At 57.5% G+C, this 104,726-nt stretch carries 104 protein-coding genes and 1 riboswitch; of the genes, 55 read left to right on the forward strand and 49 right to left on the reverse strand.

Annotated elements, in window-relative coordinates; all coding sequences use genetic code 11:
* On the forward strand, positions 1-845 hold an 845-nt coding region (locus tag Q0753_RS12605), incomplete at its 5' end, for a pentapeptide repeat-containing protein (RefSeq protein WP_298721498.1).
* Positions 846-975: 130 nt separating this feature from the next.
* Here Q0753_RS12605 and gorA read toward each other — a convergent pair.
* Positions 976-2,328 (reverse strand): glutathione-disulfide reductase, encoded by a 1,353-nt coding sequence (gorA, locus tag Q0753_RS12610; protein ID WP_298721500.1) that lies wholly within the window; start codon positions 2,326-2,328, stop codon positions 976-978.
* A 220-nt stretch (positions 2,329-2,548) separates the two neighbouring features.
* On the opposite strand from gorA, the gene prlC reads away from it, so the two are divergent.
* The 4 genes from prlC (at position 2,549) to Q0753_RS12630 (ending at position 8,384) form a co-directional block, all read left to right on the forward strand.
* Entirely contained in the window at positions 2,549-4,591 is a 2,043-nt protein-coding gene (gene prlC, locus Q0753_RS12615) for an oligopeptidase A (protein ID WP_298721503.1), read from the forward strand.
* A gap of 135 nt (positions 4,592-4,726) precedes the next feature.
* Positions 4,727-5,485 carry a class I SAM-dependent methyltransferase gene (locus Q0753_RS12620; protein WP_298721505.1) on the forward strand — a complete coding sequence of 253 codons (759 nt, stop codon included), beginning with the start codon at positions 4,727-4,729 and terminating at the stop codon, positions 5,483-5,485.
* Between the two features lie 181 nt (positions 5,486-5,666).
* Positions 5,667-6,542 carry an MBL fold metallo-hydrolase gene (locus Q0753_RS12625; RefSeq protein WP_298721508.1) on the forward strand — a complete coding sequence of 292 codons (876 nt, stop codon included), beginning with the start codon at positions 5,667-5,669 and terminating at the stop codon, positions 6,540-6,542.
* A gap of 288 nt (positions 6,543-6,830) precedes the next feature.
* Positions 6,831-8,384 (forward strand): PAS domain-containing methyl-accepting chemotaxis protein, encoded by a 1,554-nt coding sequence (locus Q0753_RS12630; protein WP_298721511.1) that lies wholly within the window; start codon positions 6,831-6,833, stop codon positions 8,382-8,384.
* Positions 8,385-8,386: 2 nt separating this feature from the next.
* Here Q0753_RS12630 and Q0753_RS12635 read toward each other — a convergent pair whose 3' ends face one another.
* The 4 genes from Q0753_RS12635 to Q0753_RS12650 all read right to left on the reverse strand — a co-directional run bounded on the left by Q0753_RS12635 (position 8,387) and on the right by Q0753_RS12650 (position 13,619).
* Positions 8,387-10,294, reverse strand: coding sequence for a methyl-accepting chemotaxis protein (locus Q0753_RS12635; RefSeq protein WP_298721514.1), 1,908 nt, complete (start codon positions 10,292-10,294; stop codon positions 8,387-8,389).
* Positions 10,295-10,351: 57 nt separating this feature from the next.
* Positions 10,352-11,350: a GTP-binding protein gene (locus tag Q0753_RS12640; RefSeq protein ID WP_298721517.1), complete on the reverse strand. Its 999-nt coding sequence runs from the start codon at positions 11,348-11,350 to the stop codon at positions 10,352-10,354.
* A gap of 328 nt (positions 11,351-11,678) precedes the next feature.
* Positions 11,679-12,653, reverse strand: a complete 975-nt coding sequence (locus Q0753_RS12645; protein WP_298721520.1) for an MDR family oxidoreductase — start codon at positions 12,651-12,653, stop codon at positions 11,679-11,681.
* Between the two features lie 99 nt (positions 12,654-12,752).
* Positions 12,753-13,619 (reverse strand): carboxylate/amino acid/amine transporter, encoded by an 867-nt coding sequence (locus tag Q0753_RS12650; RefSeq protein WP_298721523.1) that lies wholly within the window; start codon positions 13,617-13,619, stop codon positions 12,753-12,755.
* 464 nt (positions 13,620-14,083) lie between these two features.
* Here Q0753_RS12650 and Q0753_RS12655 point away from each other — a divergent pair, with 464 nt between their 5' ends.
* Positions 14,084-15,007, forward strand: coding sequence for a LysR family transcriptional regulator (locus Q0753_RS12655; RefSeq protein WP_298721526.1), 924 nt, complete (start codon positions 14,084-14,086; stop codon positions 15,005-15,007).
* A gap of 3 nt (positions 15,008-15,010) precedes the next feature.
* Here the strand turns inward: Q0753_RS12655 and Q0753_RS12660 are convergent, their stop codons facing one another.
* The 3 genes from Q0753_RS12660 to Q0753_RS12670 form a co-directional block, all read right to left on the reverse strand.
* Entirely contained in the window at positions 15,011-15,451 is a 441-nt protein-coding gene (locus Q0753_RS12660) for a universal stress protein (RefSeq protein WP_298721529.1), read from the reverse strand.
* Positions 15,452-15,608: 157 nt separating this feature from the next.
* A complete protein-coding gene (locus Q0753_RS12665) occupies positions 15,609-16,409 on the reverse strand; it encodes an ion transporter (RefSeq protein ID WP_298721531.1) in 801 nt (266 codons plus the stop codon).
* Positions 16,410-16,463: 54 nt separating this feature from the next.
* Complete coding sequence (locus Q0753_RS12670; protein ID WP_298721533.1) at positions 16,464-17,636, reverse strand: methyltransferase; 1,173 nt, start codon at positions 17,634-17,636, stop codon at positions 16,464-16,466.
* 96 nt (positions 17,637-17,732) lie between these two features.
* On the opposite strand from Q0753_RS12670, the gene Q0753_RS12675 reads away from it, so the two are divergent.
* Complete coding sequence (locus tag Q0753_RS12675) at positions 17,733-18,905, forward strand: NAD(P)/FAD-dependent oxidoreductase (protein ID WP_298721536.1); 1,173 nt, start codon at positions 17,733-17,735, stop codon at positions 18,903-18,905.
* Here the strand turns inward: Q0753_RS12675 and Q0753_RS12680 are convergent.
* The gene (locus Q0753_RS12680; protein WP_298721539.1) at positions 18,902-19,777 is read right to left on the reverse strand and encodes an aldo/keto reductase; all 876 of its coding nucleotides are present in this window, start codon (positions 19,775-19,777) and stop codon (positions 18,902-18,904) included. The two genes, Q0753_RS12675 and Q0753_RS12680, sit on opposite strands and share 4 nt — an antisense overlap.
* A 236-nt stretch (positions 19,778-20,013) precedes the next feature.
* Here Q0753_RS12680 and Q0753_RS12685 point away from each other — a divergent pair, with 236 nt between their 5' ends.
* The 3 genes from Q0753_RS12685 (at position 20,014) to Q0753_RS12695 (ending at position 24,231) form a co-directional block, all read left to right on the forward strand.
* On the forward strand, positions 20,014-20,346 hold the full coding sequence (locus tag Q0753_RS12685; RefSeq protein WP_298721541.1) for a hypothetical protein: 333 nt from the start codon (positions 20,014-20,016) through the stop codon (positions 20,344-20,346).
* Positions 20,347-20,581: 235 nt separating this feature from the next.
* Positions 20,582-21,622, forward strand: coding sequence for a TRAP transporter substrate-binding protein DctP (gene dctP, locus Q0753_RS12690; protein WP_298721545.1), 1,041 nt, complete (start codon positions 20,582-20,584; stop codon positions 21,620-21,622).
* Complete coding sequence (locus tag Q0753_RS12695) at positions 21,619-24,231, forward strand: GGDEF domain-containing protein (protein WP_298721547.1); 2,613 nt, start codon at positions 21,619-21,621, stop codon at positions 24,229-24,231. Before dctP ends, Q0753_RS12695 begins: the two co-directional genes overlap by 4 nt.
* 18 nt (positions 24,232-24,249) lie before the next feature.
* On the opposite strand, the gene murQ is transcribed toward Q0753_RS12695, so the two are convergent.
* The 3 genes from murQ to Q0753_RS12710 form a co-directional block, all read right to left on the reverse strand.
* The gene (murQ, locus tag Q0753_RS12700) at positions 24,250-25,161 is read right to left on the reverse strand and encodes an N-acetylmuramic acid 6-phosphate etherase (RefSeq protein WP_298721550.1); all 912 of its coding nucleotides are present in this window, start codon (positions 25,159-25,161) and stop codon (positions 24,250-24,252) included.
* Between the two features lie 164 nt (positions 25,162-25,325).
* Positions 25,326-26,417, reverse strand: coding sequence for an anhydro-N-acetylmuramic acid kinase (locus Q0753_RS12705; protein WP_298721553.1), 1,092 nt, complete (start codon positions 26,415-26,417; stop codon positions 25,326-25,328).
* 2 nt (positions 26,418-26,419) lie between these two features.
* Positions 26,420-26,605: a hypothetical protein gene (locus tag Q0753_RS12710; RefSeq protein WP_298721556.1), complete on the reverse strand. Its 186-nt coding sequence runs from the start codon at positions 26,603-26,605 to the stop codon at positions 26,420-26,422.
* Positions 26,606-26,733: 128 nt separating this feature from the next.
* Between Q0753_RS12710 and Q0753_RS12715 the strand changes: the two genes are divergently transcribed.
* A complete protein-coding gene (locus Q0753_RS12715; protein WP_298721559.1) occupies positions 26,734-27,180 on the forward strand; it encodes an EVE domain-containing protein in 447 nt (148 codons plus the stop codon).
* Between the two features lie 407 nt (positions 27,181-27,587).
* Here Q0753_RS12715 and Q0753_RS12720 read toward each other — a convergent pair whose 3' ends face one another.
* The 4 genes from Q0753_RS12720 to gmk all read right to left on the reverse strand — a co-directional run bounded on the left by Q0753_RS12720 (position 27,588) and on the right by gmk (position 31,962).
* The gene (locus Q0753_RS12720; protein ID WP_298721562.1) at positions 27,588-28,595 is read right to left on the reverse strand and encodes an alpha/beta fold hydrolase; all 1,008 of its coding nucleotides are present in this window, start codon (positions 28,593-28,595) and stop codon (positions 27,588-27,590) included.
* Positions 28,596-28,789: 194 nt separating this feature from the next.
* Entirely contained in the window at positions 28,790-30,907 is a 2,118-nt protein-coding gene (spoT, locus tag Q0753_RS12725) for a bifunctional GTP diphosphokinase/guanosine-3',5'-bis pyrophosphate 3'-pyrophosphohydrolase (protein WP_298721565.1), read from the reverse strand.
* A gap of 100 nt (positions 30,908-31,007) precedes the next feature.
* Entirely contained in the window at positions 31,008-31,283 is a 276-nt protein-coding gene (gene rpoZ, locus Q0753_RS12730; RefSeq protein ID WP_298721568.1) for a DNA-directed RNA polymerase subunit omega, read from the reverse strand.
* A 49-nt stretch (positions 31,284-31,332) separates the two neighbouring features.
* Positions 31,333-31,962 carry a guanylate kinase gene (gene gmk / locus Q0753_RS12735; protein WP_298721571.1) on the reverse strand — a complete coding sequence of 210 codons (630 nt, stop codon included), beginning with the start codon at positions 31,960-31,962 and terminating at the stop codon, positions 31,333-31,335.
* 335 nt (positions 31,963-32,297) lie between these two features.
* On the opposite strand from gmk, the gene Q0753_RS12740 reads away from it, so the two are divergent.
* Complete coding sequence (locus Q0753_RS12740; protein WP_298721574.1) at positions 32,298-32,594, forward strand: DUF6482 family protein; 297 nt, start codon at positions 32,298-32,300, stop codon at positions 32,592-32,594.
* 55 nt (positions 32,595-32,649) lie between these two features.
* Here the strand turns inward: Q0753_RS12740 and Q0753_RS12745 are convergent, their stop codons facing one another.
* From Q0753_RS12745 to Q0753_RS12755, 3 genes are all read right to left on the reverse strand, one after another.
* Positions 32,650-33,438 (reverse strand): glycosyltransferase family 32 protein, encoded by a 789-nt coding sequence (locus tag Q0753_RS12745; protein ID WP_298721577.1) that lies wholly within the window; start codon positions 33,436-33,438, stop codon positions 32,650-32,652.
* 115 nt (positions 33,439-33,553) lie between these two features.
* Complete coding sequence (locus tag Q0753_RS12750) at positions 33,554-34,084, reverse strand: DUF3750 domain-containing protein (protein ID WP_298721579.1); 531 nt, start codon at positions 34,082-34,084, stop codon at positions 33,554-33,556.
* A gap of 207 nt (positions 34,085-34,291) precedes the next feature.
* The gene (locus tag Q0753_RS12755) at positions 34,292-35,155 is read right to left on the reverse strand and encodes a YicC/YloC family endoribonuclease (RefSeq protein WP_298721582.1); all 864 of its coding nucleotides are present in this window, start codon (positions 35,153-35,155) and stop codon (positions 34,292-34,294) included.
* Between the two features lie 156 nt (positions 35,156-35,311).
* Here Q0753_RS12755 and rph point away from each other — a divergent pair, with 156 nt between their 5' ends.
* A complete protein-coding gene (gene rph, locus Q0753_RS12760; protein WP_298721585.1) occupies positions 35,312-36,028 on the forward strand; it encodes a ribonuclease PH in 717 nt (238 codons plus the stop codon).
* Between the two features lie 187 nt (positions 36,029-36,215).
* Positions 36,216-36,857: an orotate phosphoribosyltransferase gene (gene pyrE, locus Q0753_RS12765; protein WP_298721588.1), complete on the forward strand. Its 642-nt coding sequence runs from the start codon at positions 36,216-36,218 to the stop codon at positions 36,855-36,857.
* 265 nt (positions 36,858-37,122) lie between these two features.
* On the opposite strand, the gene mscS is transcribed toward pyrE, so the two are convergent.
* Genes mscS through coaBC form a run of 4 tightly spaced genes read right to left on the reverse strand, consistent with a single transcriptional unit; the run spans position 37,123 to position 40,316 of the window.
* A complete protein-coding gene (gene mscS / locus Q0753_RS12770) occupies positions 37,123-37,977 on the reverse strand; it encodes a small-conductance mechanosensitive channel MscS (RefSeq protein ID WP_298721591.1) in 855 nt (284 codons plus the stop codon).
* 56 nt (positions 37,978-38,033) lie between these two features.
* A complete protein-coding gene (slmA, locus tag Q0753_RS12775) occupies positions 38,034-38,636 on the reverse strand; it encodes a nucleoid occlusion factor SlmA (RefSeq protein WP_298721594.1) in 603 nt (200 codons plus the stop codon).
* 17 nt (positions 38,637-38,653) lie between these two features.
* Complete coding sequence (gene dut, locus Q0753_RS12780; protein ID WP_298721838.1) at positions 38,654-39,112, reverse strand: dUTP diphosphatase; 459 nt, start codon at positions 39,110-39,112, stop codon at positions 38,654-38,656.
* The gene (gene coaBC / locus Q0753_RS12785) at positions 39,096-40,316 is read right to left on the reverse strand and encodes a bifunctional phosphopantothenoylcysteine decarboxylase/phosphopantothenate--cysteine ligase CoaBC (protein WP_298721598.1); all 1,221 of its coding nucleotides are present in this window, start codon (positions 40,314-40,316) and stop codon (positions 39,096-39,098) included. The genes dut and coaBC overlap by 17 nt, the downstream gene beginning before the upstream one ends.
* A gap of 122 nt (positions 40,317-40,438) precedes the next feature.
* On the opposite strand from coaBC, the gene radC reads away from it, so the two are divergent.
* The 4 genes from radC to mutM all read left to right on the forward strand — a co-directional run bounded on the left by radC (position 40,439) and on the right by mutM (position 42,576).
* The gene (radC, locus tag Q0753_RS12790; RefSeq protein WP_298721601.1) at positions 40,439-41,113 is read left to right on the forward strand and encodes a DNA repair protein RadC; all 675 of its coding nucleotides are present in this window, start codon (positions 40,439-40,441) and stop codon (positions 41,111-41,113) included.
* A gap of 131 nt (positions 41,114-41,244) precedes the next feature.
* Positions 41,245-41,481 carry a 50S ribosomal protein L28 gene (gene rpmB / locus Q0753_RS12795; protein ID WP_014291125.1) on the forward strand — a complete coding sequence of 79 codons (237 nt, stop codon included), beginning with the start codon at positions 41,245-41,247 and terminating at the stop codon, positions 41,479-41,481.
* Positions 41,482-41,492: 11 nt separating this feature from the next.
* A complete protein-coding gene (gene rpmG / locus Q0753_RS12800; RefSeq protein WP_071472289.1) occupies positions 41,493-41,660 on the forward strand; it encodes a 50S ribosomal protein L33 in 168 nt (55 codons plus the stop codon).
* Between the two features lie 94 nt (positions 41,661-41,754).
* Positions 41,755-42,576, forward strand: a complete 822-nt coding sequence (gene mutM, locus Q0753_RS12805) for a bifunctional DNA-formamidopyrimidine glycosylase/DNA-(apurinic or apyrimidinic site) lyase (RefSeq protein WP_298721638.1) — start codon at positions 41,755-41,757, stop codon at positions 42,574-42,576.
* A gap of 100 nt (positions 42,577-42,676) precedes the next feature.
* On the opposite strand, the gene coaD is transcribed toward mutM, so the two are convergent.
* Positions 42,677-43,156: a pantetheine-phosphate adenylyltransferase gene (gene coaD, locus Q0753_RS12810; protein WP_298721641.1), complete on the reverse strand. Its 480-nt coding sequence runs from the start codon at positions 43,154-43,156 to the stop codon at positions 42,677-42,679.
* A 79-nt stretch (positions 43,157-43,235) separates the two neighbouring features.
* Between coaD and Q0753_RS12815 the strand changes: the two genes are divergently transcribed.
* Positions 43,236-44,255, forward strand: a complete 1,020-nt coding sequence (locus Q0753_RS12815; protein WP_298721644.1) for a glycosyltransferase family 9 protein — start codon at positions 43,236-43,238, stop codon at positions 44,253-44,255.
* On the opposite strand, the gene Q0753_RS12820 is transcribed toward Q0753_RS12815, so the two are convergent.
* A complete protein-coding gene (locus Q0753_RS12820) occupies positions 44,224-45,003 on the reverse strand; it encodes a glycosyltransferase family 2 protein (RefSeq protein WP_298721647.1) in 780 nt (259 codons plus the stop codon). The genes Q0753_RS12815 and Q0753_RS12820 overlap by 32 nt on opposite strands.
* The gene (locus Q0753_RS12825) at positions 45,000-46,061 is read right to left on the reverse strand and encodes a glycosyltransferase family 9 protein (protein ID WP_298721650.1); all 1,062 of its coding nucleotides are present in this window, start codon (positions 46,059-46,061) and stop codon (positions 45,000-45,002) included. Before Q0753_RS12825 ends, Q0753_RS12820 begins: the two co-directional genes overlap by 4 nt.
* 85 nt (positions 46,062-46,146) lie before the next feature.
* On the opposite strand from Q0753_RS12825, the gene Q0753_RS12830 reads away from it, so the two are divergent.
* Together Q0753_RS12830 and Q0753_RS12835 are read left to right on the forward strand one after the other, a co-directional pair.
* A complete protein-coding gene (locus Q0753_RS12830) occupies positions 46,147-46,854 on the forward strand; it encodes a 3-deoxy-D-manno-octulosonic acid kinase (RefSeq protein WP_298721653.1) in 708 nt (235 codons plus the stop codon).
* 79 nt (positions 46,855-46,933) lie between these two features.
* Entirely contained in the window at positions 46,934-48,964 is a 2,031-nt protein-coding gene (locus Q0753_RS12835) for an acyltransferase family protein (protein ID WP_298721655.1), read from the forward strand.
* Between the two features lie 31 nt (positions 48,965-48,995).
* Here Q0753_RS12835 and waaA read toward each other — a convergent pair whose 3' ends face one another.
* The 10 genes from waaA to rfaD all read right to left on the reverse strand — a co-directional run bounded on the left by waaA (position 48,996) and on the right by rfaD (position 59,321).
* On the reverse strand, positions 48,996-50,255 hold the full coding sequence (gene waaA, locus Q0753_RS12840) for a lipid IV(A) 3-deoxy-D-manno-octulosonic acid transferase (RefSeq protein WP_298721658.1): 1,260 nt from the start codon (positions 50,253-50,255) through the stop codon (positions 48,996-48,998).
* Positions 50,256-50,259: 4 nt separating this feature from the next.
* On the reverse strand, positions 50,260-51,315 hold the full coding sequence (gene waaF / locus Q0753_RS12845; protein ID WP_298721841.1) for a lipopolysaccharide heptosyltransferase II: 1,056 nt from the start codon (positions 51,313-51,315) through the stop codon (positions 50,260-50,262).
* 78 nt (positions 51,316-51,393) lie between these two features.
* Complete coding sequence (locus Q0753_RS12850) at positions 51,394-52,317, reverse strand: WavE lipopolysaccharide synthesis family protein (RefSeq protein WP_298721661.1); 924 nt, start codon at positions 52,315-52,317, stop codon at positions 51,394-51,396.
* Positions 52,307-53,059, reverse strand: coding sequence for a glycosyltransferase family 2 protein (locus Q0753_RS12855; RefSeq protein WP_298721664.1), 753 nt, complete (start codon positions 53,057-53,059; stop codon positions 52,307-52,309). The genes Q0753_RS12850 and Q0753_RS12855 overlap by 11 nt, the downstream gene beginning before the upstream one ends.
* Complete coding sequence (locus Q0753_RS12860) at positions 53,056-54,645, reverse strand: hypothetical protein (protein WP_298721667.1); 1,590 nt, start codon at positions 54,643-54,645, stop codon at positions 53,056-53,058. The genes Q0753_RS12855 and Q0753_RS12860 overlap by 4 nt, the downstream gene beginning before the upstream one ends.
* Entirely contained in the window at positions 54,636-55,016 is a 381-nt protein-coding gene (locus Q0753_RS12865) for an HAD-IIIC family phosphatase (protein ID WP_298721670.1), read from the reverse strand. Before Q0753_RS12865 ends, Q0753_RS12860 begins: the two co-directional genes overlap by 10 nt.
* A 35-nt stretch (positions 55,017-55,051) precedes the next feature.
* Complete coding sequence (locus Q0753_RS12870; protein WP_298721673.1) at positions 55,052-55,846, reverse strand: glycosyltransferase family 32 protein; 795 nt, start codon at positions 55,844-55,846, stop codon at positions 55,052-55,054.
* Between the two features lie 89 nt (positions 55,847-55,935).
* Positions 55,936-56,547, reverse strand: coding sequence for an acyltransferase (locus Q0753_RS12875; protein WP_298721678.1), 612 nt, complete (start codon positions 56,545-56,547; stop codon positions 55,936-55,938).
* Positions 56,548-56,575: 28 nt separating this feature from the next.
* Positions 56,576-58,342, reverse strand: coding sequence for a polysaccharide deacetylase family protein (locus tag Q0753_RS12880; protein WP_298721682.1), 1,767 nt, complete (start codon positions 58,340-58,342; stop codon positions 56,576-56,578).
* A gap of 25 nt (positions 58,343-58,367) precedes the next feature.
* Positions 58,368-59,321 (reverse strand): ADP-glyceromanno-heptose 6-epimerase, encoded by a 954-nt coding sequence (gene rfaD / locus Q0753_RS12885; protein WP_298721688.1) that lies wholly within the window; start codon positions 59,319-59,321, stop codon positions 58,368-58,370.
* Positions 59,322-59,464: 143 nt separating this feature from the next.
* Between rfaD and Q0753_RS12890 the strand changes: the two genes are divergently transcribed.
* The 10 genes from Q0753_RS12890 to glpG all read left to right on the forward strand — a co-directional run bounded on the left by Q0753_RS12890 (position 59,465) and on the right by glpG (position 69,323).
* Positions 59,465-60,127 (forward strand): TetR/AcrR family transcriptional regulator, encoded by a 663-nt coding sequence (locus Q0753_RS12890; RefSeq protein ID WP_298721691.1) that lies wholly within the window; start codon positions 59,465-59,467, stop codon positions 60,125-60,127.
* A gap of 95 nt (positions 60,128-60,222) precedes the next feature.
* The gene (locus Q0753_RS12895; RefSeq protein WP_298721694.1) at positions 60,223-61,413 is read left to right on the forward strand and encodes a glycine C-acetyltransferase; all 1,191 of its coding nucleotides are present in this window, start codon (positions 60,223-60,225) and stop codon (positions 61,411-61,413) included.
* A gap of 13 nt (positions 61,414-61,426) precedes the next feature.
* The gene (gene tdh, locus Q0753_RS12900) at positions 61,427-62,452 is read left to right on the forward strand and encodes an L-threonine 3-dehydrogenase (protein ID WP_298721699.1); all 1,026 of its coding nucleotides are present in this window, start codon (positions 61,427-61,429) and stop codon (positions 62,450-62,452) included.
* A gap of 657 nt (positions 62,453-63,109) precedes the next feature.
* Positions 63,110-64,225 carry a branched-chain amino acid ABC transporter substrate-binding protein gene (locus tag Q0753_RS12905; protein ID WP_298721706.1) on the forward strand — a complete coding sequence of 372 codons (1,116 nt, stop codon included), beginning with the start codon at positions 63,110-63,112 and terminating at the stop codon, positions 64,223-64,225.
* Between the two features lie 249 nt (positions 64,226-64,474).
* Positions 64,475-65,398 (forward strand): high-affinity branched-chain amino acid ABC transporter permease LivH, encoded by a 924-nt coding sequence (gene livH / locus Q0753_RS12910; RefSeq protein WP_298721709.1) that lies wholly within the window; start codon positions 64,475-64,477, stop codon positions 65,396-65,398.
* Positions 65,395-66,636, forward strand: coding sequence for a high-affinity branched-chain amino acid ABC transporter permease LivM (locus Q0753_RS12915; protein ID WP_298721712.1), 1,242 nt, complete (start codon positions 65,395-65,397; stop codon positions 66,634-66,636). Before livH ends, Q0753_RS12915 begins: the two co-directional genes overlap by 4 nt.
* A complete protein-coding gene (gene livG, locus Q0753_RS12920) occupies positions 66,633-67,397 on the forward strand; it encodes a high-affinity branched-chain amino acid ABC transporter ATP-binding protein LivG (protein ID WP_298721715.1) in 765 nt (254 codons plus the stop codon). The genes Q0753_RS12915 and livG overlap by 4 nt, the downstream gene beginning before the upstream one ends.
* A 2-nt stretch (positions 67,398-67,399) precedes the next feature.
* A complete protein-coding gene (locus tag Q0753_RS12925; protein WP_298721719.1) occupies positions 67,400-68,104 on the forward strand; it encodes an ABC transporter ATP-binding protein in 705 nt (234 codons plus the stop codon).
* A gap of 68 nt (positions 68,105-68,172) precedes the next feature.
* Positions 68,173-68,490 (forward strand): thiosulfate sulfurtransferase GlpE, encoded by a 318-nt coding sequence (gene glpE / locus Q0753_RS12930; RefSeq protein WP_298721722.1) that lies wholly within the window; start codon positions 68,173-68,175, stop codon positions 68,488-68,490.
* Positions 68,490-69,323 carry a rhomboid family intramembrane serine protease GlpG gene (gene glpG, locus Q0753_RS12935; protein ID WP_298721725.1) on the forward strand — a complete coding sequence of 278 codons (834 nt, stop codon included), beginning with the start codon at positions 68,490-68,492 and terminating at the stop codon, positions 69,321-69,323. The genes glpE and glpG overlap by 1 nt, the downstream gene beginning before the upstream one ends.
* Here the strand turns inward: glpG and Q0753_RS12940 are convergent.
* Positions 69,317-69,709 (reverse strand): flagellar basal body-associated FliL family protein, encoded by a 393-nt coding sequence (locus tag Q0753_RS12940; RefSeq protein WP_298721728.1) that lies wholly within the window; start codon positions 69,707-69,709, stop codon positions 69,317-69,319. The genes glpG and Q0753_RS12940 overlap by 7 nt on opposite strands.
* 126 nt (positions 69,710-69,835) lie before the next feature.
* Here Q0753_RS12940 and Q0753_RS12945 point away from each other — a divergent pair, with 126 nt between their 5' ends.
* From Q0753_RS12945 to Q0753_RS12975, 7 genes are all read left to right on the forward strand, one after another.
* The gene (locus tag Q0753_RS12945) at positions 69,836-70,390 is read left to right on the forward strand and encodes a chorismate lyase (protein WP_298721731.1); all 555 of its coding nucleotides are present in this window, start codon (positions 69,836-69,838) and stop codon (positions 70,388-70,390) included.
* Between the two features lie 5 nt (positions 70,391-70,395).
* Positions 70,396-71,259, forward strand: a complete 864-nt coding sequence (gene ubiA / locus Q0753_RS12950; RefSeq protein WP_298721734.1) for a 4-hydroxybenzoate octaprenyltransferase — start codon at positions 70,396-70,398, stop codon at positions 71,257-71,259.
* A gap of 120 nt (positions 71,260-71,379) precedes the next feature.
* The gene (lexA, locus tag Q0753_RS12955; protein WP_298721737.1) at positions 71,380-71,988 is read left to right on the forward strand and encodes a transcriptional repressor LexA; all 609 of its coding nucleotides are present in this window, start codon (positions 71,380-71,382) and stop codon (positions 71,986-71,988) included.
* Positions 71,989-72,688: 700 nt separating this feature from the next.
* Positions 72,689-73,810: a cytochrome c oxidase subunit II gene (gene coxB, locus Q0753_RS12960; protein ID WP_367179508.1), complete on the forward strand. Its 1,122-nt coding sequence runs from the start codon at positions 72,689-72,691 to the stop codon at positions 73,808-73,810.
* Positions 73,811-73,819: 9 nt separating this feature from the next.
* Entirely contained in the window at positions 73,820-75,439 is a 1,620-nt protein-coding gene (ctaD, locus tag Q0753_RS12965) for a cytochrome c oxidase subunit I (RefSeq protein ID WP_298721742.1), read from the forward strand.
* A complete protein-coding gene (locus Q0753_RS12970) occupies positions 75,426-75,962 on the forward strand; it encodes a cytochrome c oxidase assembly protein (RefSeq protein WP_298721745.1) in 537 nt (178 codons plus the stop codon). The genes ctaD and Q0753_RS12970 overlap by 14 nt, the downstream gene beginning before the upstream one ends.
* Before the next feature lie 10 nt (positions 75,963-75,972).
* The gene (locus Q0753_RS12975; protein ID WP_344964214.1) at positions 75,973-76,842 is read left to right on the forward strand and encodes a cytochrome c oxidase subunit 3; all 870 of its coding nucleotides are present in this window, start codon (positions 75,973-75,975) and stop codon (positions 76,840-76,842) included.
* 17 nt (positions 76,843-76,859) lie between these two features.
* Here Q0753_RS12975 and Q0753_RS12980 read toward each other — a convergent pair whose 3' ends face one another.
* On the reverse strand, positions 76,860-77,066 hold the full coding sequence (locus Q0753_RS12980; RefSeq protein ID WP_298721747.1) for a DUF2909 family protein: 207 nt from the start codon (positions 77,064-77,066) through the stop codon (positions 76,860-76,862).
* A 23-nt stretch (positions 77,067-77,089) separates the two neighbouring features.
* Here Q0753_RS12980 and Q0753_RS12985 point away from each other — a divergent pair, with 23 nt between their 5' ends.
* The 10 genes from Q0753_RS12985 (at position 77,090) to Q0753_RS13030 (ending at position 84,942) form a co-directional block, all read left to right on the forward strand.
* Positions 77,090-77,770 (forward strand): SURF1 family protein, encoded by a 681-nt coding sequence (locus Q0753_RS12985; RefSeq protein WP_298721750.1) that lies wholly within the window; start codon positions 77,090-77,092, stop codon positions 77,768-77,770.
* The gene (locus Q0753_RS12990) at positions 77,760-78,209 is read left to right on the forward strand and encodes a hypothetical protein (RefSeq protein WP_298721753.1); all 450 of its coding nucleotides are present in this window, start codon (positions 77,760-77,762) and stop codon (positions 78,207-78,209) included. The genes Q0753_RS12985 and Q0753_RS12990 overlap by 11 nt, the downstream gene beginning before the upstream one ends.
* Positions 78,210-78,218: 9 nt before the next feature.
* Positions 78,219-79,226: a heme A synthase gene (locus Q0753_RS12995; protein ID WP_298721756.1), complete on the forward strand. Its 1,008-nt coding sequence runs from the start codon at positions 78,219-78,221 to the stop codon at positions 79,224-79,226.
* Between the two features lie 24 nt (positions 79,227-79,250).
* Positions 79,251-80,147, forward strand: coding sequence for a heme o synthase (cyoE, locus tag Q0753_RS13000; RefSeq protein ID WP_298721759.1), 897 nt, complete (start codon positions 79,251-79,253; stop codon positions 80,145-80,147).
* Positions 80,140-80,787 (forward strand): SCO family protein, encoded by a 648-nt coding sequence (locus Q0753_RS13005; protein WP_298721762.1) that lies wholly within the window; start codon positions 80,140-80,142, stop codon positions 80,785-80,787. Before cyoE ends, Q0753_RS13005 begins: the two co-directional genes overlap by 8 nt.
* Positions 80,788-80,950: 163 nt before the next feature.
* On the forward strand, positions 80,951-82,324 hold the full coding sequence (dinF, locus tag Q0753_RS13010) for an MATE family efflux transporter DinF (protein ID WP_298721764.1): 1,374 nt from the start codon (positions 80,951-80,953) through the stop codon (positions 82,322-82,324).
* Positions 82,317-82,781, forward strand: a complete 465-nt coding sequence (locus tag Q0753_RS13015; RefSeq protein ID WP_298721767.1) for a tRNA (cytidine(34)-2'-O)-methyltransferase — start codon at positions 82,317-82,319, stop codon at positions 82,779-82,781. The genes dinF and Q0753_RS13015 overlap by 8 nt, the downstream gene beginning before the upstream one ends.
* 88 nt (positions 82,782-82,869) lie before the next feature.
* Positions 82,870-83,805, forward strand: a complete 936-nt coding sequence (locus Q0753_RS13020; protein WP_298721770.1) for a cation diffusion facilitator family transporter — start codon at positions 82,870-82,872, stop codon at positions 83,803-83,805.
* Between the two features lie 3 nt (positions 83,806-83,808).
* Positions 83,809-84,591 (forward strand): serine O-acetyltransferase, encoded by a 783-nt coding sequence (gene cysE, locus Q0753_RS13025; protein ID WP_298721773.1) that lies wholly within the window; start codon positions 83,809-83,811, stop codon positions 84,589-84,591.
* 141 nt (positions 84,592-84,732) lie between these two features.
* Entirely contained in the window at positions 84,733-84,942 is a 210-nt protein-coding gene (locus tag Q0753_RS13030; RefSeq protein WP_298721776.1) for a cell division protein ZapB, read from the forward strand.
* 108 nt (positions 84,943-85,050) lie between these two features.
* On the opposite strand, the gene rraA is transcribed toward Q0753_RS13030, so the two are convergent.
* The 5 genes from rraA to argS all read right to left on the reverse strand — a co-directional run bounded on the left by rraA (position 85,051) and on the right by argS (position 89,966).
* Positions 85,051-85,536: a ribonuclease E activity regulator RraA gene (gene rraA, locus Q0753_RS13035; RefSeq protein ID WP_298721779.1), complete on the reverse strand. Its 486-nt coding sequence runs from the start codon at positions 85,534-85,536 to the stop codon at positions 85,051-85,053.
* A 98-nt stretch (positions 85,537-85,634) separates the two neighbouring features.
* Positions 85,635-86,963 carry an HslU--HslV peptidase ATPase subunit gene (gene hslU / locus Q0753_RS13040; protein WP_298721782.1) on the reverse strand — a complete coding sequence of 443 codons (1,329 nt, stop codon included), beginning with the start codon at positions 86,961-86,963 and terminating at the stop codon, positions 85,635-85,637.
* A gap of 48 nt (positions 86,964-87,011) precedes the next feature.
* Complete coding sequence (gene hslV, locus Q0753_RS13045; protein ID WP_298721785.1) at positions 87,012-87,542, reverse strand: ATP-dependent protease subunit HslV; 531 nt, start codon at positions 87,540-87,542, stop codon at positions 87,012-87,014.
* An 81-nt stretch (positions 87,543-87,623) separates the two neighbouring features.
* Entirely contained in the window at positions 87,624-88,208 is a 585-nt protein-coding gene (locus Q0753_RS13050; RefSeq protein WP_298721789.1) for an SPOR domain-containing protein, read from the reverse strand.
* Positions 88,209-88,211: 3 nt separating this feature from the next.
* The gene (argS, locus tag Q0753_RS13055; protein WP_298721792.1) at positions 88,212-89,966 is read right to left on the reverse strand and encodes an arginine--tRNA ligase; all 1,755 of its coding nucleotides are present in this window, start codon (positions 89,964-89,966) and stop codon (positions 88,212-88,214) included.
* Between the two features lie 165 nt (positions 89,967-90,131).
* Between argS and Q0753_RS13060 the strand changes: the two genes are divergently transcribed.
* Positions 90,132-90,722, forward strand: a complete 591-nt coding sequence (locus Q0753_RS13060; RefSeq protein WP_298721795.1) for an LON peptidase substrate-binding domain-containing protein — start codon at positions 90,132-90,134, stop codon at positions 90,720-90,722.
* A 2-nt stretch (positions 90,723-90,724) separates the two neighbouring features.
* Here the strand turns inward: Q0753_RS13060 and priA are convergent, their stop codons facing one another.
* Positions 90,725-92,923 (reverse strand): primosomal protein N', encoded by a 2,199-nt coding sequence (priA, locus tag Q0753_RS13065; protein ID WP_298721798.1) that lies wholly within the window; start codon positions 92,921-92,923, stop codon positions 90,725-90,727.
* 142 nt (positions 92,924-93,065) lie between these two features.
* Between priA and rpmE the strand changes: the two genes are divergently transcribed.
* From rpmE to Q0753_RS13080, 3 genes are all read left to right on the forward strand, one after another.
* Positions 93,066-93,281, forward strand: a complete 216-nt coding sequence (rpmE, locus tag Q0753_RS13070; protein ID WP_298721801.1) for a 50S ribosomal protein L31 — start codon at positions 93,066-93,068, stop codon at positions 93,279-93,281.
* A 113-nt stretch (positions 93,282-93,394) separates the two neighbouring features.
* A complete protein-coding gene (locus Q0753_RS13075; RefSeq protein WP_298721804.1) occupies positions 93,395-94,147 on the forward strand; it encodes a thermonuclease family protein in 753 nt (250 codons plus the stop codon).
* 117 nt (positions 94,148-94,264) lie between these two features.
* Entirely contained in the window at positions 94,265-95,509 is a 1,245-nt protein-coding gene (locus tag Q0753_RS13080; RefSeq protein WP_298721807.1) for a malic enzyme-like NAD(P)-binding protein, read from the forward strand.
* Between the two features lie 218 nt (positions 95,510-95,727).
* On the opposite strand, the gene trmA is transcribed toward Q0753_RS13080, so the two are convergent.
* Positions 95,728-96,825 (reverse strand): tRNA (uridine(54)-C5)-methyltransferase TrmA, encoded by a 1,098-nt coding sequence (trmA, locus tag Q0753_RS13085; RefSeq protein WP_298721810.1) that lies wholly within the window; start codon positions 96,823-96,825, stop codon positions 95,728-95,730.
* Positions 96,826-96,967: 142 nt separating this feature from the next.
* On the opposite strand from trmA, the gene Q0753_RS13090 reads away from it, so the two are divergent.
* On the forward strand, positions 96,968-97,495 hold the full coding sequence (locus Q0753_RS13090; RefSeq protein ID WP_298721813.1) for an ATP--cob(I)alamin adenosyltransferase: 528 nt from the start codon (positions 96,968-96,970) through the stop codon (positions 97,493-97,495).
* A 51-nt stretch (positions 97,496-97,546) separates the two neighbouring features.
* Here Q0753_RS13090 and Q0753_RS13095 read toward each other — a convergent pair whose 3' ends face one another.
* The 3 genes from Q0753_RS13095 to Q0753_RS13105 all read right to left on the reverse strand — a co-directional run bounded on the left by Q0753_RS13095 (position 97,547) and on the right by Q0753_RS13105 (position 100,533).
* Positions 97,547-98,479, reverse strand: coding sequence for a hypothetical protein (locus tag Q0753_RS13095; protein WP_298721816.1), 933 nt, complete (start codon positions 98,477-98,479; stop codon positions 97,547-97,549).
* A gap of 335 nt (positions 98,480-98,814) precedes the next feature.
* Positions 98,815-99,183: a hypothetical protein gene (locus Q0753_RS13100; RefSeq protein ID WP_298721819.1), complete on the reverse strand. Its 369-nt coding sequence runs from the start codon at positions 99,181-99,183 to the stop codon at positions 98,815-98,817.
* A gap of 9 nt (positions 99,184-99,192) precedes the next feature.
* On the reverse strand, positions 99,193-100,533 hold the full coding sequence (locus tag Q0753_RS13105; protein WP_298721824.1) for a sulfite oxidase: 1,341 nt from the start codon (positions 100,531-100,533) through the stop codon (positions 99,193-99,195).
* Positions 100,534-100,715: 182 nt separating this feature from the next.
* Positions 100,716-100,920: riboswitch (cobalamin riboswitch) on the forward strand.
* 36 nt (positions 100,921-100,956) lie between these two features.
* On the opposite strand from Q0753_RS13105, the gene Q0753_RS13110 reads away from it, so the two are divergent.
* Together Q0753_RS13110 and murI are read left to right on the forward strand one after the other, a co-directional pair.
* Positions 100,957-102,765 carry a TonB-dependent receptor gene (locus Q0753_RS13110; RefSeq protein WP_298721826.1) on the forward strand — a complete coding sequence of 603 codons (1,809 nt, stop codon included), beginning with the start codon at positions 100,957-100,959 and terminating at the stop codon, positions 102,763-102,765.
* Positions 102,766-103,018: 253 nt separating this feature from the next.
* Positions 103,019-103,849, forward strand: a complete 831-nt coding sequence (gene murI, locus Q0753_RS13115) for a glutamate racemase (protein ID WP_298721829.1) — start codon at positions 103,019-103,021, stop codon at positions 103,847-103,849.
* A 24-nt stretch (positions 103,850-103,873) separates the two neighbouring features.
* On the opposite strand, the gene Q0753_RS13120 is transcribed toward murI, so the two are convergent.
* On the reverse strand, positions 103,874-104,344 hold the full coding sequence (locus Q0753_RS13120) for an RNA-binding protein (protein WP_298721832.1): 471 nt from the start codon (positions 104,342-104,344) through the stop codon (positions 103,874-103,876).
* Between the last annotated feature and the right edge of the window lie 382 nt (positions 104,345-104,726).

The raw sequence follows: 104,726 nt of genomic DNA on the forward strand, positions 1-104,726 counted from the left end.
CATCGAGTTTGGTTCAAAGGCGGGTAGTCTACCCGCCAGGCCGCGCCAGCTCTAGTTCATATGAGGGGATGGCTAAGGACTGGAATAGTAAAAATTTAAGTGGTTCTAACTTCTCATCTGGGGTGTGGCTTCCTAATTCTACCACATTTCATAATGTTAGATTCACTGGTTCCAATTTGACAAAGTTGTTTGTTAACAGCGGGATATTAAAGTTTGAAGCATCTGATTTTAAAAGTACTGATTTCTCAGGAGCCGATATTACATCCGTTTTTTTCTATTGCTCTGATTTGAGAGGAGCTAATTTCACTGGTGCTATTATGTTTGCCACTCACTTTGATCATAAGAGTGATGGAGTATGTAGCTCTATTCCTCCAACGGATCTTACTGGAGCAATATTTGTCGGTTCGGAATTTAAAAATACCAGGTTTAATGGTTCGGCCAGAGCTGCTGACTTTAGTTACTCAACTCATATACAAACAGGTGGATCAGGCATAGTAAGTCAAGCTGATCTTTCATTCAGTAAGTTCATAGGTGCGGATTATAGCAACGAAGGACGAGGTTTTCGCTGGCAGTTTGTGAGTTTGGACTTTGCTGATATGCGGAGTGCTAACTTTGCAAATAATGACTTTGCTGCGACGAATGGAACCGTCACTATGGTTGGCGCTGACTTGCGTGAAACCAATTTAACCAACACCATCTGGACAGGTGTCAATCTTCGCAATGCCAATTTGCTCGGATCCAATTTAACTGGAGCAGATCTTTTACAGGTGATTTGGGATAATACTACTTGCCCAGATGGAACAAATAGCAATGATAATAGTAATACCTGTGAATTTAATCTTTAAATAAATTAGGGAGCGATCTCAAATCCGAGGAAGTCATCAATGGATGTGAGTGCCGAAAGCGGACACCGGTTTAATGGTTTGAACCAAACAAAAAAGCCGAGCAATCGCTCGGCTTTTAATTAACAAATACTTACCGCATGGTAACGAATTCTTCAGCCCCGGTGGGATGTATCGCCACGCAGGAATCGAAGTCGGCCTTGGTGGCGCCCATTTTCACCGCCACGGCGAAGCCTTGCAGGATCTCGTCCATGCCGAAGCCGATGCCGTGAATGCCCACCACTTTCTCGTTGTCACCTACACACACCAGCTTCATCTTGCAGGGCTGGCGGTGGCTGGTTACGGCGGTGTACATGGCGGTAAAGGACGAGGTGTATACCTTCACCTGGTCGTCGCCGTGCAGTTCCCGGGCCTGAGGCTCGGTCATGCCCAGAGTGCCGATGGGCGGATGGCTGAACACCACGGTGGGGATCAGGTCATAGTCCATTTTGGCGTCGGGCTTGTTGTTGAACAACCGTTCCGACAGCTGGCGACCGGCCTTTACCGCCACCGGGGTCAGCTCTACATAGCCGATGTTGTCACCCACCGCATACACGCCGTTGGCGGTGGTGTTCTGATATTCGTCTACCTTGATGTAGCCATGCTGATCAACCGAGATACCGGCGGCTTCCAGATTCAGGCTCTGGGTCAGCGGGCGACGGCCGATGGCCCAGATCAGGCAATCCACGTTGAGCTGCTCGCCGTTGTCCAGATGCAGGGTCAGGCTGCCGTCACTCTGTTTTTCCACGCTCTTGGGCACGGAATGAGTGTGCAGGTGCGGGCCTTCGGTGGCCATTACTTCCATCAGGGTGTCGGTGAGCAGCGGGTCGAAGTTGCGCAGCGGGGCGTGTTTGCGCACCAGCAGGTGGGTTTCGGAACCCAGGGCGTTCATTACTCCGGCCAGCTCTACCGCTATGTAGCCGGCTCCGACTACCGCTACCCGCTTGGGCTGTTCGTTCAGCTCGAAGAAACCGTTGGAGTCGATACCGTATTCGGCACCGGGAATGTGCGGAATGATGGGCTCGCCACCGGTAGCGATAAGAATGTGATCGGCGGTGACTTCTTCGCCGTTCACCTCAAGGGTGTGGGCATCCTTGAAGCGGCCGAAGCCCTTGATGACGGTGATGTTGTTGTTGCCCAGCACTCGGTCGTAAGACTGGTGAATACGGCCAATATAGGCCTGGCGGCTTTCAACCAGCTTGGACCAGTCGTGGCCCTTCAGTTCGACATCAAAGCCGTAATCGGCGGCATAAAGCTTGACCGCATCGGCAATCTGGGCGCCGTGCCACATGACTTTTTTGGGTACGCAGCCGACGTTGACGCAGGTGCCGCCCAGGTCTTTGGCTTCAATCAAGGCTACTTTTTTGCCGTGCATGGCGGCGCGGTTGGCGGAGGCGATACCACCGCTGCCGCCACCGATGGCGATATAGTCGAAATGCTGTGCCATATGTCTGCTCCCTGTAATAAGTGGGGGTCAATTAATGCTGTCGGGCGATTGTACACCAAGTTTTAGTGAATAAGGCGGTCAGTAAATAGCCACTCCGATGCTCTACAGGGCGCTTGGCGCATGAAAAGCTTGAACATTGTCGCCATTATCACCATGTTAGGGGTATTCACACACTTGCCTGCGGGCAAGGCGGTGGCCAAAACAATAAGAGGTACAGCACATGACCAACCCGCTACTGACCATGGACGGCCTGCCGCCGTTCAGCCAGATCAAACCGGAACAGGTAAAGCCGGCATTAGAGCACGCCATTGCGGACTGCAAGAAGCGGGTCGAAACCGTGCTGGCCTGCGATGAGGCCTTCACCTGGGACAACCTGGTTGCGCCGCTGGAAGAGGTGAACGATCGCCTCGGCCGCATCTGGTCACCGGTCAGCCACCTCAACAGCGTGCTGAACAGCGATGAGCTGCGTCAGGCCTATGAGTCCTGCTTGCCGCTGTTGTCTGAATACCACACCTGGATGGGCCAGCACGAGGGGCTGTTTGAGGCGTATCAAAGCCTGGCAGAGCGCGACAGTTTCAAGAAACTGAGCCTGGCCCAGCAGAAGGAAGTCGATAACACCCTGCGTGACTTCCGTCTGTCCGGTATTGCGCTGGAAGCGTCGCAAAAGCAACGCTTTGGCGCCATCCAAACCCGGCTGTCGGATCTGGCGTCCGGTTTCTCCAATCAGGTGCTGGACGCTACCCAGGCCTGGATCAAACAGATTACCGACAAAAACCAACTGGCCGGCCTGCCCGAATCGGCACTGGCTGCCGCCAAGGCCCAGGCCGAGGCCCGCGAGCTGGACGGCTGGGTCTTTACCCTGGACATTCCGTCTTATCTGCCGGTGATGATGTACGCCGACGATGCCGCCCTGCGCGAAGAGCTGTACCGCGCCTACTGCACTCGGGCCTCGGATCAGGGCCCCAATGCCGGCGAGTTCGACAACACCGCCACCATTGAAGAAATTCTGGCGCTTAAGCAGGAGCTGGCCGAGCTGCTGGGTTATGAAAACTACGCCCAGCTGTCGCTGACCACCAAGATGGCCGAGAACGAACAGCAGGTGCTGGACTTCCTCAACCAGCTGGCCGAGCGCAGCTACCCCCAGGGGCAGGCCGATCTGGCCGAGCTGACCGAGTTTGCCCGCGAGCACCATGGCATAGAGCAGCTTAACGCCTGGGATGTCACCTATTACGGTGAAAAGCTCAAGCAGCACAAATACACCATTTCCGATGAAGAACTGCGCCCCTACTTTCCCGAACACAAGGTGGTTCACGGTCTGTTCGAGACCGTTAAGCGCCTGTTCGGGGTCAAGGTGGTCGAGCGCTTCGGGGTGGAAGTGTGGCACCCGGATGTACGCTTCTTCGACATCTATGATGAAGAAGGCGAGCTGCGCGGCAGCTTCTATCTGGACCTGTACGCCCGTGCCAACAAGCGCGGCGGTGCCTGGATGGACGACTGCATCGGTCGCCGCTACCGGGAAGACGGCAGCCTGCAACGGCCGGTGGCCTATCTCACCTGCAACTTTAACGGCCCGGTGGGCGATACTCCCGCACTCTTTACCCACAACGAAGTCGAGACTCTGTTCCACGAATTTGGTCACGGCATTCATCACATGCTGACCAAGGTGGACGTGGCCGGCGTGGCGGGCATCAACGGCGTGGCCTGGGATGCAGTCGAGCTGCCCAGCCAGTTCCTGGAAAACTGGTGCTGGCAGCCCGAGGCGCTGGCGTTTATTTCCGGCCATCATGAAACCGGCGAACCGCTGCCGGCCGATTTGCTGGAGCGCATGCTGGCGGGTCGCAACTTCCATTCGGCGCTGATGATGCTGCGCCAGCTGGAATTCGCCCTGTTCGACTTCCGCCTGCACATGGCCACCGACGGCAGCCAGCCGGACCGAGTACAGCAGATTCTGAACGAGGTGCGCAAAACCGTATCGGTACTGCCGCCGCCGGCGTTCAACCGCTTTCAGCACAGCTTCGCCCATATATTTGCCGGCGGCTACGCGGCGGGTTATTACAGCTACAAGTGGGCCGAAGTGCTGTCGAGCGATGCCTTCTCCCGCTTTGAGGAAGAAGGGGTATTTTCGGCCAAGACCGGGCGCGACTTCCTGCATGCCGTTCTGGAGCAGGGCGGTTCCAAGGAGCCGATGGAGCTGTTCAAGCAGTTCCGTGGCCGGGAGCCGAAAATCGATGCCCTGTTGCGGCACTCGGGCATTACCGCCTGAGGCACGGCGTCATTTGTTCAATGCGGTCAGCCCGGTCATAATGGCCGGGCCTGAGAGGCGCCGAACATGCCTTTACCCGGTTTGATGAGACTCGACGGCTGGCCCTGTGCCAGCCGTTTTTAATGGTAATTATCGATGAGTGATGATCTGATCCCCCTGCGTGTCGAGCTGGAAGACCCGGCCCTGCAGCATGAAGCCGAGCGGCTGACGCTGGCCATGCAGGGCGTGGCTGCCGCCGCACCCTTTGCCCTGGTGCTGACCGAGGGGCGGCTGGAGCTGCGCAAGCTGGACGAGCCCAAGCTGGGCGGTGTGTATGTGGATCTGGCCGAAGGGGCCTCGGCGCACCGGCGCAAGTTTGGCGGCGGCCGGGGCCAGAGCATCGCCAAGGCCGTGGGTCTTAAGCACGGGCACATGCCCACCGTGGTAGACGGCACCGCCGGTCTGGGGCGAGATGCCTTTGTACTGGCGTCACTGGGCTGCAGGGTCACCCTGTGCGAGCGTCATCCGGTGGTGCATGCGCTGCTGGCCGACGGCCTGCGCCGGGCGGCGCAGGATTCGGAAATCGGGGACTGGATTGGTGAGCGGCTGACACTGCTGCCCTTTGGCCAGACCCTGGCCGACATCAGGCAGCAGCCGGATGTGGTGTATCTGGACCCGATGTTTCCGCACAAGAAAAAAGCGGCACTGGTCAAGAAAGAGATGCGGGTGTTTCACTCTCTGGTTGGCCCGGACGAAGACGCCGATGCGCTGTTGCCACTGGCGCTGCAACTGGCCCGGGCGCGGGTGGTGGTAAAGCGGCCCGGCTACGCGGGCTTTCTCAACGAGGTGAAACCCTCGGCCCAGATCGAAACCAAGAACAACCGCTTCGACCTTTATATCAAGCAGGCGCTGTAACCCCCGCCGGGGCGGCGTACACCGCCCCGCGTTTTCTTCGCTCCATTCAAATTGCCCTCTTTTTACCGACAAGTCGCCAACACCCTGCGGACCTGTGCCAGAGTTTGTTCAGAATTAATGCGACAACCTTTAATTTAGATTACTCTAATTTAAAAGGGATCACTTTCTGGAGAGCAGGGTTATGACGCAACATCAGGCGCCACAGGTTAAGGCATTTCTCGACCACGACAGCGACACCTTCAGTTACGTGGTGTATGACCACTCGGGCGGGCAGGCGGTGATTATCGACCCGGTGCTGGACTTCGACTATGCCTCCGGCTGTACCCGTACCACCTCGGCCCGGCAACTGGTGGACTTTGTGCGTGAACAGCAGCTGACCGTGCCCTGGATTCTGGAAACCCACGCCCATGCGGATCATCTGTCGGCGGCGCCCTTTTTGCGCCAGCAGCTGGGCGCCAAGGTGGCCATCGGCGAGCACATAACCGCGGTGCAAGCGGTGTTTCGCCAGCGGTTTGCGCTTGAGCCGACGTTTGTAGCCGATGGCAGCCAGTTCGACCACCTGTTTGCCGACGGTGACCGTTTCGAGGTTGGCGAGCTGCAGATTCGGGTGATGCATACCCCCGGCCATACCCCGGCGGATCTCAGCTATGTGGTTAACGAGCAGGCGGTGTTTGTGGGCGACACCCTGTTCATGCCCGACCTCGGCACGGCCCGTTGCGACTTTCCCGGTGGCAGTGCCAGCCAGTTGTATGGCTCTGTTCGGCAGTTACTGGCGCTGCCGGACGACACCGCCATCTATATTTGCCACGACTACCCCAAGGAAGGCCGTGAGCACCGTTATCACACCAGGGTGGCCGAGCAGCGCCAGCATAACATTCACGTGCGTGACGGCATCGACGAAGCCGCTTTTGTGCAAATGCGAAAAGAGCGGGATGCCACCCTGGGCATGCCCCGGCTGATTCTGCCGGCCATTCAAGTCAACATTCGTGCCGGACAAATGCCGCCGGCAGACGAACAGGGCCGAGTGTTTCTCAAGATCCCCGTCAATCAGGGGTAGCGATCCTTGCGTCGTGGCGGTGGCCCGGCACCCAGAACCAGGCCGTTTCGGCCGAATATATAAATGGCTGATTCAACACAATAAATAATTTTTAATATTGATAAATGGTTGTTTTGAAGTTGGATTTGGCTGTTTTTAGATGGGCGTCGAGACCTATGTTTCAGCGGCCATATTATTAACCGTCGTTATGCGTCTGCCTGTCACAATTATTTAAGACTCGTTTACTTGCCGAACAGGGCTGTCGCGCTAAAGCTGAAGGGGGATAATGATCGCAAGGATGCAATAATAATGAGAAAAAATGTTCCTGTTACCCAGACCGAAAGAACATTTCCGAGCACGGAAAAACTGATTTCCTCTACCAATACCCAGGGCAATATACTGCACTGCAATGATGCCTTCGTGGAGGTGAGTGGCTACAGCCGGGAAGAACTGATCGGACAACCGCACAATCTCGTGCGTCATCCTGATATGCCGCCGCTGGCATTCAGAATCATGTGGGAGCACCTCAAGGCCGGCAAGCCCTGGATGGGCATGGTCAAGAACCGTTGTAAAAATGGCGATTACTACTGGGTTGATGCCTACGTGACGGCCATTACCGAAAACGGCAATGTCATTGGTTTTGAATCGGTACGCTCCTGCCCCAAGCGGGAAGATATTGCCCGGGCCGAGCAGTGTTATGCGCAGGGGGGGCAGCAGGGGGCCATGAGCAAAGCAGGAACCATGGCCCTGCGCAGCCTGCCATGGCTGGCGGGAGTGGGTGGTGCCGGGGTGCTGCTTGGCCTGGGCCATACCACGGGGGCATTGGGCTGGTTGTCGCTGTCGGCGGTGGCTTATGCATTGGGCTGCAACCTCAAGCACCGGCGCACCATGCAACAGATTGATGCCCTGCTCAATGATGCCTTTCGCCATGAACTGGCGGTGAGCACCTACACCAAAGACAGTGGGCTGCTGGGTCGCATCAAGGTGGGCATTCGCAGTGAAAAGGCCAGACTCGACGCGATTGTGACTCGAGTTGAGGATGCGGCCCGCCAGGTGACGCGTCAGTCCGAAGCCGGCTTGGGTCTGTCCCGCCAGGCGACGTCGGGCATTCAGCGTCAACAGCAGGAAACCGAGCTGGTGGCCACCGCCATGCACCAGATGACCACCACCATTCATGATGTTTCCGGGCATGTGCAGGAAACGGCCCGTCAGGCCGAAACCTCCAACGAGCTGGCGATGCAGGGGCGTGACGTGGCGATGACCACCCGCAAATCCATCGAGCAACTCAGTCAGACGGTAGACAACATCAGGGATTCGGTACTTCAGCTTTCCGAGCAGACCGGCCGTATCGCCCAGGTGGCGATCATGATCGAACAGATTGCCGGGCAGACCAATCTGCTGGCGCTGAATGCGGCGATTGAAGCGGCCCGGGCCGGTGAGCACGGCCGTGGCTTTGCGGTGGTCGCCGACGAGGTGCGGCAGCTGGCCCAGCGCACTCAGCATTCAACCAGCGAAATACATCAGATCCTCGATACCTTCAAGCAACAGGCGGCCAGTTCGGTGCAGGTGGCCGAGCATGGTAAAGCCGGGGCGGAAGCGGGGCTGGCGCGGGTAATGGAAACCGAAACCATGCTGTCGGGCATTTCTTCCTCCGTCGGCACCATTGCCGATATGTCCCATCAAATGGCCTCGGCGGTTGGCGAGCAGGCTCAGGTGGCCGGCGGAATCAACGAGCAGCTGACCAACATTTCGGTGTTGTCCCGCTCCAGTCTGGCACAGGCAGATGAAGCCTCTTCCAGCATGGAAGGGCTACAGTCGGTTTCGGATGGTCTCTACGATTTGCTGATACGCCTGCGTCGTTAAGCCTATTGCAGCATCTCGGTAATGGTGCCGGCCTGGCCCCTAATACGTTGTACTACCTGGCCGGCCCGTTCCGATACTTGGGTTGATTGCAGTTTGAGCTCATCCATCAAGGCCATGAAGCGGCTTAGCTCGGCAGCCTGACTGTCGGCATGGCCGGCGCCCTGTTCGGCCATCGAGGTGGTGGCCTGCGAGGTGGCCCTGACCTGCTCGGTCACTTCCATCAGGGTTTGTGCCTGACCGTGCTGGGCTTCGGCGGCCCCCATCATCTTGCTGATGGTCTGGTTGAGCTCGTTGCTGGCCAGCCGCAGCCGATCCATGATGTTGCCGATTTCGGTCAGCGAACCCTGGGTATTGCCGGACAGCTTGCGTACCTCATCGGCCACCACCGCAAAGCCGCGGCCATGCTCTCCTGCCCGCGCCGCCTCGATGGCCGCATTCAGTGCCAGCAGATTGGTCTGCTCGGCTATCTGTTGAATGACCCCGATAATGGCGGAGGCATCGTTGACCGAGTCGTTCAGGCTGCTCAGTGCCTGCTGACCGGTCAGGGCCGCTTGCTGGCTTTGTTCGGCGGTGTGTACCAGTTGCTCCACTTTTTCCCGGCTGACGCCCATGGCCTGCAGGTTGTCGCGGGCGGTGAGGGCGATGTCGTCGGTGGCCTGGCGCATCTGCTGGGCCAGGTGGTTGAGCTCGTTGACCATGTTGACGCTGCCATTCATGGTGTTGTCGGTGGTCTGGGTATGCTGCTGAATATCCAGCACTTCTTCCACCATCTGCTCCAGCGCCGCCGATACATGGCCCAGCTGTTCGGCCCGGCTCTGTTGCTGGCGTTGCAGCTGGTCGATCAGGCCATTGAAGCTGGTGGCGATCTGGCCCAGCTCGCTGTTGGGGTGGGTGACGGCCAGGGTGGCGAGCTGGCCGTTCTGCAGCAGCTGACCAAAGGCATTGCGTAACTGGTGCAGCCGTTTAACCACCAATTGGCGTTGAAACAGATAGCTGAGCAGGGCAAACAACAGCAGGGCGGCACACAAACCGATCAGCAGCAGCACCAGCTGCTTGTAGTCGGCCTGTCGTGCGCTTTCCTGTTGCTCCACCAGTTGGTCCAGCTGCTGTTCTATGGTGCTCAGCCCGGCGGTGAGGGCGGCCGAAGCCTGGCTGCGCAGCGCCAGGTTGCCGCCGGTATTGGCAAGCTCCTTGGGGTAGCGACGCAGCAGGCTCAATACTTCTCGTTTGGGGGCTTCACCCACTTCTACCGGTTTGGGTTGGCGCAGGGCGAATTCGTCGACTTCCTGTTGCTGATAGATGCCCAGCAGCGGCAGGGCCTGCAGTTCGGCGGCCAGTTTGTTCAGCTCGGCGAGCTGAAAATCCAGTGAAGCCTTGATACTGGATCCCTTGCCGGCGATATAACCCTGACGCAGGTGAATAAGCCGGGGCAGAGCGGCCAGCATCTCGGCGACAAGGGTACGATAACGGTCTGCGAGAGGCCGGTCTATATCGGCGTAGCGGGCCAGCGCCCTGAGCTGGTCGGCCAGTTCCTGCTCTGCATGCTGCAGCAACTGCTGGCTGTTACCGGACAGCTTGCCTGCCGCACGAAAATCGTGGCTCAACTGTCGCTGCAGGTCTTGCACTGTCTGTTTGGCCGACTCGGCCTCGGGGTAGGAGGTTAGGGCCTCGGCCATGCTTTGCAGTTGCTGCTCGGCGGTGGTCATCAGGCTGGTGTCGCCTTGCTCAAGGTAGGCGGAAATGGTGCGATACAGGTCGATGTTGGCATCCCGGCGCAGCTGCTCCAGCCCGGCCCGGCTCTGCTCGCCCTGCTGCAATCGCTGGTCTCCCAGATAAAAGGCGCCGGCCAGTACCAGCGCCAGCATGATCAGCAGTAACGAAGACAATAACGAAAACAGCGACACCTTCATCGGTCAGACCCCAATGTATCCTTGTGGTCCGCAGATTAAGACAAAATCATGACAGTTTTATGATGAGGGCAGTGACAGTACCGTTTGCATCAGTTGTTTATGCAGCGGGTGCGCCATCAGCGGGTCGGGATCGATCAGCTCCAGACGGCCTTCTTTCTGGGGGGCGAGGCGATAGACGCTGAGCTGATCATCCACCTTGTTAAAGGCGCGCCAGCCATCTTCCACCCGCAACACCGCCTTCAGCCGGGCCACCTTCAGCTCGCGACAGAAGCTTTCCACTGCCTGCAAGTCGAAACAGACCTCGTCGAGAAAACGCCAGCCAATCGAATAATGCTCCTGCCCGTGGTTGCTGTAACGGCGCCAGGGTTGGCTGCGGCTGAGCCGGGGGCCCGAGTCGGCAATCAGCGGACGAGCGACATTGCCGGCGTGAGCCTGGGGGCTGGCGGCCTTGCGCTCGGCGTGATGCGTCTGCTGCAGCCAATGCTGATCCAGCCGGCCCTGAGTCACCGCCACCAGCTGCTGGGGTGGCTGCTGTTGTGCTATGTCTTGGCGCAGGGCGTCAAGCTGTGCCGGCTCGCACAGTTCGGTCTTGTTGGCCACTATGATGTCGGCCAGCGCCAGCTGATCCCGGTAGGTGTCGTGCTCCTGATAGCGTGCATCGGTCCACTGGCGCGGGTCGACCACACAGAAGGTGGCGCCCAGTTGCAGCACATCCTGATAATGCTCGGCGGTCAGGGTGTCCAGAATACGGCTGGGATGGCCCAGGCCGCTGGGCTCGATGAACAGCCGATCCGGTTTGGCTTTGTGCAGCAGGGCGTTGAGTCCTATCTGAAAGGGCAGGCCGGACACGCAGCACAGGCAGCCGCCGGGCACCTCCTTGATCATGGCGCCCTGATCGGTGAGCAGGGCACCGTCGATGCCGACCTCCCCGAATTCGTTGACCAGAATGGCCCAGCGTTCCTGCTCCGGTTTGTTGGCCAGCAGGTGGCGCAGCAGGGTGGTTTTGCCGGTGCCGAGAAACCCCATGATGAGATGGGTAGTAACGGGAGTGGTCATGGTTGCATCCACAGAGAATAGTTTTGTTATCTTATAACATGTTTAGGGCGGGTAAATCACGTGCTCCCAAGGGGATGTATTGGTGCAGAAGGGATCAGCAAACGGCGCCGATGCGTCAAGGAGGACAAAGGGATCTGCTCAGCTGACCTTCTGTTTCAGGGATGAAACAGAGAGCGTACACGGATTGTATTCATAGCGAGTCGGCGGAGCGGGCCCTTTGTCCGGGGTTGATATGTTGGTCAAAACGATCGAATTGTTTAATGCGGCGGGTAAAAGATGAAGGGAAGCCCGCCGACAGTAACAGAGTGCCGGCGGGTGAGTCGGAGGATTAAGGCTGGATTACCACCCGGCCCTTGAGTTTGCCGGCCAGCAGATCCCGGGCGGCCTCGGCGGTGTGCTCCAGCGGATAAACCTCGGCCTGTTCTTCAAAGTCCAGCGGCAGGCTGTCTTGCAGTCGTTGCCAGGCTTCGATGCGTTTTTCTTTGGAGACATAAACCGAATCGATACCCTGCAACTGCACCCCGCGCAGAATAAAGGGCATGACGGTGGTGTTGAGTGCCACGCCGCCGGCCAGGCCACAGGACACCACCACGCCGTTCATTTTGGTCTGGCTGAGAATACGGGCCAGGGTGCGGCCACCGACGGCATCGATGGCGCCGGCCCACTGCTGGGATTCAAGCGCCGCCGGCTCCTTGTCGAGCTCGGTGCGATCGATAACCTGGCTGGCGCCCAGAGACAGCAGCCACTCTTTATGCTGCAGTCGGCTGGTTTCGGCATGCACCTCAAAACCGGCCTTGGCCAGCAGCCGCACCGCCACCGAGCCCAGGCCACCGCTGGCGCCGGTAACCAGTACCGGGCCCTGCTCCGGGGTTATGCCGGCCCGCTCCAGTGCCATCAGACCGAGCATGGCGGTAAAGCCGGCGGTGCCGATGGCCATGGCGCGCTTGGCGGTCATGCCGGCGGGCATGGGCACCAGCCAGTCGCCCTTGGCACAGGCTTTTTCCGCCAGGCCGCCCCAATGCTTTTCGCCTACGCCCCAGCCGGTGAGAATGACTTCATCACCGATGCGGTGATCCGGGTGGTCCGAGGCCAGCACGGTTCCGGCGTAGTCGATGCCCGGCACCATGGGCCACTGGCGGACTATTTTGCCCTTGCCGGTAATGGCCATGGCATCTTTGTAGTTGAGGGTGGAATAATCGACCTTGACCAGCACGTCACCGGCGGTGAGTTGACTTTCGTTGAGCCGCTGCAGGCTGGCGAGGGTGTCTTTACCTGATTCTTCTAGTAGCAGAGCTTTGAACATCTCTTTTCTCCTGGCACGGTTTCCTGGAACCCAGTGTAAGGAGACTGGGGCGGAAAGCCATGCCGAAAAGCAGCAAATATCGATTTTGTGAGCCCGGCGTCATCCGGCCCGGGCGGCAGTGGCCGGTTTGATCCAGGCCTCGTTAAGCCAGAGCGATGCGACAAGTATGAGTCCGCCCAGGCCGAGGCGCAGCAGGTCGGCATCCCGGTTCCAGATCAACAGGTTGACCAGCAGACCGGCGGGTACCAGGGCGTTGTTCATGATGGCCAGGGCGCCGGCATTGACCAGGGTGGCGCCCTTGTTCCACAGAAAATAGCCCAGACCGGAGGCACCGAAGCCCAGCCACAGCAGTATGCCCCATTGCAGATGGGTGGCGGGATACCTGTCTCCGCCCAACAGCAACCAGGCGGGCACCACCACCGCCAGCGCGCCCAGATAGAAATAGCCGAACAGCTTGTGCTGGGGCGGGTGGGCGGGATAGCGCTCCATCAGTACCTTGTAGCCTACCTGCCCCAGGGCAAAACAGAGGTTGGCACCCTGTACCACCGCAAAGCCGAGCAGATAGCGGTCGGTGAGGCCGTCGAAGCGAATGACCAGGGCGCCGATGACCGCCAGCGCGGCGGTCAGCAGGTAACCGGGGTTGAAGCGCCGATGCAGCAGATCGTAGATAAGGGTGACGTAAATCGGGGTGAGTACGGTAAAGATCAGCACTTCCGGCACCGTCAGCAGCAGAAACGACTGGTAGTAAAACAGATACATGAGCCCCAGTTGCAGGGCGCCGCAGGCCATCAGTCCCAGGGCCAGGCGCGGTGGCTGGCGCCAGGACATCAGCGGCATAAACAGCAGGGTCGCCATGCCAATGCGGCTGAGTACGGAAAAATAGCTATCGACACTAGCGGCCAGATAAACACCGATCAGGCTGAAAGAGAAGGCCCACAACAGGGTTACGGACATCAGATAAGGCATGATGAAAACTTCGATATTGGTCAGAACGGGGCGCCATAATGGCGTAAAGTGCAGGGATAATCCAGAATGCGGCCCATAAAAAAAGCCGGCGCAATGCACCGGCCCGGGACCAACATCAGGTTTGTCATAAAGGAGAGAATGACGTCCCTAAACAAGGTGGTTTAACACCACACGCAGAACTGTCGGGCGCTTGCCCACAATAGGTTGTCAGCGTGGTTACCCACGCCGCCCGGTCTTGAACATTCCGTTTGTACCGCCACTGTCGGATTACCTCGAATAATCCGTCAACGACGATAGACAGGCAGTACCCCCCATGATGCCACCATGCCCGGAACCTTGTTCGACCCGGCTGTCGGATGAATTGCTTCACCACGCCGACGATAAACTTGTTTGAGGGCGCTATTCTATGGTCTGATCACTTATGTCAAAAATGAATTATCATCATAAAGCCATGGTGAATATCGATGGATAATCTGTACCAACGGCTGGATCTGAACCTGTTGCGGGTGTTCGACGTGCTGATGCAAAGCCGCAACGTTACCCGGGCCGCCGAGCAGCTGAACCTGTCCCAGTCGACGGTCAGCCATGCCCTGGCCCGGTTGCGGCAGACGCTGGACGATCCGCTGTTCGTGATGACCCGCAAGGAAATGCGGCCGACGCAAAGGGCCCAGGCGCTGGCGGCGCCGGTGCGCCAGGCCCTGCTGCTGCTGGAGCAGGGGGTACGGCAGTCGGCGGGGTTTGATCCGGCTTTGTCCCGGCGTACCTTTCGGCTTGCGGTGCCGTCGTCCATCGAGCACGGCGCCGTGCCGCTGCTGGTGGAGTTGCTGCATCAACGGGCGCCGGCTTGCCGCCTGGCGGTAACCGAACTGGTACATTCCGATTATGAAGACAGCCTGTCTCGCGGCGGCCTGGATCTGGTGGTGGCCTTCGCCGATGGCGATCACCTGTCACCCCGGCTGCTGGTCGAGCCCTGGTTCGACAACCCCATGATGTGCCTGTCGGCCCTGACCAGCGAGCTGCCCGAGCGGCTTTCTGCCGAGTTGCTGGTGGGCTGGAGTCATGTGTCCACCTCGACCTGGGGGCACAATCAGACCCTGATTGAAAGCTGGCTCAAGAAAAAGGGACTGGAGCGGCATATTGCCGTGTGGGTGCCGAGCTTCGAGGCCCTGCCCAAGTTGCTGGCGACCGGCCGATATCTGGCCATGGTGCCGGAGCTGATAGCGCGGGATTTTTGTCACTATTACCCGTTGCAGCAACATCGGCTGAGCGAGTCTTTACGCAGTACCTATGTATTGGCGCAGCATCCGCTGACCGAGTTTGACCCGGCGCTGATCTGGTTGAGGCAATTACTGGAGGAAGTGGGCGACCGGCTGTGCCAGTCGCCCTGAACATCAGTTTTTGGGCAGGGGAACCACCAGCAGATCACAGGGGACCGTATTCATCAGCTGACGCGCCGAGGAAGTGAGCAGGCTCCAGAAGCTTTGCTCGTGGCCGCAAATCAGCAAATCAACCTGATGCTGATCGACCGCTTCGTTCACTTTCAGCGCCAGATCGCCGCAGATGACCAGCTTTTTCTCGATGGGGTAGTCGATGCCGGCCAGGTAATCTTCCAGGCGCTGCTTGGCGTCGGCGACCACCTGATCCTGAATGTTGTCGATATCGATGTCGATCATCTCGGTATAGAGATCCTTGAGATCCACATCCACATGAATGACTGACAATTTGGCGTTGTTGGCCCGAGCTCTGTCTACTGCCTTGGCGATGACCTTGCGATTGCTTTCGCTCATGTCAACGGCAGCCAGTATGTGTTTATACTGATAGGGTTCTGTCATTGCACCTCTCCTTTTTTATAAGTCTATCAATCCATTAGCCGATAAACCGTGAGCTGTATGGAACTTCTGCAAGCCCCCAGCTGTTCAGCAGCATAGGCCAGATATTGGTCAGGATACAAGCAGAACCCGCTCGGGATTGACGGATATTGTGTGGCCGTCAGGGTTCTTTGCCCTGCAGCAATGATTTGAGCGCACCGATTTCCGCTCTGAGCGAGGCCACCTCGCCCTGCAACGCGTTCAGGCGCTGTGTCAGCTCTTCCTGGTTATGTGCTTCACCGGCCTGGATATGCCGCTCCGAGGTTTCCAGCTGCTGTCCTGTTTTGGGATTCAACAGGGTGGAGGCAACCAGGCCCGAGATACCGGCGAACAGCGACACCCCGGTAAAAATGACGATAGCGGAGATCACTCTCCCGGCGGTGGTGACCGGATAGTGGTCGCCGTAGCCGACGGTGGAAATGGTGACCAGGGCCCACCAGATGGCGTCTTCGGCGGTGTCGATATTGGAGCCGGGCGCGCCGGCTTCGGCCATAAGAATGGCGATGGCGCTGCCCCCCAGTACCACCACCAGGATCAGCAGCATGGAGGCCAGTACCGTGCTTTCGCTGTTTCTCCACAGATGGCGAATCACCTGATTGGCCACCCGAAGCATGCGCAACACCCGCAGTACCTGAAAAATCCGCCCATAGCGCAACACGTCAATCGCCGGAATCGAGGCGATAAAGTCGATCCAGTGCGTGCTTAAAAAGCGCCGCTTGTTGGGTGCGACCAGCAAGCCATAGAAAAAATGACTGAGTAAAATCATGCAGATGGACGTATCTACATAGAGCAGCAGCTCTTTTTCTGCCTCATCGAAAGGGCCAAACTGGTACAGCACTATGGCCACCACCGAGATGATGGATAACACCATCATCACCAGGTCGAAGGCGCTGGGGGGAATGATGCGCAATGATGTTTTCACGGGCTCTCCTGTCCGTTTCACGACTTCGCCCTGCGGGCGGGGTGAAAGGTCCTGTTATGTTTTATTGGCTTGCAGCAGATAGCGGCGCGGGGTATTGAGCCGGTCGGTAAAGGTGCCGAGGCTCACGCGATAGCCCTGCTCTTCGAGGTACAGGGCGCGATCCAGCAGCAACCACAGTTCCAGCAGATAACGGTACCGGTGGCGCACCAGCTCGATGCGTTTCACCAGCAGACGGCGGCTATCGGCCCGTTGCAGCCAGTGCTCGCCGTCGATGCTGTCCGGCACCGGCAGCGACTTCTGCTCGCAGGCCCAACGGGCAAAGTCGGCAAAATCGCCACTCAGCAGCCGTTTGGGAAAGGCCGGCAGCGGCAGATAATCGGGGCTGCCGGTCAGGCTCTGTTGCAGTTCGTCGAACGCCAGCCGCCAGGTCAGCTCGATGTGGCGCAGGCGGCGCACCCGTTCGCCCCCGGTGACCTGTTGCTGCAACGGCAGCCGCAGGCTCTGGCGATCCAGCTGCAAGTTTTGCTGCCGGCCGGCGGCCGACAGCGGGCGGTAATGCTCACCGTCGATCAGGTGATAGCAACAGGGTGACAGCGCCAGCCGGCGAGTACCGGCGGCGGCGGCATGGCGCAGAAAACGCAAATGCAGTTCGCCGCAGGCGTGCAATGCCAGCGCCTGTTGTTCGGGCCGAAACCACCGGGTGGCATCGGCGCTCAGGGCATCGGCACACACAAAGTGATGGTCGAGCGTCAGTTGCCCGGCGAGTTGCTCGCCCTGGCGGCATAAATCGGCATTCCATTCCAGGCTGGTCACCGGTTGTGTGTCTTGCTGGGCCAGCAGGCGCCCCAGGTGGCCCTTGCCGGCACACCATTCCAGTATGGGGTGTTCTGTGGTGATATTGGCGGCAAAATCCCTGATTTGCGCCCATTTTCGGCCGGGAATGCCGTTGCTCCAACGCGGAGTGGCGTAGTCGGCGGCCCGTTTCAGCTCGGGTAACTGAAAATCATGAGCCGCCACCATTTCGGATCGGAATGGCGCCAAAAAGGCCAGGGCGGCGCTGTCGTCTTCGTCCAGGGCGTCGAGTAGGGCTTCATCCAGCGCCATCAGCGCCGGTGCCAGCTCGGGCCAGGGCAGCGAGGTGCAGGCAAAGGGTGCAAGCTGCCAGTCACCGCGGGTGCGGTGCAGCAGGGCGCTCAGCTGTTGAAATTGTGCGGCGAGAATACTCATGGCGCGAATTATAACCCTGTCGCCGGTGTCGGCATAGCCGAGCGGCGGTGCGATCGCTAGAATAGCGCCTTTGTTGTCAGCGAGAGTGTGAGTGCCATGAAAGCCTGGGATGTAATTGTGATCGGCGCCGGTGCCGCCGGCCTGATGTGTGCCGCCGAGGCGGGCAAGCGGGGCCGCAAGGTACTGCTGCTGGATCACGGCAAGCGCATCGGTCGCAAAATACTGATGTCGGGCGGCGGGCGCTGCAACTTCACCAATTATTTCGTGGAGCCGTCCGCCTACTTGTGTGGTAACCCGCATTTCGTCAAGTCGGCGCTGGCGCGCTATACCCAGTGGGACTTTATCGCGCTGGTGGAGAAACACGGCATCGCCTATCACGAAAAGACCCTGGGCCAGCTGTTTTGCGATGATTCTGCGCAGAACATCGTCGATATGCTGGTAAAAGAGTGTGAAGGCGCCGGGGTAACCATACGGCTGCGCGCCGACGTTCTCAACGTCGACCGACTGGGCGACGGTTTTATGGTGGCCACGGCAACCGAGGAAGTGAGCTGTCAGTCACTGGTGGTGGCCAGCGGCGGCCTGTCGATGCCGAAGATTGGCGCCTCGCCCTTTGGTTACAAGCTGGCGGAGCAGTTCGGGCTCAAGGTGCTGCCTACCCGTGCCGGTCTGGTGCCTTTTACCCTGCAGCCGGAAGACAAGGCCACCCTGGAGCCGCTGGCCGGGGTGTCGTTGCCGGTGGTGGCCGAAAGTGAAGACGGCACCCGTTTCGCCGAAAGCCTGCTGTTTACCCATCGCGGCGTGTCCGGCCCCTCGGTGCTGCAGATTTCGTCTTACTGGCAGGCGGGCGAGCAGGTGCACTTCGAGCTGTTGCCCGCCGGTCGGCTGACGCAGGGCGTAGCCGACAGCCCCAATCAGGAACTGAAAACCTGGCTGAGCCGTTACCTGCCCAAACGGCTGGTAGAAACGCTGCTGGAGCGGGAAGGCATCACCAACAAGCCGCTCAAGCAGTATGTGCCCAAAGAGCTGGCGGCCATCGAGCAGTTGTTGTCCGCCTGGCCATTGAAACCCGGCGGCACCGAGGGCTACCGCACCGCCGAGGTAACCCTGGGCGGCGTGGATACCAACGAACTCTCGTCCAAGACCATGATGGCCAGCAAGGTGCCCAACCTCTATTTTATCGGCGAGGTGGTGGATGTGACCGGTTGGCTGGGAGGCTACAACTTCCAGTGGGCCTGGAGTGCCGGCTGGTGCGCCGGCCAGGTGGTTTAAACGATATCCAGCGGTGTCTTGCGGTCGGGTGCCGGGAAGGCGGCATCCAGTCGGGCCAGCACTTCGTTACTCAACACCAGGTTCAGGGCCTCGGCGTTCTGGCGTACGTGCTTCGGCTGCACCGCCTTGGGAATGGCGATCACGTCGCGCCGACCATCGACCGGGCGAATGGCCCAGGCCAGCAGCAGCTGGGGCACCGTAACCTTTAGTTCGGCGGCAAGGGCCTGCAGCTCGGGGTGACCGAACAGCTCACGGCGCAGGCGTCCGCCCTGAGCCAGCGGGCAGTAGGCCATGACCGGCATGTTCTGCTGGCGTTGCCAGGGGCGCAGCGAATGCTCTATGCCCCGTGAACCCAGGTGATAGAGCACCTGGTTGACGGCGCTGTCGTCACCGCTCAGTTGGTGCCATTGCTGCAGTTCGTCGATGTCGAAGTTGGACACCCCGAAACGCTTTATCTTGCCGTCGGCCTGCAGTTGCTCGAAGGCGTGCAAGGTTTCTTCCAACGGAATGCTGCCGGGCCAGTGCAGCAGGTACATATCCAGATAATCGGTGCCCAGTCGCTGCAGGCTGTCTTCACAGGCCTGAATGGCGCTGCGCTTGCCCGCATTCCAGGGATACACCTTGGACACCAGAAACGCCTGTTCCCGCCGCCCTTTGAGCGCCTCGCCCACCACTTCTTCGGCACCGCCATCCGCATACATTTCGGCGGTATCGATCAGCCGAAGCCCCAGCTCCAGTCCTTGCTGCAGGGCGCGCACTTCATCGCGACGGGGAGCCAGACCTTCGCCCATGTACCAGGAACCCTGACCGATGGCGGGCAGGGTAACGGCGGCCTGGGTGGCGGTAGCCTTGAGGGTAACGGTGCTTTCCATGATGACCTCTCGATAATGAACTATGGAAGTGGTTTCCACATTGTGGTTACTCTGTATGGTGACGCAGCGAATGGGCCTTTGCAACGCTCCGGCGCTTGCTTTTGAACAGGGCTTGCGCTTGACTCGGTCTTGGTAACCAGGATGCAAGGCCGAGCGGGGTGTCCCGGTTAACCGTTTACTCCGGGCTCAGGCCAGACCGTTGGTACTGCCAACGGGTTTATGAGAAGGGGAGCTATATGAGCACATTACCCAACGAGGGACAGGCCGAGGTGGCGCTGGTCAAGCGACATCTGAAACTTGATCACCTCAATCAGCTGCAGATAGAGCTGCTGGCCGAGGTGTTTGCCGCCGAGCCCGGCGTGGCCAAGGTGGTGGTGCGCAAGCACTGGCTGGATATCGACTACGATGCTGCCGTGCTGACCCTGGATCGGGTGATCGCCATACTGGAAGCCCATGGTGGCGAGTTGTCTGCCGACTGGTGGACGGCGTTCAAGGCCCACTGGTATCGCCGGCGGGAGGAAAAACTGCGCGCGCGCCTGGCTCGTGAAGAGGACGATTCCATCGAGTGACCGTCTCGTGCCCATGCTGCCGGCCAGGATCGCCGGCCATTCAGGAAAGATCCTCATGGATCCCTTCCAGCCTGCGCTGCAGGACTATTCTGCAAGACCACATTTTCGCAAAAAAGACCCTAACTACGAGCTAAATCAATGATTTGCAAAGATGCCTCGGATATACTGCCGGGGTGGCGAATAATTGAGCCTTTTCATCGACTCGAACCCGGCCTTATCAGGAAGACAAGTGGCAATGAAGGAAATATTCATCAACTCTCGACGATGGTTTGCCGTGCTGGCGGCCATGCTGACTCTGCTGGGCGGCAATGGTCTCGCCCGGGCGCAAGCGTCGCTCCCCCAGGTGCTGCGGATCTCGACTGAAAATACCGCCGAACATGTTCAGACCCAGGCGATCGCCCGTTTCGCCCGGCAGCTCGAACGTGCCAGTGACGGGCGGCTCGAGGTTCGTTTTCATCATAGTGCCCGGCTGTTTCGCGACCGCGACGCGATTGCGGCGCTGACCGGCGGCAAGGTCGAAATGGTGGTGCCGGGCATGTGGCAACTGGATCGCTATGTGCCCGATGTGGGCCTTTACATGCTGCCGTTGTTCTACGGCCGCGCGGCCGAGCAGCACTACGCGGTGCGCGATGGCGAGATTGGGCGCATGGTGAGCCGGCGAATCGAGTCGGATCTGGGCGTCAGGGTGCTCGGACGCTGGCTGGATCTGGGCCATGCGCATCTTTATTTTACCGACGCGCATGTGAGCCGCCACGCCGATCTGGCCGGTCTGCGGGTTCGCATTCCCGGCGGCGCCGCCAACCGGGGCCGGCTGGAGGCATTCAAGGCTGACCCGGTGTTGATCGCCTGGCCCGATCTGCCCAATGCACTGGAGCGCGGGCAGGTGCAGGGTATGCTTACCACCCACGAAACCGTGCGCAGCGCGGCCCTCTGGAGCAAAGGCATTCGCTTCGGCTTCGAGGATATGGAATATTTCGCCCAGTATGTGCCGATGATCAATGCCCGGTTTTGGAATGGGTTGTCCGAGGAGTTGCGCCAACTGGTGCGGGACACCTGGGATCAGGTGGTCGATGCGCAACGCGAGGCAGCGGCCAGGGCACAGCGCGAGGCACGCAAGGTGCTGCAGGATAATGGGGTCGAGATCGTCAAGCCGGATGAAAAGGTGCTGGCGCAATGGCGCCATATTGCCGGCAAGCAACAGCCGGCGCTGGTGCATGAAATAGGGATCGACCCGTTGCTGGTCGAACGAGCTCAACAGGTGGTTGACCAGCGATGAGGTCCCAGCCGTTTCATTTGTCGGTACAGAGCAGTCAGCAGGATAACCGACTGGCGCGATCCATTTTTCCGGGCGCGGTGGCGCTGTTGCTGGTGATGACGGTCATGCTCGCCTGGGGCTTGTATCAGGATTACCGCTACTCGTTGCAAAGTGCCGGTGAGCGTCTGCAGACGCAACTGCGGGCCTTCGGCAGCGCGGTGGATATCGCCTTCGTCTCGGCCGACCATGTGCTGCACGATACTCGTCATACGCTGAAGGGCCGTTCGCAACCCCTCGACGCGCAGACCGATCTGCGGCGCTTGTTATTGGGCTCGCTGCTGGAAACGTCGGCGCTGGACAGCCTGACGCTTTATCATCCCGATGGCCGGGTTGCCGCCAGCGCCGGCCAGACGCTCGGGTTGCGGCATCAGGCTCCGGGCTGGGTCATCGACGGCCTGAAGGCCGGCAGCCAGTCGTTTACGGGAATCGAAAACGGGCGTCTGGGGGTGGCCGAGCTGGTGAGGGGCCCCGAGGGCCAGCTGATCGGTGTCTTGCTGGCCATGGTAGACCCGGAACGCATCGACTCCGAGCTGGAAAGTGGCGATGGCTACGGCGGGCAACACCTGATGTTGCTCGATAACCGCAACCGCCCCCTGATGGTGACCGGCTCCAGCTTTGAACAGCACAAGCTGCAGGTGCTGCGGCAACTGGATCAACAGTTTGAGCTCGATCTGTTCAGTGCCTACGGTACGCGTCTTGTTTTTGGCGAGCAGTATCTGTTTGCGATTCGCCAGCTGGGCCAGCAACCCATCAGAGCCTTTGCGGCGATTGAGCGGGAACGGGTGCTGGCCGGCTGGACGTTTCGTGCCTTATTTGCCGGTGCGGGCCTGGGCATAGTGCTGCTGTTGTCGCTGGCGTTTCTGCAGCACTGGCGGAACAGTCGGGCCCGCGAGCGCCAGGCCGCCAACGATCTGGTCCGGCTGTATCAGGCTATCGAGCAGGTGCCGTCGCCGATCATGATTACCGATCTCGACCGTCGCATCATTTATGTGAACCGCGTCTTTCTGATGCGCAGCGGTTACAGCAGCGAAGAGGTGCTGGGTCAGAAACCGAACATGCTGTCGTCTGGCCAGACGCCGGCGGCCACCTATCAGGCCCTGCAGCGCGAGCTGAAGCTCGAACAGACGTGGCAGGGCGAGTTCATCAACCGCATGCGTGATGGCAGCGAACGGGTCGAGCAGGCGATGGTTACGCCGGTGCGCGATGTGGACGGCCGAGTGGTCAGCTACTTTGCGATCAGTCACGACGTGACCGAGCAGCGCGAATTCGAAGCGCGCCTGTATCGGTATCGTGAAATCGTTAACGCCGCCGACGAGCTGATGGCACTGGTGGATACCCATTATTGCTATCAGCAGGTCAATCGCCGTTACCTCGATTACCACCACCGGGAGCGGGACGAGATAGAGGGGCATGCCTGGTGGGAGCTGTATGGCGACGAGCTGTTCAATAGCCGGATGAAGGGCAACCTGGATACGGCGCTGAAGGGAACGCCGTTTGTTACCGAAGGCTGGATTGAGTTCAAGGGGGCGGGACGGCGTTTCTGCCGCATGACCGGTCATCCCATTACCGGAGACGATGGTCACATTGAGAGTGTCGCCATCAATATTGCCGATCTGACCGAACGCAAACAGTCGGAAGAGGCGCTGCGCAGCAGTGAAGCGCGTTTTCGGGCGCTGTCCGAGTTCTCCCCCATGGGGATTTTCGAGTCGGATGCGAGCGGCCGGAACATTTATTCCAACCGGTATTTCTGCGACATGCTTGGCGCCTCTGCCGATAAGCTGCGCGGATTTGGCTGGACCGACATGCTGCACCCGGAAGATCTTGAATCGGTGCTAAGCAGCTGGCAGGAAACCATGGCCCGCCAGCACCCGGATTGGTACTGCGAAGGGCGCGTGCTTAACGATGATAACCAGGTGCGCTGGTTTCGTTGCGTGGCGCGGCGCTATGATGATCCGGATGCCAGCGAGGCGCGCTATATCGGGATCGTGGTGGATATCACCGGGCAGGTTGAGCACCAGGCCGTGCTGGAGCGCAAGAACCGTGAACTTGAGCGGCTATCCACCACCGATGTGCTGACCGGCCTGGCCAACCGTGGCCGTCTTGAAGCGCTGATGATCCAGGAAATTCACCGCTACGAGCGTTACGGTACCGGCTTTGCGATTGTGATGCTGGATGTGGATCACTTCAAGCAGGTCAACGACAGCTGTGGTCATCAGGTGGGCGACCAGGTGTTGCGCCAGCTTGCCGATCTGATGCGCTTGAACACCCGGCTCAGCGATTGTCCGGGCCGCTGGGGTGGCGAGGAGTTTCTGATCATCTGCCCTAATACCGGGCTGGAGGGAGCGCGTCAGCTGGCCGAGAGCCTGCGTCGGTACATCGAACAGGCCCACTTTCCGGTGATTGGCCACCGTACCTGCAGCTTCGGGGTGGCGGCCATTCAGCCCGGTGATCAGTCCAAGGAGATGCTCAAGCGTGCCGACGATGCGATGTACCGCGCCAAAAGCGGCGGCCGCAACCGGGTTGAGGTCGGGCTGGCCGAGAATGTCACTGTCGAACAAGAGTCGGCCTGATCGCGCGGCGGCGGTCGCTTACTCCAGCGCCCGGCGCAGTACGCCCTGGCCGTGCGTTAGCCTGGCTTCGGCTTCGGCCTTGTCGAGGCCGGAGAGCAGCATCAGTATGGCCAGTTTCACCTGCTGATCTGCTCGTTGCAGCGCCTCGGCGGCGGCATGCTCGTCCACGCCGGTGGCCTGCATCACGATGCGCTGGGCCCGGGCCTGCAGCTTCAGGTTGCTGGCATTCAGATCCACCATCAAATTCTGATACACCTTGCCCAGGCGGATCATGCTGGCGGTGGTCAGCATATTGAGCACCAGCTTCTGGGCGGTACCGGATTTGAGCCGGGTCGAGCCGGTGATCACCTCGGGACCGACTTCGGGCTCGATTTGGATGTCGGCCGCCTGGCCGATGAGAGAATCACCATTGCAGGCCAGCGCCACCGTTGCCGCACCCTGCTGGCGGGCATAATGCAGCCCGCCCAGTACATAGGGGGTGCGGCCGCTGGCGGCGATACCCACCACCACATCATTGGCGTTCAGTTCGAGCCGCTGCAGGTCCTGGGCGCCCAGCTGTTCGTTGTCTTCTGCTCCTTCCTGCGCGCGAAACATGGCCTGTGGGCCACCGGCAATCAGCCCCACTACCATGTCGTCGGGCACGCTGAAGGTGGGTGGGCACTCGGAGGCATCCAGCACGCCCAGCCGGCCGCTGGTGCCGGCCCCCATATAAACCAGTCGGCCACCCCGGTGAAAGGCCGCCACTATGGTATCGACGGCGGCGGCGATGGCGGGCAGAACGCGTTCAACCGCTTCCGGTACCTGTTTATCCTGAGTGTTGATGGTGGTCAGAATTTCCAGGGTCGACTGCCGGTCGATGTGCAGGGTGTCGGGATTGCGGCCTTCGGAGGCGAGTCGGGCCAGATCCTTGAGCAGATCTTTGGTATCCATGGCGGTGCTCCATATGGGAAACATAGGGTCGATATATTGTGTAAAGAGTATTCGGCCGTTTGAGCCGTGCTACCGTTTGGGTCGACTGAAGTCGACCCTACAAGAGACGATGTTGATTTTTAACTTACAGCTTAAAGCTGACGGCTTACAGCCACCCGAAGGGGTTATCCCGGCAGATGAACGGCGCCCAGAATGGCGGGGCGGCGGGCACCGGTGACCTCCGGCAGATTGCCCGGCAGGTTGTGCATCGCCTGGTGGGCCAGCCAGGCAAAGGCCATGGCTTCCATGGCGTCCATATCCACGCCGGCGCTGTTGCAGGTATCGACCCGCCAGTTTGGCAGCAGGGCGGCCAGCCGTTGCATCAGAAGCGGGTTATGGCCGCCGCCGCCGCACACCAGCAGTTCGCCCGCCGACCATTTATCGACCTCGTTGGCGATGGCGGTGGCGGTAAATTCGGCCAGGGTCGCCTGCACGTCGGCCGGCGCCATGCCGTCCGGCAGGCGGGCATTCAGCCAGGCTTCGCTGAACAGCTCGCGGCCGGTGCTCTTTGGGGCGGGCAGGGCCAGCCAGGGTTCGGCCAGCAGCCGGTTCAGCAGCGCGGTATCCACCCGTCCCTGCATGGCGAAGGCGGCGTTGTTATCATACGGCTGGCCGAGGTGGCGGCGAGCCCAGAGATCCATCAGCATGTTGCCGGGGCCGACATCAAAGCCCAGCACCGGCTGGTCCGGTGCCAGCACCGTGATGTTGGCGATGCCGCCGATGTTGACCAGAATACGGACGTGATCCACGCCACCCAGTACCCGCTGATGAAAGGCGGGCACCAGGGGGGCGCCCTGGCCACCCAGCGCCATGTCTTTGCGGCGAAAGTCGTTGATGGCGATGATACCGGTGCCGGCCGCCAGCCGGTTGCCGTCACCCAGTTGCAGCGAAAACGGCAGGGGCCCGGCGGGTTGATGCCAGACCGTCTGACCGTGGCAGCCGATGGCTCGGATGTGTTCGGCGCTGTGGCCCGACTCATGCAGCAATTGCAGGGTGACGGCGGCATAGGCCTGGCCGAGCTCGGCGTCCAGTTCGCCCCATTGTCGGGCCGTGACGGCGCCGCCCCCGGCCAGGGCCAGCAACCGCCGGCGCAGGCCGGGCTCGAAGGGGCTGCCGGTGCGGGCCAGCAGGGTGACCTGTTCGCCGTCGGTGGCGACCAGCACCGCGTCGATGCCGTCCAGGCTGGTGCCGGACATGATGCCGATGTATTTTTCCATGCTCACCAGTCGCTCGGCAGGGTTTGCACCGGGCTGACCGGAACGCTGATCACTTCATTTTCGAAGGGCTGAGGCTCGGGTTCGGCCTCGACCTCCGGCACAGCAGTGGGTTGGGGTACCGGCATCTCGGGAGTGCCGCCACAGGCACTCAGCAACAGTGCCAGAGCAAGCCACCAGGGTTTGTACATCGCGTATTTCTCCGTGCAAAGTGACAATCTATAAAAGTGACTGTGTATCATGTGCGGTCAAACAAGGTTGCCATAGCCGGGCGGCGGCGGCCAGCATGACGTCACAAAATAAATAACGAGGAAATACCATGGCCTACTGGCTGTTCAAGACCGAGCCCGATACCTTTTCCATCGACGATTTGGCCCGTGCCAATACCGTCTGGGAAGGGGTGCGCAATTATCAGGCTCGCAACTTTCTGCGTGATCGGGTGCAGGTGGGGGATCGGGTCTTCATTTATCATTCCAGCTGCAAACGGGTAGGCATCGCCGGCATCGGCAAGGTGGAGCGCGCCGGTTTTCCCGACCCGTTCGCCTTCGACCCGACCAGCTCCTACTTCGATGATAAATCCAATCCGGAACAACCCCGCTGGTATGCGGTGGAGCTGAGCTATGAGCGCCATTTGCCCTTGTTGCCGCTGGCCGCGCTCAAGGCCAATCCGGCGTTAAGCGGGCTGCCATTGGTGCAAAAGGGCAGCCGGCTGTCGGTAATGCCGGTGAGCGAGGACGAGTGGCAGGCCGTATTGGCTATGGAGTAATACCAATTATATTAAACACTCGATCTGTTTGACTGTCATGCCAATCCCGGACAAAGGGCCCGCTCCACCGACTCGCTCAAGCACCTCCTTGTGACGCTCAGCACATGACGTCCCTGTCATGTGATGGTCGGTGGAGCAGATCCCTTTGCCCTCCTTGATGCTCCGGCGTTGCCTGTTGGCGCCGTCTGCAGGCAACTCGGAGTTCCAGAAGAGGTAACAGAGAACGGCTCCCACGACCGTGAAATGCCAGGGACGGCATTTCCGAGCCCCCACGGATGGGTTTATGGCGTGTCGAGGGAGGCGGCTGTGTTGCCTCTGGTCTGGAGGCCTCAATATGACCAGATCATTACTGGGATTGGTATAAGTGGCTATGGAATAAGTGGCGATGCTATGAGTGGCGCGTGGCCTCAGGGGTATTGCTCGAAGAACGACAGCGCGGCTTCCAGTGCCTGCTGGCGCTGACGATCCCGTTCGATAAACAGCTCGTGGGATGCCTTCTTGATGACCTTGGGGGCCCCACCCTCGCAATGGGCGAGGGCCTGGCAAAAGCGATTCTGGGCGCGGTTGTCCACCACTACATCGTTACCGGCCTGCAACACCAACAGGGGAGTGGCAATGCGGCTGGCCCGGGCTATGGTGCGGTCGCCGGCCTTGAGTGCCTGTTGCAGCCAGTTCAGGCTGGCGCCGCCCAGCTGTAATTCGGGCTGCTGCCGGTACAGATCGCGAAACAGCCGATAACGCAGTTCGCTGTGGGTCAGCTCATTGTCTTCGAAGGGCACCTCTACATAACCGCCGCCCTGGCCGGGCGCATAGCAGGCCTCGCGACCCAGCCAGCGACAGCCGGTATCGAGCGTGGCAATCAGGCCGTCGGCCAGCCAGCGCGGCAGAGGCCCGAGATAAATACCCATCATGGGTGACGATAGCGTCGCCGCCTGCAGCCGGACCCGGGTTTCGCTCAGCCACAGCGCCGAGATGGTGCCGCCCATGGAGTGGGACAGCAGGTAGAGGCTGTTCACCGGCTCCATCAGCACCACCTGCTGCACGAACTGCTCCAGATCCTGTACGTAATCGTCAAAGTCTGCCACGTACCCCATCAACGGATCCTTGAGCTGTCGGGGGGCCAGGCCCTGACCGCGATGATCGTAGAGGTAGACGTTATAACCGTTGTTGAACAGATCCCGCGCCAGCTCCTGATACTTGAGATAGCTTTCGGTGCGGCCGTTGACCAGTATGATGGCCTTTTGGTGCTCGGGACGGCTCAGGCTGGCGTAGGGTAATTCCAGGCCGTCGGTCGTGGCGAACTGCCCCTGTTTCGCCTGTTGTTGCCAGAAGGCATCCAGCCCGGACTGACCGAGCTCGCCGAGTTCGGCTTCGGTGGTCAGGCGGGGGAGGGCAATGGCGGCGGCGGTATTCATAAGCAGGCAAATCCCGATCAGGAACAGGCGAGCGAGCATAGAAGGCTCCGAGCGGTTCGCTATTAAACAAGATGACTGGCAGTGTAGCGTGAAAGAGGGAGGGATTACACAATGCCAGGCGTGAGGCGTGAGGCGTGAGGCGTGAGGCGTGAGGGGTGAGGGGCTTTGACGCATCCCCTCACTGTTCACCGGATTTACTTGCGCAGGCGATAGACCTTGAGCACGTTGGGGGTAACCCGGATCTTGCGCATGATGTTGGCCAGATGAATGCGGCTTTTGGTGGTGATCAACAGCTCGACCACGTAGACCCGGCCGTCCTTTTCTTCGGTGGCGATGCTGTGAATGTTGGCGCCGGTGGCGGCAATCACATTGGCCAGCTCGGCCAGGGCACCCTGATGGTTGATGATTTCGATGCCGATTTCGGTTTTGAACTCGAAATCGAAGTCCTGCTCCATGTCCCACTGCACCGGCAGATACTTGTCCGGTTCCTTGCTGTAGCCACGGATGTTCTTGCATGACTCCAGGTGCACCACCAGGCCGCGGCCGGGGCTGATATGGGCAACGATGGGGTCGCCGGGAATGGGACGACAACAGTTGGCAAAATTGAGCAGCATGTCGTCGGCGCCACGAATCGGCATCTTCTTCATGGATTTGGTACGTTCTGCCGGTACTTCGTCCGGTTGGCTCAATAGCCGGCGCGCCACCACCACGCTCATGGCGTTGCCCAGGCCGATATCCGCCAGCAGACTCTTGATCGAACCGTGTCTGGTGTCTTTCAGTACCTGCTCGATGCGCTCGGCCGGAATGTCTTCCAGGTTCTTGGCACCCAGGGCGTGGTTGAGCAGCCGTTTGCCCAATAGCTCCGACTCTTCGGTACGCAGGTTCTTGAGAAACTGACGAATTTTGGTGCGGGCGCGCGCAGTGACCACGAAGTTGAGCCAGGCCGCATTGGGGCGGGCGCTGGGGGCGGTGATGATTTCGATGGTCTGGCCCGAGTGCAGCGGCTGGCTGAGCGGAAACGGCTGGCGGTCAACCCGGGAGCCAACGCAGGCATGGCCGATGTCGGTGTGCACCGCGTAGGCGAAGTCGACCGGGGTGGCACCCGAAGGCAGCTCCAGAATGCGCCCTTCCGGGGTGAACACATAGATTTCATCCGGAAACAGGTCGGTTTTGACCCCTTCGATAAATTCAAACGAAGAGCCGGCGCTCTGCTGCAGTTCGAGCAGGCTTTGCATCCAGCGCTGGGCGCGCACCTGGGCGGTGGTATCGGAGCGTTCGCTGTCCTGCTTGTAGGCCCAGTGCGCGGCCACCCCTTTATCGGCCATCTGATCCATGTATTCGGTACGGATCTGTACTTCCACCGGCACGCCATGCGGCCCCACCAGCGAGGTATGCAGCGACTGATAACCGTTGGTTTTGGGAATGGCGATGTAGTCCTTGAAGCGGCCCGGGCGCGGCTTGTACAGGGTGTGCATCTGGCCCAGCACCCGATAGCAGGTATCGATGTCTTTCACGATAACTCGAAAGGCATAGATATCCATGACTTCGTGGAACTGCAGCTCTTTCTTCACCATCTTGTGGTAGATGGAGAACAGGTTCTTTTCCCGGCCCTTGACCTGGGTGTCGATGCGGGCATCTTCCAGTCGGCCGCTGACTTCTTCCAGAATCGACTGAATGATCTCGCGCCGGTTGCCGCGGGCCCGGCGTACCGATTCGCGCAGCACCCGGGTACGCATGGGGTAGAGCGCTTCGAGCCCCAGCTCTTCCAGTTCGTTCTTGATGCTGTGAATGCCCAGCCGATTGGCTATGGGGGCATAAATTTCCAGGGTTTCCCGGGCGATACGGCGGCGTTTGTCCGGACGCAGGGCGCCCAGGGTACGCATGTTATGGGTGCGGTCGGCGAGCTTGATCAGGATGACCCGAATATCCTGGGTCATGGCCAGCACCATTTTGCGGAAGTTTTCGGTCTGGGCTTCCTTGCGATCCCGAAACTTGAGCTTGTCGAGTTTGGACACGCCTTCAACGAGATCGGCCACCGCCGGGCCGAACTGTTGTTCGAGCATGGTTTTGGTGACCGGGGTATCTTCGATGACATCGTGCAGCAAGGCGGCCATCAGGGTTTCGTGATCGAGGTGCATCTCTCCCAGAATGCGTGCCACCGCGACCGGGTGGGTAATATAGGGTTCGCCGCTGGATCGGGCCTGCCCCTGATGGGCGTCCCGAGCCACCACGTAGGCAACCTTGAGTTGCTCTACCTGCTCGGCCGGCAGATAACTGGTGGCAAGCTCTTTGAGAGATTCAAATAGATACAAGTGATACCCCGACGGTCGATGCCGTTAATACGCAATTCAGAGGTCAGGCCCGCTCCGGGCGGAACGGGCCGGCCGGCACAAGCCGGAGGACACACCGGGTTTAGATGCGGCCTTCGGCGATGGCGGCAACGGCAGCCAGCTCGGCCGCTTCCATTTCCTGCTGTTCCTGGCGATCCTGTACATCCATCACCGCATGGTTAACCAGGCCTTGTTCGATTTCGCGCAGGGCAACCACGGTCGGCTTGTCGTTTTCTACCGCGACCAGCGGATCCTTGCCCTGGGTGGCCAGTTGGCGGGCGCGACGGGAAGCAACCAGAACCAGATCAAAACGGTTGCCTACCTGCTCAACAGCATCTTCAACAGTAACGCGTGCCATAATGGACTCCAATGATTAAAAAAGGTGCAAAATTCTAATGGATCTTAGCTTATTCCGCCAGTAGTCCGGAAAGCAAGTCCTGGAAACGTATCGCCTGCTTGCCGGTATTGGCACGCTCGGCTTCGATAATGGAACTGAGCTGGTTCAACGCATGCTCGAAGGTGTCGTTGACCAGCAGATAGTCGTATTCGTTGTAGTGGGACATTTCCGATACCGCCTTGTCCATGCGGCCCTTGATGACCGCGGCACTGTCCTGCTGGCGAGCATTCAGCCGGCGTTCCAGCTCTTCCCGGCTCGGCGGCAGAATAAAGATGGATTTGGCGCTGGGCGATTGGGCGCGGATCTGGCGAGCGCCCTGCCAGTCGATATCCAGCAGAATATCGATACCTTTTGCCAGCTGGGCATCGATCCACTCGCGCGAGGTGCCATAGTAGTTGCCGAACACTTCGGCCCACTCGTAAAAGGCACCACGGTCTATCAGCGTTTTGAACTGAGATTGATCCACAAAGTGATAGTGAACCCCGTCAACTTCACCCGGGCGCATGGCTCTGGTGGTATGAGAAACGGAAACCTGCAGCTTGCCGTCGGCGCTGGGGCGTTCCAACAGCGCCTTGATCAGGCTGGATTTGCCTGCGCCGCTGGGGGAAGAAATAATAAATAAGGTACCGATGTGCGCCATAATGTCGTGCCCGTTCTGGGGTTATCTGCCAGCGCCGAGCATGGGGCTGGAACCAAGGGCGGCAAAGCTTACCAGAAGACGGCGGATAAAAAAATGGCCGTTGTAAATACAACGACCAGTCAAAGGTAACTATAGCTTGCTGCGGAAGTGCCCTCCACGCAAATTGCATTATGATCAGCAGGCCGCTTCGGCTCTATCAGTTTTTACCTGATCAAAACTTCGTAAAAACCGAGTAATTATTCGGGCAGGTCGAGCTGTGCTGCTGAATGAAGACGACCAACAGGCCGGTCAGAATGAATCGATACGCACTTTTAATGATACGAGAGGAAGACAGGATGATCACTCTGACCCATCTGCTGAGCGAACAGCCGAAAGTGGAACGGCTGGCGATTCAGTCACACGACATGTGCATGTATCTGGTTGAACTGACGCAGGCCGGTAATACCGACTTGTTGGCCGGCGATAATGGCCGGCCCCTGGTGTTTCGCAGCATCGAGCATATCAAGCAGCAACTGGCGGGCCTGGAGGTCGCCAGTGCCGTACTGGTGCAGCACTCCCCCTACCATGAAATGATTGGCCTGGCAGATGATCCTGTGCCGCCGATGGAGATTGCCATCGTCTGGCCTTGCTGAGCGAGAGCGTGCACCTGCCTGCATGACCTGCCGGCAGGATGAGAGGCCCGCTGTTTCAGCTTTCCGGCGGATTTTTCCGAACCACATCGACCTTGTGCTGCTCCTTGGTCCACTTGCCCTGAGGCTTGTCGATGTACTGAAAATGCTCGTTGGTAAAGCTGCCCTGATTGCAGGTGGTGCGATAGAAGGTGGTGGGCACCTTCTGGTAATCCAGCACCTGATTGAACACGCCCGGGCCTGTCATGTCGTAAACCCCGCTGATCCGGTTCTCCCGAATATTCTGCATTACCTGCTCGATCAACCGGGCCAGGTTGGGATTATTTGGCTTGCTGGCGATGAAGTAGTTGGTCAGCTCGTTGTTCTGACGAATGATATACAGCTCGTCGTGTTCGGGCTTGATGATATGACCCAGCGGCCAGACCGCGTGGGCGTCGATATCCAGATACACGCCGCCATGCTTTTGCAGCACCAGCAACCGCCAGAAGTCGGCTTGAGCGGCCCCGATCTGCAGCCGGGAATAGGCCTCGAAAATCTCCGGTGAATAGTTGGCCTTGATGAACTCGGCCCGGGCTTCGGTGATCATGAAGCGGTATTCGAAGGTCGGCGATATGATGCGGTTGAACAGATAGTTGAGATACACCGGCAGCGTGGCCTTGTTGGTGTAATTGGTCTGCCAGATAATGCGGGGAATAGGCCTGTCTTTGCCTTTTATCAGGGCACCTGAGCGTTCCGGCAGGGTAAAGCGCGTGTTGGGCAGCAAGGCGTGAAAGCCGTAGCTCAGCACCTTGGTGATGTTGGCAAAGAGTTTGATCAACCGGCTGGTTACTAGTATGTGCGCCTTCACTGGAACCCCTGTTATAAGTCTATGAGTTAAAATCAGGTTTATTCGAGCATGTCGAGCCTGGGAGCCGACCTTCGGTGGTCCGCAGCGCCGGTATCCTTCCCCAGCTAAAAGTAGCTTACCGGGCCCAGCCGCTGCCGATGGCACGCCAGGGCAGTTCGAGTTCCAGCCCGGGCACCTGCTCGGCCACCCAGGCAGGAAAGGTGTTACTGTTGGGACCGGGAAATATTCGGTATTGCTCCCGCCAGGGATAGTTGGCCGCGGCCTGTTTAATCTGGACTATCAGTTCGTCTACCCCCTCGCCGCGCTTGTCCAGCAAGACCTCTGGTCTGGCTCCGAACCAGAAGCGATCCGGATAATCCTTGGCTACCCGCAGCACCGGCAGGCCACTACGCTCACGCCAGCCGATCACCTCAAACACAGTGTACTGGTCAGCTAGGCTGGGTTTGACCGCAATCCAGGTATGAATGGCAAACCAGCCCCGCCAGCCCCAGGCGTCGGCACCATAGACCTGGATCACCGCCTCCGGTGTGTGATCGGGATCCGGGGCTATGCCCGCCGGTTCGCGACTGGCCTGGCGCCAATCGCTATCACTACAGGCCATCAGCCACAGGGGCAGTAATAACAACAGCAGACGGGAGTGAGGCATGGTCTTTCTCCGGCAGGATTGAGCCTTGATATGGATGTTTTTACACCATAATAGCCGCGATATATTGAGCAAGCATTTCAGTCTGCCAGGGAGATGCCGAACGGGCGGCGGTATCTGATGCGAAAGGGTTATGCGGTATTCATCAGGCTTGGTCTGAACCTGAGTAAGAGAAGGGAATGAAAAGGCCCCTGAGCAGGGGCCTGAAATTTACTCTATGTTCTGGATCTGCTCGCGCATCTGTTCAATCAACACCTTCAGCTCGACGGCGGAGTTGGTGATGTCGGTGCTGATGGACTTGGAGCCCAGGGTGTTGGACTCGCGGTTGAACTCCTGCATCATGAAGTCCAGCCGGCGGCCACAGGCGCCGCCTTTCTTGAGGATCTTGCGGGTCTCGCCGATGTGGGTGACCAGGCGGTCCAGCTCTTCGGCCACGTCGACCTTCTGGGCCAGCAGCACCATTTCCTGCTCCAGGCGCTGGGGCTCCAGTTCGACTTTGGCTTCTTCGAAGCGGTCCTGCAGGCGCTGGCGCTGCCAGGCCATGATGGCGGGCATCTCGGTCTTGACCTTGGTGACTTCCTGCTCGATACCGGCGAGGCGCTGCTCGATCAGCTCTTTCAGCTTGTCGCCTTCGCTGGCGCGGGCGGCGAGGAAGTCGTCGATCACCTTGTCGAGGCTTGCCATCAGTTGGTTGCTAAGGGCATCCATATCCTGGGCCTGGGCTTCCATCACGCCCGGCCAGCGCAGAATATCGACCGGGTTCAGGCTGCCCTGGCCGGCTGTTTCCATTACCCAGGTGGCGCCTTCGATCAACTGTTCGGCCAGCGGCTTGTTCATTTGCAGCTGACCCTGGTTGGCCAGGTTGCTCTCGAAACGCAGGCCGCATTCCACCTTGCCCCGTTGCAGGCGGGCGCGCAGTTTTTCGCGCACCAGCGGCTCCAGGCTGCGGAACTGTTCGGGCAGCCGGGTATAGGTTTCCAGATAACGCTGGTTGACCGAACGGATTTCCCATACGGCGGTGCCCCAGTCCTGTTTGAATTCCTGCCGGGCGTAGGCGGTCATGCTGTGGATCATGTGATTCCCATTGTGTGTTGCCGGTTAATCGGCCAAGTCTGACACAGGCCGCAGTTTCCGCCAATGGCCGGCCGCATGCAATGGCCGGCCAGTTTCTTTATAATGGCGGCGTTTCGCCCGCCGGGCGGCGCGATTTTATTCCTACTGGAGAATGCCATGTCTACACGAGCCTGCGGACGCGCGGTCGATGAAATGCGACCCGTTACCATCACTTCCAATTATACCCGTCATGCCGAAGGCTCGGTGCTGGTGGAATTCGGTCATACCAAGGTGCTGTGTACCGCCTCGGTAGAAAAGGGTGTGCCGCGTTTTCTGCGTGGCAAGGGGCAGGGCTGGGTGACGGCGGAATACGGCATGCTGCCGCGTTCTACCCACAGCCGCATGCACCGTGAGGCGGCCAAGGGCAAGCAGGGCGGTCGCACCATGGAAATTCAGCGCCTTATCGGCCGCTCGTTGCGCGCCGCCATGGATCTGAACAAGCTGGGTGAATACACCATTACCGTGGATTGCGACGTGATCCAGGCCGACGGTGGCACCCGCACCGCCGCCATTACCGGCGCCTGTGTGGCCATGGCGCATGCGCTGACCTGGATGCAGCAACAGGGCATGATCACCAGCAACCCGCTCAAGACCCTGGTGGCCGCCATTTCCGTGGGCATGGTGGATGGTCAGGCGGTATCGGATCTGGAATACACCGAAGACGCCGCCGCCGAAACCGACATGAACGTGGTCATGACCGCCGAAGGCAACATGATCGAAGTGCAGGGCACGGCCGAGGGCGAACCCTTCAGCCATGAACAGCTGCTGGCCATGCTGGCCCTGGCCCGCAAGTCCATTGACGAGCTGGTGGAGCACCAGCGCCGGGCGATTTGAATCCTGGCACAAAACAGATATCAGGTCCGAACGCAGACACGCCGTAAATACATCCATGTAGGCTCAACGACGCCGTCCCTGGCGTCGATGGTCTGCTTACTCGGATCCTGACATCTGTTCCCGGCAGCCTTCTGCAGCTTTACAATCAGCCCTGTTACCAAGCTTAAAATGTGGAGTGGAACAAGAAATGAAAGCCTACCAGCGTGATTTTATCGAATTTGCCATGGCCAAAGAGGTGCTTAAATTTGGCGAATTCACCCTGAAGTCCGGGCGCAAGAGCCCTTATTTCTTCAATGCCGGCCTGTTCAACAGCGGCCGCGATCTGGCTCGTCTGGGGCGTTTCTATGCCGCCGCCCTGGTGGACGCGAATACCCAGTACGACGTGCTGTTCGGCCCGGCCTACAAGGGCATTCCCATCGCCAGTGCCACCGCGGTGCAGTTGGCCGAAGTACACGATCAGGATGTGCCCTACTGCTTCAACCGCAAGGAAGCCAAGGATCACGGCGAAGGCGGCAATCTGGTGGGCAGCCCGCTGGCCGGCCGTATCATGCTGGTGGATGACGTGATCACCGCCGGTACCGCCATTCGCGAGTCGATGGATATCATCCAGGCCAACGGTGCCGAACTGGCCGGGGTGCTGATTGCCCTGGATCGCCAGGAAAAAGGCAAGGGCGAGCTGTCGGCCATTCAGGAAGTGGAGCGGGACTATAACGCCGAGGTGACCGCCATCATTACTCTGGCCGATCTGATTGAATACCTCGCCGAGCAGCCGGGCATGAGCGAGCATCTGGATCGGGTGCGGGCCTATCGGGAGCAGTACGGAATCTAATCAGATATTGGATCGGCGTGCCTCTTTCTGGGCATCGAGTTGTCCGAAGATAATGCCAACAGGTGGCTCTGCAGCATCAAGGAGGGTGAAGGGAGCTGCTTCCCGACCGATCAAATGCCATGGATGGCATTTGCCGAGCGTCACATGGACGTGCTTGAAGCGTGTCGGGAAGCTGCCCCTTTACCCGACTCCTGCAAAAGCGACAGACAAACTTGTTCAATAAAAAAGCCGCTGAAAGCGGCTTTTTTTGTGGGTAATGCGACGCTCAGGCGGTGTCTTGTTTGAACAGGTGCACGTCCATCTGCGGGAAGGGGATGCCGATGTTGTTGGCGTCCAGTTCGTTCTTTATTTTTTCCAGCAGATCGAACTTCAGGTTCCAGTAGTCTTCGGCCCTGACCCAGGGGCGCACGATAAAGTCGACGGAAGACGCGCCCAGTTCGCTGACCGCGATGCGGCACTCTGGCTCTTTCAGTACCCGGGGCTCTTCACCGATGATGCGGGTCAGCACCTCTTTGGTCAGTTTGAGGTCGGCGCTGTAAGACACACCAATCACCAGATCGAGCCGGCGGGTCTTTTCCTTGGAGTAGTTGATGATGTTGTCGTTCAGGATCTTGGAGTTGGGCACCACTATCATGCGGTTGTCCGGCGTCATCAGTATGGTGGTGAAGATTTGTACCGAATGCACGGTACCGGCGGTTCCGCCCGCTTCCACGTAATCACCGGCCTTGAAAAAACGAAAGCCGATCAGTAGCACACCGGCGGCAAAGTTGGACAGCGAGCCCTGCAATGCCAGGCCCACGGCCAGACCGGCGGCACCCACAATGGCCACGAAAGAGGCGGTTTGCACGCCGACCCGACCGAGGGCGGCGATGATCACGAAGGCCAGCAGGCCGTACTTGAGCATGCTGGTGACAAAATCGGAGATGGTGTTGTCTACCTTGCGCGCCTTCATCACCCGGTTCATGCCGCCGGTAAGCATACCGACGGCCATAAAACCGATGATCAGGGTCAGCAGGGCGGCGGTGATGTTGACCGCATACTTGATCAGCAGCTCCTGATTGTTGCTGATCCAGCTATGAGCCTGGTTCAGTAGATCGGCGTTGAGAATCTCTGTGTCCATCAGTTTACCTCTGGGTGTTGCAGCGGGCAGCGCGAGTGCTTAACGCGCTACAGGGATCAGACAGCCATTGATGCCAGTTGCGGCTGCAACAGCTGCCAGTGACTGTCGAAGTGCTGGGTCGGTTTGGTACGGAACTGGCTGCGTACATACTGGTTGATACGTCCTTCTACATACGCCAGCAGCAGATTGGCCAGTACCTTCTCATCTTCGGCGAAGCCTTCACCTTCATACAGGCGACGTTCGCGCATCACCTGCTTGAGTTGGGTTTCCAGTCGTTCGAACAGCTGGTTGATACGGGCCAGCAGCCGCTCGTGTTCGCCTTGCAGGGCATCTCCGTTCAACAGCCGGGTAATGCCCGGATTGCGCTCACAAAAACCCAGCACCAGCTGCATGATGTAACGCAGACGCAGGGTGCTGTCTTTTTCATCCTGCAGGATCAGGTTGATGCGGGAGAACAGGGTCTCTTCGATAAAGTCGATGAGTCCCTCGAACATGCGGGCCTTGCTCGGAAAATGGCGGTACAGCGCCGCCTCCGACACGCCGACCTCGGCCGCCAGCTTGGCGGTGGTGATGCGTTGTCCCGGGCTGGTTTCCAGCATGTGGGCCAGCGACTGCAGTATCTGTTCCCGACGATTTTTTTTATTTTGAATATTGGCCATGGGCGAACTTAACTCGGTTAGTGGCGACCGGAAGAGCCAAAACCGCCTTCTCCCCGTTCGCTTTGGTCAAACTCGTCAACGAGCGTAAATTGAGCCTGCACGACCGGCAGGATCATCAGTTGCGCGATGCGCTCACCCGGCTGAACGGTAAAGTGTTCAGTACCACGGTTCCAGCAGGATACCATCAACTGTCCCTGGTAGTCAGAGTCGATCAGCCCCACCAGATTGCCCAATACGATGCCGTGCTTATGGCCCAGGCCGGAGCGGGGCAGTATGGTGGCACACAGACCGGGATCGCCAATATGAATGGCGATGCCGGTGGGCAGCAGTTTGGTTTCTCCCGGTGCCAGCTCGAGCGGCGCATCCAGGCAGGCGCGCAGATCCAGCCCGGCAGAGCCAGGTGTGGCGTAGGCGGGCAGCGGGAAGTCGGTGCCCACACGGGGGTCGAGAATTTTCAGCTCAATGGGTGTCATGATATTTTTCTGCAATTAAGGTGAGAAGGTGTCTGGCCAGTTCGGTTTTACCGGCCAGTGGTAGTTCGGTTTGCCCTGTGGGCCAGAATACGGTCAGCGCGTTGTCATCGCTGTTAAATCCCTGGCCGGCCATGGCCACATTGTTGGCCGCAATCATATCCAGCTTTTTACGGCTGAGCTTGTCCCGGGCGTATTTTTCCACATCCCGGGTTTCTGCGGCAAACCCGACGGTAAACGGCTTGTTCGGCAATGCGGCCACATTGGCGACAATATCCGGATTTTTGGTTAGTTCGATGACCATGGTATCGGCAGCAGTCTTCTTTATTTTATGGCTGGCTACCGTTTTGGGGGCATAGTCTGCCACGGCGGCGCAGGCGATAAAAATCTGCTGGGCGTCGATACCGGCCATCACCGCGGCGTGCATCTGGGCGGCACTTTCCACATCCAGCCGTTGCACGCCTTTCGGGGTGGCCAATGTTACCGGGCCGCTGACCAGGGTCACCTCGGCGCCCAGTTCGGCGGCGGCCTGGGCCAGGGCGAAGCCCATTTTGCCGGAGCTGTGGTTGGAGATAAACCGCACCGGATCCAGCGCCTCGCGGGTGGGGCCGGCGGTCAGCATCAGTTTGATACCGGCCAATGGCTGCGTCTTTGGCTGATATGCCGGCGCAAAGTGCCGCTCTATCAGCTCAACCAGTGCCATCGGCTCCAGCATGCGACCCGGGCCGACATCGCCACAGGCCTGGGCACCCTGAGCCGGGCCCCACACCAGGGTGTGGCGGCGTGCCAGGGTGGCCAGATTGTCCTGGGTGGCCGGGTGGCGATACATCTGCTGGTTCATGGCCGGGGCCACCGCCAGCGACGCGGGTGTGGCCAGACACAGGGTGGTGAGCAGATCGTCGGCCAGGCCGGCAGCCAGTCGGGCCAGGGTGTTGGCACTGGCGGGAGCAATCAGCACCAAATCGGCCCATTTGGCCAGTTCGATATGGCCCATGCCGGCCTCGGCCGCCGGATCGAGCAGCGCATCCGACACCGGCTCGCCCGACACCGCCTGCAGGGTGAGCGGCGTAATAAACGACTTGGCCGACTCGGTCATCACCACCCGTACCTCTGCATGGCGCTCCTTGAGTCGGCGCACCAGCTCGGCGCTTTTATAGGCCGCAATACCGCCGTTGAGGCCAACTAAAATACGTTTTCCCGTTAATGGCATCACTCTATTCCACAGGCTGACAGGGCGGCAAGATTACCATAAATGAGCGAATTGTGCGGCGGCAGGAGGGGGCTGAACTAGGCTTTAACGGGACAAGCGGGGCATGGGACAAGGAGGGAGCAATGAGCATCAAGGACTGGCCGCCGGGAGAGCGCCCGCGGGAAAAATTATTGAGTCGGGGGCCGCACAGCCTGTCGGATGCGGAGCTGCTGGCGATTTTTTTGCGTACCGGTGCCAGGGGCATGGATGCGGTGACCCTGGCTCATACCCTGATCCGCCAGTTTGGCTCCTTGCGTCAGCTGTTGCTGGCGGATCAACAGCGTTTTTGCGAAGGCCCCGGTCTGGGTCAGGCCAAGTTTGTGCAACTGCAGGCCAGTCTGGAGCTGATGCGGCGCTTTCTGGATGAAAAACTGGTGCGCGAGCATGCACTGACCAGCCCGGAGCTGACCCGGCAGTTTCTGCAGGCTCGGCTAAGGGACAGAGATCGGGAAGTGTTTGCGCTGCTGTTGCTCGATAACCAGCATAGGGTGATCGAATTTCATGAATTGTTTACTGGCACCCTGGATACGGCGGCGGTGTATCCGCGGGAAATCGTCTCGCTGGCGCTCAAACGGGGTGCTGCTGCGGTCATTTTGGTGCATAATCATCCATCCGGGGTAGCCGAGCCCAGCCGGGCCGATCGCATGATCACCGAACGTATTCAGTCCGCTTTGGGCTTGCTGGATATCCGCGTGCTGGATCATCTGGTTGTCGGTGATGGCGAAACCGTTTCTTTTGCCGAACGTGGCTGGCTTTAATGCCGGGCGTTTGGCTTTTTGTTGATCTCGAGCTCGGTATGCTGTATAAATTGCCGCCTTATTTTGCCCCGATAGACGGCCAACGGGGTGATTAATTGCTCGAGCAAAAGTAAGTTTTGGAGAAGACTGACATGTCTAAAGTATGCCAAGTAACTGGTAAGCGGCCAGCTGTTGGTAACAACCGCTCTCACGCCAACAACGCTACCAAGCGTCGTTTCCTGCCCAACCTGCAAACTCACCGTTTCTGGGTTGAAAGCGAGAAGCGTTTTGTAAAACTGCGTATCACCACCAAGGGTATGCGTATTATCGACAAAAAGGGTATCGACAGTGTCTTAGCTGACCTGCGCGCCCGTGGCGAAAAGGTTTAAGGAGATAACCAATGGCTAAAGGTATTCGCGAGAAGATCCGCCTGAACTCCAGCGCTGGTACTGGTCACTTCTACACCACTACCAAGAACAAGCGCAACATGCCCGAAAAAATGGAAATCAAAAAGTTTGATCCCGTTGTTCGTCAGCATGTGATCTACAAAGAAGGCAAAATCAAGTAAGATTTTGTGTTCTCAAAAAACCCGGCTTCGGCCGGGTTTTTTTATGCCCGCAAGCTGGGGGTATAATAGCGCCGAGTCGATGAGGAGAGTGTGAATGCCAGAGTTACCGGAAGTGGAAGTCAGCCGCCAGGGGATCTCGCCCTTTATGCTGGGTGAGACGGTGATGCGGGTGGTGGTGCGTAATGCCGGCCTGCGCTGGCCGATACCGGCCGAAATTCAGGAACTGGTGGGGCTGACCATTACCGGCATTCGGCGCCGGGCCAAGTACCTGTTGCTGGAGACCGACTGGGGCACCGCCATTCTGCATCTGGGCATGTCCGGAAACCTGCGGGTGCTGCCTCACGGCACGCCGGCGGGCAAGCACGATCACGTGGACATAGAGCTCGGCAACGGCAAGCTGCTGCGATTGAACGATCCGCGCCGTTTCGGCTGTTTGTTGTGGACCCGGGAGCCGGCAGAGCAGCATGCACTGCTGGTTAAACTGGGACCGGAGCCTCTGACCGATGCCTTTGACGGTGACTACCTGTACCAGCGTAGCCGCAAGCGCAAAACCGCCATCAAGCAGTTCATCATGGATAACCATGTGGTGGTCGGGGTCGGCAACATCTATGCCAACGAGTCGTTGTTTACCGCCGGACTTCATCCGCGGCACCCGGCCGGCGAGATTGATCGCGAGCGTTATCTGCTGCTGACGGCGGAGATCAAGAGCGTGCTGGCCCGGGCCATCGGCCAGGGCGGCACCACACTGAAAGACTTTACCGGCAGTGACGGCAAGCCCGGTTACTTCGTGCAGGAACTGCAGGTGTATGGCAAGGCCGGCCAGCCTTGCGGGAATTGCGGCGCCGAGCTGAGGGAGATACGGATGGGCGGTCGCAGTACTGTGTTCTGCCCGCTGTGCCAGCCTGAAAATACGTAAGGGGTAAGGGGTAAGGGGTAAGGGGTGAGGGGTGAGGAGAGTGAGGAGTGAGGAGTGAGGATTTTACACCTCCCCCCTTTCGCCTCACCCCTCACAGAGTTTACGCCAGCTTTTGGGCAATGGCCCTGGCCACGGCATTGGGTACAAACTGGCTGATATCGCCGCCGTGAATGGCCACTTCCTTCACCAGGGTGGAAGAGATAAAGGAATTCTCTTCCGCCGGGGTGAGGAAGACGCTTTCCAGCTCCGGCATCAGCCGCCGGTTCATGTTGGCGAGCTGAAATTCGTACTCGAAGTCGGACACCGCGCGTAGGCCGCGGATCAGCACGTTGGCCTGGTGCGTCTTGGCAAAATCCACCAGCAGGCCGGAAAATCCCACCACCTTGACGTTGCCCAGGCTGCGCGTGACCTCCTGCACCAGTGCGACCCGCTCTTCCAACTCAAACATGGGTCGCTTGCTGGGGCTGAAGGCTACCCCGACAATCACCTCGTTGAACAGCTGCGAGGCGCGCTCGATCAAATCCAGATGACCGTTGGTAATGGGGTCGAAGGTGCCGGGATAAATGACCCTGATGCTCATGTAGGTTCCTTATTAACAAAACGAAAGTCCGAAGGTTTAGGGTAGAATACCGCAGCATAACAGTCAGCGGGAGAGCGAGATGAAACGGGTATTGGTGGTGCGCAACGATAAAATCGGCGACTTTATGCTGGCCTGGCCGGCGCTGGCCATGCTCCGAGCATCGCTCGACTGTGAAATTACCGTCCTGGTGCCGGGCTATACCCAGCCGCTGGCCGAGCTGTGCCCCAGCACCGACCGGGTCATTCAGGACCCGGGCAAGGCGGCAGAACCCGCCGCCCAACGTGCTCTGCTAGAACAGCTGAAAGCCGGCAATTTTGATGCTGTTATCTGCCTGTTCTCTACTTTTCGTAACGCCAAGCTAATGTGGCAGGCGGGTATCCGTCAGCGCTGGGCACCGGCCACCAAGCTGGCCCAGCTGCTGTATAACCACAGGGTCACCCAACGTCGTTCTCAGTCTGCCAAACCGGAATATGAATACAACCTGGATCTGGTGCGGGCCTTCTTGCAGCACAACGGCCTACCCGCCATCGAGCCGGCGCCGCCCTATCTGCGTTTTGAAGCGGCGGAGCTGACAGGCTTCAGGCAGCAGCAGGCCAGCCAGCTGGGCATCGATGCCGCCCGTCCCTGGCTGCTGGTGCATGCGGGTAGCGGCGGTTCGGCCAATAATCTGTCTCCCGAGCAGTATGCCGGGCTGGTGCGCCAGTTACGACACTCGTTTCCGAGTGCGCAGCCGGTACTGACCGCCGGACCCGGCGAGCAGGCCCTGGCCCGGCAGGTGGTGGACGAGGTGGGTGAAGGCGCCGTGCTGGCCGGGGATTTATCGTTGCCGGACTTTTGTCGTCTCATTGCTTGCGGCAACCTCTTTGTGGCCGGCAGTACCGGCCCGCTGCACATTGCCGCCGCGCTGGACGTGCCGACGGTAGGCTTCTTTCCCCTACGCCGCTCGGCCACGCCACTGCGCTGGCGCCCGCTCAATAGCGAGGGGCGTCATCTGGCCTTTCACCCCCCCGCCGACGCCGAGGTAGAAGACATGAGTCAGGTCAATGTGACCGAGGTGGCCGCGGCCGTTACTCCCTGGGCCCGCGAGTTTCTGTCCTGATCCACAGGTCAGCATATTTGACGAAGGTGGAGTGAGCAGAGAGCAGACTGAGCAGCAGGCCCTGCTTGCCATCGAGAAAGCCGGCCTTGAGCAGATACATTTTCATGAAGCAGCCCACGCCGTGCAGCAGGCCCTGGCTCAGAGAGCCTTTTTTGCCTCTTTGCTGACGTTGTTCGGCCCAGGCGGCGGCATAGCCGGCCGACTTCACCAGATAATGCTGCAGATCACGATAGGTGTAGTGCAGCAAGTCGCCTTTGAGTTTCCTGGTTTTAATGCCTTTTTTCAGTGTGACTTTTTCGTGTACCAAGGCGTCGTTATAGCCGGTGAGTGCCTTGGGGTAGAGCCGTAGCACCCGGTCCGGGTACCAGCCGCAATGGCGTATAAAGCGGCCGAACACCCAGGACAGCCGTGCCACCGAGTACACCGTATTGGTGGTTGGCTTGGCCAGAATGGCTTCTATGCTGGTTTTAAGTTCGGGGGTGACGCGTTCGTCGGCATCTACCCACAGTATCCAGTCTGACTGCACATGGGCCTGGGCAATTTGTCGCTGTTTACCAAAGCCGGGCCAGTCGGCGTTGACGAAAAAGCGAGCCCCGGCGGCTTCGGCTACTTCACGGGTGGTATCGGTACTGCCCGAGTCCAGCACGACGATTTCGTCTACCCAGTCCAGGGTGGCCAGGCAGGCGGCCAGATTTTCTGCTTCGTTTTTAACGATCAGCACGGCGGCCAGGGTAGGGCGTGAGTTCATGATGGTTCCTGCAACAGATTGAAATCGTGGGTGATACGGTCGAATTGGGCCTCGACCATGGCGATGGTGATCCGCTGCATGGCATCCGGATCCTTGACCCGGGTGCGCCAGGGCACTTGCTCGGTGCTCTTGCCGGTTTCAGCCAGCAGCGCCTCGTCATAGACGCTGACCACATAGTCCCGGCAGCGATAGGGGCCGGTACGCCGGGGATTATGATGGGCATAGAGCCCCAGCACAGGGGTGTTCACCAGGGTGGCCATGTGGGTCGGTCCGGTGTCCGGCGCCACCACCAGGCGGGCGGCCTTGATCAGGGCCAGCAGCTGTGGCAGGCTGGTCTTTCCTACCAGGTTTTCGGCGATGTTATCCGTTAATTGACATATTTTAGCCGCCAAGTCGCGTTCTTGTTGTGCAGGGCTGCCGATCAGCATGACCTGCATGCCTTTACCGTGCGCATGATCGGCGAGGGCGGCGTAGCCTTCGGCGGTCCAGTTTTTATAGGCCTTGCTGGCGGCGGGGCAGATCAGCAGCAACGGCTGTCGCTCGGCATAGGCTGACGCCCACAGCTCTGCCTCGGCGGGTACCGGTAGCGCCCAGTGCGGTGTGAGGTCGGTCAGCCCCAATGCCTGACCAAAGCCCATGAAGCCGTCCACCACATGCTCGCCGGTGGCCGCCACCTTGTGATTGGTGAACAGCCACTGCCCGTCCTTGGCCCGCTCCCGTTCAAAGCCCAGCCGGTGGCGGGCACGGATGCCCAGACTGGCCAGGCTGGCGCGCAGGGCGGCCTGCATGTGCAGCAGCACATCAAACCTGCGCCCGCGCAGTTGTTTCCAGAGCGTCGCATAGGCACGCCAGCCGGCGCCTTTATCAAACACGATAATCTCGACATTTGGCACCAGTTGCAGCAAGTTGGCTTCGACTTTACCGGTAATCCAGGTAATGCGGGTTTGGGGCCATTGGCGTTGTATGGCCTGTACCAATGCGATGGCATGACAGCAGTCACCGATGGCGGACAAGCGCAGTAAACAAAGGGAAGCAGGGGCCGAGCCGAGCAATGCCATAGATGAAGTCTCCAGGATCTGAGTCCGGCATTATGCAAAGGCTGGCGGGCCATGTAAAATCTGTGTTTTCGTTGGGGGGACGGTAATGGAACGGATAGAGCACGGCTCGGAGATTATTTGGTATGACCCGGAATGTTTCGGCGCATTTAAGCGAGACTATTTTGAAATCGACTACTGGCGCGAACGAAACGCCATTCGTGGCAAGGCGGTAGGGCGTAACACCACCTGGTTTGTGGAAGACGAAATCGGTCACAAGGTGCTGCGTCATTATTACCGGGGCGGCATGATAGGGCGGGTAATGGAAGATACCTTTCTGCATGTCGCCGAGTCCAAAAGCCGGGCCATGGCCGAATTTACCGTGTTGGCCAAGCTTTACCGCCGTGGCTTGCCGGTTCCCCGGCCCTGCGCCGCCCGCATGGTGCGCTCCAATCTGGTCTACCGTGCCGACATTATCCTGACCCGAATCGAGAAATCCCGGGATCTGGTGGCCATTCTGCAGGAAAGAGCACTGGATAAGGCCGAATGGAAGAGTATCGGCAAGACCATTCGCCAGTTTCACGATGCGGGTCTCTATCATGCGGATCTGAACAGTCACAATATTCTGCTCGACGACAGCGGCAAGAGCTGGCTGATCGACTTCGATAAATGTCACTTTCGCCAGCCCGGCAGCTGGACCCGGGAAAACATGGACCGGCTGTTGCGTTCTTTCCGCAAGGAGCTGGGTCTGCACCCCGACTTCAACTGGCAGGAAGCGGACTGGCGTGCCTTGCTGAACGGTTATAGAGCCAGTTAATCTTTTGTAAATAAAAATAATAAGATTTTAAACCCGTCGAGCCATCGGTATGGCTCGGTTTTTTTATTCAGGAAGAAATGTGGCTTTTACGACATACAGACCAGATATAGATGGCTTGAGAGCCATTGCAGTATTAACGGTAATGATATTCCATTTCAATAGTCAGTGGTTGCCTGGTGGATTTATTGGGGTAGATATATTCTTTGTTATTTCAGGGTATATCATCACTCGAATCATCCATGCGGACATAATGAAGGACAATTTCTCTTTTTCGTTATTTTATGTAAAGCGAATCAAGCGAATATTACCTCTGTTTTATATTGTGTCGGTAACCACATTGCTGGTTTCATGGTTTTTACTTACACCGGAAGATCTGGTGATGCTAGCCGACAGCATACGTTATGCCAGTGTCTTTATTGCTAACGCCTACTTCGAAAAAAACTCTGGATACTTTGCACCAGCGGCTGACACCATACCGTTGTTGCATATGTGGTCTTTGTCTGTAGAAGAGCAGTTCTATTTCGCCTGGCCGCTACTGCTTTTTCTGTCAATGAAATATCTGTCCCCAGGGCATAGAAAGCTGTTTTTTATTACGTCGCTACTGGTTCTCATTGGCATTTCTGAGTATGCGGCAAGAGGTGCGGAAGCTTCAGCCTATTACCTGATCCAGAACCGGGGTAGTGAACTGCTGATTGGAGCCTTACTGAGCATGCTCATTCATGGCAAACAAGATGCTCTGTTCGCCCGAGAGTCTGCCTTGGCGATCGCGGGGTTGGTGGGTGCTCTGGTGTTACTCAGTCTATTTTTCTTGTTTGAAGAGGGGACTGTCTTTCCTGGCTTCAATGCTGCCCTGGTCTCTGTTGCCACGGCAATGGTGATCCTGAACGGTGAGCTTAGAAAAGGCGTCTTATATCGTTTGTTGAGTACTCGAATATTGGCACTTATCGGTAGGCTGTCTTTTTCACTTTATCTTTGGCACTGGCCGGTGCTGGTGCTTTATCGCTACTACTTCAATAGTATCGATGCTGTGGGCTATGCCGCCTGTGCCTTTCTGACCTTTCTGCTCGCATTTCTCTCTTGGCGATACTTCGAAAAGCCACTTAGATATCTGAACGTTCAGAAAAAGTGGGTGTTTATCGGTTATTTTATTCTGCCGGTCTTGGTGTTGGTGATGATCGCCAAAGACATCAAGCGGCACCATGGTTATGACGATCGAATGCCGGAGCAGGCGCGTCATCTTTACGATATCTCCGTATCTAGCTTCGACGATATCACCAAGGAGGTATCGGCTGATGGCCGCTATCGTCCCTTCGAGTTGGTGCCGATAGGTGATGAACATCTGCTACCGAAGGCGCCGAAGGCATTGCTGTGGGGGGATTCTCATGCGGGGCATTTTCGTCCTTTTGTTGAAGAGCTAGGACTCAAAAACGGTTTTTACAGCCTCTACGGCGGAGCGGGAGGCTGCCCGCCTTTTATCGGTGTGGATCTGATCAAGCATGGCCGACCCGAGGCGGAGTGTACCGATACGAACAACCAGGTTTTCGAAGTAATAAAAAATTCGGATGCCACGCTGGTGTTTCTTGCCGGGCGCTGGGCCATGTATGCGGAGACTACTCGATCGGAGGGAGAAAAGGGTAGTCATGTTTTTCTTGGTGATAGTAGTGACTATTCAGAATCTCTGGAAAATAGTCGTCGAGCGTTCCGCAAGGGTATGGAGGCTACGATTCAACAGCTTATTGCCAATAATAAGCAACCGGTGTTGTTCGAGCAGGTACCTTCCTATCCTTTTTCTCCCAGTAATTGCTTGATTAAAAAGGCTACTTACTCATGGATGAAGAATGAGATCTGTGATGTCCATATGGAATATGTCACCAAGCGACAGGCTTATGCCAATGCCGTGATTATGGAGCTCGAGAAAAAATATCCTACGTTGATGGTGATCCGTGTCAACGATAAAATTTGCAAAGATGGCTGGTGCAAAAGCGAGCTGAGAGGAGTGCCACTCTATATGGATAATGATCATATTAATGATAGCGGCAGCCGTTTACTATTTGATCGTTATCAGCATAGTGTTCAATATCAGCAGCTACAAAAACTTATCAGGCCATAAATACGACGGGTGGAGGCTGACCTCCACCCGATTAAAAAAAACGCATTATCTTATTGATACTTTCGGCAATTGCCCCTCGGTTTCTTTCGACCACGCTCTTCGCATTCGTACCTATACGGATACAACGTTCACTATCTTCAAAGAGGTTTTCCAGTGTTGTAGCCAGCGAATGGCAATCACCGACGGTGATCAGGCCATCGTTGCTATTGAGTTGCTGATAAATATCGTTGAAGTTGAATACCGAAGGGCCGCTTAATATCGGTTTACCAAGGACAGCTGGCTCCAGCAGGTTGTGGCCACCGCGTTCGATCAGGCTGCCGCCGACAAAAGCAACATCGGCCGCCGACAGCATGACGGGGAGTTCGCCCATGGTATCGCCCAGATAAACCTGAATGTTATGGAGCTCGTTACTGTCTGTACGGCGGCTCAAGCTGAAGCCTTGCTGGGTGATCAGCTCTGCGACTTGCTCGAAGCGTTGAGGGTGGCGGGGTACGAGGATCAGCAGAGCCTGTGGATGGCTTTGCAGCAGTCCCCTATGAGCGGCGAGCAGCTGTTCGTCTTCGCCTTCGTGGGTCGAGGCGGCAATCCACACCGGACGTTGTGCGCCCAGTTGCTCTCTCAGCGCTTTCCCTTGGCGGCGAACCTCGTCGTCGTAGTCGATATCGAACTTGATGGATCCCGTCACGCTCAGTTTGTCACGGGATAATCCCAAGTCTGCAAAGCGATCGGCATCATCCCGATGCTGACAGGCTATATGGCTGATATTCGCCAATAACAGCCGGAATATGCCGTGAAAGCGTTTATATCTCTCGGCAGATCGGGCCGATAGCCGGGCGTTGAGTACCATCACCGGTAGCTGTTTTCGTCCGCAGGCTGCCAGCCAGTTGGGCCAGAGCTCGGTTTCCATTATCAGCAAAACCCGGGGATTAATCCGTAGTAAAAACAGCGCCACCGCCCAGGGGAAGTCGAGGGGGGCGTAGCGATGTTCTATCAGTTCGCCCAATTTGGCGGCCTGGTCGGCGCCGGTACGGGTAGTGGTGGTAACCAGAATGGGCAGCTCCGGGTGCTCCGCCTTGATGGCCTTGATAAGCGGAGTGGCGGCGACCATTTCTCCAACACTGACCGCATGCAGCCAGACCGGATTTTGCTGTCTGGGTACCGGTACCAGTCCCAGATGCTCCGTCCAGCGGGCCCCAAAGCCCGTCTTGCCTTGCTTGGGCCAGTACAGCAGCCCTAATAACAGGGGGCTGAGCAGATGAATGAGCAGGTTATATATAAAGCGATATATCATGAGGTTACCGGTGGCTAGCGGTGATATGGTCCGGGCCGATTAGCTGCCGAATGGCGACCAGCACTTTCTCCGCGGGTAGCTCTTTCAGGCACTTCAGGTGACCAAGTGGACATTCCCGTTTGAAGCAGGGACGGCATTCGATATCGGTATGCACTATGGCTACCTTTTCTGCCAGTGGCGGCGTGTATTTGGGCGACGTGGAGCCGTATATACCCACCAGCGGCCGTTGCAGCGCGGCGGCGATATGCATCAGGCCGGAATCGTTGGAGATCACCACAGAGCTTAGCGCCATTAAATCGATGGCCTGATGCAGCGAGGTCTTTCCCGCCAGAATGTGGCATTTTTCCTGCAAACTATGTGGTAAATGATGCTTGATGGCTTCGGCAACCGGAATATCCTTGGCCGAGCCGAAAATCCACACTTGTTTGCCCTGTTCGATCTGATCTTTGGCTACTTCGGCATAGTGCTGCTCCGGCCAGCGCTTGGACGGCCCGAACTCGGCACCGGGGCACAGGCTGACAATCGGGCTGTCGGTATCGAGAGCAAGCTCATCGAGGGCATGCTGCTGATTGACACTATCAACCTCCAGTACGGGCCAAGGTAGGGCGGGAATGTGATGCTGGTTTTGCATGTCCGCTTTGGGGTGGGCAAGCGCGACATAGCGTTCGACCATTAGCGGGAAATCGCTTTTATTGCTGCGCAGATCGTTCAGCAGCCCGTAACGGGACTCGCCTTTCCAGCCGGTGCGTTTCTTGATGCCGGCGAACAGCGGGATCAGCGCCGATTTCATCGAGTTGGGCTGTACTATGGCCCAGTCATAGCCTTCGCTGGCCAGTTGCCGGCCGAGGCGGAAGCGGGCGGTGAGATTGAAGTCACCGTGTCCCAGCGGCATCACTATGGCCTTGTCCACTTCGGGCATCCGCTCCAGCAGGGTACAGCACCAGGCCGGCGCCATCACATGGATCTCGGCATTCGGGTGTTGCTGCTTCAGGGTGATATATAGGCTATGTGACATCACCATGTCCCCGACCCATGAAGGGCCTATGACTAATAGTTTCATCATCTTTTATCTATCCGGACCAAGGTTCATATAATATCATAAACGGCAGTTTTTACCGTTCTATCGCGATGTGCAGTATTATCTTCGGATAAGCATTCTCAGTAATCGCCCCTCAGTTACTTTAAACGCTCTTTTTAATCTTTTTTTATCCATGGGCTTGCCTGCCAGCCCGGTGGCATATTTCCAATCATCCAGATCATATTCCAAGGCAATATTTCCGCGTTTGTAGAAGCGATCGGTGACATCAAGCCCCATCTTATTTGGTTCACAAATAATCAGGTTGTTGGTGATAAATTTTTCCCAAAATTCAGGACCCAGATTAGCATCATCACCCGCCTTGGTGTTGATGGGCAACTTTTGATCCATTAACTTTGATATCCAATGTAGACATAAAAACTGTTCAGTTGCAGGGTGGCGAGATTTATAACCCGGCTTCTTTCTGAAATAGAGCTCAGGCACTAGAGAGTCATGCCAGATTTTTAGTAGATCCTGTGTTTCACCAAAATCAAACAAATCACTCTTGTGAAAGTAAACGGGCTGACCAATATGCGAAGATATAAAAAAGGTGCTGCTAGTAACAATGCGGTTATCTAAATATGTGAATTCGGAGTCTCTGGGTGCAGAGGAAAACTGCTCGAATAATTCAACAAAACCACGACCGTTGATAATGTTGTCTGTTCTGACTTTAGTAGCATAACGAGTATTAACAGCTCTGAGACCCTGGTGGCTACTATAGAGTTGCCTGTTGTTATTAAGCTTTTTTTCTTCACCATCATTAAAAATACTGTTTTGACCTGGATCATCAAGCAATATTAACTTGTCGACATCCAGGTCAGCTGTATCTTGCCCTTTCCAGGTTGACAGGATAATTTCTGAACCAGGAAATAACTGCCTTATGGAGGCGATATTTTTTTCTGTAACGCCTTCTTTTTGAATGCGGTCCTTGCTCGCCGAAACTGGTCCTTGCAGAACGAAAGATATATCTTTATTGTCAATTTTCATATGGATCGCAACGCTGCAAAAACTCGGAATACTCAGTTGGAATGCCGCAAAAAATCACCTCGTTACGGTCAATCCGATGATAGTTAACTTTCAAATCTTTTTTGATGAGATAATTGTATAGTGGGGCGATGTAAAGTTCCCCCTGTTCCCATTCAACTTGTGGCTTTGATAAGTAATTACTATATGCTTCTAGGTAATGTGATTTCTCAGTAAAATGATATAATCCCGTACTGCATAAGTCAGATATAGGTTTTTTCTCGGCTGTTTCAATTACTTCTGTACCATCATTCTGTTTAGGTTTAGCAAATGACCAGTTATCACCACTGCCTTGAAAAACCTCCAGATAACCAGCTCCCACATTCGCTACCAGAGGGAAAATAAAGTTTGGTCTGAATGTATCAATGTTAAAGATAGTGATTTCATTCTTGTAATCAATCCCTTGCTCGGACAAGCCTGCCAGCCCCAAAGCAACGGTTTCAGCCTGCCCTCGAGTTTCCTGATCCAGTGCCACGATATAAAATTCTTTGATGCCCATTTTTTTTGCGGACTGACTGACGAACGCAGCGGTATCAAAAACATCTCGCACAATAAATAAAAAAGGCTTGCTGTTGAAATAAGCACTAAAGCTATTTACCGAGTGATCAAAAAGCGTTTTGCCATGAGCTTCAAGCATATACTTAGGTTTTGTGTAGCCGGCTTTGAAGAAGCGCGAGCTTATTCCTGCCATTGGAATAACAATCATTGTTTAAGCCTTGTGAGAATTTGATGAAGTCTGAATGCGTTTGCGAACAATGCTTGCTGACGTTTAGGATCGTCCGCATGCAGAGGTAACATGGACAAAAAAAGTTGAATTTGCATTGCATAAAGATGGTTGGCACTCAGGCCAAAGTTGTGCTCAATCAGCTCTATAAATTTCTGTTGCAGCTCTTTATGAGCAGTAGGCTCAGCAATGGATAAAGAAATTTTGTTATCATCTATGTCTACCTGATAATACCCAGCAATGATCCAGTCATACATACCCAGTACAGAATGGCTAAGCTTAGCTATATCATAATGAATGTCACCATACAGCGTTTCTGTCATGTCTGGAGTCATACCACGTGGATCGATAGCTTTTATCTTACCTGCACGAAAGTCATAAAGAATATTGCTGAAACAGAAGTCGCCATGTAATACGGATGCATGTGAGCTATGAGGAGGTAAGTTATCAATACTATCTTGTAGCAATTTTTTTAATGCTACGGATGGAGCGCCGTTGAATGACCAGTCACTTGAAAGTGTTATATCATAACTTAGGAGGTACTCATTTAGTCTTTGTGCCGTTTTTGTACCAAACAAGTCATCCAGCGTATTTCGATCAATACCTTCAGGAGCAGGAAATTCACGACATGAGATCAGAAAGTCGATACAGTTTTTTAAAATAGGGAGCCAGCTAGAGCTGGGCAGTCTGGCAAAAACAAAGAGTTCGTTGAGAGCAGTATGATGTAAATATTCAAGGCGATAAGAAACTTTACCATCACTTGCAGAATCGCTACCAAGAAACTGCGGGATGTAGCCGCGTAAAGGATACGGAAGCGTGGCAAACCAATGGGCTTCTGCTGCTATTTTATGATTGTGCAAGCTGGATTTTTCTATCCAGTGTGGCGTGATAGTTAGTTCGTTGAAGGCTCGCTGTGTGGTAAATTTGGCTTTCGAACGGTAGTAAGTATTTACATGTCCAAAGTCCAGCCAACCCAGAGATTCTACAGGTGTTAGCCCCACAGCCTGATGATAACGGTTCAAGCCGTGGATGAAGTTCCACTCACTTTGAGTTATGCATTTCAGAATGGTTTTAGGCTGACTGAATTTAAAGTAACCATCGATAATCCGTGTAGTTTCTCTGGCATTCTGTGTTTGATGATCTTTTAACCATTCACCGCAGTCATCCGTCAGTACAGCCCAATTGTAACCGTATCTTGCTTGCGAAATACTGACCACATCATCTCCGGTAGGTAATTTTTGGAATAAAGTATCACCATAGAGCACATGTAGTGGTTTATCGAGTGGATGACCACTGATATTAACAGCCGCTACTAAAGATGCACCCAGACTTAAGCCATCAGGAGTAAGAATAACCTCGACATTATGCTTATCTAACCAAGCTTGGTCGATTGAAGATATTTCAAATGACTCTGGAAGAGAAAGATAAACCTGCAGCTCAGGGGAGGCTAACGCGACTTGATGCTGGAACAAGCGCCGGTTTCCCAAAGGTAAAAAACTGGGTGGTATGCGCCCAAATTCAGACTCTAATTCCTGGCCGACATAAGCACCCGACATGATTAGAAACATACGTTTTCTTTCTCAAGCAGTTGATGAATCTCTTCTAATGTCATTGAAGCGAATTCGGAAGGGCGAATGGATCTGTCATCGATATAAAAACCTTCATGCCCACACCAGGGTTTTCCCACCAAAACTTCATCGTAGGGAACCGCATGCTTGTCTAACCATTCTGTAATGATGGGTAGGGTATGGATATTGATTTTACCAACGTTACCTTCATAAGTACGCATGTTGCGTGCAGTAGCGATGACAATTTCAAATCCGTTAGATTTATATTGACGAAGTTGCTCAATGACATCTTCTCTGGGAAGTACATTCTTGTAATCTGAAGTATTGGCTTGAGTAAGAGTGCCATCTAAATCAACAATCAGTCTTTTCATTTTAAATACCCATCATATCTAGTGATATACGCCAGTTATTTTTCTTTCTGTTTCACCAGGTCTTCTGGATTAATATGAGTCCACTTTGATCTGGGGCGATCCAGGTACTGAAAGTGTTCATTGGTAAAGCTACCCTGAATACAGACATATTTACGATCTTCTGTATGGATGTCGTTTCTATCGCTGAGCAGTTTGTCTAATACACTAGGTCCTGTTGAGTGGTAAACACCCATAGAAGGTTCGTAATGTTCAATGTTATATAGCACATTTTCAATTGCTTTCTCCAGATCATTGTTTTTTGGTGCTGAAGCAATGAAATAGTTGGTAAAGCGAGTGTTGCTATCTATTTTTATATAAATGGCTTTATCTTCTTCACCGATCAGTTTGTCCAACGGCCATACCAAAGTTGCATCTATATCCATATAGACACCACCTTCAAGGTTTAAAACGACTAATCGCCATAAATCAGCTTGTGCAGCACCATTAGTGAGTCTCATATAGGCATCATAGACTTCTTTCTGCGCGTTTTTTTGTAGATATTCACCGCGAGCTTCGGTGCTGACATAGCGATAGTCACAGTCAAGAGACATTAAACGGTTGAACAGGTAGTTTATGTATACCGGTAAGGTACATTTGTTGGTGAAATTGGTTTGCCAAATAGTACGAGGAATCGCACTTCGGGTGGATAGATTTAACTTTGCGGGGGAATATTCAGGAATCGTAAAACGAAACTTTGGTAATATAAAGTGAAAGGGATAAGCAAGCAGCTTGAAAATGTTACCTATTAATCTAATCGAGCGGTTAGCAATAAGCATCGGAAATTTTTTCATGATAAATCCTGTAGTTAGGAAATATACCGCCCATCAAAGATGCGGTGTAAGTAATAGCATATCGATTTCTTTAAAAAAATTGATCATTGCTAATGTTCCCAGCGGATATTGTTTTTTATTGTTTTAGCTGGGGTGCCTGCAACAATGGCTTTTTCTTCTACATCCTTGGTGACGATAGCACCAAACGCGATAATGCTGCCATCGCTGATTCTGACTCCTTTGAGTACGGATGCATTGGCGGCGACCCACACATTATTACCGATGTGGATATCCTGAGGATGATTCAATATCTCACCGGTATCGACATCAAATATGGGATGGCCATCATAGGTCATCACACTGATATTACGAGAAAACATGCAGTGCTCACCAATGGTAAGCTGGGTCTTTTCTCCCTTGGCGGAAAGATAAGCCCCACCAATATCTGTACCCTTTCCGATACGAATGAGGCAGTTATTACCGACTATCTCTAAAGTGCTGAAGCTGATATTTGCACCGTTCTCAACTTCTACTGTATTGTTTTCACCCCTGATACTGATGACGCAACGCCGGAACTTCCCATTACCAAGCACCACGAGACGGTTACCCTTACCTGATAGTTTTATCTTGTTCCATATCAGATAAGAGTCGGGGCCAGTAAATAGATCACTGCCTTTTTTCTTTATGATATTCAGTAGTCTTAATGTCAGCTTGTTAAGCATGAAGTTGTTCCAATGACTCGGCGAGAAGCTATTTATTTTTCCTGAAAACATAATTCCCCCTTATCTTCCGCCACAGGCCGAACACGTCGGTGCGGGGGAAGATGGCGATGCGGCGGATCTGGTAGGGATCTTCGTGCATGGCCAGGGGGCCGCTGTCGGTGGCTACCGCGAAGGGGTAGTCCAGTTGTTGAGCTAACGCCTTGCTGTCCTGGTTATGACTGCCGAACGGGTAGGCGAACGAAGCCAGCTTCTGACCAAGCAGTTGCTCCAATTGTGCCTTGTTTTCGGCAACTTCTTGGCGTTGGGCGTCTTTATCCAGGGTGTTCAGGTGAGGGTGGGTCAGGGTGTGGCCACCAAATTCCACCAGACCCGAGTCGGCCATTTCTTTTATCTGCGCCGGACTCATCAGCTCGACCCGCTTTTCCGGGTTGGCCGGGTTTTCCACATCCCAGCGGTTGAACTGTTCGCCGGTGACCATGTAAATCACCGCCTTGAAGCCGTACTTTTTCAGCAATGGAAACAGCAGTTTGTAGTTGTCTTTGTAGCCATCATCGACGGTGATGATGATGTATTTCTTGCCAGACTCAAGCCGGCTGGCCATGCCCTGCTCGGCCAGATCGGCGAAGGTCAGGGTTTCATAGCCTAATCGTTTGAGTAGTTTGAAGTGCTTTTCCAGCATATTGACGTGCATGTAGGTGCCATGTACGCCTTTTTCGCGGTCATCCTCGATGAAGCGGTGATACATGATGATGGGCACTTCCCGACCCAGCCGGTGTACATATACCGACTGGTAATGCTGTTCCAGCTCATCAGCCACGGCGTTCAGATCATAGCTTGCCTTGACCTGTAGGGCCAGACCGGAGGCGTCGTAATCTGCCTTCAGGGCATCGGTAATTCGGGCGGGCAGGGCAGTGAAGTCGATATCCAGATCTTTAGGCCCTATGTCGCCGAAATTGCTCGCCATGGCAGCGTCGATGTTGTTCGGCGTCACCAAACCGACAGCGTCGGCCTCGCCGATGGCAAACACCGGGCGCTGCATCAGGATGGACTCCATGGCCACCCGACCGGCGCCGATCACCAGATCGGAGCTTGCCATCAGACCCGGCACATCCTGCACATAACCCAGAAAATTCACCTGATCGCGAAAACGTTCAAAGCGCTCGGGAACATCGGAGCCGGAGGCGATCTGTACCCGGTATGTTTCCAGGTCCAGGCACTCGTCCAGCAGCCGGTAGCACAGCTCGCCCTTGGGGCCGGTGAGCCGACCTATGATGCTGATCACCGGCTGGTCGTTTATCGGCGTCGGTACGGTCCGATACTGGCTGGTATCGATACCGTTTCGGCCGATGGCAATCAGCTCGGGTGAAACCCCCAGGCTGCCGATCAGCTGATCCCGCACCGCCTCGCACACCGCCAGTGCCCGGTCGCCGAGGGCATGGAACTTTTTGCGTGAGGCATGTACCGGCTGGCGGCCATGTACAGTAGTGATCATGGGAGTACCGGTGAGCTTGCAGGCAACATGGCAGCTCCAGCCGGAGGCTCGACTGTGAGCATGCACCAGCTGGATGCGGTGTTTTTTGATCAGATAGATCAGATAACCCACATGCCAGAACCGGCGCGGTATGCTGCGCTTGTTGAAACGCAGTTTGAAATACTCACCCTGGTGCGGCTTGGTCAGAGTGTCGGACACATAACTGACCTTGTGTCCGCGCCGGCTGAGTTCGTCGCCCACGGTTGTGGCATAGACTTCCGCCCCGGTGACTTCCAGCTGGGACAGCGCCATCAATATATTCATGGAATCTTCCGTTTCGGACCGACGGTTACTTATTCAGCCACGCCATGTATTCACTGGTACCTTCTGCCACTGTCTTGAACTTGTGCGGGTAACCGGCGGCACGCAGCTTGGTGAGGTCGGCCTGGGTAAAGCTCTGGTAGCGACCCTTCAACTGTTCGGGGAAGGGGATGTATTCTATCTGGCCCTTGCCGTGGTGCTTGATCACCGCCTCGGCCACGTTCTGGAAGGGTTCGGCCTGGCCGGTACCGCAGTTGAAGATGCCGGAGACGCCCGGATTCTGCCAGAACCACAGGTTGACCTGGCAGACATCGCTGACATAGATGAAGTCGCGCATCTGACCGCCGTTGGGGAAACCGTCACAACCTTCGAACAGTTTGGGGTTTTCGCCCTTGTGCAGCTGGGTATTGAGGTGGAAGGCCACACTCGACATGCCGCCCTTGTGCTGCTCGCGCGGGCCGTAGACGTTGAAATACTTGAGGCCCACTACCTGAGAGTTGATCTCGGGCATCAGCTGGCGCACGTACTGGTCGAACAGCTGCTTGGAGTAGCCGTAAACGTTGAGCGGCTGCTCGTACTGCGGCTCTTCGATGAAGTTGTCGTTGCGCCCGCCGTAGGTGGCGGCGGAAGAGGCATAAATGAAGGGGATTTCCCGCTCCAGGCAGTAGTGCAGCAAGTCTTTGGAATATTGATAGTTGTTTTCCATCATGAACTTGCCGTCCCACTCGGTGGTGGCCGAGCAGGCGCCTTCATGAAAGATCACTTCGATGCCGCCCCATTCCTCGAACTCGTCACCGGAAAAAATGCGCTGAATGAATTCGTCCTTGTCCAGGTAATCGGCGATGGTCAGATCGACCAGGTTGACGAACTTGGTGCCGTCGGTGAGGTCGTCGACGACCACGACGTCGGTGCGCCCCTGGTCGTTCAGGGTTTTTACCAGATTACTGCCGATAAAGCCGGCGCCGCCAGTCACAATGATCATCGCTTTCTGCCTCTTGCTGGCCGGAACCTGTCCGGCTGAACGAAGTAAAGTAAAGTCGAAGTTTACCATGCTTGCCCGGCAGAAAACTAACCCGTCGGCCTGTGTTACTATTCAGTGATGGTATTGAGCATTTGGTTAACAGGATGAAAACCAAGGATCGTATAGTCGCCGCCGCCCTGTTGTTGTTTAACGAGCAGGGGGAGTCGAATGTGACCACCAATCATATTGCCGCTCACCTGGGCATCAGTCCCGGTAATCTCTATTACCACTTTCGCAACAAGAACGACATTATTGGCCGCATTTTTCTGCAATATGCCGATCATCTACGTAAAAGCTTCACTCCCGTGACCGGACCGGCCAATGCCAGTTCCAGCGTCTGGTTTCATTATCTGGACGCGGTGTTCTACGTGATGTGGGAGTTCCGTTTTTTCTATGCCAACCTCAACGATATTCTGCACCGGGATCCCGAGCTGCATCGACAGTATCTGCTGGTGCAGCAGGAGCTGGCAGAGAATCTGCAGGCGCTGTTGCGTGAGTTGAATGCCCAGCAGGTACTGGTGATTCCCGATGAAGAAATCGCCCCGCTGAGTGAAATTCTGAGAATGGTGGTGTCGTTCTGGGTCAGCTATCAGTCGGCCCAGTCGCTGACGCCGCATATCAGCCAGGCGGTGCTTTATCAGGGAGTGGCGCGGGTGCTGTTGCTGCTCAAGCCCTACTTTCATCCGGAGAAAGGACTCGAACTGGCAACCTTGTCGGCACATTATCAGGCATTAGCGTCTCAACCCAGTGATCCCTTTCACAAATAGGATAAAGTTTGGAATATGTTATGAGACTTGGGTGTTTAGGTAGTAAAATGATCTGAATTAAACCCAGATAGCCAGATTGATAGCGGGAGTTCACTATGTCATCGGCATTTTATGCTTATTTATCCGAGCAATTAGCACAAACCAAAGCAGAGGGGCTCTACAAGCAGGAGCGAGTGATCACCTCGGCCCAGAGTGCCGCCATCGAGGTGGGCAAACAGGAGGTGATCAACTTCTGCGCCAACAACTATCTGGGCCTGGCCAACCATCCCGAGCTGGTCGAGGCGGCCAAGCAGGGGCTGGACAGCCACGGCTTCGGTATGGCCTCGGTGCGTTTCATCTGCGGTACCCAGGATCTGCACAAACAGCTGGAAGCCGAGCTGTCCGCCTTTCTGGGCATGGAAGACACCATTCTTTATACCTCCTGTTTCGATGCCAATGCAGGTCTGTTCGAAACTCTGTTGGGCCCGGACGATGCCATCATCTCCGACGCCCTCAACCATGCCTCCATCATCGACGGCGTGCGTCTGTGCAAGGCCAAACGCTACCGCTATGCCAACAACGACATGGTCGAGCTGGAAGCCCGGTTGCAGCAGGCGGACGCCGACGGCGCGCGTTTCAAACTGATTGCCACCGACGGTGTCTTCTCGATGGATGGCGTTATCGCCAACCTCGAGGCCATCTGTGATCTGGCCGACAAATACAATGCCATGGTGATGGTGGACGACTCCCATGCGGTCGGCTTCGTCGGCGAGCAGGGCCGGGGCACCCCGGAATTCTGCGGGGTGATGGACCGGGTCGATATTATCACCGGCACCCTGGGCAAGGCCCTGGGTGGTGCCTCCGGCGGCTATACCTCGGGCAAGAAGGAAGTGATCGACTGGTTGCGCCAGCGCTCACGGCCTTACCTGTTCTCCAACTCGGTGGCGCCGGCCATCGTCGCCGCCTCCATCAAGGTGCTGGAAATGCTGAAGAACGGCGATAGCCTGCGCAACAAGGTGCGGGAAAACAGTGCCTACTTCCGTGAGCAAATGAGCGCCGCCGGCTTCACCCTGGCGGGCCAGGATCACGCCATTATTCCGGTGATGCTGGGCGATGCCGCCCTGGCGGCACAGATGTCCGACCAGCTGCTGGAGCGCGGAATCTATGTGATCGGCTTCTCCTTCCCGGTCGTGCCCAAGGGTCAGGCCCGTATTCGTACCCAGATGTCGGCGGCCCACAGCCGCGAACAGCTGGACAAGGCCATTGCCGCCTTTACCGAGGTCGGCCGCGAGCTGGGCATCATTTAAGGAGAGCAGTTTCATGAAAGCACTGGCAAAACTGAAAGCAGAACCCGGCATCTGGATGACCGACGTGCCCGCGCCCGAACTGGGCCATAACGATCTGCTGATCAAGATCCGCAAGACCGCCATCTGCGGCACCGACATTCATATCTATAACTGGGACGAATGGTCCCGGAACACCATACCGGTGCCCATGGTGGTCGGCCACGAATACGTGGGCGAAGTAGTGGCGGTGGGCCAGGAAGTGCGCGGCTTTGCGGTCGGTGACCGGGTGTCCGGTGAAGGCCATATCACCTGTGGCCATTGCCGTAACTGTCGGGCCGGACGCACCCACCTGTGCCGCAACACCGTAGGCGTGGGCGTCAACCGTGAAGGGGCCTTTGCCGAGTATCTGGTGATTCCGGCCTTCAACGCCTTCAAGCTGCCCGACGAAGTCTCCGACGATCTGGCCTCCATCTTCGACCCTTTCGGCAATGCGGTACACACGGCACTGTCGTTCGATCTGGTGGGTGAAGATGTGCTGATCACCGGCGCTGGCCCCATCGGCATCATGGCGGCGGCCGTGGCCCGTCATGTGGGTGCCCGTCATGTGGTGATCACCGACATCAACGAATACCGGCTGGAGCTGGCGCGCAAGATGGGCGTGACCCGGGCCGTTAATGTGGCCACCGACAAACTGGATACCGTGATGGCCGAGCTGGGCATGACCGAAGGCTTTGATGTGGGTCTGGAAATGTCCGGGGTGCCGGTGGCGTTCAACGACATGCTGGACAAGATGAACCACGGCGGCAAAATCGCCATGCTGGGTATTCCTCCGTCCGACATGGCGATTGACTGGACCCAGGTGATTTTCAAGGGGCTGGTGCTGAAGGGCATCTACGGCCGGGAAATGTTCGAAACCTGGTACAAGATGGCCAGTCTGATCCAGTCCGGTCTGGATCTGAGCCCCATCATAACCCATCATTTCAAGGTCGACGACTTCCAGCAGGGCTTCGACACCATGCGTTCCGGCCAGTCCGGCAAAGTCATTCTCGACTGGACCTAAGGTTCCGCTCCGGGGATGGGCGCCATACCGGCGCTCATCCTCGATATTCCTCCAGATATTCTTCCCCCCTCAATCCTTTATATCAGCCTGCACCCTGATCTTCGATAATTCGACCTGGGGTTGGTTGCACATTCATACCAACCTGTAAAATTAATTGGTTTGTTTAGCTGCCCTTTAAAGGTCGAACGAAGGGTCAACTCCGCCGACACGCTGAACCGCATCCCTGCGACGCTCAGCACATGACGTCCTGTCATGTGATGGTCGCTGGAGTAGAACCCTTCATCCGCCCCTCTGCTGCGGAGCCGCCTGTTGCCTCTTCTTGAACACCGAGTGGTCCGCAGGCATCTCCTATAGACGACGCCGATGCATCAGGGAGGACAAAGGGATCTGCTCCGCCAACCTTCTGTTTCATGGATGAAACAGAGAGCGTACAAGGAGGTATTCATAGCGAGTTGGCGGAGCGGGCGCTTTGGCCGAAGTATCGCATCTGCTGAAAGCCGGCTCCGATCCGCGCCCTGCTTCACAATCCTTGGATTTAGGTTATAACTGGTGTCATGCGGAGCACTTTTTCGCTTGTTAAAGTGGCACACTCGGGTTAGAAAAAGAGCAGGCCGGAGCATTTTCGGCGCACGAACTCAATGGACAGAGGGAAGCGGAATGATCACATGGAACAAGAAAGCGGTGGCGGCGGCCGTCTCGGTGGCCCTGGGTTATGGCGCCGTGTTTGCCGCCTCGGCGGAAACGGTCAAGGTAGCCATCGCCGGCCCGGTCACCGGGGCCGTGGCCCAATATGGTGACATGCAGTTTACCGGTGGCCGCATGGCGGTCGAAATGCTCAACAAATCCGGCACGCTGGGTGACTATACCCTGGAAGCGGTGGAATACGACGACGCCTGTGACCCCAAGCAGGCGGTGGCGGTGGCCAACCGGGTGGTCAACGATGGCGTGCAGTTTGTGGTGGGTCATCTGTGCTCCGACAGCACCCTGCCGGCCTCGGATGTGTATGACGACGAAGGCATTCTGATGATTACCCCGGCCTCCACCAACCCGGTCATTACCGAACGGGATCTGGAATTCGTGATGCGTACCATCGGCCTCGACAGCGATCAGGGGCCTACCGCCGCCCATTTTATTATCGAACAGGTCAAGCCCGAGCGCATCGCGGTGATCCACGACAAGAAGCAATACGGTGAGGGTTTGGCGTCCAGCGTGCGTGATGCCCTGAAGGACGCCGGTGTCGAGGTGGTGGCCTACGAGGGGATCACCTCGGGCGACAAGGACTTCTCGACCCTGATTGCCAAGCTGCAGCGCGACAAGGTCGATTTCGTTTATTACGGCGGCTATCACCCGGAGCTGGGGCTGATACTGCGCCAGTCGGCCGAAAAAGGCTTTGATGCCCGCTTCATGGGCCCCGAAGGCGTCGGTCACAAGGATATTACCTCCATTGCCGGTGATGCCTCCGAAGGCCTGCTGGTCACCCTGCCCAAAAAGTACGATCTGGATCCGGCCAACGCCACCGTAGTGCAGGCGATTCAGGCCAAGGGTGAAGATCCGTCCGGTCCCTTCGTGTGGACCACCTATGCGGCGGTGGAAGCCATTGCCGAGGGCCTGAAGCGTGCCGGTACCGACCCACAAGCGGTGGCCAAGGCACTGCGTGCCGAGCCGGTCAATACCGTAATGGGACCACTGAGCTGGGATGAAAAAGGCGATCTGCTGGGCTTCGAATTCGGTGTGTTCGAGTGGCACAAGGACGGCTCTTCCACCCAGATGTGAGTTGTTAACTTCTATTTATTGAGGTGACTGAAGCCTGGAGCTGATGCGGTTTCTTCAAGAGGAAGAAGGCTTCCCCCTTAAGCCAACCGTCGACGGCAGGGATGCCGTCGTCGAGCATACAGGGATGTACTTGCTGCGAGTTGGCGTTGGGGGGCCTTGTTCCGATGACATCCTGACCGCTCTTTGACCTGGATCTGTTTTTTATATTATTGCTGTCTCCTGCCCGCTCTTACGACAAGGAAAGGTTGTATGTCTGAGCCCACGCTTTATTTTATCCAGCAGTTGCTAAACGGCCTGACCATCGGCAGTACCTATGCGCTGATCGCCATCGGCTACACCATGGTGTACGGCATCATCGGCATGATCAACTTCGCCCACGGCGAGGTGTACATGATTGGCGCCTACGCCGCCTTCATGGTGATGACCGGCCTGATGATGGCAGGTATCGACAGCACCTTTTTGCTGCTGACCGCCGCCTTTCTGGTGAGTATTACCCTGACCAGTGTGTATGGTTATTCCATCGAACGGGTTGCTTACCGGCCGCTGCGCGGCAGCAAACGGCTGATTGCGCTGATCTCGGCCATCGGCATGTCCATCTTTCTGCAGAACATGATGCGGCTGTCGCAGGGCTCGCGCGATATCGCCATGCCCAGCCTGATCCCCGGCGGCTGGACTTTCGGCGACAGTGGCTTTCAGGCCTCGCTGTCCTATATGCAGCTGATCATCTTCGTGGTGACCTTCGTGGCCATGACCCTGCTGTCGCTGTTTATCTCCCGCTCCCGCATGGGCCGGGCCTGCCGGGCCTGTGCCGAAGACTTGAAAATGGCCAACCTGCTCGGCATCAACAGCAACACGGTGATCGCGCTGACTTTCGTTATCGGCGCGGCCCTGGCGGCGGTGGCCGGTGTGCTACTGGGCTCCTACTACGGCGTCATCAACCCCTATATCGGCTTCATGGCCGGGCTCAAGGCCTTTACCGCCGCGGTACTGGGCGGCATCGGCAGCATTCCCGGTGCGGTGATAGGTGGCCTGCTGCTGGGGGTGACCGAGGCCATGACCGGCGCCTATTTCAGTACCGAATACAAGGATGTGGTGTCCTTCGGGCTGCTGATTGCGGTGTTGCTGTTCATGCCGACCGGCATTCTGGGTAAACCGGAGGTAGAGAAGGTATGAACAAACTCAAACCCGCCTTGATTGCCGCCGTGCTGTTTCTGTTGCTGGCCGGCTGGCTGCTCGGTTTTCGGCTCGAAACCGCCGGTACCCGGCTGATTGTCTCCAACCGCCTGGACCAGGCCTGGGAGTGGCTGGCGCTGGGCGCTGCCCTGGTGTTTTTTGCGCAGCTGTTTCAGCGGCAGCTGCGCAGCCCCTTCAGGTATCTGGCGGACCGCAAGGGCCATTTTGCCCTGCCGGTGCCGGAAGAACGGCCCTGGTTGTATCGCATCGTGACCGTGCTGGTGCTGGCCGCCTTGTTGATCTGGCCCTTCATGGGCTCGCGCGGGGCGGTCGATCTGGCCACCCTGACCCTGATTTACGTGATGCTGGGGCTGGGGTTGAACGTGGTGGTGGGCCTGGCCGGGTTGCTGGATCTGGGCTACGTCGCCTTTTATGCGGTGGGTGCCTACAGCTATGCCCTGCTCAACGCCTACCTGGGGCTGGATTTCTGGACCTGTTTGCTGATCTCCGGCGCCATGGCGGCACTGTTCGGTTTCTTGCTCGGCTTTCCGGTGCTGCGGCTGCGCGGCGATTATCTGGCCATCGTCACCCTGGGCTTCGGCGAGATCATCCGCATCCTGCTCAACAACATGACCGAGCTGACCGGTGGTCCGAACGGCATCGCCGGCATTCCCAAGCCGACCCTGTTCGGGCTGGAATTCGAGCGCCGGGGCGACAATACCTTTCACCAGTTTTTCGATATGGCCTATAACTCGGGCCACAAGGTGATTTTTCTGTATCTGTTGGCGCTGATGCTGGTGATTTTTACCATCTTCATCATCAACCGTCTGCTGCGCATGCCGCTGGGCCGGGCCTGGGAGGCGCTGCGTGAAGATGAAATCGCCTGTCGCTCGCTGGGTCTCAACCCGACGCTGATCAAGCTCAGCGCCTTTACCATCGGCGCCGCCTTCGCCGGTTTTGCCGGCAGCTTCTTCGCCGCCCGTCAGGGCTTTATCAGCCCCGAATCCTTCGTGTTCATCGAGTCGGCCATCATACTGGCCATCGTGGTGCTGGGCGGCATGGGCTCTCAGATTGGTGTGGTGCTGGCGGCCATCGTCATGACCATATTGCCGGAGCTGACCCGGGAATTTAACGAATATCGCATGCTGCTGTTCGGCCTGCTGATGGTGCTGATGATGATCTGGCGGCCCCAGGGGCTGCTGCCGATGCATCGCCCCCATATGGAGTTGAAATCATGACGGCCCTGTTAACCGTATCCGATCTGACCATGCGCTTCGGCGGTCTGGTCGCCGTCGACCAGGTGGCGCTCGGCATGGAGGAGCGCCAAATCGTCTCGGTGATCGGCCCCAACGGTGCCGGTAAAACCACCATATTCAACTGTCTGTCCGGCTTTTACCGGCCAAGCGGCGGCAGCGTCAACTTCAAGGGGCAGAACATACAGGGGCTGCCCGGCCACCAGATTGCTAGGCGTGGCATGGTGCGTACCTTTCAGCATGTGCGGCTGTTCAAGGAAATGACGGTGCTGGAAAACCTGCTGGTGGCCCAGCATTTTCATCTGAACACCGGCTTTTTGTCCGGCCTGCTCAAGACCCCGGCCTTTCGCCAGGCCGAGCGGGAAGGGCTGGCGCTGGCCCATTACTGGCTGGAAAAGGTCAACCTGACCGAATTTGCCAACCGTACCGCCGATAACCTGGCCTATGGTCAGCAGCGACGACTGGAAATTGCCCGTTGCATGGCGGCCCGCCCGTCTCTGCTGATGCTGGACGAGCCGGCGGCAGGGCTTAACCCGAACGAAACACACGAGCTGAATCGGCTGATCTGTGATTTGCGTGATAACGAAGGGGTCAGCATCCTGTTGATTGAACACGACATGAAGCTAGTGATGGATATCTCAGACTATATCTATGTGGTCAATCAGGGGCGGCCACTGGCCGAGGGCACGCCTGAGCAGGTGCGCAATAACCTCGATGTGATCAAAGCCTACCTGGGAGAAACCTGAGCATGCTGCATGTGGATAATGTCTGTGCCCGCTATGGCAAAATCCAGGCGCTGGAAGAGGTCACCATTGAAATCAAACAGGGAGAAATCGTCACCCTGATCGGGGCCAACGGTGCCGGCAAGACCACCCTGATGATGACCATTTGCGGCGATCCCAAACCGGCCCGGGGGCGAGTGTTGTTCGAAGGTCAGGATCTGGGCGGGCTCGATACGCCCGCCATCATGCGCAAGGACATCGCCATCGTACCCGAGGGGCGACGGATCTTTGCCCGGCTGACGGTGGAAGAAAACCTGCATATGGGCGCCTTTTTCGTCGACAAGCGCGAGCATGCGCCGTTGCTGGAAGAGGTGTATCGTATGTTTCCCCGGCTGAAGGAGCGCATGAACCAGCGGGCCGGCACCATGTCCGGCGGCGAACAGCAGATGCTGGCCATCGGCCGGGCGCTGATGAGCAAGCCACGGCTGCTGCTGCTGGACGAGCCCTCGCTCGGGCTGGCGCCGATTATCATCGCCCAGATATTCGACACCATAGCCCGGCTGCGTGATGAGAAGGGAATGACCGTCTTTCTGGTGGAGCAGAATGCCAATCAGGCTCTGAAGCTGGCGGACCGGGGCTATGTGCTGGAAAACGGCCGGGTGGTGCTGGCCGATACCGGCGCGGCCCTGCTGGTGAACGAACAGGTACGGCAGGCTTATCTCGGTGGCTAGGGACGGCGGCTGATGCCAAGGTCGCCGATATTGGGTAAACTGCCCTAAATTTACGCTAGGAGTAACCCATGGAGCAGTTTGCCCATATTTCGGTGGCCGAAGCCGACACCCTGCTGGCCGAGGGCCATGCCCGGCTGGTGGATATTCGTGATCCCCAATCCTTTGCCCAGGCTCACGCCGAGGGTGCCTTTCATCTGACCAACGATACCCTGGTGTCCTTTACCAACGAAGTCGATTACGAGACTCCGGTGGTGGTGATGTGCTACCACGGCGTCAGCAGCCAGGGCGCGGCCCAGTACCTGATCAATCAGGGCTTCGAGGAAGTCTACAGCCTGGATGGCGGCTTTGAAGCCTGGCGCCGCACCCAGGCGGTGGTAACGGCCTGATGAAACTGCTGCTGGTGCTGGATGATCCGCGCCGGGCCCAGTCGTTCGTCGATTACCTGGCCGATATGGGCCTCAAGTGTGAGCTGACGCTGGATGATGACAACAACGTCAGCATCTGGCTGGTGAACGAGGTCCGTTATCAGCAGGCCCAGCAGGAAGTGAAGCGTTTTATCGCCGAACCATTGCATCCACGCTATCAGGATGCGTCCTGGCGCCAGGGCGACACCCATGCACATTTCAGCACCGACGCAAACAGACCCGGGCTTGCCCGGGATCTGTTGCGCCAAACCGGACCGGTCAACATGCTGGTGCTGCTCGCCTGCGTGGCCATTTATGGCCTGAGCCAGCTGGGCTTGCCGATGTTCGGGCTGCTGGCGTTTCCGCCCGACTGGAGTCAACTGCTGGGCGCGGAGTTTTGGCGCGCCTTTACGCCGGCACTGCTGCATTTCTCCCTCATGCACCTGGTATTTAACCTGTTCTGGTGGTGGTATCTGGGCGGCATGGTCGAGCGGCGGCTGGGGCATGGCAAGTTGCTGCTGTTGCTGCTGGTGGCGGGCGTGCTGCCCAACCTGATGCAGTTTTGGGCCAGCGGCCCCCGCTTCGGTGGGCTGTCGGGGGTGGTGTATGCCCTGCTGGCCTATGTGTGGTTGTCGGGGCGGCTCAACCCGGCCCGCGGCATAGGGCTGCCGGACGGCATGGCGGTGTTCATGGTGGTATGGCTGGTGCTGGGCTTTGCCGGCGTGCTGGGGCCGGTGGCCAATCTGGCCCACCTGGGCGGCGGGCTGATCGGGCTGTTACAGGCCTGGTTTGATCGTGGTCGTCGTGCTTACTGATACAGGAACTTGGTAAACAGCAGACGATGAATCGGTGTTTCGCCGGTTTCTTTCAACAGTAAATCGTTGAGTCGCTGCTGTCCTTGCTGCGCCAGCTCGTTGCGTACTTCCAGCGAGCGAATTTCCTGCTGGTTCTGCTCTGCCAGCAGGTTGTTGATGGCATCGCGCAGCAGCGGCATATGTTGCTCCACCAGCGGCATCTTGTCGGCATTTTTCAGCATCAAATCGACCGACACTCGAATATAACCCAGGGTCTGCCCCGAATTCTGGTAGTTGGTAATAATGTCCGGCGTCATGGTGTAGTATAAGGGCCCTTCGGGAGCCGTCTCCTGAGCGTGAAGCTGACCGGCAGTCAACAGGATACAAAGTGCAATAAAGCGAAACATCGCAAGCCTTTCTATTTGAATAATAAGAGTATTGTTTAAATAAAGCACTGGCCGGTCAAGTGAATACGTATTTTTCAGAATAATGAAGCGATTCGAGCATGTGTTTTACCATTTCAGGAAGTGCCAGTGACTAACACCGCCGATCATGCCTGGCACTGGGGGCCGGAGTTGCCGCAGTCTCAGCGGCTATTGTGCCACTGGCTACAGGATACCGGCTCTCTCACCGAACGGTTGCGTCGTCATTGCCGGCAGTTTCGGGTTCAGTTACAGCGCACCACCGCCGAAATATCCCTTACCCCGACTCAGGCCGCATGGATTGGCGCCGAGCGTGCCTTTTGCCGTGAGGTGTTGCTGCTCTGCGATGAGCAGCCCTGGGTCTATGCCAGCTCCCTGTATTCTCCCTCGACCCTGAATGCGGTGCCGGCGCTGGGCGGGCTGGGTCAGCGGGCGCTGGGCGAATTGTTGTTTGAAGATCCTCAATTACTGCGCAGCGAGTTCGAATTTGCCCAACTGACGACTCCGCAGTGGCAGCAGTTGACCCGAATGCAGGACATAGTGCCGTCAGCAAAGGATTATTTGCCCTGGGCCCGGCGTTCGCTGTTGTCTACCGGCAGGGCCGGTGTCTTGGTGACCGAGCTGTTTTTACCGCAGGCGCAGGCCTATCAGGAAGGAAATAAATGACCGCCATGACTACCCCATCCCGACCTCGCTGGCGTGCCTATATGGCGCTGGCCCGACTCGACAAACCCATCGGCACCCTGCTGCTGCTGTGGCCGACCCTGTGGGCGCTGTGGATTGCCGGTGACGGCCGGCCTTCGTTCTGGCTGCTGCTGGTGTTTGTGGCCGGGGTGTTTTCGATGCGCTCCGCCGGTTGTGTAATCAACGATTACGCGGACCGCCATATCGACGGGCACGTCAAGCGTACCCATGCCCGGCCGCTGCCGAGCGGGGAGCTGACCGAAAAGCAGGCGCTGGGCTTTTTTGCCCTGCTGGTGGGTATCTCCTTCCTGCTGGTGCTGACCACCAACGCCCTGACCATACAACTGGCGGTGGCTGGCCTGGGCTGGGCGGCGCTTTATCCCTTCATGAAACGCTACACCAACCTGCCGCAGCTGTTTCTGGGCATCGCCTTTTCCTGGGCCATTCCCATGGCCTTCGCCGCCCAGAGCAACAGCCTGCCGCCGGGACTCTGGCTGCTGTTCGCCGCCAATCTGACCTGGACCATCGCCTACGACACCATGTATGCCATGGTGGATCGGGACGATGACCTTAAAATCGGCGTCAAGTCGACCGCCATCCTGTTTGGTCGTCGTGACAAGCTGGCAGTCGGTCTGTTGCAGCTAGTGACCCTGATGTTGCTGGTGGCGGCCGGCCAGGCGTTCGCGTTGGGGGCCTTGTTCTACTGGAGCCTGCTGGGTGCGGCCGGCCTGTTCGTGTACCAGCAGCGGCAGATCCGCGACCGGGAGCGCATGGCCTGTTTCGGCGCCTTTCTCAACAACAACTACGTCGGCATGCTGGTATTCGCCGGCGTGGTACTGACGTTGCTGTAACCACAGCGGGTGGTGGCTGATGCAAGGATACCGGTCGCAGGAAGGGCTCGGATTTTATGCTTGCCCTGTCGGATTTACTGGATATACTGACAGTTAACTGTATAAAAAAACAGGTCCATTATGAAAGCCCTTACGCCTCGCCAGTCTCAGGTACTGGAGATCATCAAAGAGCATATTCAGCAGACCGGGATGCCGCCGACCCGCGCCGAAATTGCCCGGACGCTGGGCTTTAAATCGGCGAATGCCGCCGAAGAGCACCTCAAGGCGCTGGCTAAAAAAGGCGTCATCACCATGATGCCCGGCACCTCTCGTGGTATTCGCCTCGCCGAGGAAGAAGAGGAATTGGGGCTGCCGCTGATCGGACGCGTTGCCGCCGGTGAGCCCATTCTGGCCCAGCAGCATATCGAGAGTCATTACAAGCTGGATCCGTCCCTGTTTCATCCGTCGGCCGATTTTCTGCTGCGGGTAAAGGGCATGAGCATGAAGAACATCGGCATCATGGACGGCGATCTGCTGGCGGTACATAAAACCCGGGAAGTGCGCAATGGCCAGGTGGTTGTCGCCCGGCTGGACGATGAAGTCACGGTCAAGCGCTTCCAGCGTCAGGGCAGCAAGGTCAGCCTGTTGCCCGAAAACGAGGAACTTGCTCCCATCGAGGTAGACCTGCGTACTCAGGAGCTGACCATCGAAGGCCTGGCCGTCGGCGTGATCCGCAACGCCGACTTCTGATTTCCCCTCGTTCTGAACAGCGCACTCCGGGGTAGTTGATCTGCCCCGTTTTCGTTTCCTTCCATTAACTCCATTAAGTATCTGATCATATTTGTGCCTCAGACCAGAGGCAACACAGCCGCCTCCCTCGACACGCCACTGGGCTAGCCATCTTTGCTGGGTAACCGGCTGCGAATATTCACTGGATATTCGGTCCATTACCCAACAAAGATATACGGCAGCAAGCTGCCCCATGGGGGCTCGGAAATGCCGTCTGACCGCCAGGGAGGGCGGGAATGCCGGAACGGCAGGAGCATTTTCCGGCCATAGCATTTCACGGTCGAGGGGTCGTTCTCTGTTGCCTCTTCTTGAGCACCGAGTAGCCAGAAGGCGGCGGCAACAGGCCATGCCGGAGTATCAAGGAGGACAAAGGGATCTGCTCCAGCGGCCATCACATGACAGGGATGTCATGTGCTGAGCGTCACAAGGAGGTGCTTGAAGCGGGCCGGTGGAGTGGGCCCTTTGTCCGATGTTTACACAGCGATGGAATAGACCACTGTTCATGGGATCGGCCTAACTTCCTTTTTTACTTCAATTTTTTACTTTTTCATTATCAGTGCTTTACTTAGTGAGTGCCGGGCCGAGGGATGTGGTAGCCCGACAAGCACTGACTCGTTAGACGAGTGCACCAAAAATACAGGAAGAACTTTTGGGGGTGCGTGTGAAGCCGATTATTCTGCTGTTGTCCCTGCTGGCAACGCTGCCTGCAAGAGCGCAAGCTCGTTTGAACATGACCGAAGGGGTCACCGATATCAGCCAGAAGGTGTATGGCCTGCATATGACCATACTGATTATCTGCGCCATTATCGGCCTGCTGGTATTCGGGGTCATGTTCTGGGCCATTATCCACCATCGAAAAGCCAAAGGCGTCCAGGCGGCGCAGTTTCATGAAAGTACCAAGGTCGAGATTCTCTGGACCCTGATCCCCTTTATCATTCTGATCGCCATGGCGGTGCCCGCGACTCGTACCCTGGTGGCGATGGAAGATGCCTCAGAATCCGATCTCACCGTGCAGATCACCGGGTCTCAGTGGAAGTGGCATTACCGGTACTTCGATCAGGGGGTCGAGTTCTACAGCCTGCTGGCCACCTTGCCGCAGCAAATTCAGGGAACGGTCGCCAAGGGTGAAAACTACCTGATTGAAGTCGACCAGCCGCTGGTGCTGCCCACCGACCGAAAAATCCGCTTTCTGATCACCTCCGATGACGTCATTCACTCCTGGTGGATGCCGGCGTTTGCGGTGAAGAAAGACGCCATTCCCGGTTTTATCAACGAAGCCTGGACCCGCATCAATCAGCCCGGTCTGTATCGCGGTCAGTGTGCCGAGCTGTGCGGCAAGGATCACGGTTTCATGCCGATAGTGGTGGATGCCCGAACGCCCGAGGAATTCGACGGCTGGCTGGCTGACACTCGGGCCGAGCAGGACGCAGCCAAAGCTGCCGAACAGCAGTTGCTGGCGATGGAAATGACCCGGGACGAGTTGATGCAGCTTGGTGAGCAGGTTTATCAACGCCACTGTGCCGCCTGTCACCAGGCCAATGGTGAAGGGATACCCGGCGCCTTTCCGGCACTCAAGGGCAGCGAGCTGATTCTCGAGGACAAGGCCGCCCATATCGATATCGTGTTGTATGGCAAGGCCGGCAGTGCCATGCAGAGTTTCGACAAGCAGCTGGCGCTGAAAGAGCTGGCCGCGGTGATCACCTATGAACGCAATGCCTGGGGCAATGATACCGGTGATCTGGTGCAACCCGGCGACATTGATCAGGCCAGGCAGGGACAATAGGGGGCAGGGATGACACAGCTAAACGTAACAGACACCGCCGATGAACATCTGGGCCATGACGAGGCGCATCATGGCCCGGCCAAAGGCTTGCGGCGCTGGCTGTTTACCACCAACCACAAAGATATCGGCACCCTGTATCTGCTGTTCAGCCTGACCATGTTCTTTGTGGGCGGCGGCATGGCCATGGTGATTCGGGCCGAGTTGTTTCAGCCCGGTCTGCAGCTGGTGGAGCCGAATTTCTTCAATCAGATGACCACCATGCACGGTCTGGTGATGATTTTCGGCGCCGTGATGCCGTCCTTTGTCGGCCTGGCCAACTGGATGATTCCGATGATGATAGGCGCGCCGGACATGGCGTTGCCGCGCATGAACAACTGGAGCTTCTGGATACTGCCCTTCGCCTTCGTGTTGATGCTGAGCTCGCTGTTCATGCCCGGTGGCGGGCCCAATTTCGGCTGGACCTTCTATGCGCCGCTGTCTACCACCTATTCACCCGACAGCACCGCGCTGTTCGTGTTCGCCGTGCATATCATGGGCATCAGCTCCATCATGGGCGCCATCAACGTCATCGTGACCATCTGGAACCTTCGGGCGCCGGGCATGACCTGGATGAAGCTGCCGCTGTTCTGCTGGACCTGGCTGATTACCGCCTTTCTGCTGATTGCGGTCATGCCGGTGCTGGCGGGAGCGGTGACCATGGTGCTGACCGACAAGTACTTCGGTACCAGCTTCTTCGAAGCCGCCGGCGGCGGTGATCCCGTGCTGTTCCAGCATATCTTCTGGTTCTTCGGCCACCCCGAGGTCTACATCATGATACTGCCGAGCTTCGGCATTATCTCCGCCATCATCCCTACATTCAGCCGCAAGCCGCTGTTCGGTTATGCCTCCATGGTGTATGCCACCGCCTCCATCGCGGGTCTGAGCTTTCTGGTGTGGGCGCATCACATGTTTACCGTGGGCATGCCGGTGGCGGCCGAGCTGTTCTTCATGTATTGCACCATGCTGATTTCGGTGCCGACCGGGGTCAAGGTGTTCAACTGGGTGGCGACCATGTGGCGGGGCTCTCTCAGTTTTGAAGTGCCGATGCTGTTTGCCCTGGCCTTTATCGTGCTGTTCACCATCGGCGGCTTCAGCGGCCTGATGCTGGCCATCACCCCGGCCGATTTTCAGTACCACGATACCTATTTCGTGGTGGCCCACTTCCATTATGTGCTGGTCACCGGCGCCATCTTCTCGGTATTGGCGGCGGTGTATTACTGGCTGCCGAAGTGGACCGGGCACATGTTCAATGAACGGCTGGCCAAGTGGCATTTCTGGTGTTCGGTAATATCGGTCAACGTGCTGTTCTTCCCCATGCATTTTCTGGGTCTCGGCGGTATGCCTCGGCGGATTCCCGACTATTCGCTGCAGTTCGCCGACATTAACGCCCTGGTCAGCATCGGTGGCTTCGCCTTCGGCTTGTCCCAGCTTATCTTCGTGGTGGTGCTGATCAGGTGTATCCGCGGCGGAGTAACGGCGCCGGCCAGCCCCTGGGAGGGGGCGCACGGGCTGGAATGGACGGTACCGTCACCGGCGCCCTATCACACCTTCAGCACACCACCGGAGATAGAAGGCAATGGCTCACGTTAACAGGATAGCGGTTCGACTCGGCCTGCTGGCGGTGGCCATGTTCGGGTTCGGTTTTGCCCTGGTGCCGCTGTATGACGTCTTCTGCGACATCACCGGGCTGAACGGTAAAACCGCCACCCGGGCGGTGGCCGAGTCCCGAGTGGTGGACGAGCAGCGATGGGTAACGGTGGAGTTCGTTACCTATCAGAGCAGTGGACTGCGGGGGAGGTTCGATCCCTCGGTGCACCGGTTGCAGGTGCGCCCGGGCGAGATGCATCAGGTGGACTTTACCGTCAACAATCCCGGTGGCGATGCCCGGGTGCTGAGAGCCATTCCCTCGGTATCACCGGGGTTGGCGGCGAGCTACCTGCGCAAGACCGAGTGTTTCTGCTTTCAGGAGCAGCCGATAGCGGCGGGGAGCGAGGCGGTGATGCCGATGCGTTTCTATGTGGATCAGGCACTGCCGGCCGACATAGAGGTATTTACCCTGTCCTACACCCTGTATGACATCAGCGAGCAGGCTGCCGCAGGCAGCGGCGCTTAAGGAGACGAGCATGGTGGTCAAGACGCAGCAATATTATGTGCCGGCCCAGAGTCCCTGGCCTATAGTGGGCGCCCTGGGGCTGTTTCTGCTGGCTTCCGGTGCCGGTCTCTGGGCGGCGGGTATCGGGGGCATTGCCGGGCCGGTGGTGTTTGCCGCCGGCACCCTGGTGATGACGGTGATGTTGTTCGGCTGGTTCGGCAACGTGATCAAGGAGTCTCACGCCGGACTCTACAGCGACCAGATGGACAGATCTTTCCGTCAGGGCATGAGCTGGTTCATCTTCTCCGAGGTGATGTTCTTCGGCGCCTTCTTCGGTGCTCTGTTTTATGCGCGGGTACTGGCGGTGCCCTGGCTGGGCGGGGCCGGTAACAACGCCATGACCAACGCCGTGCTGTGGCCCGACTTCAGTGCGAGCTGGCCGCTGCTGCAGACGCCGGGCGGTATCGAAACCACCGCCATGGGCTGGTTTGGCTTACCGCTGATCAACACCGTGATTCTGCTGACCTCGTCGGTGACCGCCCATCTGGCTCACCTGGCACTGTTGCAGGAACGGCGCCCGCGTCTCAAGCAATGGCTGGGCCTCACCGTGGTGCTGGGTCTGACTTTTCTGACGCTGCAGGTGTGGGAATACGTGCATGCCTATGAGGAACTGGGGCTGCGGCTGGACTCCGGCATTTACGGCAACACCTTCTTCCTGCTTACCGGCTTTCATGGGGCTCACGTCACCCTGGGTACCCTGATGCTGTTCATCATGTGGCTGCGGGTACGCAAGGGACATTTTACTCCGGCCCAGCATTTCGGCTTTCAGGCCAGTAGCTGGTACTGGCACTTTGTCGATGTGGTCTGGCTCTGTCTGTTTGTGTTTGTCTATATTCTATAAAGGCTCTTATGGAGCCTCTACCCCGGCGTGGGATTGGGCACCAGCAGGCCGGTGGCCAGCGCCACGAGCAACAGCAGCACTATGATGACGGCAAACAGCAGACGGCGGCCGATATAACGACTCATCAGCACGGGATCCTGCCGGGAGAGCATGGCCCTTAGCCCTAACAGCAGGTTGCCGATCATACACAGCAGTAGCAATACAATCAGTAGCTTGAGCAGCATGGATGCGTTCCTGGAGAGACTGGATGTTGAGTATAGGAAAAAGTGGCGGTTTGCTGGCACTGACCGGGGTGATGAGTCTGTTGATGATCACCATGGGGGTATGGCAGTTGTCGCGGGCCGACGAAAAACGGCTGTTGCTGCAGGAATGGCAGCAACGTCGAGATATCGGTCTGGCGTTGCATGAGGCGCTGGTGATGTCGTCCCCCTATGGCTACCGGCTGGAGGCGAACGGAGTTTATCTGAGCGGTGGCGATCTGTTTCTCGATAACCAGATAGCGTCGGGCCGGGCAGGCTATCGGCTGATACGGCCGCTGCAAACCCGGCATGGTCTGCTGGCGGTGGACACCGGCTGGTGGCCGGCCGATCCGGATCGGCGCAAGCTGCCACCGATACCGCCGCAACATGAGCCGGTGCAGTTGTCTGGCCACATCATTCGTCCTTATGTTCCCCCCTTATCTCTGGGCGAGGTGCCCTTCGACCCACGGCTACGTCGTGTCTCAAGTCTGGAGACGGAACAACTGGCGCAAATCTGGGGACAACAAGTACTGCCTTTCGTGCTGAAACTCGGAATTGAACAAGGCGACTGGCAGCCGGTGGTGATGGGGCCGGAGCGGCATATCGGCTATGCGGTGCAGTGGTTTGCCATGACGCTGGCCATCTGGGGCGCGGCAGCATGGTGGTATCGGAGGCAACATGAAGCATAAAACCCGTACAAGCCATAAAACGATACTGGCCTTGCTGGCGGCTTTTTTGCTGCCGGTGCTGCTGGCCTGGCTCGTTCTTGCCCTGGGCTGGTTTACTCCCGGCGTCAAGGCTCATGGTGAGTGGGTACAGGGGCAAATCACCGAGGATACTCAGTGGCGGCTGGTGTTGCCGGTCACCCCGGAATGCGAGTCCTGTGAGCTGGCCGAGCCATTGCTGGAAAACATCGATCTCGCGCTGGGGCGGGACAGCAACCGGGTGTCGGTGCTGCGACTGCCGGTCGGTAACGGGTTGGAGGCCGGCTTTGTCTATATTGCCGATCCGCCGGGCATGCTAATCATGCGTTACTCCCTGAGCGGGGAGGAAGCCAGCGACCGGGCCACCGGCAAGGCGTTGCTCGGCGACCTGCGTCGTCTGCTCAAATTTTCCCGGGCCGGATAGGAGGAAGTCATGCGCCGACTCTGTCTTTTTGCCTTTGGGCTGACCCTGATGGTGGTGGTGCTGGGCGCCTATACCCGGCTGACCGATGCCGGGCTGGGTTGCCCCGACTGGCCCGGCTGCTATGGCTTCAACTATGTGCCCAGCTCGGCACAGGAGCATGACGCGGCGGCGCTGCGCTTTCCCGACAGTCCATTGGAAGTCACCAAAGCCCGCAACGAGATGGTGCATCGCTATGCGGCGGGTACCCTGGGCTGCACCATATTGCTGATGGCACTCTGGTCGCTGCGTTCATCGCAACGGGCCTATCGGGGCTTTGCCTGGGGACTGCTGGCGCTGGTGTGTGGTCAGGCAACCCTCGGCATGCTGACGGTAACGCTCAACCTGCTGCCCTTTGTGGTAATGGGGCACCTGCTGGGCGGCTTCACCATACTGGCCTTGCTGTTTCTGTTGCTCTGTAAAACGCGCCCTCCTCGAATGCCCTACCGTGGCGCCGGGTTGGGCGGCTGGTTTTTGCTGGCACTGGGTGCCTTGCTGCTGCAGATAGCGCTGGGTGGCTGGACGGCGTCCAACTACGCGGCCATGGCCTGCCTCGAGTTACCTGTGTGTCAGGGTGACTGGGTGAGTCAGTGGCAGTGGAGTGCCTTCCACCCCCACGGGGTGCCGGCACAAAGCTACCAGTATGGGGTGCTCAGTCAGGATGAAAGAGTCACCATTCACGCGGCGCATCGGCTGTGGGCCATGGTCACCGCGGGCGTGTTGCTGATACTGGCATGGCGCCTGTGGCAACAGCCGGCGCTGCGGCGCTGGGGAAGCTGGCTGGCGTTGGGCGTTCTGATGCAGCTGGCGCTGGGGGTGGCCAATGTAGTATTGCACCTGCCGCTGGCAGTGGCGGTGGCCCACAACGCCGGCGCGGCGATGCTGCTGCTGATAATGACGGGAACGGGAGAGTGTTTGTGGCGAGCCAGCACCAATCCGGTGCCTGTGCATGGCCTGGTTGCCGCAATACACAGAAACTGACGGAAAAGACCCGATGGAGGCTATATGGCTGGAAGCGCGCTGTTATCCGGAAACTGGACATCAAGCTGGCGGGATTATTTTGCCCTCACCAAACCCAAGGTGGTGGCTCTGATCCTGCTGACCGCCGTGGTGGGCATGTTTTTGACCGACACCCTGCCGACGCCGTGGCGGGTGCTGGCGGCCACTCTGGGAATTGGTTTGATGGCCGGAGGTGCGGCGGCCATCAATCATGTGCTGGACCGGCGCATCGACCTCAAGATGGCCCGTACCTATCACAGACCCGTGGCTCAGGGGCGGGTGCAGGGCGGTCCTGCACTGGTTTTTGCCTTTGCCCTGTCTGGCGCGGGTCTGGCCATACTGTTGTTATGGGTCAATGCGCTGACCGCCTGGCTCACCCTGGCATCTCTGCTGGGCTATGCGGTGGTGTATACGGTGTGGCTGAAGCGGGCCACGCCGCAGAATATCGTTATTGGCGGCCTGGCCGGTGCCATGCCGCCGCTGCTGGGCTGGACCGCGGTGACCGGCGAGTTTCACGGGCATGCGCTGCTGCTGGTGATGATTATTTTTGCCTGGACGCCGCCGCATTTCTGGGCGCTGGCCATTCATCGGCGCGATGACTACGCCAAGGCGGAAATCCCCATGCTGCCGGTGACTCACGGCATCGAGTTCAGCAAGACCTGTGTGCTGCTCTACACCCTGCTGCTGACTCTGGTCTGTCTGTTGCCCTGGGTCGTCGGTATGTCCGGCCTTCTCTATCTGACGGGAGCGACGCTGCTCAACCTGCGTTTTATTCAGTGGGCCTGGCGGTTGAAGTTTAGACCTGAGCCGCAAACCGCATTACAATGTTTCCGCTTTTCAATCAGCCATTTAATGTGGCTTTTTGTCCTCATACTGGCGGATCACTGGATAAATTATGGCTAAAACACGCAGCTGGACATGGATACTGGTCGCCGCCCTGGTGGCGACGGCGGGCCTGGGGGGCGGCATCTGGTATGCGAGTCAACAAAACAGCCTGACCGAGGCGGTGGTACTGTACCCGGAACCTCGTGCACTCAAGGCGTTCGAGCTGACCGATGCCGACGGCCAGCCGTTCACCGAGCAGAGCCTGCTTGAACACTGGAGCCTGGTGTTTGTCGGTTATACCCATTGTCCCGATATCTGCCCCACCACCCTCTCGGATCTGGCACGAATCTATCCCGAGCTGACCCGGCTGAGCGACAAGGTGCAGGTGGTGTTTGTGTCGGCCGATCCGGCTCGCGATACTCCCGAGCGACTGAAAGCCTATACCGGTTACTTCAATCCCGATTTTGTGGCGGCCACCGCCGACCATGAGCGGTTGACACCCGCGGTGCAGCAGTTGGGGCTGATTTACGGCATCTTCGAGCGGGACCAGACCGAGTATCTGGTTGACCACTCCGCCTCCATCGCCCTGGTTAACCCCAAAGGGCAGTTGCACGCCTCCTTTCGTCCCGGTTTCGACGAGCAAAACCCGGTGCCGCTGGTCAACGGTGCCGAGCTGGTGAAAAATTTTTCCGGCATAGTGGCCCTCTGGGGCGATTAAACGATTAAACAGTGAGGGGTGAGGGGTGAGGGGTGAGGGGTAAGGTGTGAGGCGTGAGGGGGCAATACGCCCTCACGCCGGGACCCTTGTCGGGTTATTGCTGCTCTCACCTTACCCTTTACACCTCACCCCTCACCCCTCACCAAGTCATCAAGAGTTATTTATGTGGTCATCTTTTCTTAACGGGGCCCGACACCGTCAGGTGTTTGCGCTGGCCCTGCCCATGGTGTTGTCCAATATTACCGTCCCCTTGCTGGGGCTGGTGGACACCATCGTCATCGGCCATCTCGAACATGCCTATTACCTGGGTGGGGTGGCGGTGGGCGCCACCATCATCAGCCTGATCTTCTGGCTGCTGGGCTTTCTGCGCATGTCGACCACCGGCCTGGCGGCTCAGGCGGTGGGCGCCGGTGACGGCGAACGCCTGTTGCAGGTGCTGGCGCGGGGCCTGCTGCTGGCCTGGGGGCTGGCGCTGGCCATTTTGTTGCTGCAACAACCGTTGATGGAGCTGGCGTTCTGGCTGGTCGGGGGCAGTAGCGAGGTGCAGCTTTATGGCCGCGAGTATGTGACGGTCAGGATCTGGAGTGCGCCGGCGGCGCTGACCAACCTGGTGCTGCTGGGCTGGCTGCTGGGCAACCAGAATGCGCGGGCGCCGATGTGGTTGTTGATCCTGGGCAACGGGGCCAATATCCTGCTCGATATCTGGTTTGTGCTGGGGCTGGGCTGGCAGGTCAAGGGAGCGGCGGCGGCCTCGGTAGTGGCGGATTATCTGGCCATGGCGCTGGGCGCCTGGCTGGTATGGCGTACCCTGCAGGCGCGAGGCCTGATACCGTCGGCGGGGTTCTGGCAACGAACCCTGCACCTGGTGGCCTTCAAGCGGCTGCTGGGGCTGAACCGGGATATCTTCATTCGTGCACTCTGCCTGCAGCTGTGCTTCGCTTTCATGACGTTTCAGGGCGCACGACTGGGTGATGAGGTGCTGGCCGCCAATGCGGTGCTGATGAACTTTCTGATGTTCATCTCTTTCGGGCTGGACGGCTTCGCCTATGCGGTCGAGGCCATGGTGGGCAAGGCGGCAGGGGAGCGTAACCGCAGCGGATTCCGTCTGGCCTGTGGCCTTAACCTGTTCTGGGGCGGCGTGGTGGCCCTGTTGTTCACCCTGGTCTTTGCCCTGGCGGGTGAGCCCCTGATTGGACTGATTACCGACATTCCCGCCGTACGGACCCAGGCCTCCCTGTATCTGCCCTGGCTGGTGTTGATGCCACTGGCGGCCTGTTGGTGTTTTATTCTCGATGGTATCTTTATCGGCACCACCCGGGGGCGCGAGATGCGCGACATGATGCTGCTGTCGACCGCCGGCGTGTTTTTTCCGGTGTGGTGGCTGGCGCAGGAGCTGGGAAATCATGGCCTCTGGCTGGCCATGCTGTGCTTTATGCTGGCCCGGGGGCTGACCCTGGGCTGGGCCTGGTGGCGACTGGATCGCCGGCAGGGTTTTATGGTTCATGACGACGTGATGAGAGAAACCAACGATGTTTGATATTGCGCTTTACGAGCCGGAGATAGCCCCCAATACCGGCAACATCATGCGGCTGGCGCGTAACAACGGCTGCCATCTGCACCTGATTGAACCGCTCGGCTTTGATCTGGAAGAAAAAAAACTGCGCCGGGCCGGGCTGGATTATGCCGACTTTGGCCGTATCAGCGTGCATAAGGACTATGCGGCGTTTTTGCAGGCGGTGGCGGGGCAGCGGATTTTTGCCTGTACCACCAAGGGCAGCCGACCCCATCATGAGCCCGCCTATCAACCCGGCGATGTACTGCTGTTCGGGCCCGAAACCCGCGGGTTGCCGGACCAGGTGCTGGCGTCGGTGGCACCGGCGCAGCGTATTCGTATTCCCATGCAGCCGGACAGCCGCAGCCTGAATCTGTCCAACGCGGTGGCGGTGATCAGTTACGAAGCCTGGCGCCAGCACGACTTTGCCGGGGCGCTGTGAGGCGATGGCGGGTGATGAACTCTTTCCGGTACCAACATAGGTGCGGGACAGGGGTATACTGGAACAAATTTAATTTAGCGGCTGACGCATGACAAATTCCACTTCCTATTCTCGTCTGGTCACCACGGCAGCGGTGGCCGCCACCCTGGTGGCCGGACTGATGATTCTGGCGAAATTGTTTGCCTGGTTTTATACCGGTTCGGCCAGCATGCTGGCCTCGCTGACCGACTCGCTGCTCGATATCAGCGCCTCGCTTATCAACCTGATGGCCATCCGTTATGCGCTGGTGCCGCCGGACAAGGATCATCGCTTCGGTCACGGCAAGGCGGAATCACTGGCCGGGCTGGCCCAGTCCGCCTTCATCAGCGGCTCGGCCATTTTCCTGATTATCAACGGCATCTCCCGGCTGTTTAACCAGCAGGAAGTCACCCATGCGGAGCTGGGTATCTGGGTGATGCTGTTTTCGCTGGTGTTGACCATTGGTCTGGTGTTGTATCAGGGGTATGTGATCAAGCGAACCGACTCGGTGGCGATTCGCGCCGATCAGCTGCACTATCGCTCGGATATTCTGCTCAACGTCGGCGTGCTGGTGGCGATAGCACTGGCCTGGTTTGGCTGGCACTGGGCCGATGCAGCTTTTGCACTGCTGATCGGGGCTTATATTCTCAAGGGCGCGCTGAAAATCGGTTATGACGCGGTGCAGATGCTGCTTGACCGGCGGTTGCCGGAAGCGGAGCAAAAGCGCATTATTGAGACTTGCCTGGCGGTAGAGGGCGTCTACGGGCTGCATGAACTGCGTACCCGACAGTCGGGACCAACCCGGTTTATCCAGCTGCATCTGGAGCTGGACGACAAGTTACCCCTGGTGCGCGCCCATCGCATTGCCGATCAGGCCGAGCGGGAACTGCATCAGTTGTTCCCCGATACCGACGTTATTATTCATATGGACCCCATCTCGGTCCTGCCTCGAGAAGCCCATTCTCAGGATATGAGCGAACATAAATTCATAGAAGACAAGGTTTAACCCATGGAAGACGGCATTCAATCCAGCACCTGGTTGCGCATCCGCGAAGAAGCCCAGCGGATGATTGCAGAAGAGCCGATGCTCGGCAGTTTTTATTATTCGACCATCCTCAACCACGACACGCTCAAATGCTCGCTGAGCTTTATTCTGGCCAACAAGCTGGAAAGCTCGGTGATGCCGGCAATTAGCCTGCGGGAAGTGATCGAAATGGTGGTGGATGCCGAGCCGACCATTCTGGATATGGCCGCCATGGACATTTGTGCGGTACAGGAGCGGGATCCGGCGGTGGAGCTGTTTTCCACGCCATTGCTCTATCTTAAAGGCTTCCATGCCTTGCAGGGCTACCGGATTGGCAACTGGCTGTGGCGGCATGGCCGCCGAGCCCTGGCTACCTACCTGCAAAACCAGATTTCGGTGGTGTTCGGGGTCGACGTACACCCGGCGGCGCGTATCGGAAAAGGCATCATGTTCGATCATGCCACCGGCATAGTGGTGGGCGAAACCGCGGTGATTGAAGACGATGTTTCCATACTGCAAGGCGTCACCCTGGGCGGTACCGGCAAGGAATGCGGCGACCGTCACCCCAAGATTCGCGAAGGCGTGATGATCGGCGCCGGCGCCAAGATTCTGGGCAATATCGATGTGGGTACCGGTGCCAAGATTGGTGCCGGCAGTGTGGTGTTGGAGCCGGTGCCGCCCCACACCACGGTAGCCGGCGTACCGGCCCGGGTGGTCGGCCGTCCCGGTTCGGACAAGCCGTCACTGGATATGAGTCAGAATATTTGAGACTTTTGTTGACGCAACCGGCATAAATTTGCGGTAAACGGCATCGTGATACACGGGGCCGCTTGTCGTCTTGCGGTGGCCGGGGTATCCTCGGCGCTGTGGGGCCTGCGGGCCGGATAACCGTTATTTAGGGGTGAGTGCATGTCTTTTGATGTATTGGAAAAACTGGAATCCAAAATCCAGGCGGCAGTGGACACCATTTCCTTGTTGCAAATGGAAGTGGACGAGCTGAAAGATCAAAACGGCCAGCTGGGCGAAGAAAACCAGCAGCTGAAGCAGCAGCACGATGCGTGGCAAGAGCGCCTGCGGGTGTTGCTGGGTAAAATCGATCAGGTTGAAGAAAGCGCCTGAACCATAACGCCGGCATGACCGGCGTTATTCGTATCAGCCGTTACCATTGGCCGATAACGACAAAAGGCCAGCCCTCGGGCTGGCCTTTTTGTATTGTGATGGTACTGATTATTCGATATCCAGCGGCTCGGGAGACAGAATAATGCCCGTGGTGTCGGCATAGAGATGATCGGCCGGCAAGAAGGTGACGCCACCGAAGTTGACCGGAATTTCCCGATCGCCAATTTCGCTGTCATCGGCACCGACCGGAATGGAGGCCAGGGCCTGAATACCGATATCCAGATCTTCCAGCGCATCTACCTCGCGGACCGAACCATAGCAGACGATGCCTTCCCAGCCGTTTTCCGCCGCGGTTTCGGCGATGTCCGCATCAAGCAGTGCCCGGCGCAGCGAGCCGCCGCCGTCGATCAGTAATACTCGACCCACACCGTTCTCTTTTACCGCCGCCATGATGAGGCCACAGGACTCGAAACACTTGATGGTGGAAATGGTGCCGCCGAAGGAATTACGGCCGCCAAAGCTGGAGAACATGGGTTCGACCACGTCCACCATGTCAATATAGGTATCGCACAGTTCTGAAGTATTGTATTCCATGGAATCAGCCACATCTGGAAACAAGGTGATCCCAAGTATAAAGAGGCGGGAGCGGTTTTCAATCACAATCGTGTGACCGCTCCCGTCTGCAGGTTGGGTTAGAGGATGTAGCGGCTCAGATCTTCGTCTTCGACCAGGTTCTTGAGGTAGCGATCCACATAGTCTTCGTCTACCAGAATGGAGTCACCGGACTTGTCGGACGCCTCGAATGACAGCTCGTCCAGCAGCCGCTCCATGATGGTGTGCAACCGGCGAGCACCGATGTTTTCGGTGGTCTCGTTCACGCGCCAGGCGGCTTCGGCCAGACGGCGAATACCGGCCTTGGTGAAGTCGACAGTCACGTTTTCGGTGGCCAGCAGCGCCTTGTACTGCTCGGTCAGCGAGGCGTTGGGCTCGGTGAGAATGCGCTCGAAGTCATCGGTATTCAGCGAGTCCAGCTCGACCCGAATGGGCAGACGACCCTGCAGCTCGGGGATCAGATCCGACGGCTTGGCGACCTGGAAGGCGCCGGAGGCGATAAACAGCATGTGATCGGTGCGCACCATGCCGTGCTTGGTGTTGACGGAGCTGCCTTCAATCAGCGGCAGCAGATCCCGTTGCACCCCTTCACGGGACACATCGGGGCCGGAGCTTTCGCCGCGTTTACAGATTTTGTCGAACTCGTCGATGAAGACGATGCCCTGGTTTTCCACCGCGTGAATGGCCTGCTCTTTCAGCTCTTCCGGATTCAGCAACTTGGCGGCTTCCTCCTCGATCAGCAGCTTGACGGCGTCCTTGATTTTCATCTTGCGCTGTTTGCTGGTGTTGCCGGACAGGTTCTGGAACATGCCCTGCAGCTGGTTGGTCATCTCTTCCATGCCGGGCGGCGACATGATCTCCACGCCCATTTGCGGGGCCGAGACATTGATTTCGATTTCCTTGTCGTCCAGCTGGCCTTCACGCAGCTTCTTGCGGAAGATCTGGCGGCTGTTGCTGTTGTCGGCCTTCTCTTCTTCGCCCCAGGTGTTGCGCGGGTTGGGCAGCAGGGCATCCAGCACCCGTTCTTCCGCCGCCTCTTCGGCGCGGTGACGGAATTTTTCCATCTCCTGCTCGCGGGTCATCTTCATGGCGATATCGGTGAGATCGCGAATGATGGTGTCTACTTCCTTGCCGACGTAGCCGACTTCGGTGAACTTGGTCGCTTCTACCTTGATGAAGGGAGCGTTGGCCAGCTTGGCCAGACGACGGGCGATTTCGGTCTTGCCGACCCCGGTCGGGCCTATCATCAGAATGTTCTTGGGGGTAACTTCCTGGCGCAGATCTGGGGTCAGTTGCATACGACGCCAGCGGTTACGCAGGGCAATGGCCACGGCGCGTTTGGCCGCAGCCTGGCCGACGATATGGCGGTCCAGCTCGTGGACGATTTCTCTTGGGGTCATATCAGACATAATCAAATCCTGTGGTGCGGGCAGGCTTGCCACCTGCCCGAAAGCAAATCAGTGGCTGTAATCCAGCTCTTCGACGGTCAGGTTACCATTGGTAAAGACGCAGATGTCGCCAGCAATGGTCAGCGCCTTTTCGACGATGTCATGGGCTTCCAGCTCGGTATTTTCCAGCAGGGCGCGAGCGGCGGACTGGGCGAAGGAGCCGCCGGAACCAATGGCGATCAGATCCTGTTCGGGCTGCACCACGTCGCCGTTACCGGTAATGATGAAGGAGTTCTTGTCGTCGGCCACCGCCAGCAGGGCCTCTAATCGGCGCAGGCTGCGGTCGGTTCGCCAGTCTTTGGCCAGCGCCACGGCGGCGCGTTCCAGGTTGCCCTGATGCGCCTGCAGCTTGGCTTCAAAGCGTTCCAGCAGGGTAAAGGCGTCGGCGGTGCCACCGGCAAAACCGGCCAGTACCTTGCCGTTAAACAGGCGGTGTACCTTGCGGGCATTGCCTTTCATGACGGTGTTGCCCAGGGAAACCTGGCCATCGCCGCCGATAACCACTTTGCCGTTACGGCGAACTGAAACGATCGTTGTCACTAAAAACCTCACTTGACGGTGTAGCCAGCCTGGCTGGCAGAAATGTCATTAACAACGAAATGGGGACGGCAGCGAGCGAGATCAACCCTCCCAGAACCAGATTGCACAATCACTCACGGCTTTTGCCTTGATCAGCTTGTGTTTGTGCTGTTCTGCCAGTCGTTTGCTATCGTAAGGCCCCAGGATCACGCGGTGCCAGGAGCTGCCGCTTTTATGGCGAACCTGAGCCACCAGCCCCTGAAAGGCAATTTTGGCCTTCAGTCGCTCGGCCTGGGCCGAGGAGCGGAAAGAGCCGCATTGCATCAGGTAAGGCCGGGTCGACTCTTCCGCCTCGGGCACATTGACCACCACTTCCTTGTTTTCCAGTTGCTCGATATAGCGCCACTTTTCCACCGGTTTCTGATCGATGGGATTCACCGGTTTGGGCGGTGCCTGGGTGTGGGTAACGGCAGGCGGTGGCTCAGGACTACGATGGTCGGCGGCGCCCTTGATGATGGAAATCAGGTAGCCCAGGGCGCCTGCCAGCATCAGTATCAGTATGATGGCCAGCCAGGGAACGCGTCGTTGTGGTGCGCGGCTGCGACTGCCGCCCCGGGCGGGGCGGCTGTTGCTTTTGCCTTTGCTTGTGCTTTTGGGCTTGCTGCGCCGGACGTAATCCCTGGGCATGGGTTACATGCGCTCCATGGTGTCGATGCCGAGCAGCGACAGGCCCTGCTTCAGTACCTTGGCGGTAGCCGCACACAGACGCAGGCGGCTGCTGCGTTCTTCGGCGCTGACCCCCTCCTTGTTGATGGGGCAGGCTTCATAGAAGCTCATGAAGGCGCCGGACAGCTCGTACAGATACAGACACATCAGGTGCGGCAAGCCCTTGTCGGCCACCGACTTCACGGTGTCGTTGAACTGCACCAGTTTCTGGGCCAGGGCTTCTTCGGCCGGGGCCTGAATGCTGATTTGGCCCTGCAGGGCATCGGCGGTGACGCCGGCCTTGCGGAAGATGGACTGCACCCGGGTATAGGCATACTGCAGATAAGGCGCCGTGTTGCCCTCGAACGACAGCATGTTGTCCCAGTCGAAGATGTAATCGGTGGTACGGCTCTTGGACAGATCTGCGTATTTCACCGCGGCCATGGCGACCCGGCTGACGACCTGCTGTTTTTCTGCGTCGCTGAGGCCGGTGTCTTTTTTCGCCAGCAGGGCGGCGGCGCGTTCTTCTGCCTCGTTGAGCAGGTCCACCAGCTTGATGGTGCCGCCGGAGCGGGTCTTGAACGGACGACCGTCCTTGCCCAGCATCATGCCGAAGGCGTGGTGTTCCAGGCTGACCGACTCGGGAATGTAACCGGCTTTGCGCACTATGCTCCAGGCCTGCATCAGATGCTGGTGCTGGCGGGAGTCGATGAAGTACAGCACCCGATCGGCGCCCAGCTGCTCGTAACGGTATTTGGCGCAGGCGATGTCGGTGGTGGTGTAGAGGTAGCCGCCGTCCTTCTTGCGGATGATGACGCCCATGGGGTCACCGTCCTTGTTCCTGTACTCGTCCAGATAGACCACGATGGCGCCTTCGTCTTCTACCGCCAGTCCTTTTTGCTGCAGGTCGGCGACGATGGGTGCCAGCATGGTGTTGTACATGCTCTCGCCCATCACGTTGGCCGGGGTCAGCGACACGTTGAGTCGGTCGTAAACCTGCTGGTTATGCAGCAGGGTAATGTCGACCAGTTTCTGCCACATGGCCAGACAGTAGGCATCGCCACCCTGCAACTTCACCACGTAGCCCCGGGCACGCTCGGCAAAGTCCGGATCCGCGTCATACTGCTGCTTGGACTCGCGATAGAACTGTTCCAGATCCGACAGGCCGGAAGATAATACGTCCGGGTTTTCCTGCTCCAGCTTCTCCAGATAGGCGATCAGCATGCCGAACTGGGTGCCCCAGTCGCCGATGTGGTTGGCCCGAATCACCTTGTGACCGAGAAACTCCAGGGTGCGCACCACGGCGTCGCCGATAATGGTGGAGCGCAGGTGGCCCACGTGCATTTCCTTGGCCACGTTGGGGGCCGAGTAATCCACCACCACGGTTTGCGGCTGCTCTACCACCGGTACGTTGGCGCGTTCGTCGGCGACCATGGCGTCTATCTGACGTGCCAGCCAGTCGCTGTCGAGAAAGAAGTTGATGAAGCCGGGGCCGGCCAGCTCGGTCTTGGCCACCAGCTCGGAGGCGGGCAGGTTGTCGACCAGCAATTGGGCCAGAGCGCGGGGATTTTGTCCGGCGGGCTTGGCCAGCAACAATGCCAGATTGGTGGCCAGATCTCCGTGAGCCTTGTCTTTGGTTCGGTCTACCTGGATGCGGGGAGCCAGTTCGGCAGGCAGCTTGCCTTGCTGTTTCAGGATAGAGACCGTCTGCTCAAGCAGCGCTTGAATATGTTCTTTCATTATCAGTTCACCAAATTTAAGACAAGGTTGGAGATAACCCGGGGGAAGAAATTCTACTCATAACGGGTGCAGAAAACTACCGTCAAGGCAAGGCGAGAGCGCCGATTGAAAGTGGAGCGGATAAAAAAGGGTCTTTATGGCTACTTCATAAAGGAGGGATCTGCCATGAAACTGGCGCTGTTACCCCTGACCCTGCATCTGATGCCCGGCGGCAAGGTGCCGCTGCGTATCTTCGAGCAACGTTATATCCGAATGGTAAGCGAGGCGAGCCGAAGCGGAATCGGTTTTGGCATCGGCATGCTGGACGAACGTGACGAGACCGGTCATAGCGATCTCTTTACGCTCGGTACTCGAGTGAACATCATCGATTTCTATAATCTGGAAGACGGTTTGCTGGGACTGACGGTGGAAGCCGCAGATCGATTTCATATTCTGCAGCTCGAACAGGAGGAAGACGGTTTGTTGCAGGCCGAGGTGGAGTTGCTCGACAACTGGCAGCCCTGCAGCCTGTCACCGACCGAGCAGGTGCTGTCCGATAAGCTGCAGGAAGTGTTTGCCGAATATCCGGAGCTGGCCGAGTTGCATCCCGCGCCCCGGTGGGGGGACGCGGCCTGGGTCACCCAGCGCTGGCTGGAAGTGCTGCCGCTGCAAAACCGCCAGGCACTGAAGCTGATGGCGGAAGACAGCTGCCAGCCAGCCCTGGGCTTTCTTATCTCGATGCTGACCGCGCCGTCGCAGCCGGAGCAGCGGCACTGAGGTTACCAGAGCTCGACCGGATCGATATCCAGCGACCAGCGTACCTTGCGCGCCGAGGCCAGGGTATCTATTAACGCCACCGCCAGGCGACAGGCCGCCGCCAGCTCGCGCCGGTTGCCGGCCTGCAGCAGCAGCTGGTAGCGGTATTGCCCGGCCTTGCGTTCCATCTGGGCACTGAGTGGCCCCAGACACAGCACCGAAGATGGCAGGCTGGGCAACAATTGTTGCACCAGTTGCTGCAAGAAAGTCTGTACCTGCTCCGCCTGGGTCGCCTGGGCCCGAAACAGTGCCTGAAAGCTGAACGGGGGCAGGGCGGCGGCCTGTCGCTCCTGCAGGGCGCTGTGGGCAAAGTGGCGATAACCCTGATTGGCCAGATCCTGCAGCAGCGCGTGTTCCGGCTGGTGGGTCTGCAGTACCACCCGGCCCGGCTTGCTGGCCCGTCCGGCCCGGCCCGCCACCTGAATATAAAGCTGGGCAAAACGTTCGGTGGCCCTGAAATCGCTGGCGAACAGGGCGCCGTCCGCATCCAGCATCGCCACCAGAGTGACATCGGGAAAGTGATGGCCCTTGGCCAGCATCTGGGTGCCGATCAAAATCTGATACTTGCCGTTGCGAATGCCTTCCAGATGTTGCTGAAAACTGCCTTTGCGCCGGGTGTTGTCCCGATCGATGCGAATAATGCCGTACTGGGGAAAGAGTCCGCTCAGGGCCTGCTCTACCTGCTCGGTGCCGAGCCCCGTGCCCACCAGTTGCCGGCTGTTGCAGCTCGGGCAACTGGGGGGCAAGGGGCGCTGGTGGTCGCAATGGTGACAGTGCAGGCGGGAGGAATGCCGGTGCCAGGTATAGTGGGCGTCACAGCGTTCGCAGTCGGCCAGCCAGCCGCAGTCGTGACACAAGAGCGCCGGGGCATAGCCGCGCCGGTTCAGGAACAGCATCACCTGATTGCCCTTGGCCAGCTCCTGTTCAACCAGCTGAAGCAACTGGGGCGAGAGCCCGGCGTTCATCTGGACATGTTTGCTGTCCAGCAGCAGGTGCTCGGCCACGGTGGCGGTGCCGGGTCGCTGGCTCAGGGTCAGCAACTGATATTTGCCTGCGGCCGCATTGTGCAGACTTTCGAAGCTGGGGGTGGCCGAGCCCAGCACGATGGGAATGTCGAGCTGGCGGGCGCGCAGTAACGCCAGATCCCGGGCATGATAACGAAAGCCGTCCTGCTGCTTGAACGAGGTGTCGTGCTCTTCGTCGATAATAATCATTCCCAGCCGGGCGAAGGGGGTCAGCAGGGCCGAGCGGGTGCCGATGACGATGGCGGTGCCGCCATCCCGGCACGACAGCCAGGCATCCAGCCGCTCCCGTTCGTTCATGCCGGAATGCAGGGTGCTGATCGGCAGCTTGAAACGCTGTTGAAAGCGCGAGATGGTTTGCGGGGTCAGGCCGATCTCCGGCACCAGCACCAGCACCTGTTTACCCGACTTTAGTATCGGCTCCATGATCTGCAGATAGACCTCGGTCTTGCCGGAGCCGGTGATGCCTTCCAGTAGAAAGGGGCTGAAACCGTGCGCACTCTGGATCAGGCTGACCGCCAGCGCCTGCTCGGTAGTCAGGCGGGGCTTGTTCTCGTCAGCCACCTCGGTGCCGGTCGTGCGCCAGTCGACGATGTTCGGCAACTGCTCTCTTTTTTCGATCAGCTGCTTTTTGGCCAGCGCCTGCAGAATGGCACCACTGATGCCGCGGACCTCCAGCTCGCCGGCAGTCAGAGGCTCCTGGCGTAACAAGGTCAGCGCCTGTTGTTGCTTGACGGCCTGAGCGGAGACACCGGCCTCGGCATCGAGCAGGTGCCAGTAGGCGGTGCTGCGGTAGGCAGCGGCTTCGCCCTTGCGCAGCAAGGTTGGCAAGGCCTGAAAATAGACTTCGCCGGGGGCATGCAGATAATATTGTGTCGCCCAGGCCAGCAGCCGGAGTTCGGCCTCGGCCAGTATCGGCTCTTCATCCAATACGGCACCGATGGTCTTGAGTTTGGTGGCATCGATGTCGGAATCGGCGGGGTGAGACAGTACCAGCGCCGTCATGGTTCTGTTGCCGAAAGGCACCGAAACCCGGCAGCCCGGAGCGGGCAACGGCAGGGGGCAGAGGTAATCAAATTCCCGCCGCAATGGAACGGGCAGCGTAACCCGCAGCAAACCTGACTGTGGCGGTATCGACATTGGTGATTTTTCCCCCGTTTGACCTTGCCTGTAAAAAGGCGATCCTATATTATTCGCACCCTTCACAAAACGTGAATCATTCGTGTGGTGTCTGGCACAGGATCAGATAGCGACACGGCCTACAAATTCAGAGGTTGTCCCCATGAAAAACGGTATTCACCCACAATACAGCGAAATTACTGCCAAATGTTCTTGCGGTAACGAGATCAAAGTCGGCTCTACCATGGGTAAAAGCCTGAACCTGGACGTTTGCTCCGCTTGCCACCCGTTTTACACCGGTAAGCAGAAAATGGTTGATAGCGGCGGCCGCGTTGACCGTTTCAACAAGCGCTTCGGCGCGCTGTCCAGCAGCAAATAAGCGATATTCATCGCAAGAAAAGGCGCCTCAGGGCGCCTTTTTTATTGCGCGCAACTTGTGAATGGCACCGATGTTTCCCATGGTTATGGCAGTTTTTTGTGTCGGGAAGCGAAATGAAACCGTGGCTCTGGCTGTTGATCATGGGAGGGTGGCCGCTGATTGTGGTGGCAACATGCCCCACACCACCGGCAGACGAAACCGTAACAGTTCGGCATATTGTAGATGGTGACACTGTCATATTGCAGAACGGTAGAGTAATCCGCTTTATCGGCATCGATACGCCAGAATTCAATAAACACAGCAAATTAGCGGCGGAATTCGGGGCCGATGCAGCCCGGCGCTGGCTGCAGAATAAAATCCCGAAAGGGGGTCGATTGAAACTGGTTTTTGGTGTTGAAAGGCGTGATGATTATGGACGCTGGCTGGCTCATCCACTGACGGTTAACGGCGATTTGCTGGTAACCGCCATGCTCGAGCAGGGGCTGGGGCCCCTGCTGCTGATTCCGCCCAACGATGATTACTGGCGGTGCTGGCTGGCAGCCGAGCAGCGGGCTCGCCAACATCGTCTGGGAGTATGGCAAGCGCCGTTGACCGACGTTTCCTCCGGTGGTTGGCAACTGTTGCAGACCAGGGTGGTACAACCCTGGCCAGGCTCGGGGCGACTGAAGCTCGAGCTGGAAGGCCCGCTGACCGTGATGGCCGGCAAGCAGTTGCCGGCGGCGGCACGCGCCAGCCTGAAGAGGCTGCGGCGAGGAGACCGGCTGTTTATTCGTGGCCGGGTTCGTGCCAGCCCCGGTGGTCGACAACATGGTCGACCGTTATTGTGGTTGAATCATCCCTGGCAATTTTACCAGGTAGAGCAATGAATTTTTGCTAGGCAAGGGTGAATAAGTTGACTACTATCACATTGTATAAACATTGTGATAAACTTGTTCACACTTAAATCGTATAAATGTCAACAATCGCATCAGGGTACTCGTAGAATGACCGACTTCCGTCAAAAAGCGCTCGATTATCATGCCTTACCTACTCCGGGTAAGATCTCCGTTGAAATCAGCAAGCCGGCTGAAACCGCCAAGGATCTCGCCTTAGCCTACAGCCCGGGTGTGGCCGAGCCGGTGCGCGAAATCGCCGCCGATCCCGACAACGCTTACAAATATACCGCCAAGGGTAACCTGGTTGCCGTTATCACCAACGGTACCGCCATTCTGGGGCTGGGTAACCTGGGCCCGCTGGCCTCCAAGCCGGTAATGGAAGGCAAGGCGCTGCTGTTCAAGCGTTTCGCCAACCTTGACTCCGTGGATATCGAAGTCAAGCACCGCACCACCGAAGAATTCATTCAGACCGTGGCTGCCATTGCCGATACCTTCGGTGGCATCAACCTGGAAGATATCAAGGCACCCGAGTGTTTTGAAATCGAAAAGGCGCTGATCGAACGCTGCAACATCCCCGTGTTCCACGATGACCAGCACGGTACCGCTATCGTGACCGCAGCCGGCATGATCAACGCCCTGGACGTTCAGGGTAAAGACATCGCCGAAGCACGCGTGGTGTGTATGGGTGCCGGCGCCGCTGCCGTTGCCTGTATGGAACTGCTGATCAAGTGTGGCGCTCAGCGTGAAAACATCTACATGCTGGACCGCAAGGGTGTGATCCACACTCGTCGTGACGATCTGAACGAATACAAGGCGCTGTTTGCCAACAACACCGACAAGCGCACTCTGGAAGACGTGATCACCGACGCCGATGTATTCGTCGGTGTTTCCGGTCCCGACGTACTGCCGGCCGAAGCCGTTGCACTGATGGCGCCGAACCCGGTTATCTTTGCCTGCTCCAACCCGGATCCGGAAATCAAGCCCGAGCTGGCTCATTCCGTACGCCAGGATCTGGTGATGGGTACCGGTCGTTCCGACTACCCGAACCAGGTGAACAACGTGCTGTGTTTCCCGTTCATCTTCCGTGGTGCCCTGGACGTTCGCGCTTCCTGCATCAACGACGAGATGAAAGTGGCTGCCGTTGACGCCATCCGCGCACTGGCCAAAGAGCCGGTACCGCAGGAAGTGCTGAATGCTTCCGGTTACGACGCGCTGACGTTCGGCAAGGACTACGTGATTCCCAAGCCGATGGACCCGCGCCTGCTGCCCCGCGTCGCCCGCGCCGTGGCCGTGGCTGCCGTGGAATCCGGTGTGGCTCGCATCAGCCTGCCGGAAAACTACATGCTGGATTGATTCCGGACATGACATGAAAAAGGGGAGCTTCGGCTCCCCTTTTTGATCATGAAGCGTGATATCTATCCCGGACAAAGGGCCCGCTCATCCGACCCGCTCAAGCACATCCCTGTGACGCTCAGCACATGACATCCCTGTCATGTGATGGCCGGCTGAGCAGATCCCTTTGTCCTCCTTGATGTTCCGGTGCTGCTTACAGTTCGTTCTTGTCTCACCCCTCACTTGCGGGTCAGGTAGACCCCGGCTTCCATGTGATGGGTATAGGGGAACTGATCGAACAGGGCGAAGCGACTGATTTCGTGCGTCTGTGACAGGGTGTCCAGATTCTGGCGCAGAGTGTCGGGGTTGCAGGAGATGTAGACGATGTTGTCGTATTCCTGCACCAGTTTGACGGTTTCCTCGTCCAGTCCGGCCCGGGGTGGATCCACCAGTATGGTGTTGCACTCATAGCTGGCGAGATCGATGCCCTGCAGGCGGCGAAACTCGCGCACGCCGCGCATGGCCTGAGTGAATTCTTCCGCCGACATACGCAATATGGTCACGTTGTCGATAGTGTTGGCGGCAATGTTGTACTGGGCCGACTTGACCGAAGAGCTGGAGATTTCGGTGGCCAGCACTCGGCGAAAGTTGGCGGCCAGCGCCAGAGAGAAGTTGCCGTTACCGCAATACAGCTCCAGCAGATCGCCGCTGGCACCCTGGGTGGCCTCCACAGCCCAGCTCAGCATTCGCTCGTTCATGCGGCCATTGGGCTGAGTAAAGCTGTTCTCCACCTGCTGGTAGACCAGTTCCTTGCCGGCTACCTGCAGTTTTTCCACCACATAGTCCTGACCCACCACCCATTTCTGCTTTTTGGCCCGACCTATGATGCTGGCGGTAATGCCCTGTTGTTGCAGTTGTGCCTGCACGCCCTGTACAGCGCTGTGCCAGGCCTCGTCCAGCTGGCGATGGTAGAGCAGGCTGATCACCAGCTCACCGCTCAATGACGACAGAAAGTCGACCTGAAACAGCTTGCGGCGCAGCACGGGATCGGGCTTGAGCGCCTCCAGCAGCAGCGGCATCGCTCGGTTGATGAGGGTTGAAGCGGCAGGAAACTGGTCGACCCGATATTTCTCTCGAGTGGCCTGATCAAACATGATGTAGTAGAGATCTTCATCCTGATGCCAGACCCTGAACTCGGCGCGCATGCGGTAGTGTTCGGGCTCGGAGGCAAACACGTCCAGCGTCGGTGCGGTAAAGGGCGCGAAGATTTCCCGAAGCCGGTCGGCCTTTTCATCCAACTGTGCCTGGTAGGTTTGCGGGGTGACCACTGTGCTCATGAGTTGCCTCTCTGTAAAACGAAGCGCAAATTCTACGGCCTGCGGCGAATTTGTCCAGTTATCGGGCGGCGGTCTGGTGCTCGCAAGGGGCTTTTGCCAGACTGCAGCCTTCGCTAACGGAATGAAACAAAAGGAAATGGCTATGCGCCGTAAAAAACCGGAAGATCTGCGGGAATGGTGTTATCCCTTTATCTTCGAGACCCGATTGACCTGCGATTATGAAATTCTTACCGACGAGCTGTGCTGTCATATCGGTGTGGTGCTGTCGATGCTGCCTCAAGGGTTTGACGACATTCGACATGATCTGGAGCAGCTACAACCGCTGATCTATAACCTTAACGGTTCGGTCAGGGGCAAGAACGGCATTTTCGAGCGGGATATCGAGTGGCTGAAAGCGCGATATAGTCACTATCAGCAGGAAACGGCAGGGCGAGTCACCGGCTTCGTGCTGCCGAGAGGACCGGCCCCGGTGCCGCAGTTGCATTTGTGTCGTTGTACCGGCAAGAAAATAGTGCGCATGCTGGTAAGGCTGGAACAAGAGGGCAGGACGTTCGATGAAACCCTGCCCCGTTTTGCCAATGTGCTGGCCAACTTCTTCTTCGTATTGACCGTGGCCATCAAGGATCGGCTGGGCACCGAAGAGGTGCCCTATATCAGCATCAATTACTGAGCGGATACCGATGTTATCTGTCGGGTTATAGCTGGCCGCTATCGATGGTTGTTATCCGGCCAGCGCCTGAGCCAGTTGCTGATCGAAGTCCCGCCGCTGCTGGCTATCGAGCTTTTCGCGGATTTGCTGTTCCAGACGGCGGACCTTGTGTTCAAAGCCCCAGCGACTCAGGGTATTCAGATCTTCAACTGCCTTTGGCAATTCCAGTTTGTCGCCGTCAATCTGTTGATACTTGGCCATCAGTTGTTTGGCCTGCAGCAGACGGACAGACAATTTGCGCGTCAGCGGAAATTCATGGCTCACCTGCTCTCCACTGGCGTTGGCTGCACTCAGGGTCAGCATGCCTGGTGCCGTATCGCCATCCATCAAAGACAGCAGGTCTACCAACAACAGACCGTTTTCATCCGTTTCCAGTGAGGCAATATTGGCATCAAGGGCGGCCGTCAAGTTGAACTGGCGTAGTGGCGACTCGATTTTCTCGATCTTTTGATCGATCACCTCACGCTCGGGTGTGCCCAGCACCTTTTTCTCGCTTCGGGCCTGGCTTTCGATATTCATGAAGGGATTGATGCCGGCTACGCCGTTGGCCAGCAGATCCTTGGTCATCACGTCCGGCAGCATGCCAAAGAAAGGCAGCACATCGGCTATCGACAAGACGATGCCGCCTGCGGTCATGATGATGCCGCCCGGAAACTCATACAGCTCGCGCAAGGGCTGGTAGGGAGTATAAACATCGAGTGTTTTATTGACCGAGTAGGTGGTGACATTAAAGGACTCTTGCTCGATCACGCTGAAACCGGGCGATGGTTGATCAATAAACCTTTGGTTAACGCCTTGAACCTGAAAGGAATAGTCCTGACGAAGCGACTCCCGATCTATATCCATGGAGTTAACGGTTTCTGCGGGTAAATGGTTGGCGCAACCGGTCAGCCCGGCGAGCAGCATGCCGGCGGCTGCCGTTTTTACCAGAGTATGTGATGACACGTCATGTTCCTTTTTATATTAGTCAGTGCTTATATGTCTTGGCGGCAACAGAATAAGCGTATGGCGATGAAGTACCAGCCGGGCTGGTTAGTGGAATGCCGGGGCGATAGCGTTAATACATTCCAGGTGCTGCCCGTCAAGGCGAGTTGCCAGCGAGTGCGTTTTTGAAGCGACTGTTGCCGGAAAATTCGAAGGAGTATATCGGCCCAGGCGCCGGGTTTCTTTAGCGCCAGAAGTGGGATAAAACGAATAGCCAAAACAAAAAAGCCGCCGGGCCATGGGGCGCGGCGGCGTTGTTTTTGGTTATCGGTATTCGCCGGGTGGCGCTTGCGTGATTAATCCGCCTTGGCGGGTTGGCTATAGGGGTTTTCTGGCCGTTGATCGGCTCGTAGCGGTGGGCGACGCGCGCCTTCTTTCGGACCGTATGCGCTACTCAGGTAAGTCAGAATAGTGTCCTCGGTATTGGCATCGAACGGCCACAACCCCTGCTTGTCCTGCATCCAGCGGATCAGTGACAGCCAGTGTTCGCGGCTGCCGCTGTTCTGGGTGACCAGTTTGGCGGAGTGACAGGCGGTACAGTTGTTGCGTACCGTTTCCCAGCCGGGGGCGATAATAAAGCCGGTTTGCGGATCCAGCTCGGCGGCCAGCGCCGGCGTAGAAGACAGACCCAGCAGTAACAAACTCAAGGCAACAGGATGTGCCATCACGTCCTCCTAGACAATTTGTACCGCGATACGGTGACAGGCGTTGTTGAGGTACCCTCTGGGGTTCCAGCCCGGCACCACCATGGGTTGTGCCTTGCCTTCGCTGTCGACGGCTCTGGCCCAGATTTCGTAATAGCCTTTTTCCGGAAAGCTCAGCTCGCTGTTCCAGTGTTGCCAGGCCAGTCGGTTGGCCGGGGCTTTTAGATCCGCCTTTTGCCAGGTAACGCCAAAGTCGATGGAAACATGCAGCTCGGTCACTTCCAGATCGCCGGCCCAGGCGTGACCGCGCACCAGCAGAGACTCTCCCTGCGGATGGTTGATGCCGGTTTTGGGGAAGGTGATCAGCGATTTCACCGGCATGGATTCGATGATTTCCATGTCTTCATTAGGTACCTGGGTGCCCGGAGCCACCGGATATTTGGGCACACTATAAGACGGGGCCGCCATCTTGTTGCCATCATGCACCTGATTACGGACCACGATTTTATTCAGCCACTTGCCCGACACCGAGCCGGGCCAGCCGCCACAGACCAGACGCAACGGGTGACCATTCAGCACCGGAATATCTTCATCATTCATGGCCCAGGCGATCAGGGTTTCGTCTTCCAGCGCTTTTGACATGGGCACGCCACGAGAGATGGCGGCTTTGGCCGGGTCGCCGCTGGGATGAAGATCCGCACCGTAATAACCGATATAGACCGCATCCTGCTTGATGCCACAGGCTTCCAGCACATCTCTCAGCCGAACACCGGTATAGCGGGGGCAGGCAATGGCCCCGGTTGTCCACTGGTTGCCGCTGGCGGCGGGCACAAATTCACTGCGGCCATTGCCACCACATTCCACCACCAGCTGATAGGTATGATGCTTGAAGCGGGATTTCAGCTCGGCCAGGGTGAAGGTGGTGGGTTTTTCACAAGACTCACCGGCGATCTCTAGGGTCCAGGTGGCCGGGTCCAGCGCCTTTACATTCGGCAGCAGCCCGTTGTTGCGTACAAACATGTGCTTGGCCGGAGTCACCTCGTCATCCAGCAGGTGAGGGGGAGTTTCGGCGTTGATCGGCCGGTCGTTGAGAATGGTCAGGCCTTCCTTGCCCGGTATGGAAAACGGTTCGTCGGACTGGGCGAAGGCGGCGGGAATCAAACCGGCCGGCATGTTGTTGGCGAAGGGAATGCTGGCACCAATGGCGGTGGCCATGGCCAGCAGGCCGCCCCGCTTGAGAAAGCCCCGGCGGCTGCCCGCATCGGTTTCTCGATCCCATACCAGCTCATCGGCTTTGATGGGGTCTTCGGCGTAGAGTTCGTGCAAGCCTCGGCTGGGCTGCTTGTTTTTGCTGTTTGGGTCGTTTGCCATTGTTTCTCTCCTTGGGCGCTGTTGGCGCCGAGCCTGATCCTGAGTGACTGCAGCCTAACAAATAGCCGCATGTTGCCGATATGTAAATCTTGTTTGGTTGCGATCCGCATCATATTAATTTTTATGATGAATTATGCGTATTTGACTACTGTGTGTGCATATACAGTCAGGCCCCCTTTTCCTATAATGCCCCCCGCTTTGGTGCCGACAGGCATAAACGGGAATCCGGTGCAAATCCGGAGCTGGCGCGCAGCGGTAATAAGGAACGAACACGACACGGGTTCATCCCAGGCACTGCTCAATCAAAAATGGGTGGGAAGTCGTCGTCTAGGTGGGCATGGCCCGAGCCTTCAAGCCCGAATACCTGCCAAAGAGCCAACAGGAATGGCCTGTTGGCGATCACTACGCGATTTAGGGAAGAACATGTCCAAAAAGTTGTTGGCAGTAGCCTTGCTGCCATGGGCCGCCTTTGCTCAGAATTCATCAGACTCCACCAATATCACCATCTACAACCGGGTCGAGCAGCCTAGAGCCACCGTACTAGCACCGGTAGAAGTGATCACCGCTAAAGAAATTCGTCAGCGTAACGTCAAGTCCTTGCCAGATGCTCTTCGCTACTTGCCGGGTATCGATATTGGTCAGAATGGCGGCCGAGGCCAGTTGGCCAGTGTTTTTATCCGGGGAGCAGAATCAGATCACACTTTGATGTTGGTTGATGGGGTTCGCATGACTAGAAGCGTGGTCGGCGGAGCAGATTTCAACCAATTCCCCGTCGCGTTGATTGAGCGTATTGAGTATATCCGGGGGCCACGTGCCGCTATCTATGGCTCCGATGCCATTGGAGGGGTGATTAACATCATAACCAAAGGACAGCAGGGCGATGACCTGAACCTGATTGACGTGGGAATCGGTAGTCGGGGGTACCAGCAAGCAACGGGGCTGAGCTCGCTGGCTGTTAGTGATTCAACCCACGTGAAAGCCGCTATCAGCTATGAGGCTGAAGATGGCTATAACGTACATCCTGACTGGGCCAGCCCTAGTACAGAGCACGGGTTTCGAGGTAAGTCAGGGATGCTTAACTTGAATCATGATGTTAACCAGTATTGGCGGGCTTTTGGAGCAGTCCGAAAGTATGAAAATAAGGTTGAATATGATGGTTTTGGTTCTCTTTTAGAAAGAGATGTGGAAGCTTTGGATGCAAGTGGCGGTGTTGAATATCGTAACGAGCATTACCGCAGTGAGCTAACTTATGGCTACGGGCGACAATATGATTATGATCATGCCCCTGAAGTGGACAAGAGGTCGGGGTCTTTATTATTCATCCGCCAGCACAATGCCACTTGGTTGAATACCATTAAACCAGCTAACGATTGGACGCTTAACCTAGGCATAGATTGGCGTCGAGAGCAGGTACTGCCTGGAACCAACAATAATTCTGCAAACAGAGAACGTGACAATGAGGCTGCGTTCGTGACGCTGATGTGGGCTCCAGCACCTTGGTTCCTGGAAGGTAGTGTTCGAGCAGATGATAACGAGCAATTTGGCACACATAATACCTGGCAGTTGGCACTCGGGCGTGCATTGAGCGATGAGGTTACCGTGTCACTTGGCGCAGGAACTGCTTTTAAGGCGCCGACCTTCTATCATCTATATGGGTTTGCTGGTAATCCTGATCTGGTACCTGAAGAGTCAGAATACTGGGAAGCAAGTATCAAAGGTAATCACGAGTCGTTTCAGTGGCGAGTATCAGCCTACCGCAATCTTATCGATCAAATCATAGTGGCTGAAGAAGTCGGAAATTTTGTTTATCTGAACAAAAATATCAACCAAGCTGACATTAAAGGTTTGGAATTTGAGTTGGGGTTTGATACTGGACCTATTCGGCATGACTTGACGCTCGAATATCTAGATGCGAACAATGAGGAGCTGGATCGTCAATTGGCCCGTCGTGCCAAGCATAAGGCTAAATGGCAGGGCGGTGTTGCATTTGGTGATACAGAGGTCGCACTTAGCTATCTGTATCAAGGGGAGCGTTTTGATGCGGACTCTGAATTTTCTGACACTATTAACCCCAGTTACAGTCTCTGGGATCTTGCATTGGTACAGCATCTAACTCCCAACCTTGAGTTGCGTGGTCGAATCGCTAACCTCTTCGATAAAGAATATGAGCTGGCATCCGGTTATCCGGCGGCAGAAAGAGCTTACTATTTGAACGCGAGTTACCGCTTCTGAGCAGGCGCTGACAGGATACAGTTAAGCCGACCGTTGGCGGCATGGATGCCGCCGTCGAGCTTACATGGATGTACTTGCAGCGAGTCGGCGTACTGTGCCTGTCAGCGACAGGGCACCAGCGCAAACCATCTACTCTAAAGCCGGCCTTCGCGCCGGCTTTTTCATATCCGCCTTTGGCGCTATGATACTGCCCTTGCACAGCGAGGGCTGGCCTTGCAGATTAAGGGCAGGCTCTGCATAGAAAGGGTAGACAGTGGCAAACATTCTTATCTTCGACTCCGGCATGGGCGGTCTGTCCGTCTATCGCGAGGTCAGCAGGACCCTGCCGGGTCATCAATACCTGTACCTGTTCGATAACGCCTGCTTCCCCTATGGCGAGCTGAGCGAGTCGCGGCTGGTTGAGCGGGTCGTCGAGCTGTTCGAAGCCTTCGTGGCGCGCTACCCCGTCGATATCGCCATTATCGCCTGCAATACCGCCAGCACCCATGTGCTGCCAACACTGCGCGAGAGACTGCACATCCCGGTGGTGGGGGTGGTACCGGCCATCAAGCCCGCCGCCGAATACAGCCGCCAGCATCAGCAAACTCACTCCTTAGCCGGCGAATCGGGCCATATCGGCCTGCTGGCCACGCCGGGCACCGTGTCTCGCCGCTATACCGCCGAGTTGATCCAGAATTTTGCCGCCGATCTAAAAGTGTCTTTGCTGGGCACCACAGAGCTGGTGAAAATGGCGGAAGACAAACTCTCGGGTCAGTCGGTCGACACGCGTCGCCTGGAGCAGATACTGGCGCCCTGGCGTGGGCCGAAAGGGCCGGACACCATAGTGCTGGGTTGCACTCATTTTCCGCTGCTGGCAGACGAAGTCAGCCTCTGTCTTCCCAAGGCCAGGCTTATCGATTCCGGAGCGGCCATCGCTCGTCGAGTCTCCACTTTGTTGTTAGAGGAGACATCTACTCGAAGGGGGGCGGGCTGTCATGATGGGAAGGGACTGCTTTTCTGTACCCGGTTAACGGAAAAGTCCCGGCAGCAGGCCGGGACTTTTACTAACGAAGGCTTCGGTGAACTCAGGGAGTTCAGGCTCTAGGCCCCTCAGAACTCACATCAGCTCTCAGGGCTGAGCCTGATCACTACCCTCTTCTTCATCTTTACGCTCATTGGCTTCTCTGACCTTCAGCGTGCGCTGCTGAAACTCCGAGTCGTTCAGCGCCTGCTGAGCCGACTGTGCCGCGTCACTGGGCATCTCTACAAAACCGAAGCCACGGCGCTTGCCGGTGTGCTTGTCTTTCATCAGCCGGACCGATAACACCTGGCCAAAGCCCTCGAACAATGCTCTTACCGACGCCTCGTTGGCCCGGTAGGGCAGATTGCCTACATATAAGGTAGTAGTTGGAATGACTTCAGGCTCGGGGGAGCGGGTGAGCAAGGGGACGATCAGCCCTCCCAGCAGCAAGCCAAGCGCAAAAAGGATGGCGGGAGTCAGTGAAGGCGCAGTCCAGGCAATAAAAAAATAACCGGCCAAGGCCAGCACAAGGGCAAACAAGGCAGACTGAATATAAACAGGATACTGGGATAACTTCATCGGCAGTCCAATCTCAAAGTGGATGAATATGTAGGGTATGTGAGCCTATGAACAATAGAGTCCATGTCATCGATAACAGCATAGCTTCAATTGAGCTATGTAGAGTAATGATGGAGTGCGGCAAGCGCCATAAATGTGATCTTGAATCCTTAAATTCCTCACCGCTGCTCGATAAATGACCGCAAAGATAATTATGATGCCTCCCTGTGTGAGTAACTCTGTGGTTAAGCTGTGTTTTTGCTGGGTGTTTAGGCTGTTGGCCACCAAAGGCCTGTTTTTGTCAAAAAAGCCCTTGCGCAAAATCAGCGGTTCCCTATAATGCGCATCCACTGACACGGGGCAACACGCCAACGGTCACAAGGGTTTGAAACGAACAAAACAA

Origin of the sequence: uncultured Oceanisphaera sp. (genome assembly GCF_947495715.1) — a bacterium.
Lineage (GTDB): Bacteria > Pseudomonadota > Gammaproteobacteria > Enterobacterales > Aeromonadaceae > Oceanimonas > Oceanimonas sediminis.

Excerpts from the sequence above, each read along its gene's own strand:
- gorA (WP_298721500.1), bottom strand. The coding sequence starts at position 2,328 with ATGGCACAGCATTTCGACTATATCGCCATCGGTGGCGGCAGCGGTGGT.
- prlC (WP_298721503.1), top strand. The coding sequence starts at position 2,549 with ATGACCAACCCGCTACTGACCATGGACGGCCTGCCGCCGTTCAGCCAG.
- Q0753_RS12620 (WP_298721505.1), top strand. The coding sequence starts at position 4,727 with ATGAGTGATGATCTGATCCCCCTGCGTGTCGAGCTGGAAGACCCGGCC.
- Q0753_RS12625 (WP_298721508.1), top strand. The coding sequence starts at position 5,667 with ATGACGCAACATCAGGCGCCACAGGTTAAGGCATTTCTCGACCACGAC.
- Q0753_RS12630 (WP_298721511.1), top strand. The coding sequence starts at position 6,831 with ATGAGAAAAAATGTTCCTGTTACCCAGACCGAAAGAACATTTCCGAGC.
- Q0753_RS12635 (WP_298721514.1), bottom strand. The coding sequence starts at position 10,294 with ATGAAGGTGTCGCTGTTTTCGTTATTGTCTTCGTTACTGCTGATCATG.
- Q0753_RS12640 (WP_298721517.1), bottom strand. The coding sequence starts at position 11,350 with ATGACCACTCCCGTTACTACCCATCTCATCATGGGGTTTCTCGGCACC.
- Q0753_RS12645 (WP_298721520.1), bottom strand. The coding sequence starts at position 12,653 with ATGTTCAAAGCTCTGCTACTAGAAGAATCAGGTAAAGACACCCTCGCC.
- Q0753_RS12650 (WP_298721523.1), bottom strand. The coding sequence starts at position 13,619 with ATGCCTTATCTGATGTCCGTAACCCTGTTGTGGGCCTTCTCTTTCAGC.
- Q0753_RS12655 (WP_298721526.1), top strand. The coding sequence starts at position 14,084 with ATGGATAATCTGTACCAACGGCTGGATCTGAACCTGTTGCGGGTGTTC.
- Q0753_RS12660 (WP_298721529.1), bottom strand. The coding sequence starts at position 15,451 with ATGACAGAACCCTATCAGTATAAACACATACTGGCTGCCGTTGACATG.
- Q0753_RS12670 (WP_298721533.1), bottom strand. The coding sequence starts at position 17,636 with ATGAGTATTCTCGCCGCACAATTTCAACAGCTGAGCGCCCTGCTGCAC.
- Q0753_RS12675 (WP_298721536.1), top strand. The coding sequence starts at position 17,733 with ATGAAAGCCTGGGATGTAATTGTGATCGGCGCCGGTGCCGCCGGCCTG.
- Q0753_RS12680 (WP_298721539.1), bottom strand. The coding sequence starts at position 19,777 with ATGGAAAGCACCGTTACCCTCAAGGCTACCGCCACCCAGGCCGCCGTT.
- Q0753_RS12685 (WP_298721541.1), top strand. The coding sequence starts at position 20,014 with ATGAGCACATTACCCAACGAGGGACAGGCCGAGGTGGCGCTGGTCAAG.
- dctP (WP_298721545.1), top strand. The coding sequence starts at position 20,582 with ATGAAGGAAATATTCATCAACTCTCGACGATGGTTTGCCGTGCTGGCG.
- Q0753_RS12695 (WP_298721547.1), top strand. The coding sequence starts at position 21,619 with ATGAGGTCCCAGCCGTTTCATTTGTCGGTACAGAGCAGTCAGCAGGAT.
- murQ (WP_298721550.1), bottom strand. The coding sequence starts at position 25,161 with ATGGATACCAAAGATCTGCTCAAGGATCTGGCCCGACTCGCCTCCGAA.
- Q0753_RS12705 (WP_298721553.1), bottom strand. The coding sequence starts at position 26,417 with ATGGAAAAATACATCGGCATCATGTCCGGCACCAGCCTGGACGGCATC.
- Q0753_RS12710 (WP_298721556.1), bottom strand. The coding sequence starts at position 26,605 with ATGTACAAACCCTGGTGGCTTGCTCTGGCACTGTTGCTGAGTGCCTGT.
- Q0753_RS12715 (WP_298721559.1), top strand. The coding sequence starts at position 26,734 with ATGGCCTACTGGCTGTTCAAGACCGAGCCCGATACCTTTTCCATCGAC.
- Q0753_RS12720 (WP_298721562.1), bottom strand. The coding sequence starts at position 28,595 with ATGAATACCGCCGCCGCCATTGCCCTCCCCCGCCTGACCACCGAAGCC.
- rpoZ (WP_298721568.1), bottom strand. The coding sequence starts at position 31,283 with ATGGCACGCGTTACTGTTGAAGATGCTGTTGAGCAGGTAGGCAACCGT.
- gmk (WP_298721571.1), bottom strand. The coding sequence starts at position 31,962 with ATGGCGCACATCGGTACCTTATTTATTATTTCTTCCCCCAGCGGCGCA.
- Q0753_RS12740 (WP_298721574.1), top strand. The coding sequence starts at position 32,298 with ATGATCACTCTGACCCATCTGCTGAGCGAACAGCCGAAAGTGGAACGG.
- Q0753_RS12750 (WP_298721579.1), bottom strand. The coding sequence starts at position 34,084 with ATGCCTCACTCCCGTCTGCTGTTGTTATTACTGCCCCTGTGGCTGATG.
- Q0753_RS12755 (WP_298721582.1), bottom strand. The coding sequence starts at position 35,155 with ATGATCCACAGCATGACCGCCTACGCCCGGCAGGAATTCAAACAGGAC.
- rph (WP_298721585.1), top strand. The coding sequence starts at position 35,312 with ATGTCTACACGAGCCTGCGGACGCGCGGTCGATGAAATGCGACCCGTT.
- pyrE (WP_298721588.1), top strand. The coding sequence starts at position 36,216 with ATGAAAGCCTACCAGCGTGATTTTATCGAATTTGCCATGGCCAAAGAG.
- mscS (WP_298721591.1), bottom strand. The coding sequence starts at position 37,977 with ATGGACACAGAGATTCTCAACGCCGATCTACTGAACCAGGCTCATAGC.
- slmA (WP_298721594.1), bottom strand. The coding sequence starts at position 38,636 with ATGGCCAATATTCAAAATAAAAAAAATCGTCGGGAACAGATACTGCAG.
- coaBC (WP_298721598.1), bottom strand. The coding sequence starts at position 40,316 with ATGCCATTAACGGGAAAACGTATTTTAGTTGGCCTCAACGGCGGTATT.
- radC (WP_298721601.1), top strand. The coding sequence starts at position 40,439 with ATGAGCATCAAGGACTGGCCGCCGGGAGAGCGCCCGCGGGAAAAATTA.
- rpmB (WP_014291125.1), top strand. The coding sequence starts at position 41,245 with ATGTCTAAAGTATGCCAAGTAACTGGTAAGCGGCCAGCTGTTGGTAAC.
- rpmG (WP_071472289.1), top strand. The coding sequence starts at position 41,493 with ATGGCTAAAGGTATTCGCGAGAAGATCCGCCTGAACTCCAGCGCTGGT.
- mutM (WP_298721638.1), top strand. The coding sequence starts at position 41,755 with ATGCCAGAGTTACCGGAAGTGGAAGTCAGCCGCCAGGGGATCTCGCCC.
- coaD (WP_298721641.1), bottom strand. The coding sequence starts at position 43,156 with ATGAGCATCAGGGTCATTTATCCCGGCACCTTCGACCCCATTACCAAC.
- Q0753_RS12815 (WP_298721644.1), top strand. The coding sequence starts at position 43,236 with ATGAAACGGGTATTGGTGGTGCGCAACGATAAAATCGGCGACTTTATG.
- Q0753_RS12820 (WP_298721647.1), bottom strand. The coding sequence starts at position 45,003 with ATGAACTCACGCCCTACCCTGGCCGCCGTGCTGATCGTTAAAAACGAA.
- Q0753_RS12825 (WP_298721650.1), bottom strand. The coding sequence starts at position 46,061 with ATGGCATTGCTCGGCTCGGCCCCTGCTTCCCTTTGTTTACTGCGCTTG.
- Q0753_RS12830 (WP_298721653.1), top strand. The coding sequence starts at position 46,147 with ATGGAACGGATAGAGCACGGCTCGGAGATTATTTGGTATGACCCGGAA.
- waaA (WP_298721658.1), bottom strand. The coding sequence starts at position 50,255 with ATGATATATCGCTTTATATATAACCTGCTCATTCATCTGCTCAGCCCC.
- waaF (WP_298721841.1), bottom strand. The coding sequence starts at position 51,315 with ATGAAACTATTAGTCATAGGCCCTTCATGGGTCGGGGACATGGTGATG.
- Q0753_RS12850 (WP_298721661.1), bottom strand. The coding sequence starts at position 52,317 with ATGAAAATTGACAATAAAGATATATCTTTCGTTCTGCAAGGACCAGTT.
- Q0753_RS12855 (WP_298721664.1), bottom strand. The coding sequence starts at position 53,059 with ATGATTGTTATTCCAATGGCAGGAATAAGCTCGCGCTTCTTCAAAGCC.
- Q0753_RS12860 (WP_298721667.1), bottom strand. The coding sequence starts at position 54,645 with ATGTTTCTAATCATGTCGGGTGCTTATGTCGGCCAGGAATTAGAGTCT.
- Q0753_RS12865 (WP_298721670.1), bottom strand. The coding sequence starts at position 55,016 with ATGAAAAGACTGATTGTTGATTTAGATGGCACTCTTACTCAAGCCAAT.
- Q0753_RS12870 (WP_298721673.1), bottom strand. The coding sequence starts at position 55,846 with ATGAAAAAATTTCCGATGCTTATTGCTAACCGCTCGATTAGATTAATA.
- Q0753_RS12875 (WP_298721678.1), bottom strand. The coding sequence starts at position 56,547 with ATGCTTAACAAGCTGACATTAAGACTACTGAATATCATAAAGAAAAAA.
- Q0753_RS12880 (WP_298721682.1), bottom strand. The coding sequence starts at position 58,342 with ATGAATATATTGATGGCGCTGTCCCAGCTGGAAGTCACCGGGGCGGAA.
- rfaD (WP_298721688.1), bottom strand. The coding sequence starts at position 59,321 with ATGATCATTGTGACTGGCGGCGCCGGCTTTATCGGCAGTAATCTGGTA.
- Q0753_RS12890 (WP_298721691.1), top strand. The coding sequence starts at position 59,465 with ATGAAAACCAAGGATCGTATAGTCGCCGCCGCCCTGTTGTTGTTTAAC.
- Q0753_RS12895 (WP_298721694.1), top strand. The coding sequence starts at position 60,223 with ATGTCATCGGCATTTTATGCTTATTTATCCGAGCAATTAGCACAAACC.
- tdh (WP_298721699.1), top strand. The coding sequence starts at position 61,427 with ATGAAAGCACTGGCAAAACTGAAAGCAGAACCCGGCATCTGGATGACC.
- Q0753_RS12905 (WP_298721706.1), top strand. The coding sequence starts at position 63,110 with ATGATCACATGGAACAAGAAAGCGGTGGCGGCGGCCGTCTCGGTGGCC.
- livH (WP_298721709.1), top strand. The coding sequence starts at position 64,475 with ATGTCTGAGCCCACGCTTTATTTTATCCAGCAGTTGCTAAACGGCCTG.
- Q0753_RS12915 (WP_298721712.1), top strand. The coding sequence starts at position 65,395 with ATGAACAAACTCAAACCCGCCTTGATTGCCGCCGTGCTGTTTCTGTTG.
- livG (WP_298721715.1), top strand. The coding sequence starts at position 66,633 with ATGACGGCCCTGTTAACCGTATCCGATCTGACCATGCGCTTCGGCGGT.
- Q0753_RS12925 (WP_298721719.1), top strand. The coding sequence starts at position 67,400 with ATGCTGCATGTGGATAATGTCTGTGCCCGCTATGGCAAAATCCAGGCG.
- glpE (WP_298721722.1), top strand. The coding sequence starts at position 68,173 with ATGGAGCAGTTTGCCCATATTTCGGTGGCCGAAGCCGACACCCTGCTG.
- glpG (WP_298721725.1), top strand. The coding sequence starts at position 68,490 with ATGAAACTGCTGCTGGTGCTGGATGATCCGCGCCGGGCCCAGTCGTTC.
- Q0753_RS12940 (WP_298721728.1), bottom strand. The coding sequence starts at position 69,709 with ATGTTTCGCTTTATTGCACTTTGTATCCTGTTGACTGCCGGTCAGCTT.
- ubiA (WP_298721734.1), top strand. The coding sequence starts at position 70,396 with ATGACTACCCCATCCCGACCTCGCTGGCGTGCCTATATGGCGCTGGCC.
- lexA (WP_298721737.1), top strand. The coding sequence starts at position 71,380 with ATGAAAGCCCTTACGCCTCGCCAGTCTCAGGTACTGGAGATCATCAAA.
- ctaD (WP_298721742.1), top strand. The coding sequence starts at position 73,820 with ATGACACAGCTAAACGTAACAGACACCGCCGATGAACATCTGGGCCAT.
- Q0753_RS12970 (WP_298721745.1), top strand. The coding sequence starts at position 75,426 with ATGGCTCACGTTAACAGGATAGCGGTTCGACTCGGCCTGCTGGCGGTG.
- Q0753_RS12975 (WP_344964214.1), top strand. The coding sequence starts at position 75,973 with ATGGTGGTCAAGACGCAGCAATATTATGTGCCGGCCCAGAGTCCCTGG.
- Q0753_RS12980 (WP_298721747.1), bottom strand. The coding sequence starts at position 77,066 with ATGCTGCTCAAGCTACTGATTGTATTGCTACTGCTGTGTATGATCGGC.
- Q0753_RS12985 (WP_298721750.1), top strand. The coding sequence starts at position 77,090 with ATGTTGAGTATAGGAAAAAGTGGCGGTTTGCTGGCACTGACCGGGGTG.
- Q0753_RS12990 (WP_298721753.1), top strand. The coding sequence starts at position 77,760 with ATGAAGCATAAAACCCGTACAAGCCATAAAACGATACTGGCCTTGCTG.
- Q0753_RS12995 (WP_298721756.1), top strand. The coding sequence starts at position 78,219 with ATGCGCCGACTCTGTCTTTTTGCCTTTGGGCTGACCCTGATGGTGGTG.
- cyoE (WP_298721759.1), top strand. The coding sequence starts at position 79,251 with ATGGCTGGAAGCGCGCTGTTATCCGGAAACTGGACATCAAGCTGGCGG.
- Q0753_RS13005 (WP_298721762.1), top strand. The coding sequence starts at position 80,140 with ATGGCTAAAACACGCAGCTGGACATGGATACTGGTCGCCGCCCTGGTG.
- dinF (WP_298721764.1), top strand. The coding sequence starts at position 80,951 with ATGTGGTCATCTTTTCTTAACGGGGCCCGACACCGTCAGGTGTTTGCG.
- Q0753_RS13015 (WP_298721767.1), top strand. The coding sequence starts at position 82,317 with ATGTTTGATATTGCGCTTTACGAGCCGGAGATAGCCCCCAATACCGGC.
- Q0753_RS13020 (WP_298721770.1), top strand. The coding sequence starts at position 82,870 with ATGACAAATTCCACTTCCTATTCTCGTCTGGTCACCACGGCAGCGGTG.
- cysE (WP_298721773.1), top strand. The coding sequence starts at position 83,809 with ATGGAAGACGGCATTCAATCCAGCACCTGGTTGCGCATCCGCGAAGAA.
- Q0753_RS13030 (WP_298721776.1), top strand. The coding sequence starts at position 84,733 with ATGTCTTTTGATGTATTGGAAAAACTGGAATCCAAAATCCAGGCGGCA.
- rraA (WP_298721779.1), bottom strand. The coding sequence starts at position 85,536 with ATGGAATACAATACTTCAGAACTGTGCGATACCTATATTGACATGGTG.
- hslU (WP_298721782.1), bottom strand. The coding sequence starts at position 86,963 with ATGTCTGATATGACCCCAAGAGAAATCGTCCACGAGCTGGACCGCCAT.
- Q0753_RS13050 (WP_298721789.1), bottom strand. The coding sequence starts at position 88,208 with ATGCCCAGGGATTACGTCCGGCGCAGCAAGCCCAAAAGCACAAGCAAA.
- argS (WP_298721792.1), bottom strand. The coding sequence starts at position 89,966 with ATGAAAGAACATATTCAAGCGCTGCTTGAGCAGACGGTCTCTATCCTG.
- Q0753_RS13060 (WP_298721795.1), top strand. The coding sequence starts at position 90,132 with ATGAAACTGGCGCTGTTACCCCTGACCCTGCATCTGATGCCCGGCGGC.
- priA (WP_298721798.1), bottom strand. The coding sequence starts at position 92,923 with ATGTCGATACCGCCACAGTCAGGTTTGCTGCGGGTTACGCTGCCCGTT.
- rpmE (WP_298721801.1), top strand. The coding sequence starts at position 93,066 with ATGAAAAACGGTATTCACCCACAATACAGCGAAATTACTGCCAAATGT.
- Q0753_RS13075 (WP_298721804.1), top strand. The coding sequence starts at position 93,395 with ATGAAACCGTGGCTCTGGCTGTTGATCATGGGAGGGTGGCCGCTGATT.
- Q0753_RS13080 (WP_298721807.1), top strand. The coding sequence starts at position 94,265 with ATGACCGACTTCCGTCAAAAAGCGCTCGATTATCATGCCTTACCTACT.
- trmA (WP_298721810.1), bottom strand. The coding sequence starts at position 96,825 with ATGAGCACAGTGGTCACCCCGCAAACCTACCAGGCACAGTTGGATGAA.
- Q0753_RS13090 (WP_298721813.1), top strand. The coding sequence starts at position 96,968 with ATGCGCCGTAAAAAACCGGAAGATCTGCGGGAATGGTGTTATCCCTTT.
- Q0753_RS13100 (WP_298721819.1), bottom strand. The coding sequence starts at position 99,183 with ATGGCACATCCTGTTGCCTTGAGTTTGTTACTGCTGGGTCTGTCTTCT.
- Q0753_RS13105 (WP_298721824.1), bottom strand. The coding sequence starts at position 100,533 with ATGGCAAACGACCCAAACAGCAAAAACAAGCAGCCCAGCCGAGGCTTG.
- Q0753_RS13110 (WP_298721826.1), top strand. The coding sequence starts at position 100,957 with ATGTCCAAAAAGTTGTTGGCAGTAGCCTTGCTGCCATGGGCCGCCTTT.
- Q0753_RS13120 (WP_298721832.1), bottom strand. The coding sequence starts at position 104,344 with ATGAAGTTATCCCAGTATCCTGTTTATATTCAGTCTGCCTTGTTTGCC.